At 64.4% G+C, this 110,801-nt stretch carries 113 protein-coding genes and 2 tRNA genes (2 of these 115 only partly in view); 38 read left to right on the top strand and 77 right to left on the bottom strand.

Annotated elements, in window-relative coordinates; translation table 11 throughout:
- Both B6V72_RS04845 and B6V72_RS04840 read right to left on the bottom strand, forming a co-directional pair.
- Positions 1-2,756 carry the 5' portion of a helicase-related protein gene (locus B6V72_RS04845; RefSeq protein WP_088734881.1) on the bottom strand. It extends 85 nt beyond the left edge of the window, so only the first 2,756 of its 2,841 coding nucleotides appear in the window; it begins with the start codon at positions 2,754-2,756; the stop codon falls past the left edge of the window.
- A 19-nt stretch (positions 2,757-2,775) separates the two neighbouring features.
- Positions 2,776-3,279 carry a tetratricopeptide repeat protein gene (locus B6V72_RS04840; protein ID WP_233242988.1) on the bottom strand — a complete coding sequence of 168 codons (504 nt, stop codon included), beginning with the start codon at positions 3,277-3,279 and terminating at the stop codon, positions 2,776-2,778.
- 134 nt (positions 3,280-3,413) lie between these two features.
- On the opposite strand from B6V72_RS04840, the gene B6V72_RS04835 reads away from it, so the two are divergent.
- Together B6V72_RS04835 and B6V72_RS04830 are read left to right on the top strand one after the other, a co-directional pair.
- The gene (locus B6V72_RS04835; protein WP_075774083.1) at positions 3,414-3,701 is read left to right on the top strand and encodes an SCP2 sterol-binding domain-containing protein; all 288 of its coding nucleotides are present in this window, start codon (positions 3,414-3,416) and stop codon (positions 3,699-3,701) included.
- Entirely contained in the window at positions 3,701-4,684 is a 984-nt protein-coding gene (locus B6V72_RS04830) for an alpha/beta hydrolase (protein WP_088722363.1), read from the top strand. The genes B6V72_RS04835 and B6V72_RS04830 overlap by 1 nt, the downstream gene beginning before the upstream one ends.
- Here B6V72_RS04830 and B6V72_RS04825 read toward each other — a convergent pair.
- Genes B6V72_RS04825 through B6V72_RS04810 form a run of 4 tightly spaced genes read right to left on the bottom strand, consistent with a single transcriptional unit; the run spans position 4,665 to position 8,611 of the window.
- Complete coding sequence (locus B6V72_RS04825; protein ID WP_075774081.1) at positions 4,665-5,390, bottom strand: peptidase; 726 nt, start codon at positions 5,388-5,390, stop codon at positions 4,665-4,667. The genes B6V72_RS04830 and B6V72_RS04825 overlap by 20 nt on opposite strands.
- Positions 5,391-5,422: 32 nt before the next feature.
- On the bottom strand, positions 5,423-6,235 hold the full coding sequence (locus B6V72_RS04820; RefSeq protein WP_088734880.1) for a transglutaminase family protein: 813 nt from the start codon (positions 6,233-6,235) through the stop codon (positions 5,423-5,425).
- Positions 6,232-7,194: an alpha-E domain-containing protein gene (locus B6V72_RS04815; RefSeq protein ID WP_088734879.1), complete on the bottom strand. Its 963-nt coding sequence runs from the start codon at positions 7,192-7,194 to the stop codon at positions 6,232-6,234. Before B6V72_RS04815 ends, B6V72_RS04820 begins: the two co-directional genes overlap by 4 nt.
- Before the next feature lie 4 nt (positions 7,195-7,198).
- The gene (locus B6V72_RS04810) at positions 7,199-8,611 is read right to left on the bottom strand and encodes a circularly permuted type 2 ATP-grasp protein (RefSeq protein ID WP_075774078.1); all 1,413 of its coding nucleotides are present in this window, start codon (positions 8,609-8,611) and stop codon (positions 7,199-7,201) included.
- Positions 8,612-8,844: 233 nt separating this feature from the next.
- Between B6V72_RS04810 and B6V72_RS04805 the strand changes: the two genes are divergently transcribed.
- Complete coding sequence (locus tag B6V72_RS04805) at positions 8,845-10,665, top strand: M3 family oligoendopeptidase (RefSeq protein WP_088727325.1); 1,821 nt, start codon at positions 8,845-8,847, stop codon at positions 10,663-10,665.
- Positions 10,666-10,840: 175 nt separating this feature from the next.
- Here the strand turns inward: B6V72_RS04805 and B6V72_RS04800 are convergent, their stop codons facing one another.
- The 4 genes from B6V72_RS04800 to lgt all read right to left on the bottom strand — a co-directional run bounded on the left by B6V72_RS04800 (position 10,841) and on the right by lgt (position 15,048).
- Positions 10,841-11,635 carry a Hint domain-containing protein gene (locus B6V72_RS04800; protein WP_088719615.1) on the bottom strand — a complete coding sequence of 265 codons (795 nt, stop codon included), beginning with the start codon at positions 11,633-11,635 and terminating at the stop codon, positions 10,841-10,843.
- A gap of 659 nt (positions 11,636-12,294) precedes the next feature.
- Positions 12,295-13,047, bottom strand: coding sequence for a peptidoglycan editing factor PgeF (gene pgeF, locus B6V72_RS04795; RefSeq protein WP_088735095.1), 753 nt, complete (start codon positions 13,045-13,047; stop codon positions 12,295-12,297).
- Positions 13,048-13,072: 25 nt separating this feature from the next.
- Complete coding sequence (locus B6V72_RS04790) at positions 13,073-14,155, bottom strand: SAM-dependent methyltransferase (protein ID WP_088734878.1); 1,083 nt, start codon at positions 14,153-14,155, stop codon at positions 13,073-13,075.
- Positions 14,152-15,048 (bottom strand): prolipoprotein diacylglyceryl transferase, encoded by an 897-nt coding sequence (lgt, locus tag B6V72_RS04785; protein WP_077701393.1) that lies wholly within the window; start codon positions 15,046-15,048, stop codon positions 14,152-14,154. Before lgt ends, B6V72_RS04790 begins: the two co-directional genes overlap by 4 nt.
- A 132-nt stretch (positions 15,049-15,180) precedes the next feature.
- Between lgt and B6V72_RS04780 the strand changes: the two genes are divergently transcribed.
- From B6V72_RS04780 to B6V72_RS04775, 3 genes are all read left to right on the top strand, one after another.
- Entirely contained in the window at positions 15,181-15,429 is a 249-nt protein-coding gene (locus B6V72_RS04780) for an accessory factor UbiK family protein (protein ID WP_088735093.1), read from the top strand.
- Positions 15,430-15,712: 283 nt separating this feature from the next.
- Positions 15,713-16,000 carry a hypothetical protein gene (locus B6V72_RS18940; RefSeq protein WP_146696170.1) on the top strand — a complete coding sequence of 96 codons (288 nt, stop codon included), beginning with the start codon at positions 15,713-15,715 and terminating at the stop codon, positions 15,998-16,000.
- 164 nt (positions 16,001-16,164) lie between these two features.
- Positions 16,165-18,210, top strand: coding sequence for a hypothetical protein (locus B6V72_RS04775; RefSeq protein WP_146696169.1), 2,046 nt, complete (start codon positions 16,165-16,167; stop codon positions 18,208-18,210).
- A gap of 320 nt (positions 18,211-18,530) precedes the next feature.
- Here B6V72_RS04775 and B6V72_RS04770 read toward each other — a convergent pair whose 3' ends face one another.
- The gene (locus tag B6V72_RS04770) at positions 18,531-19,541 is read right to left on the bottom strand and encodes a PhoH family protein (RefSeq protein ID WP_075774073.1); all 1,011 of its coding nucleotides are present in this window, start codon (positions 19,539-19,541) and stop codon (positions 18,531-18,533) included.
- Between the two features lie 508 nt (positions 19,542-20,049).
- Here B6V72_RS04770 and B6V72_RS04765 point away from each other — a divergent pair.
- Positions 20,050-20,418 (top strand): hypothetical protein, encoded by a 369-nt coding sequence (locus B6V72_RS04765; protein WP_075774072.1) that lies wholly within the window; start codon positions 20,050-20,052, stop codon positions 20,416-20,418.
- Between the two features lie 75 nt (positions 20,419-20,493).
- Here B6V72_RS04765 and miaB read toward each other — a convergent pair whose 3' ends face one another.
- On the bottom strand, positions 20,494-21,816 hold the full coding sequence (gene miaB / locus B6V72_RS04760; protein WP_088734876.1) for a tRNA (N6-isopentenyl adenosine(37)-C2)-methylthiotransferase MiaB: 1,323 nt from the start codon (positions 21,814-21,816) through the stop codon (positions 20,494-20,496).
- Positions 21,817-21,967: 151 nt separating this feature from the next.
- Here miaB and B6V72_RS04755 point away from each other — a divergent pair, with 151 nt between their 5' ends.
- From B6V72_RS04755 to B6V72_RS04750, 3 genes are all read left to right on the top strand, one after another.
- On the top strand, positions 21,968-22,852 hold the full coding sequence (locus tag B6V72_RS04755) for a glycosyltransferase family 2 protein (RefSeq protein ID WP_088734875.1): 885 nt from the start codon (positions 21,968-21,970) through the stop codon (positions 22,850-22,852).
- A gap of 176 nt (positions 22,853-23,028) precedes the next feature.
- Positions 23,029-23,196 (top strand): hypothetical protein, encoded by a 168-nt coding sequence (locus B6V72_RS19130; RefSeq protein WP_157771603.1) that lies wholly within the window; start codon positions 23,029-23,031, stop codon positions 23,194-23,196.
- Complete coding sequence (locus B6V72_RS04750) at positions 23,193-23,342, top strand: hemin uptake protein HemP (RefSeq protein WP_075774069.1); 150 nt, start codon at positions 23,193-23,195, stop codon at positions 23,340-23,342. Before B6V72_RS19130 ends, B6V72_RS04750 begins: the two co-directional genes overlap by 4 nt.
- Before the next feature lie 107 nt (positions 23,343-23,449).
- Here the strand turns inward: B6V72_RS04750 and B6V72_RS04745 are convergent.
- Together B6V72_RS04745 and B6V72_RS04740 are read right to left on the bottom strand one after the other, a co-directional pair.
- Positions 23,450-23,523, bottom strand: a tRNA-Gly gene (locus tag B6V72_RS04745).
- A gap of 36 nt (positions 23,524-23,559) precedes the next feature.
- Entirely contained in the window at positions 23,560-24,228 is a 669-nt protein-coding gene (locus tag B6V72_RS04740; RefSeq protein WP_088722354.1) for an SOS response-associated peptidase, read from the bottom strand.
- A 79-nt stretch (positions 24,229-24,307) separates the two neighbouring features.
- On the opposite strand from B6V72_RS04740, the gene B6V72_RS04735 reads away from it, so the two are divergent.
- From B6V72_RS04735 to arsC, 3 genes are read left to right on the top strand one after another with little or no spacing between them, the layout of a single operon-like run.
- Positions 24,308-24,646, top strand: coding sequence for a DUF952 domain-containing protein (locus tag B6V72_RS04735; protein WP_078520541.1), 339 nt, complete (start codon positions 24,308-24,310; stop codon positions 24,644-24,646).
- Positions 24,647-24,651: 5 nt separating this feature from the next.
- A complete protein-coding gene (locus B6V72_RS04730; RefSeq protein ID WP_088735092.1) occupies positions 24,652-25,704 on the top strand; it encodes a quinone-dependent dihydroorotate dehydrogenase in 1,053 nt (350 codons plus the stop codon).
- A complete protein-coding gene (gene arsC / locus B6V72_RS04725) occupies positions 25,695-26,024 on the top strand; it encodes an arsenate reductase (glutaredoxin) (protein WP_088722353.1) in 330 nt (109 codons plus the stop codon). Before B6V72_RS04730 ends, arsC begins: the two co-directional genes overlap by 10 nt.
- Positions 26,025-26,100: 76 nt before the next feature.
- Here arsC and B6V72_RS04720 read toward each other — a convergent pair whose 3' ends face one another.
- The 8 genes from B6V72_RS04720 to acs all read right to left on the bottom strand — a co-directional run bounded on the left by B6V72_RS04720 (position 26,101) and on the right by acs (position 35,801).
- Positions 26,101-28,197, bottom strand: a complete 2,097-nt coding sequence (locus tag B6V72_RS04720) for an exonuclease domain-containing protein (RefSeq protein WP_088734874.1) — start codon at positions 28,195-28,197, stop codon at positions 26,101-26,103.
- On the bottom strand, positions 28,197-28,586 hold the full coding sequence (locus B6V72_RS04715; RefSeq protein WP_075774064.1) for a response regulator: 390 nt from the start codon (positions 28,584-28,586) through the stop codon (positions 28,197-28,199). Before B6V72_RS04715 ends, B6V72_RS04720 begins: the two co-directional genes overlap by 1 nt.
- 4 nt (positions 28,587-28,590) lie before the next feature.
- A complete protein-coding gene (locus tag B6V72_RS04710) occupies positions 28,591-29,127 on the bottom strand; it encodes a hypothetical protein (protein WP_075774063.1) in 537 nt (178 codons plus the stop codon).
- Between the two features lie 9 nt (positions 29,128-29,136).
- On the bottom strand, positions 29,137-30,966 hold the full coding sequence (locus tag B6V72_RS04705) for a DUF294 nucleotidyltransferase-like domain-containing protein (protein ID WP_088734873.1): 1,830 nt from the start codon (positions 30,964-30,966) through the stop codon (positions 29,137-29,139).
- A gap of 93 nt (positions 30,967-31,059) precedes the next feature.
- Entirely contained in the window at positions 31,060-32,799 is a 1,740-nt protein-coding gene (locus B6V72_RS04700; RefSeq protein WP_075774061.1) for a sodium:solute symporter family protein, read from the bottom strand.
- A 21-nt stretch (positions 32,800-32,820) separates the two neighbouring features.
- Positions 32,821-33,078, bottom strand: coding sequence for a DUF4212 domain-containing protein (locus B6V72_RS04695; RefSeq protein WP_075774060.1), 258 nt, complete (start codon positions 33,076-33,078; stop codon positions 32,821-32,823).
- A 63-nt stretch (positions 33,079-33,141) separates the two neighbouring features.
- On the bottom strand, positions 33,142-33,834 hold the full coding sequence (locus B6V72_RS04690; RefSeq protein ID WP_075774059.1) for an adenylate kinase: 693 nt from the start codon (positions 33,832-33,834) through the stop codon (positions 33,142-33,144).
- Positions 33,834-35,801, bottom strand: a complete 1,968-nt coding sequence (gene acs / locus B6V72_RS04685) for an acetate--CoA ligase (protein ID WP_077701305.1) — start codon at positions 35,799-35,801, stop codon at positions 33,834-33,836. Before acs ends, B6V72_RS04690 begins: the two co-directional genes overlap by 1 nt.
- Before the next feature lie 423 nt (positions 35,802-36,224).
- On the opposite strand from acs, the gene B6V72_RS04680 reads away from it, so the two are divergent.
- Positions 36,225-36,722, top strand: coding sequence for a pyridoxamine 5'-phosphate oxidase family protein (locus B6V72_RS04680; RefSeq protein WP_088722349.1), 498 nt, complete (start codon positions 36,225-36,227; stop codon positions 36,720-36,722).
- 83 nt (positions 36,723-36,805) lie between these two features.
- Here the strand turns inward: B6V72_RS04680 and B6V72_RS04675 are convergent, their stop codons facing one another.
- Positions 36,806-39,097 carry a glycosyl hydrolase family 28-related protein gene (locus B6V72_RS04675; RefSeq protein ID WP_088734872.1) on the bottom strand — a complete coding sequence of 764 codons (2,292 nt, stop codon included), beginning with the start codon at positions 39,095-39,097 and terminating at the stop codon, positions 36,806-36,808.
- A gap of 230 nt (positions 39,098-39,327) precedes the next feature.
- Here B6V72_RS04675 and B6V72_RS04670 point away from each other — a divergent pair, with 230 nt between their 5' ends.
- Positions 39,328-40,182, top strand: coding sequence for a CHAD domain-containing protein (locus tag B6V72_RS04670; RefSeq protein ID WP_168173011.1), 855 nt, complete (start codon positions 39,328-39,330; stop codon positions 40,180-40,182).
- Here B6V72_RS04670 and B6V72_RS04665 read toward each other — a convergent pair.
- On the bottom strand, positions 40,179-41,825 hold the full coding sequence (locus B6V72_RS04665; protein ID WP_088719592.1) for a lysine--tRNA ligase: 1,647 nt from the start codon (positions 41,823-41,825) through the stop codon (positions 40,179-40,181). The two genes, B6V72_RS04670 and B6V72_RS04665, sit on opposite strands and share 4 nt — an antisense overlap.
- Before the next feature lie 105 nt (positions 41,826-41,930).
- Here B6V72_RS04665 and B6V72_RS04660 point away from each other — a divergent pair, with 105 nt between their 5' ends.
- Positions 41,931-42,353 (top strand): tellurite resistance TerB family protein, encoded by a 423-nt coding sequence (locus B6V72_RS04660; protein WP_075774054.1) that lies wholly within the window; start codon positions 41,931-41,933, stop codon positions 42,351-42,353.
- Positions 42,354-42,407: 54 nt separating this feature from the next.
- Here the strand turns inward: B6V72_RS04660 and dacB are convergent, their stop codons facing one another.
- The 7 genes from dacB to B6V72_RS04625 all read right to left on the bottom strand — a co-directional run bounded on the left by dacB (position 42,408) and on the right by B6V72_RS04625 (position 49,248).
- Positions 42,408-43,835, bottom strand: coding sequence for a D-alanyl-D-alanine carboxypeptidase/D-alanyl-D-alanine-endopeptidase (gene dacB, locus B6V72_RS04655; protein WP_088734870.1), 1,428 nt, complete (start codon positions 43,833-43,835; stop codon positions 42,408-42,410).
- A gap of 50 nt (positions 43,836-43,885) precedes the next feature.
- Positions 43,886-44,503, bottom strand: a complete 618-nt coding sequence (locus B6V72_RS04650; protein ID WP_088722344.1) for a nicotinate-nucleotide adenylyltransferase — start codon at positions 44,501-44,503, stop codon at positions 43,886-43,888.
- A 27-nt stretch (positions 44,504-44,530) separates the two neighbouring features.
- A complete protein-coding gene (locus B6V72_RS04645) occupies positions 44,531-45,418 on the bottom strand; it encodes a GGDEF domain-containing protein (protein WP_168173010.1) in 888 nt (295 codons plus the stop codon).
- A 341-nt stretch (positions 45,419-45,759) separates the two neighbouring features.
- A complete protein-coding gene (locus tag B6V72_RS04640) occupies positions 45,760-46,371 on the bottom strand; it encodes a heme NO-binding domain-containing protein (RefSeq protein ID WP_088734868.1) in 612 nt (203 codons plus the stop codon).
- A gap of 60 nt (positions 46,372-46,431) precedes the next feature.
- Complete coding sequence (locus tag B6V72_RS04635) at positions 46,432-48,165, bottom strand: DUF4153 domain-containing protein (RefSeq protein WP_088734867.1); 1,734 nt, start codon at positions 48,163-48,165, stop codon at positions 46,432-46,434.
- 53 nt (positions 48,166-48,218) lie between these two features.
- On the bottom strand, positions 48,219-48,923 hold the full coding sequence (locus B6V72_RS04630) for an HAD family hydrolase (protein ID WP_088734866.1): 705 nt from the start codon (positions 48,921-48,923) through the stop codon (positions 48,219-48,221).
- 46 nt (positions 48,924-48,969) lie between these two features.
- Positions 48,970-49,248, bottom strand: a complete 279-nt coding sequence (locus B6V72_RS04625; RefSeq protein ID WP_088734865.1) for a DUF3572 domain-containing protein — start codon at positions 49,246-49,248, stop codon at positions 48,970-48,972.
- 143 nt (positions 49,249-49,391) lie between these two features.
- Here B6V72_RS04625 and B6V72_RS04620 point away from each other — a divergent pair, with 143 nt between their 5' ends.
- Entirely contained in the window at positions 49,392-50,786 is a 1,395-nt protein-coding gene (locus B6V72_RS04620) for a diguanylate cyclase (protein WP_088734864.1), read from the top strand.
- 103 nt (positions 50,787-50,889) lie between these two features.
- Here the strand turns inward: B6V72_RS04620 and B6V72_RS04615 are convergent, their stop codons facing one another.
- The 4 genes from B6V72_RS04615 to B6V72_RS04600 all read right to left on the bottom strand — a co-directional run bounded on the left by B6V72_RS04615 (position 50,890) and on the right by B6V72_RS04600 (position 53,368).
- On the bottom strand, positions 50,890-51,396 hold the full coding sequence (locus B6V72_RS04615; protein ID WP_075774045.1) for a periplasmic heavy metal sensor: 507 nt from the start codon (positions 51,394-51,396) through the stop codon (positions 50,890-50,892).
- Positions 51,396-51,818: a hypothetical protein gene (locus B6V72_RS04610; protein ID WP_146696168.1), complete on the bottom strand. Its 423-nt coding sequence runs from the start codon at positions 51,816-51,818 to the stop codon at positions 51,396-51,398. The genes B6V72_RS04615 and B6V72_RS04610 overlap by 1 nt, the downstream gene beginning before the upstream one ends.
- Positions 51,811-52,395 (bottom strand): RNA polymerase sigma factor, encoded by a 585-nt coding sequence (locus B6V72_RS04605; protein ID WP_075774043.1) that lies wholly within the window; start codon positions 52,393-52,395, stop codon positions 51,811-51,813. Before B6V72_RS04605 ends, B6V72_RS04610 begins: the two co-directional genes overlap by 8 nt.
- Positions 52,396-52,489: 94 nt before the next feature.
- Positions 52,490-53,368, bottom strand: coding sequence for a hypothetical protein (locus B6V72_RS04600; RefSeq protein ID WP_168173009.1), 879 nt, complete (start codon positions 53,366-53,368; stop codon positions 52,490-52,492).
- A 197-nt stretch (positions 53,369-53,565) separates the two neighbouring features.
- Here B6V72_RS04600 and B6V72_RS04595 point away from each other — a divergent pair, with 197 nt between their 5' ends.
- Both B6V72_RS04595 and B6V72_RS04590 read left to right on the top strand, forming a co-directional pair.
- The gene (locus B6V72_RS04595; RefSeq protein ID WP_075774041.1) at positions 53,566-53,967 is read left to right on the top strand and encodes a DUF983 domain-containing protein; all 402 of its coding nucleotides are present in this window, start codon (positions 53,566-53,568) and stop codon (positions 53,965-53,967) included.
- Entirely contained in the window at positions 53,960-54,667 is a 708-nt protein-coding gene (locus B6V72_RS04590) for an NUDIX hydrolase (RefSeq protein ID WP_088734860.1), read from the top strand. Before B6V72_RS04595 ends, B6V72_RS04590 begins: the two co-directional genes overlap by 8 nt.
- Here B6V72_RS04590 and B6V72_RS04585 read toward each other — a convergent pair.
- The 5 genes from B6V72_RS04585 to msrB all read right to left on the bottom strand — a co-directional run bounded on the left by B6V72_RS04585 (position 54,664) and on the right by msrB (position 57,983).
- Positions 54,664-55,566: a DMT family transporter gene (locus B6V72_RS04585; protein ID WP_240497682.1), complete on the bottom strand. Its 903-nt coding sequence runs from the start codon at positions 55,564-55,566 to the stop codon at positions 54,664-54,666. The genes B6V72_RS04590 and B6V72_RS04585 overlap by 4 nt on opposite strands.
- The gene (locus B6V72_RS04580) at positions 55,563-56,078 is read right to left on the bottom strand and encodes a lipocalin family protein (RefSeq protein ID WP_146696167.1); all 516 of its coding nucleotides are present in this window, start codon (positions 56,076-56,078) and stop codon (positions 55,563-55,565) included. The genes B6V72_RS04585 and B6V72_RS04580 overlap by 4 nt, the downstream gene beginning before the upstream one ends.
- Positions 56,066-56,416, bottom strand: coding sequence for a hypothetical protein (locus B6V72_RS04575; RefSeq protein ID WP_075774039.1), 351 nt, complete (start codon positions 56,414-56,416; stop codon positions 56,066-56,068). The genes B6V72_RS04580 and B6V72_RS04575 overlap by 13 nt, the downstream gene beginning before the upstream one ends.
- Positions 56,416-57,462, bottom strand: coding sequence for an aldo/keto reductase (locus tag B6V72_RS04570; RefSeq protein WP_075774038.1), 1,047 nt, complete (start codon positions 57,460-57,462; stop codon positions 56,416-56,418). The genes B6V72_RS04575 and B6V72_RS04570 overlap by 1 nt, the downstream gene beginning before the upstream one ends.
- A gap of 80 nt (positions 57,463-57,542) precedes the next feature.
- Complete coding sequence (msrB, locus tag B6V72_RS04565) at positions 57,543-57,983, bottom strand: peptide-methionine (R)-S-oxide reductase MsrB (RefSeq protein ID WP_088719581.1); 441 nt, start codon at positions 57,981-57,983, stop codon at positions 57,543-57,545.
- Between the two features lie 120 nt (positions 57,984-58,103).
- On the opposite strand from msrB, the gene B6V72_RS04560 reads away from it, so the two are divergent.
- Both B6V72_RS04560 and B6V72_RS04555 read left to right on the top strand, forming a co-directional pair.
- The gene (locus B6V72_RS04560; RefSeq protein WP_088734856.1) at positions 58,104-59,726 is read left to right on the top strand and encodes an acyl-CoA dehydrogenase family protein; all 1,623 of its coding nucleotides are present in this window, start codon (positions 58,104-58,106) and stop codon (positions 59,724-59,726) included.
- 53 nt (positions 59,727-59,779) lie between these two features.
- On the top strand, positions 59,780-60,268 hold the full coding sequence (locus B6V72_RS04555) for a cupin domain-containing protein (protein ID WP_088734854.1): 489 nt from the start codon (positions 59,780-59,782) through the stop codon (positions 60,266-60,268).
- A gap of 16 nt (positions 60,269-60,284) precedes the next feature.
- Here B6V72_RS04555 and ychF read toward each other — a convergent pair whose 3' ends face one another.
- Entirely contained in the window at positions 60,285-61,382 is a 1,098-nt protein-coding gene (gene ychF, locus B6V72_RS04550; RefSeq protein ID WP_075774034.1) for a redox-regulated ATPase YchF, read from the bottom strand.
- Positions 61,383-61,497: 115 nt separating this feature from the next.
- Here ychF and B6V72_RS04545 point away from each other — a divergent pair, with 115 nt between their 5' ends.
- Positions 61,498-61,914, top strand: coding sequence for a VOC family protein (locus B6V72_RS04545; protein WP_088734852.1), 417 nt, complete (start codon positions 61,498-61,500; stop codon positions 61,912-61,914).
- Between the two features lie 116 nt (positions 61,915-62,030).
- On the top strand, positions 62,031-62,822 hold the full coding sequence (trpA, locus tag B6V72_RS04540) for a tryptophan synthase subunit alpha (protein WP_088734850.1): 792 nt from the start codon (positions 62,031-62,033) through the stop codon (positions 62,820-62,822).
- Between the two features lie 20 nt (positions 62,823-62,842).
- Here trpA and B6V72_RS04535 read toward each other — a convergent pair whose 3' ends face one another.
- A complete protein-coding gene (locus B6V72_RS04535) occupies positions 62,843-63,637 on the bottom strand; it encodes an ABC transporter permease (RefSeq protein WP_088727348.1) in 795 nt (264 codons plus the stop codon).
- A 220-nt stretch (positions 63,638-63,857) separates the two neighbouring features.
- Here B6V72_RS04535 and B6V72_RS04530 point away from each other — a divergent pair, with 220 nt between their 5' ends.
- From B6V72_RS04530 to B6V72_RS04520, 3 genes are all read left to right on the top strand, one after another.
- Positions 63,858-64,460, top strand: coding sequence for a GcrA family cell cycle regulator (locus B6V72_RS04530; protein ID WP_075774030.1), 603 nt, complete (start codon positions 63,858-63,860; stop codon positions 64,458-64,460).
- 150 nt (positions 64,461-64,610) lie between these two features.
- A complete protein-coding gene (rimO, locus tag B6V72_RS04525) occupies positions 64,611-65,996 on the top strand; it encodes a 30S ribosomal protein S12 methylthiotransferase RimO (RefSeq protein WP_088734848.1) in 1,386 nt (461 codons plus the stop codon).
- Positions 65,993-66,463, top strand: a complete 471-nt coding sequence (locus B6V72_RS04520; protein WP_088734846.1) for a CAP domain-containing protein — start codon at positions 65,993-65,995, stop codon at positions 66,461-66,463. Before rimO ends, B6V72_RS04520 begins: the two co-directional genes overlap by 4 nt.
- A 5-nt stretch (positions 66,464-66,468) precedes the next feature.
- Here B6V72_RS04520 and B6V72_RS04515 read toward each other — a convergent pair whose 3' ends face one another.
- The 3 genes from B6V72_RS04515 to B6V72_RS04505 form a co-directional block, all read right to left on the bottom strand.
- Positions 66,469-67,230, bottom strand: coding sequence for an ion channel (locus tag B6V72_RS04515; RefSeq protein WP_075774027.1), 762 nt, complete (start codon positions 67,228-67,230; stop codon positions 66,469-66,471).
- Between the two features lie 112 nt (positions 67,231-67,342).
- Entirely contained in the window at positions 67,343-67,894 is a 552-nt protein-coding gene (locus tag B6V72_RS04510) for a hypothetical protein (RefSeq protein WP_088722329.1), read from the bottom strand.
- Positions 67,895-68,169: 275 nt separating this feature from the next.
- Positions 68,170-68,502 (bottom strand): hypothetical protein, encoded by a 333-nt coding sequence (locus B6V72_RS04505; protein WP_075774025.1) that lies wholly within the window; start codon positions 68,500-68,502, stop codon positions 68,170-68,172.
- Positions 68,503-68,784: 282 nt separating this feature from the next.
- Between B6V72_RS04505 and ettA the strand changes: the two genes are divergently transcribed.
- Positions 68,785-70,440 (top strand): energy-dependent translational throttle protein EttA, encoded by a 1,656-nt coding sequence (gene ettA / locus B6V72_RS04500; protein ID WP_088734844.1) that lies wholly within the window; start codon positions 68,785-68,787, stop codon positions 70,438-70,440.
- Between the two features lie 191 nt (positions 70,441-70,631).
- Positions 70,632-71,441 carry a division plane positioning ATPase MipZ gene (locus tag B6V72_RS04495; protein ID WP_075774023.1) on the top strand — a complete coding sequence of 270 codons (810 nt, stop codon included), beginning with the start codon at positions 70,632-70,634 and terminating at the stop codon, positions 71,439-71,441.
- Between the two features lie 102 nt (positions 71,442-71,543).
- Here the strand turns inward: B6V72_RS04495 and B6V72_RS19125 are convergent, their stop codons facing one another.
- The 16 genes from B6V72_RS19125 to B6V72_RS04420 form a co-directional block, all read right to left on the bottom strand.
- Entirely contained in the window at positions 71,544-71,684 is a 141-nt protein-coding gene (locus B6V72_RS19125; protein ID WP_157771605.1) for a hypothetical protein, read from the bottom strand.
- 123 nt (positions 71,685-71,807) lie between these two features.
- On the bottom strand, positions 71,808-72,557 hold the full coding sequence (locus B6V72_RS04490; RefSeq protein ID WP_088734842.1) for a VPLPA-CTERM sorting domain-containing protein: 750 nt from the start codon (positions 72,555-72,557) through the stop codon (positions 71,808-71,810).
- Positions 72,558-72,748: 191 nt separating this feature from the next.
- On the bottom strand, positions 72,749-74,638 hold the full coding sequence (locus B6V72_RS04485) for an acyl-CoA synthetase (RefSeq protein WP_088734840.1): 1,890 nt from the start codon (positions 74,636-74,638) through the stop codon (positions 72,749-72,751).
- 169 nt (positions 74,639-74,807) lie between these two features.
- Complete coding sequence (locus B6V72_RS04480) at positions 74,808-76,589, bottom strand: ABC transporter transmembrane domain-containing protein (RefSeq protein ID WP_075774020.1); 1,782 nt, start codon at positions 76,587-76,589, stop codon at positions 74,808-74,810.
- A 126-nt stretch (positions 76,590-76,715) separates the two neighbouring features.
- Positions 76,716-76,797, bottom strand: a tRNA-Leu gene (locus tag B6V72_RS04475).
- Between the two features lie 51 nt (positions 76,798-76,848).
- Positions 76,849-77,625 (bottom strand): enoyl-CoA hydratase-related protein, encoded by a 777-nt coding sequence (locus B6V72_RS04470; protein WP_075774019.1) that lies wholly within the window; start codon positions 77,623-77,625, stop codon positions 76,849-76,851.
- Positions 77,626-77,729: 104 nt separating this feature from the next.
- A complete protein-coding gene (locus B6V72_RS04465; RefSeq protein WP_088734838.1) occupies positions 77,730-78,905 on the bottom strand; it encodes an acetyl-CoA C-acyltransferase in 1,176 nt (391 codons plus the stop codon).
- A gap of 8 nt (positions 78,906-78,913) precedes the next feature.
- The gene (locus B6V72_RS04460) at positions 78,914-80,206 is read right to left on the bottom strand and encodes an ArgE/DapE family deacylase (protein WP_088734836.1); all 1,293 of its coding nucleotides are present in this window, start codon (positions 80,204-80,206) and stop codon (positions 78,914-78,916) included.
- 8 nt (positions 80,207-80,214) lie between these two features.
- Entirely contained in the window at positions 80,215-80,868 is a 654-nt protein-coding gene (locus tag B6V72_RS04455) for a 3-oxoacid CoA-transferase subunit B (RefSeq protein ID WP_240497681.1), read from the bottom strand.
- Positions 80,855-81,547 (bottom strand): CoA transferase subunit A, encoded by a 693-nt coding sequence (locus B6V72_RS04450; protein ID WP_088719567.1) that lies wholly within the window; start codon positions 81,545-81,547, stop codon positions 80,855-80,857. The genes B6V72_RS04455 and B6V72_RS04450 overlap by 14 nt, the downstream gene beginning before the upstream one ends.
- Positions 81,544-82,902, bottom strand: coding sequence for an aspartate aminotransferase family protein (locus B6V72_RS04445; protein WP_088734834.1), 1,359 nt, complete (start codon positions 82,900-82,902; stop codon positions 81,544-81,546). The genes B6V72_RS04450 and B6V72_RS04445 overlap by 4 nt, the downstream gene beginning before the upstream one ends.
- Positions 82,899-83,669 (bottom strand): amino acid ABC transporter ATP-binding protein, encoded by a 771-nt coding sequence (locus B6V72_RS04440; RefSeq protein WP_088722324.1) that lies wholly within the window; start codon positions 83,667-83,669, stop codon positions 82,899-82,901. The genes B6V72_RS04445 and B6V72_RS04440 overlap by 4 nt, the downstream gene beginning before the upstream one ends.
- A 16-nt stretch (positions 83,670-83,685) precedes the next feature.
- On the bottom strand, positions 83,686-84,342 hold the full coding sequence (locus B6V72_RS04435) for an amino acid ABC transporter permease (RefSeq protein ID WP_075774012.1): 657 nt from the start codon (positions 84,340-84,342) through the stop codon (positions 83,686-83,688).
- 47 nt (positions 84,343-84,389) lie between these two features.
- Complete coding sequence (locus tag B6V72_RS04430) at positions 84,390-85,037, bottom strand: amino acid ABC transporter permease (protein WP_075774011.1); 648 nt, start codon at positions 85,035-85,037, stop codon at positions 84,390-84,392.
- Between the two features lie 10 nt (positions 85,038-85,047).
- Entirely contained in the window at positions 85,048-85,839 is a 792-nt protein-coding gene (locus B6V72_RS04425) for a creatininase family protein (protein ID WP_075774010.1), read from the bottom strand.
- A gap of 94 nt (positions 85,840-85,933) precedes the next feature.
- Complete coding sequence (locus B6V72_RS04420; protein ID WP_075774009.1) at positions 85,934-86,719, bottom strand: ABC transporter substrate-binding protein; 786 nt, start codon at positions 86,717-86,719, stop codon at positions 85,934-85,936.
- Positions 86,720-86,874: 155 nt separating this feature from the next.
- Here B6V72_RS04420 and B6V72_RS04415 point away from each other — a divergent pair, with 155 nt between their 5' ends.
- Complete coding sequence (locus B6V72_RS04415; protein ID WP_075774008.1) at positions 86,875-87,831, top strand: LysR family transcriptional regulator; 957 nt, start codon at positions 86,875-86,877, stop codon at positions 87,829-87,831.
- Between the two features lie 9 nt (positions 87,832-87,840).
- On the opposite strand, the gene B6V72_RS04410 is transcribed toward B6V72_RS04415, so the two are convergent.
- A complete protein-coding gene (locus B6V72_RS04410; RefSeq protein ID WP_075774007.1) occupies positions 87,841-88,425 on the bottom strand; it encodes a cupin domain-containing protein in 585 nt (194 codons plus the stop codon).
- 158 nt (positions 88,426-88,583) lie between these two features.
- Here B6V72_RS04410 and B6V72_RS04405 point away from each other — a divergent pair, with 158 nt between their 5' ends.
- Together B6V72_RS04405 and B6V72_RS04400 are read left to right on the top strand one after the other, a co-directional pair.
- Positions 88,584-89,858 (top strand): 4-aminobutyrate--2-oxoglutarate transaminase, encoded by a 1,275-nt coding sequence (locus tag B6V72_RS04405; protein WP_075774006.1) that lies wholly within the window; start codon positions 88,584-88,586, stop codon positions 89,856-89,858.
- Position 89,859: 1 nt separating this feature from the next.
- Positions 89,860-91,314, top strand: a complete 1,455-nt coding sequence (locus B6V72_RS04400; protein WP_088734831.1) for an NAD-dependent succinate-semialdehyde dehydrogenase — start codon at positions 89,860-89,862, stop codon at positions 91,312-91,314.
- Positions 91,315-91,575: 261 nt separating this feature from the next.
- Here B6V72_RS04400 and B6V72_RS04395 read toward each other — a convergent pair whose 3' ends face one another.
- On the bottom strand, positions 91,576-92,052 hold the full coding sequence (locus B6V72_RS04395) for a cytochrome c-type biogenesis protein (RefSeq protein ID WP_088734829.1): 477 nt from the start codon (positions 92,050-92,052) through the stop codon (positions 91,576-91,578).
- Between the two features lie 3 nt (positions 92,053-92,055).
- Positions 92,056-94,023 (bottom strand): heme lyase CcmF/NrfE family subunit, encoded by a 1,968-nt coding sequence (locus B6V72_RS04390; protein WP_088719560.1) that lies wholly within the window; start codon positions 94,021-94,023, stop codon positions 92,056-92,058.
- A 167-nt stretch (positions 94,024-94,190) separates the two neighbouring features.
- Between B6V72_RS04390 and B6V72_RS04385 the strand changes: the two genes are divergently transcribed.
- From B6V72_RS04385 to B6V72_RS04375, 3 genes are read left to right on the top strand one after another with little or no spacing between them, the layout of a single operon-like run.
- A complete protein-coding gene (locus B6V72_RS04385; RefSeq protein ID WP_075774002.1) occupies positions 94,191-94,598 on the top strand; it encodes an META domain-containing protein in 408 nt (135 codons plus the stop codon).
- Positions 94,599-94,638: 40 nt separating this feature from the next.
- On the top strand, positions 94,639-95,367 hold the full coding sequence (locus B6V72_RS04380; protein WP_088725459.1) for a rhomboid family intramembrane serine protease: 729 nt from the start codon (positions 94,639-94,641) through the stop codon (positions 95,365-95,367).
- The gene (locus tag B6V72_RS04375) at positions 95,367-95,753 is read left to right on the top strand and encodes a GFA family protein (protein ID WP_088734827.1); all 387 of its coding nucleotides are present in this window, start codon (positions 95,367-95,369) and stop codon (positions 95,751-95,753) included. The genes B6V72_RS04380 and B6V72_RS04375 overlap by 1 nt, the downstream gene beginning before the upstream one ends.
- On the opposite strand, the gene B6V72_RS04370 is transcribed toward B6V72_RS04375, so the two are convergent.
- The 10 genes from B6V72_RS04370 to pyk all read right to left on the bottom strand — a co-directional run bounded on the left by B6V72_RS04370 (position 95,729) and on the right by pyk (position 105,249).
- The gene (locus tag B6V72_RS04370; RefSeq protein ID WP_088734825.1) at positions 95,729-97,351 is read right to left on the bottom strand and encodes a GMC family oxidoreductase N-terminal domain-containing protein; all 1,623 of its coding nucleotides are present in this window, start codon (positions 97,349-97,351) and stop codon (positions 95,729-95,731) included. The genes B6V72_RS04375 and B6V72_RS04370 overlap by 25 nt on opposite strands.
- 347 nt (positions 97,352-97,698) lie before the next feature.
- Positions 97,699-100,107: a phenylalanine--tRNA ligase subunit beta gene (gene pheT / locus B6V72_RS04365; RefSeq protein WP_088734823.1), complete on the bottom strand. Its 2,409-nt coding sequence runs from the start codon at positions 100,105-100,107 to the stop codon at positions 97,699-97,701.
- 10 nt (positions 100,108-100,117) lie between these two features.
- Positions 100,118-100,411, bottom strand: coding sequence for a YrhK family protein (locus tag B6V72_RS04360; protein WP_075773997.1), 294 nt, complete (start codon positions 100,409-100,411; stop codon positions 100,118-100,120).
- Positions 100,371-100,802, bottom strand: a complete 432-nt coding sequence (locus B6V72_RS04355) for an ASCH domain-containing protein (protein ID WP_088734822.1) — start codon at positions 100,800-100,802, stop codon at positions 100,371-100,373. The genes B6V72_RS04360 and B6V72_RS04355 overlap by 41 nt, the downstream gene beginning before the upstream one ends.
- A 49-nt stretch (positions 100,803-100,851) precedes the next feature.
- Positions 100,852-101,322: a hypothetical protein gene (locus tag B6V72_RS18935; RefSeq protein WP_146696166.1), complete on the bottom strand. Its 471-nt coding sequence runs from the start codon at positions 101,320-101,322 to the stop codon at positions 100,852-100,854.
- Complete coding sequence (gene pheS, locus B6V72_RS04350; protein WP_088734820.1) at positions 101,319-102,392, bottom strand: phenylalanine--tRNA ligase subunit alpha; 1,074 nt, start codon at positions 102,390-102,392, stop codon at positions 101,319-101,321. The genes B6V72_RS18935 and pheS overlap by 4 nt, the downstream gene beginning before the upstream one ends.
- 404 nt (positions 102,393-102,796) lie before the next feature.
- Complete coding sequence (gene rplT / locus B6V72_RS04345) at positions 102,797-103,162, bottom strand: 50S ribosomal protein L20 (protein ID WP_075773984.1); 366 nt, start codon at positions 103,160-103,162, stop codon at positions 102,797-102,799.
- 18 nt (positions 103,163-103,180) lie between these two features.
- Entirely contained in the window at positions 103,181-103,381 is a 201-nt protein-coding gene (gene rpmI / locus B6V72_RS04340; RefSeq protein ID WP_075773983.1) for a 50S ribosomal protein L35, read from the bottom strand.
- A 143-nt stretch (positions 103,382-103,524) separates the two neighbouring features.
- Complete coding sequence (locus tag B6V72_RS04335; protein ID WP_233242991.1) at positions 103,525-103,767, bottom strand: hypothetical protein; 243 nt, start codon at positions 103,765-103,767, stop codon at positions 103,525-103,527.
- A 36-nt stretch (positions 103,768-103,803) separates the two neighbouring features.
- A complete protein-coding gene (gene pyk / locus B6V72_RS04330) occupies positions 103,804-105,249 on the bottom strand; it encodes a pyruvate kinase (RefSeq protein WP_075773982.1) in 1,446 nt (481 codons plus the stop codon).
- Between the two features lie 136 nt (positions 105,250-105,385).
- Here pyk and B6V72_RS04325 point away from each other — a divergent pair, with 136 nt between their 5' ends.
- From B6V72_RS04325 to B6V72_RS04315, 3 genes are all read left to right on the top strand, one after another.
- Positions 105,386-106,132 (top strand): N-formylglutamate amidohydrolase, encoded by a 747-nt coding sequence (locus B6V72_RS04325; protein WP_088722313.1) that lies wholly within the window; start codon positions 105,386-105,388, stop codon positions 106,130-106,132.
- 277 nt (positions 106,133-106,409) lie between these two features.
- Positions 106,410-106,721, top strand: a complete 312-nt coding sequence (locus tag B6V72_RS04320) for a hypothetical protein (RefSeq protein ID WP_088734818.1) — start codon at positions 106,410-106,412, stop codon at positions 106,719-106,721.
- 214 nt (positions 106,722-106,935) lie between these two features.
- On the top strand, positions 106,936-107,418 hold the full coding sequence (locus B6V72_RS04315; RefSeq protein ID WP_088734816.1) for a hypothetical protein: 483 nt from the start codon (positions 106,936-106,938) through the stop codon (positions 107,416-107,418).
- Between the two features lie 90 nt (positions 107,419-107,508).
- On the opposite strand, the gene B6V72_RS04310 is transcribed toward B6V72_RS04315, so the two are convergent.
- The 3 genes from B6V72_RS04310 to dgcN all read right to left on the bottom strand — a co-directional run bounded on the left by B6V72_RS04310 (position 107,509) and on the right by dgcN (position 110,422).
- Positions 107,509-108,369, bottom strand: a complete 861-nt coding sequence (locus B6V72_RS04310) for a D-amino-acid transaminase (RefSeq protein ID WP_075773977.1) — start codon at positions 108,367-108,369, stop codon at positions 107,509-107,511.
- A 19-nt stretch (positions 108,370-108,388) separates the two neighbouring features.
- Positions 108,389-109,351 carry an N-acetyl-D-Glu racemase DgcA gene (dgcA, locus tag B6V72_RS04305; protein ID WP_075773976.1) on the bottom strand — a complete coding sequence of 321 codons (963 nt, stop codon included), beginning with the start codon at positions 109,349-109,351 and terminating at the stop codon, positions 108,389-108,391.
- 69 nt (positions 109,352-109,420) lie between these two features.
- Entirely contained in the window at positions 109,421-110,422 is a 1,002-nt protein-coding gene (gene dgcN / locus B6V72_RS04300) for an N-acetyltransferase DgcN (protein ID WP_088719763.1), read from the bottom strand.
- A gap of 283 nt (positions 110,423-110,705) precedes the next feature.
- On the opposite strand from dgcN, the gene B6V72_RS04295 reads away from it, so the two are divergent.
- Positions 110,706-110,801 carry the 5' end (the start) of an L-malyl-CoA/beta-methylmalyl-CoA lyase gene (locus B6V72_RS04295; RefSeq protein WP_075773975.1) on the top strand. It continues 861 nt past the right edge of the window, so the window shows 96 of its 957 coding nt (coding positions 1-96); it begins with the start codon at positions 110,706-110,708; the stop codon falls past the right edge of the window.

The raw sequence follows: 110,801 nt of genomic DNA, 5'->3' as shown, positions 1-110,801 counted from the left end.
AAGTTGCGCGCGCCTTGCGGCTTGCCACCCTTCTTGCCTTTGCCGTCGCGCTTGCCATGCGGCTTGCCGCCGCCCTTGCGCTCGCCACGTTCGCCACCGGGCTTGCCACCCTGCCCCTGATCGCGACGTGGCGGACGGTTGCCGCGCGGACGCGGCGCCCAAGTGAAGGTGTAGAAGACCTCGACCTCGTCGCTGGTCACGTCATCGGCTGCCACCATGTCGCCGCCGGCCTCGGCCGCAGCCTCCGCCTCGGGATGGGTCTCGGCAGGCTGCTCGCCGCCGCCGGCCTCGGCTTTCGCCTCGTCGGCCTGCTCGGTCTTGAGGGCCTCGGCACCGGCTTGCTCTTCGGCCTTCTCAAGATCGGCGGCCTTCACCTTCGCGCGCTCGCCTTTCTCGGCCTTGTAGCCCAGACCGCTCATCAGATCGGCGAACTGATCAAGCGTCATGCCGGTAATCGAGAGCATGTCCGGATTGGCTTCGAACCCGCCGCGGCTATCCTGCGTGCGCAGCAGATCGGCGAGACGTTCGAGCATGTCGATGCGGATCGCCCGCGCGCCCGAGGGGCGGTAGCCCGACAGGCGATAGGTCTCGGCATCGAACGCATCGATATTCGGGATCGTCACGAGGCCCGGAGGCGGGCTTTCGGGGAATTCATCCGCGCCCGACCAGAGCGAGGCCAGCACGAGGCGCAGACGCGTCGGCGCGGGCTTGAGAAGCGCGGGCATGAAGATCGTGTATTGGCCGAAGCGCACGCCGTGCTTGCGCAGAGAACCGCGCGCGTCCTGATCGAGATCCTTCACCTCGGCGGCGACCTGCTCGCGCGGGATGATACCCAGCGATTCCACCATGCGGAACGCGAAGCCACGGGCGAGACCCGTCAGCTCTTCGTCGCGGCTCATCGCCAGAAGCGGCTCGAACAGGGCGGCAACCTTGCGGTCGATGAAATGCTGTAGACGGCGCGTAACCTTCTCGGCCACATCCGCGCCTGCCTCGTCGTCGACGAAAGCCTGCACGGTCGGCTTCAGGACATCGGGCCCCTTCACCAGCTTGCCGACAGCGGTGTCGCCCCACATCAGGCCGCCCTGCTCGGTAAAATCCATCTCCGTATCGGGCGCATTGTAGAAGCGGTCCGCGCGCAGATTGAACTCGGGCGCGAGCGCCTCATACGCCGCGCGGGCAAGCATCTTCGCCTCGTCTGGCGAGCCGGTCTCGTCCTGCTTGAACCGGAATCCTTCCAGACGGCCCGCGAATTCGCCTTCCACCGTCACTTCGCCCTTGTCGTTCACCTCGGCCACGAGGGTCTCCTTCTGCTTGAGCCGGCGCATCAACACAGAGGTGCGCCGGTCCACAAATCTTTGCGTCAGCGCGCCATGAAGCGCGTCCGACAGGCGGTCTTCTACAGCGCGGGTCGCCTCGCGCCAATGGCTTTCATCATCGACCCACCCTTTGCGTTGCGCAACATAGGTCCATGTGCGGATGAAGGCGAGACGACGCGAGAGCGTGTCGATATCGCCGCCCGTCCTGTCGATACGCTCGATCTGGCGCGCGAGCCAGTCCGAGGGCACGCCCTTGCCCGATTGCAGGAACTCGAAGATGCGCGCCAGAAGCGTTGCATGTTCGGCCTCGGAAATCGAACGAAAATCGGGGATTCGGCAGACATCCCAGAGAAGCTGCACGTCCTTTGGACTGGTGACGCGGTCGCGGATCGCCGGATCCTCGGCCAGCACCTTGAGCGCGCGCGCATCGTCGGCCTCGCGTCCCTTGGTCAGCCATTCGCCGCCATCGCGTTCGGCGGGCCGCGCGTCGAGCGATTGGATCAGCCGGTCCACGGTACCGAATTCGAGCCGCGCGTTGCGCCATTGCAGCCTCTGCAGCGGCGCGAAACGGTGGTTCTCGACCGCCTCGATCACCTCGGGCTGCAGCGGCCGCGCCTCGCCGGTCACCCCGAACGTGCCATCGGTGGTGTGGCGCCCGGCGCGACCTGCGATCTGCGCAAGTTCATGCGGGAAAAGCGGACGCATCCGCCGCCCGTCGAATTTCGACGTGGCCGAAAACGCGACATGGTCGATATCGAGGTTGAGCCCCATCCCGATCGCATCGGTGGCGACCAGATAGTCGACGTCGCCATTTTGATACATCGCGACCTGCGCGTTGCGGGTGCGGGGCGAGAGCGCCCCCATCACCACCGCGCAGCCGCCCTTCTGGCGGCGGATCAGTTCCGCGATCGCGTAGGTGTTCTCGACCGAAAACCCCACGATGGCCGAGCGCGGCTTCATCCGGGAGATTTTCTTCGAGCCGGAATAGGTCAGCTCGGAAAACCGCTCGCGCTTGGTGAACTGCACCTTTGGCACCAGCGCCGCGATCGCCCCGCGCATCGTCTCGGAGCCGAGGAACAGCGTCTCGTGCAGCCCGCGCGCATGCAGCAGCCGATCGGTGAAGACATGGCCCCGCTCGGGATCGCCACATAGCTGGATTTCGTCGATGGCGAGGAAATCCGCGCCGATCCCCGTCGGCATCGCCTCGACCGTGCAGACCCAATATTGCGTCCGCTCGGGCACGATACGTTCTTCGCCGGTGACCAGCGCCACGACCGAGGGGCCGCGCTGCGCGACGATCCGGTCATAGACCTCGCGCGCCAAGAGCCGCAGCGGCAGTCCGATGACGCCGGTCCGATGCGCCAGCATCCTCTCGATTGCGTAATGGGTTTTGCCGGTATTGGTCGGCCCCAGAACGGCCGTGATCCGCCCGCCTTGCATCGCAGCTCCGTTCCAGCTCTCAGAGAGCCGTGCCCTGATGCGCCTCGTCGAGGCGCGCAATGGCGTCTTTCACATCCTGTTGATGCGGATTCAAGGCAAAAGACTTCTTATAGGCCTCAAGCGCGCGCTTGTCGTCGCCCATCTCCTCGAGGATCGCCCCCAGACCTGCAAGCGCGCCCCAATGTCGCGGCTCCAGCTTCAGGGTACGCGCGATATCCGCCGCCGAGGGGCCATAGAGCCCGGCCATGAAATAGGCGGTCGCCCGCCCGTTCCAGCCAGCGGCGAAATCGGGCGCGTGATCGGTGAGCGCCGTGAAATGCTCGATCGCGGCCTCGGTATCGCCGGCGTCCAGAGCCTCTTCGCCGCGCTTCAGGAGCAGGTCCATCGCCGCGGATCCCGACCGCGACCACGCCCTGCGGATGTCCGCCTCGGCGCGCGACCAGCCCGGATCGTTGGGATCAGCCAACTCTTTGAAATACGGGTCCAGACCTGCGGTTTCGGCGCTGGCGGGGAATGCCGCCATTGTTCCCAGCATCGCCGAAAAGCAAAATGCCGTGACGACACATTTGTATCTGTCAAATCGCTGCCACATAAATCATGACTGTAATGCAATTGCCGGAGAATGCGAGAGCCCGGCCATCAAAATTGGAGGACGCGATGAGCGAGGTTATCGACAAGGCCGTTGAGGCGCTGCGGGCGAAACTGCCCGATGGGTTTTCTTCGACTGCAAAATTCGTGATCGAAGGCGAAGGCTCGATCATTGCCGACGAGAACGGCGTGCGTGAAGGCGACGACGACGCGGAAGTCGTTCTGACCGCCGATCGCGAGACCTTCGAAGGCATGCTCAACGGCGACGTGAACCCGACCGCGGCCTTCATGTCCGGCAAACTTTCGGTCGACGGCTCGATGGGCCTCGCCATGCAGCTGGGTGCGGCTCTGGCCTGATGGAACGCGCCCCGATTTTCGAAGAGATCGCGCGCGGCCCTGAGGGCGGCGCTGCCTATTGGCTGACGGCGGAAGATGGGGTGCGGATACGCTTCGCACATTGGCCAGCACCGCCCCAACCACGCGGCACGGTCTTTCTGGGATGCGGGCGCACCGAATATGTCGAAAAATACGGCCCTGCGGCCGCGGAATTCGCGGCCCGGGGCTATGCCATGCTCGCCATCGACTGGCGCGGGCAAGGCCTGGCCGACCGGCTTTTGCCCGACGCACCCGAGAAGGGCCATGTCGGCGGCTTGCAGGATTACCAGTGGGATCTGCATGCGGTGATCGACGCTGCGGACGAGCTCGGTCTGCCGCAACCCTATTACATCGTGGGCCATTCGATGGGCGGCGCAATCGCGCTGCGCGCGGTGATGCATGAACACCATCGCTTCAACGCGGTGGCTTTCTCCGCGCCGATGTGGGGGATCGCCACCTCGCCGCTGCTGCACCCGTTCCGCATCGTGCTGGCAAACCTTCTGGGCGACGGCTTCCTCGCGAACAACTATCCGCCCGGCATGAACGGCACCACCTATGTCTACCGCGACAGTTTCGAGGCGAACCGCCTGACCCGCGATCCCGGGATGTGGGCCTGGCTGCTCGAGCAGGCCGCGAAGCGCCCCGAACTGACGTTGGCCGGCCCGACGATCCACTGGGTCGCCGAGAGCCTGCTGGAATGCGAGGCGCTGGCAGCCCTGCCCTCCCCCGACCTGCCCTGCTATTGCGGCCTGGGCGGGGCGGAGAAGATCGTTCACACGCCCTCGGTCCATGACCGGATGGGGCGTTGGCCAAAAGGCACGCTGGACGTGATCCCCGACGCCGAGCACGAATTGATGATGGAAATCCCCGCAACGCGGAAACGCTTCTACGACGGCTGCACCGCGCTGTTCGACGCGGCGGGCGGGCTGGACGCCCGCGACCCGGTCAAAGCTGAATCTGCGTGAAGCTGTCGCGCAGCGCGTTCGACCAGGCTTCCGACATTTCCGCGAAATCATTGTCGCCCGCCTCGATGCGGCGCTGGCTGGAGATCCGGCACTCGTCCTTCTTGATCACCGCCAGATCGAGCGGCATCCCCACCGAGAGGTTCGAGCGCAGCGTCGAATCCATCGAAAGGAGTACCGCCTTCTGCGCATCGATCAGGTTTGTGTCCGGACGGACCACGCGATCGAGGATCGGCTTGCCGTATTTATGCTCGCCGATCTGCAGGAAGGGCGTGTCCTCGGTGGCTTCGATGAAGTTGCCCTCCGGGTAGATCAGGAACATCCGCATCTCACCGCCCGCGCGCTGGCCCGCGACGATCATCGAGGCCGAGGTCGAAACCCGCTCGGCATCCATCCGGCTGGTGATGTCCTTGCGCACGCCCGCCATCGTGTTGCCGATGATCTCGGCCACTTTCAGCATCGTCGGCGCTTCCATGATCGAGCTGTCGCCCGTCGCGTCGCTCGCATCCGCTGCCTCGCGCAACCGCGCCAGCGTCGTTTGCGTGACCGAGAGCGAGCCCGCGGTCATGATCGCGATCACACGCTCGCCCGGCTCTTCGAAGGTGAACATCTTGCGATAGGTCGCGATGTTGTCGAGCCCGCCATTGGTCCGCGTGTCCGACAGCAGCACCATCCCCTCGTTCAGCAAGAGGCCTACGCAATAGGTCATGTTCGTTCCCTGATCCCTGACAAGCGCGCAATCTATTGCTGGACTTGGTCCAAGGCAACTGTGACGTGCAGTCGCTCCTCGCCCGAGCCTTGGGTGATGCCACGGATCGGCGCGGCTTCGCGCGCATCGAGCCCGGAGCCGAGGCGGATATAGCGCTCGTCCGGGCAGCATTTGTTCGCCGGGTCGAAGCCGATCCAGCCGATGCCCGCGATCCATATTTCGGCCCAGGCATGGGCGGCCTCGTGCGGGGTGCCATCATCGGCCGCGAACAGGTAGCCCGAAACATAGCGCGCAGGCAGATCGGCACAGCGGGCTACCGCGACCAGCGCATGGGCATGGTCCTGACAGACCCCCTCGCCCTGCGCCAGCGCCTCGGCGGCTGTGGTGTGCGAATGGGTGGCGCCCGGCTTGTAGGCGATCGCTTCGGAGATCGCGGCACTGAGGCGATGCGCCCGATCGAGATTTTCCGTGGCCCCTGCAACGGCCTCTTCGGCCAGCGCCGCCAGACTGTCGTCGATCCATGTCGCGACGGTCTCGCGCAAGTACGCCATCGGATGCACCAGCTCGCGGTGACCGCGCAGCACGCCCGAGGTATCGAAAGTTTCGACCTGCCCCGTCACGGTGATCGCGACCTCGTCGACCGGTGGGCGGATCGACCAGCCCTCGATACGGTCACCGGCGCCGTCGCGGAACGACCCGCCCCGGAGACCGCCTTCGACCGAGACGTCCCATTCGATGACGCGCTGGCCGTCGAAGCGCGAGGGGAACATGCGCAGCGACTGCACCGCGGCCCCCATCGGCGCGTCGTAATCATAGGTGGTGACATGGTTGACGGTGAGGATCATCGCGCATCTCCCGACAGGTAGGTTTGCTGAACGAGCGCGGTAAGCTGCCCGATCTCGCCGATGAAACGGGTGAGGAACTCGTGCAGGCCTTCCTCGATAATTTCGGCGACTTGGGTCTGGTTCAGCTCGGTCATCAGCGCCTTGGCCCGCATCTGCGGCAGGCCGGTGCCCGGCTCGACCTCGTAGAAGCTTTCGAGATTGTCGAGGTGGTGCATCGCCTTGCGCGTCGCCGATATCAGCGAGCGCGGGCTGGCCGGGTTGAGGATCAGGAAATGCATGATCTTCGACGCCGTCAACTCGCCGCCATAGGCCCAGTGGAAGGCGCGATAGGATTGCAGCGCGCGCAGCAGCACCTGCCACTGGTAATTGTCGAGGCCAGAGCCCACCATCTCCACCGAGGGCAGGAGCACGAAATATTTCACGTCGATCAGACGCGCGGTGTTGTCGGCCCGCTCCAGCGCATAACCGAGGTTCATGAAGAAGAACCCGTCATTGCGCAGCATCGTGCCGTCCATCGCTCCACGCAGCAGCGCCGATTGCCGGGCCACCCATTCGCACAGCTCTGTAATCTCCCATTCAGAGCGCGGCTGACGCTCGATCTGGCGGATCTCCTGGAACGCGGTGTTGAGCGTATCCCAGACCTGACCAGTGATCGCCGTACGCACGATGCGCGCGTTCTCCCGTGCACGCTCGACGCAGGATATCACCGAGGACGGGTTGTCGCGATCAAAGAACAGGTAGCTCTCGATGTTGCGCTGCACCGGATCGCTGTATTTCTCGGAGAAGCCATCGGCAGTGCCCGAGGCTTGCAGCAGGCTCTCCCATTCGGAACGGTAGCCATGACCGGTCGACGGCGTCAGCGCGATCCGCGCGCCGACCTCCAGAAGCCGTGCCATCGTCTCTGCGCGCTCCATGTAGCGCGCGACCCAGAACAGGTTTTCAGCGGTTCTACTCAGCATCCGATCACTCCGCCAAAACCCAGGTGTCTTTCACGCCCCCGCCCTGCGACGAGTTCACGACAAGAGACCCTTCAGTCAGCGCGACGCGGGTCAGCCCGCCGGGGACAAGCTCGATCTTCTCGCCGACGAGACAATAGGGCCGCAGATCGACATGGCGCGGAGCCACGCCCTCTTCCACGAAAGTCGGCGTGGTCGACAGCGCGAGCGTCGGCTGGGCGATGTAGTTCTCGGGATTGTCCTCGATCTTGTGGCGGAAATTCTCGATCTGCTCCTTCGTCGATTTCGGCCCGACGAGCATGCCGTAACCGCCGGAACCGTGAACCTCTTTCACCACAAGCTCGTCGAGATGTTCGAGCACGTATTTGCAATCGTCGGCCTTGGCGCATTGCCACGTCGGCACGTTTTCCAGAAGCGGCTCCTCGCCGAGATAGAAGCGCACCATTTCCGGCACGAAGGTGTAGATCGCCTTGTCGTCGGCGACGCCCGCGCCCGGTGCCGAGCAGATCGTCACACCGCCCGAGCGGTAGACATCCATCAGGCCGGGAATGCCCAGCATCGAATCCGGGCGGAAGCAGAGCGGATCGAGGAAAGCGTCGTCGATCCGGCGATAGATCACGTCGAGCTTCTTCGGACCTTCGGTCGTGCGCATCCAGCAAAAGCCGCCCTCGCAGAACAGGTCCGGCCCCTCCACCAGCTCGACGCCCATCAGGTCGGCGAGGAAGGAATGCTCGTAATAGGCCGAGTTGAAATGGCCCGGCGTCAGGATCGCGACCGTCGGCTCGCCCTCGCATTTCGCCGGTGCGACCGAGGCCAAGGTGCGGCGCAGCGCGTCCGAATATCCATCCACCGGTTCGATCCGGTTCTCGCGGAACAGCTGCGGGAACATCCGCATCATGATCTCGCGGTTCTCCAGCATATATGAGACGCCCGAGGGCGTGCGGCAGTTGTCCTCGAGCACGTAGAACTGATCCGGCCCCGTGCGCACCAGATCGACGCCGACGATATGGCTGTAGATGCCGCGCGGCGGGATGAAGCCCGAAACCGCGCGCTCGAACGCATCGTTCTGATAGACCAGCCGCGCCGGGATACGCCCCGCCCGCACGATCTCGCCACGCCCGTAGACATCCAGCAGGAAGGCGTTCAGCGCCCGGGTGCGCTGCTTGATTCCGCGCTCCAACTTACGCCATTCAGCCTGCGTGAAGACGCGTGGAAACATGTCGAAGGGAATCAGGCGGTCCGGGTCGCCGCCCTCGCCGTAGACCGCGAAGGTGATCCCGATCCGGCGAAACAGCGCCTCCGCCTCGGCCTGTTTCATCGCGCGCAGCTCGGAGGGCATTTCGCGCATCCAGCCATCGAGCCCGCTATAGGGCTGACGCACTTTGCCGCCGTCGAACATCTCGTTGAAATACTCTGTCATCGCGCCGGATATGCCCCCCTAGTCTTTTATTTAAGTCTAGGCCGTGTGCCTCGCGAGTAAAAGGCGATGCCCAAAGTTAAGCAACGCGGCGCGCCCGGGGATCGCTCATTTCGCGGCATCTGCCGAAAAATTGTGCAACACCCAGCGAGCCCGCGCCCTTGTCACGGCGGCGCCCCTGCCCCTATCTGGAAAACAACCAAACATACATGAGCCAGACATACATGAGGATACCCATGACGCTGACACACCGCCGCCCCGTCTTCGATGCGAATGCCAATGCAGGGGCGTTCGGCGATCTGCCCGAATGGGATCTCAGCGATCTCTACCCCGCCCCCGACGCGCCGGAACTGAGCAAGGACATGGCGTGGCTGGAAAAAGCCTGCGCCGAGTTCGCCGCCGATTACGAAGGCAAGCTGGCCGATCTCGACGCGGCGGGCATGGCAGACTGCATCAAGCGCTACGAGGAAATCGACGAGAAAGCGGGCCGCGTGATGTCCTATGTCGGCCTGCGCTATTACCAGAACACGACCGACCCGGCACGGGTGAAGCTGCTGTCCGACGCGCAGGACAAGATCACCACCTACACCACGCCGCTCGTCTTCTTCAGCCTTGAGTTCAACCGCATCCCGGACGCGACCTACGAGGCCGTCTTCGCCGATGAGCGCGTCGCCCGCTACAAGCCGGTGTTTGACCGCATGCGCGCGATGAAACCCTACCAGCTCTCCGACGAGCTGGAGAAATTCCTCCACGACCAATCGGTCGTCGGCGCTGCCGCGTGGAACCGCCTCTTCGACGAGACCACCGCGGCGCTGGAATTCGAGGTGCAGGGCGAGAAACTGTCGCTCGAGGCCACCACGACGCTCCTCTCCGACCACAATCGCGAAAAACGCGAAGCGGCGGCGAAGGAGCTGGCGAACGTGTTCGGCGAGAACATCCGCACCTTCTCGCGCATCCACAACACGCTGGCCAAGGAAAAGGAAATCGAGGACCGCTGGCGCAAGATGCCGACGCCGCAGACCGGTCGCCACCTGTCGAACGACGTGGAGCCGGAAGTGGTGCAGGCGCTGCGCGACGCCGTGGTCGCGGCCTACCCGCGTCTGTCGCATCGCTACTACAAGCTGAAGGCGAAATGGCTTGGCCTCGAGAAGCTGCAAATCTGGGACCGCAACGCGCCGCTGCCGACCGAAGCCCCGCGCGACATCATGTGGGACGAGGCGAAGGACACCGTGCTCGACGCCTATTCCGGCTTCGATCCGCGCATGGCCGATATCGCGCAGCCCTTCTTCGAGAAAGGCTGGATCGATGCGGGCGTGAAGCCGGGCAAGGCACCGGGCGCCTTCGCGCATCCGACCGTGACCACCGTCCACCCCTATGTGATGCTCAACTACCTCGGCAAACCGCGCGACGTGATGACGCTGGCGCATGAGCTGGGCCACGGCGTCCATCAGGTGCTGGCCGCGAAACAGGGCGAGATGCTGGCCAACACGCCCCTGACGCTGGCCGAGACGGCCTCCGTCTTCGGCGAGATGCTGACCTTCCGCAAACTCCTCGCTGCGGCGAAGACCCGCGAAGAGCGCAAGACGCTTCTGGCCGGCAAGGTCGAGGACATGATCAACACGGTCGTCCGCCAGATCGCCTTCTATGATTTCGAGTGCAAGCTGCATGCGGCGCGCGCCGAAGGGGAGTTGACGCCCGAGGACATCAACGCGCTATGGATGTCTGTGCAGGGCGAAAGCCTCGGCCCGGCATTCGAATTCATGGACGGCTACGAGACCTTCTGGTCCTACATCCCGCACTTCGTCCACTCGCCCTTCTACGTCTACGCCTATGCGTTCGGCGACGGGCTGGTGAACGCGCTCTACGCCGCCTACGAGGCCGCGCCCGAGGGCTTCCAGGACAAGTATTTCGCGATGCTGGAAGCGGGCGGCTCGATGCATCACAAAGAACTGCTCGCGCCCTTCGGCCTCGACGCCTCCGACCCGGCTTTCTGGGACAAGGGCCTGTCGATGATCGAAGGCTTCATCGACGAGCTGGAGGCGATGGAGGAGGCCTGAACTTCTCCTTGATTGAAATATCCCGGGGGGCGCGCAAGCGCGGGGGCAGAGCTCCCTCCCCGGCCCGCAACAAAAAACGCCGCGCGAGGTTCTCAACGCGCGGCGTTTTCCGTGACCGGCTCCCCACGAGCGCCGTCAACTCCGACCGGAGCCTTTACCCCTTGCAGGCTCTCGCTCAGATCAGCATGTCTTCCACCTCGAACCGGGTCAGCCGCGGTGCGGCGAGCGGGCCGAACTCGCGCAGCCTGTCCATCTGCGGAAACAGCGCAAGGAACAGTTCCGCCATCCGAGGATCGATCATCCGCTCGAAGCCTTCGCCTGGGTGGAAGCTCTCGACCTCCATGCCGCCAACCTTGAGCGAGCCGTGATGCTCCAGCACCAGATGATAGGCGGAGACCGGCGAGATCGGCGCGACCTCGATCACGCTCACCCCGTCGACGAAAGCCGCAATCGGCGCATAGGCCGCCTCGATCCCCAGACGCGCGCGCAGCCGCGCGTCGCGCAGGCAAATCCGCGCATGCGGGCCCAACACCAGATCCTGCGACGGACGACCATGCCCGAATGCCTCGGCGGTGACGCGGATCATCCCCGCGGCCTTGTCCTTCGCGGCGGGGAACATCGTCATCGACCCTTTCCAGGTGACAGTCTCAACCCGCTCGTCGGCGGTCAGGACGCGCATCCCGGGCACCACATCCTCAATCGAGACGGGGCCCTCCTCGGTCGCGATCACAGCGCCGCGCGCCAAGGCAGAGAACGCCTCCTCGAACAACGGAATCGCCGGGGCGACGCGGGAGGTTTCCTCGATGAACCCATCTGCCTCCAGCCACCACGCGGCATAACGGCGCGTCATCGCGGAGGCGCGCAGGGCGCGTTTCGGCGCATTCGGGCTCGCACGCAAAGGGCGCGGCAGAGGCGGTTCGGAACTGTCGGGACGGAGCGCGGCCGCTGCCGTCCGGTGGGGTAGATTCATGCGATAGGCCTTTCGGTCTTCTCACGGCTGCATCGGCCCCCACCGGTTGCAGAGAGACGCTCACAACATGGCTAAAACCGGTGACCCCGTCAAATTTTTGATGCGATTGTCTCACGATCCCCGAGCAGTCGAGACTTGCCCTAACGGCAGGTTTCCCGGGCGCGCACAAACCGCCACAGTCTCACCACATTCAAAGCGAATCACCCGCCTCCAGAGGCACTGGAAGCGGGTGATGAAAATGGCCGGGCGTGGCAGCGCCCGGCCAAGTCTCGCATTGCGATCCGCATGACCAATTGCGATCGCGTTGCGAGAAGGGAGATCATTGTGCGGCGCCGACCCTCCGCGGCGCGGCCGCCGCCGCGCGACGCGTCTGTGCGCTGCGCGCATTGCGCGCCCACGGCATCGGCGTGTCGCATTTACGTGCGGAGTCCAGCGCGGTTTTCATCCAGCGGCGGGTCGGTTGTTGCTTGTTCACGTTGTTGTCCCCTCGTCTCAGGATCGTCTTCGATCCGGTTCAGGACTGTTGTGACCGCGCAATGGGGCCAGCATGGGGCGAGAGTGGGAATTTTTCGCGCAGGGAAACGAACGAATGCGGCAAGGCCGATTGTTTCAGAGCTATCTCATGTGCGGGCGGCGCGCCGCCCGCGCCCCCAGATCGATCAGAGGCGGATCGCCGAGAGCAGGCGCCCGTAATCGGCCTCCCCCGCATGGGTCGCGCGGCGGTAGGAATAGAAGCGCTCGGGCTCCTGGTAGGTGCAGCGACGCATCCATTCCGCCTCGCCGACGCCCGCCTCGCGCAGCCGGTGAAGCGAGAAGCTCGGCAGGTCGAAATGCGGCTTGCCCGAGGGTCCGGGCGAGAAGAACCGGCTGTAATCCATGTCTTCCATCAGGAACTGCTCCATGAAGTCCTCGCCGACCTCGTAGGAATGGACCGAGATGCACGGCCCGATCACCGCGGTGATGTCCTCGCGATGCGCGCCCAGACGCTCCATCGCGTCGAGCGTGTTCTCCAGCACCCCCTCAATCGCGCCGCGCCAACCCGCATGGGCCGCGCCGATAACGCCCGCTTTCGGGTCCGAGAACAGCACCGGCTGGCAGTCGGCGGTCAGGATCGAGATTGCGATGCCCGGCACCTTGGTCACCGCCGCATCGGCGCGCGGCGGCGGATCGGTGATTTCTTCGATCACTGCGACATCGGGCGAATGCACCTGATTGACGCCCTGCAGCGCGTTCAGCTCAACCCCCAACGCGTCTGCGGCACGGGCCCGATTGGTGCGCACCGCCTCGCTTTGGTCCGACGAACCGGGGCCGCAGTTGAGCCCGGCGAAAATGCCCGAGGACGCCCCGCCCTTGCGGGTGAAGAAGCCGTGCTTCACCGCCCCCAGGGCGGGTGAGGTCAGAATTTCGAGCATCGTCGACATCGTGCCCCCCAATGGCTCAGTCGGTGTTTGGGTCGAAGCCCGGCGGCAGCGGCGCATTCGGCGCCACCAGTGCGAGAGCTTGGAACAGGTGACCCATTTCCTCGGGATGGGTCAAGCGGCGATGCGCGGCGATATGGGTCTCGCGCGCGGCCCCGGATAACGCCTGCGCGAGGCGCTGCGCCCGCGCCGTGATGCCCAGCCGCTCCAGCAGAAGGCCCTGCGCGGTCATCGCCGACACCTTGGCCCCGACCCTGTGCGCCGCCTGCGCCAGAGGTTCGAAATCGACATGGGCGGTCAGGTCCGCCTCACCCGGTGTCGCGAAGGGATCGACGGGTTCATGCGCCTTGAGGGCCTGAAACGTGTCGCCCTTGGAATGCCAGTTGCCATAGTCGATCAGCAACGCCGCGCCGCCTTGGCGCGCGATCCGCGCTGCGAGCCTTTCAGTGAAACTCACCGCAGCGGCACAGGTCTCGACCACATCGCCCGGCACGGTGTCAGCCATGCGCGGCTCCAGAGCCTCGAAACGCGTGGGCGGGGCGAGGCCGGGGGTCAGCGCGCCCTCGTCGGACAATCCGATCTGCCGCTCGGCCCAGCCCTGCTCGACCCGTTGGAACTGCCGGATCGGCAGCGCGTCGAGAAACTCGTTCGCTACGAGGAACAGGGGGGAGTCTGGCAGGTCGTCGATGGTCTCATGCCACACCACCCGATGCGGCGCGAGCTTCTGCTTCTGAATCTCGCGCAGGGTCGGCGAGGCTTCGATCAGATGCACCTCTGCCGCGTCCGCCATCCCGCGCACCGCCTTCATCGCGCGCAGCATATCGGCCATCAGCGTGCCGCGCCCCGGCCCAGCCTCGGCCAAGATGAACGGCGCAGGCCGCCCTTGATCGAGCCATGCTTGCGCCAGACACAGGCCCAGCATCTCGCCGAACATCTGGGAAATCTCCGGCGCGGTGATGAAATCGCCCGCGCGCCCGAACGGATCGCGGGTCGCGTAATAGCCATGTTCGGGATGCAGCAGGCAGATGCTCATATAGCGGTCGAGCCGCATAGGCCCCTCCGCCGCGATCTGCGCGGCAAGGATGTCGCCCAGCGGGGTCACGATGCTTTCGGCGCGCGCAGCGCGCGGATCACGAAATACAACCCCACCGCGATCATCGGCAGCGACAGCACCTGCCCCATCGTCAGCCCCCAACCGTCCGTGAAGCGGATCACGTGGCCATAGGGATTGCCAAGGGTCACGAACTGCGGATCGCCCTGCCGGAACAGCTCCACGAAGGCGCGCGCGGCTCCGTAGCCCATCAGGAAGACGCCGAGGCTCAGCCCGGGACGCTTCAGCGAACGGCCGAACTTCACCAGCCCCCAGAGGATCAGTCCCAGCAGCAGCCCTTCGAGCCCCGCCTCGTAGAGCTGCGAGGGATGGCGCGCGCAAGACCCGTCCACCTGCCCCGCGATCCCGAGGCAGGTCTGCGCCAGTTCACCGGGGAAGATAACGCCCCACGGCACGTCCGTCGGACGCCCCCAAAGCTCCGGCTTGATGAAGTTGGCGATCCGTCCGAGAAACAGCCCGATCGGCGCCACCAACGCCATCGCGTCGGCGAGTTGCAGCTTCGGCACGTGGTGACGGCGCGCGAACCACCAGCCTGCGACCAGGGTGCCCAGGAAACCGCCATGGAAAGACATGCCGCCCTGCCAGACTTTCACGATGTCGAGCGGATGCGCCAGATACCATGCAGGCTCGTAGAACAGGATGAAACCGAGCCGCCCGCCCAGCACCACACCCACGATCACCGCCGTCAGCAGGTCCTCGACCTTGCCCGGCGCCATCGGCGCGCTGTTCGTCGGCCAGAGCGTATCGCGCTTCATCAGCGCCACGATGATCCGCCATCCCGCGATCAGCCCCGCGATATAGGCCAGCGCATACCAGCGGATCGGCAGGCCCAGACCGGGGATCGTAAGGGCGACCGGATCGAATTGCGGGAAGGGAATGGCCAGAGGCAGCAAGGCGGTCTCCTGTCAGAAATCGCCGCGAGAAAGCCCTGCGCGGGCCGGGAAGTCAACCTTGCCAGCGGCACCGACGCGGCCCATATAGTCAGGGAAGCAGAAATTGACCGCAAGGGGATGCCGATGCAGCCGCCCAACAAGATGTTCGACGAGATGTCCAAGCTGATGACCAACGCGATGGGCGTGGCCCAAGGCGCGAAGGACGAGGCCGAGACGGCGATGAAAAGCTGGATGGACCGGTGGCTCGCCGACCGCGACCTCGTGACCCGCGAGGAGTTCGACGCGGTCCGCACGATGGCGCAGAAAGCCCGCGAAGAGAACGCCGCGCTGAAGGCCCGCATCGAGGCGCTGGAAGGCAAGATGGAAGGCTGAGGTCTTCGCGATGGAATTTGAAAACGCCCGGTCCGAATGGGGAGCCATTCCGTACGGTAGGACACGCGTCCTGCCAGCTTGCCGACCCAGAGGTCGGCAAGCTTTTGTTTTTCGGCCCTAATTTCGTCTGATTTTTCCGCTATCAGGTACTGAACTGCGGGAAGTTCGAACTTCCCGCGGCGAGCGCTCTTTTGCGCCCGATTGATTTTGTCATTGGCCAGGTTGGCCAATCTTGGAGGTACGCGAGCTCTTGACACAGAAACGGACGAAAGGACCGAACAAGGTGAAGAGCCTGGAAAACCTCACGCTCGCGCAAGTGTATCCTCGTGTCTCGGGCGATACAAATTTTAACTGCTGCGGTGATCCCGACTGCGGAAACTACGGGATCGAACCGACGCCGACGAAGCACGCCTTCGTAGGGCGCGGCGCGGCCGAGAAGCGACTGAGGGCCGCTATGGTCGACCCCACGATCGCGCGTGGTGCCGGGCGCTACAAGATCGAGGCTGAAAGCGGCGACAACCTCCATCGAGAGACCGATGCATTCGAGTTTGCAGGTGATCCGCGAGCCTGACTGACGGCCGCGTCCTGATCTGTCAGCACGTCCGAGGCAACTCGGAATGCGGCGTGCGGACAAGGCTGATTTCGAACGAGGCCTACGAGGAAGAGCGGCATCGACTATGGGTCCAGAACGGAGCCTTGGAGGGGCCATTCTGCGGCAACTGCGGCACTGGCTACTTGGAAAAACCCGAAGAGTTCATCTTCAATGGCGCCAACGGCAAGCCGTCGAGAAAGGTCGGCCACAAAAAGGGGTCGGTGCCCCGGGCACGCTCCGTCCGGGTGATTCACAAGCCCTGCAAGGGACTGCCTGGCGCCCGCTTCACGGTTTCGAGCGAGCAGCACCGTCGCCAGAAGAAACGCGACGAGAACATCGAGATATTGTCCCTGCTGGCCAACGGCACCGGTCTTCACGACATTCGCCGCATCCTGCGGACGCCGAGAGGCGAAACGGAGCCGGGAATGTCGAGGCTCTATGATCGGATCTTCTGGCTGGAGCGGACTCTCTTGGCCTACGAAAAGGCGCAACTCGCGGAATGGCGAAAGCGCGTCGAACGCAAGCGTATCAAGGACGGCAAGCCATATACCCACACCCGCATCGCCCACGACGACATCTCCGTCGGCGTGAATTGGCAGACAAAGATCGACCGCAAGATCACGCAGCTGAACTGCTCGGTCAGCGCCGACATCCGGTCAGGCTATGTCTTCCGTTGCGATGTGGATTTCGATCCAACCATAGACCCGCTGGAGGTCATCGAGGAGGCATATTTCGGCGTCGCCCGGAGCGTGACCCTTCGCAAGCAGTATCGGAACTCGAACGGCACTTTCACCGCGCCTCTGCTCCACTTTCAACGGCCGACCGCGCGCTTCGACGAGCCGGCGCTCTTCTCCGCTGCGGAGAAGCGTCTGCGTCACTTTGTGGCGCAGACCGCCAAGGCATTCGATGCTGCCGAAGAAGCGCTCTCGCCAGAGGCCGACATGGCGACGCAGGCCGCAAGCGCCCGGGCAGACGAGATCGAGCACCTGCGCGATCACTGGTTCAACTTCGTGAAGCACGAACGCGACAGCCGGAACGCCTTCGGTGGTGTTATGACGCGCGACACCTACACGAAAGCGGCGTCCCTTGCCTGCCTGAAGTGGATGATCCCCAGTGGCAAACTCACCCTCGTCGGCGAGAAGGAGGGGCAGATGGCCCGAGTGGTGCCGCACATCTTTCGCGAGGAGATCTTGGCAGACAGGTTCGAATGGGCGGTCATCGGGTTCAAAAAGGATGCGTCGATCGACCGTATCCGGGAGAAGCAGGCGGAATTTTCGAAGAGCCTCGCGGCGTGGCGAAAAATGCATCCCCACCTCGCCCCCTGGGAAACGCTACAGAGCTGGACTTCAGCCAACCTGAGCCCTGCCTACCGCAGCGACCCGGATGACCAGTCGAGGCGCACGTTGGTAGGGCCGAACCTTGCCTCAGCCGCTTTCCCACGTCTGTGGCTCAATAGCCCCATCCAGACTGCCAACGAAATCGACAAGACCGTGGGTTTCCCGATATTGTCGCCGCGCTATCGCGCCGCCTACCGACGGCTTGGAATAGACGATGAGATTGATGACCCAGAACTCCGCGCAGCTATCACCCGCAGGGTTATCCATGCAACGATTCAGCCGACTTCCACCTTCATGAATGCCATCCGCGAGCGCGTCAGTATCATCCAGCGTGCGGGCGGTCGCAGCTCTCGTGTGGGCGCCTCATACATCAACAGCGCCGCCTACAACCCGCGCATTCTGATCGCCCTGATGAACATATGGCGCGTGCACTACAACTTCTTCGCCTGGAGGCCCTACAGAACGCCTCTGGAGGAGGATGCATCACCGTCGGAACGACCAACGGCAGGAGATGCGGAGGATGCCGCTGGTCCGGCAGAGAATGGCGATCAGTTGAGGCGTCTCGCTGTGCCGGGCTCGGACAAGACAATCTTTGTGCCGAAGAGGCGCGCCAACAAGGTCGTCCGGACTACCCCGGCGATGCGGATGGGTGTCCATCAGCCATCGCAACCGAAGGACTCGGGGCAGGAAGCGGAAAATGTGGTCGAGGCGGAAGCGTCCTCCGGAGCCACCCGCAAGAAGCGAGACCGCCGACGGGACGACCGTCCTCACCTGCCCGACCTCGCCAGGATTCTCTCCCAGCCGTGGCTGTTCCACGGCACGCCGATGTGGGCAAAACTTCAGGGTCGATGACGGCCTAAAAAGGAAAACGGGCGACAGTTTCCTGCCGCCCGTGTCCTATAACTCGGAATGGCTCCTCCGAATGGCCGGGCGTTTTTCGTTGGCCCCCGCGCGGGGAGAACCAGCCCCCGGGGACGGCGCATTGGCGATATCATCGCGCGTTCGGATATCATGCGGCCTTGCAAGACAAAGCGCCACGCCCCCCGCGACAAAGCGCCCTCCCGAGGGTCAGGCGCGGCCCTTTGTCAGATTTCCAGACACGGCACCACACAGCGAAATGCCCGCGCCGAGGCGCGGGCAAATCATTAAATCTTCGCTAAAGCCTCCCGGCTTCAGGTGCCTTCCGCCTGATCGTAGGCGTCGATGATCTTCGCGACCATCGGGTGACGCACCACGTCTTTCGCTGTGAAGTAGTTGAAGCTGATCCCCTCGACATGGCCGAGGATACGCTCGGCATCCTGCAGTCCCGAAGGCATCCCGCGCGGCAGGTCCACCTGCGATCGGTCGCCGGTAATAACCATCCGCGAGCCTTGGCCCAGGCGGGTCAGAAACATCTTCATCTGCATGGTCGAGGCGTTCTGCGCCTCGTCGAGCACCACGAAGGCGTTCGACAGCGTGCGCCCGCGCATGAAGGCGAGCGGCGCGATCTCGATCCGCTTCTCTTCCAGCAGCTTCGCGAGCTGCTTGGCGGGCAGGAAGTCGTTCAGCGCGTCGTAGAGCGGCTGCATGTAGGGATCGACCTTGTCCTTCATGTCGCCGGGCAGGAAGCCCAGACGCTCGCCCGCCTCGACGGCCGGACGCGACAGGATGATCTTGTCGACATGCCCGCCGATCAGCATGGTCACGCCCACAGCCACGGCGAGATAGGTCTTGCCGGTGCCTGCAGGCCCGATACCGAAGGCCAGCTCGTGCTCGAAGAGGTGCTTCACATAGGCCTTTTGCGCCTCGGTGCGCGGCTCGACCTGCTTCTTGCGGGTGCGAATCTCGAACTTGCCCGCCTCGAACATCTCGAGCTGCTCGTCCACCGTGGTCCCGGTGCCACCCAGATCGGCCATGCGCAGTGCGGCATCCACCTCTTCGGCGTCGATCTGCTTGTTCTGTTCCAAGCGCTGATACAGCTGATGCAGCACGGCGGCGGCCTGCGATTGCGCCTCCGGCTCGCCCACCACGGCCAGCTGATTGCCGCGCCGGAGGATGTGAACCTGCAGCTTGTGCTCTATCTGGGCCAGATTGCGGTCGAATTCACCGCAAAGATCGATCAGCAGCCGGTTGTTGGGGAACTCAAGAAGCGTCTCGTGAGCATCCTGAGAGCGAGGCGGGGGTGTGATCGCGCTGAAGCCCAAATACAGAGTCTCCCTAGCTGGTTTGGTAAAGATATGGTGCCTGCCTTGGGGGATTCACGCAAGCACTGGTTTCCCGCCCTCCTAGGCGAGGTATCGAATTTCATCAAACTGAAACGAAAAAACCCAAGCGCGGTTCCGTCTGGTCACTTCGCCTGTTTTTTAGGCAAAGACGGGTCGATCTGGTACGCAAGTCGCTGAGCGGGTCGAACATCCGTGGCACGGTTGCCCCGCGCGACAACCCCGAATCGCCAAGCCGCCGAGGGCCCGTCAAAGACGCAGAATCGCATAGGAAAAGGCAAGCTTTACACAACCTTAGCGGGAAAACTGTCGCGGAAGGCTAAACATCCTCCATGTTTTTCCTGGCATTGTTTTCACATGCCCGGCAAATATCGACAAACTCTCGCCAATTTGGGTTCAATCTGGGCAAACTGCGGGCAGATGGTGCTCGGGTCGGAAGGATCACGAGCACCTATGTTATTTCGCTGCCCGATCAGGAGAGTCTCTGAAGATGAAGACCATTGCAATCACCGCCGCCGCGCTGCTCACCGGTATGGCATTCGCTGGCGCCGCCCAGGCCGGTACGAGCTGCTACACCGGCCCGGTGGGGCGCGATCACGTCAACAACAAGACCGTCTGCGGCCCGACCCGCAAGCAACAGATTCATATCGATTGCTTCCGTGGCCCTTGGCGCGAGACGATCTGGGATCACCCGCAGGGCAGCTTCGTCGATGACCTTGTGGCGTTCGGCTACGATTACGGCGATGCGAACGGCCTCGCGACGCAAATCTGCAGAAACGAGAGCCTCGTGGGCAACCCGGAAGGTCTGCGCAAAGAGCTTCTGAAAGCGATCGCGAACGATCCGCCCGGCCCGAACTGAGCGGCGAAGGCTTCCAAAAAGAAAGGGCCGCGGATGACGCGGCCTTTTCAATTGATGCAGTGACGCGTTGCGCGCTCAGATCAGCTCGCCCGCCAGCGAATTTGGCGCCGTACCGGTGATCCGCACCTTCGCCAGGATGCCGGGACCCAGCCCCTCGCCCGAGACATGGACCGCCTGCAGGTAATCGGATTTGCCGACCCACTGGCCGTCCAGACGACCGGGCTTCTCGAAGAGCACGTTAACTTCGCGCCCGATCATGCTCTCCTGACAGGCCCGCTGTTGCGAGGTCAGAAGCGCCTGAAGCTCTTGCAGCCGCGCGTCCGCGACCTCGGCAGGCACCGCGCCTTTCGCGCCAGCCGCGGGCGTGCCCGGGCGCGGCGAGTATTTGAACGAATAGGCCATGCCGTAATTGACCTCCCGGATCAGCGACATCGTGTCCTCGAAATCCTGATCGGTCTCGCCGGGGAAGCCCACGATGAAATCGCCCGAGATCACGATGTCGGGGCGCGCGGCGCGGATACGCTCGATCAGGCGGATATAGCTCTCCGCCGTATGCTTGCGGTTCATCGCCTTGAGGATCTTGTCCGACCCAGATTGCACCGGCAGATGAAGATAGGGCATCAGCTTCGGCTCGTCGCCATGGGCCGCGATGAGATCGTCTTCCATGTCATTCGGGTGCGAAGTGGTGTAGCGGATACGCTCCAGCCCATCAATCTTGGCGAGCGACCGGGCGAGCCGCGCGAGCGACCAGTCACCGCCCTCTCCCTCGCCGTGATAGGCGTTGACGTTCTGACCCAAGAGCGTGATCTCGCGCACGCCTTTCTCGACCAGCGCCTGCGCCTCCCGCAGGATTTTCTCGGCAGGGCGCGAAACTTCGGCCCCCCGCGTATAGGGCACCACGCAGAAGGCGCAGAATTTGTCGCAACCTTCCTGCACGGTCAGAAATGCGGTCGGGCGCGCCTGCACGGGGCGCGCGGGCAGATGGTCGAACTTGTCTTCCAGCGGAAACTCGGTCTCGACGGGGCGCGCGCCATTGTCGGTCCGCGCGACCAGTTCGGGCAGCTTGTGATAGCTTTGCGAGCCCACGACCAGATCCACCAGATCCGAGCGCCGTAAAATCTCGTCGCCCTCGGCCTGCGCGACGCAGCCCGCGACACCGATCTTCAGGTCGGGCTTGGCCTCCTTGAACGGACGCAGGCGCCCCAGATCGGAATAGACCTTCTCGGCCGCTTTCTCGCGGATATGGCAGGTGTTGAGCAGCACCATATCCGCCGCGCCCACATCGTCGGTCAGCTCGTAGCCCTTGGCGCCCATGGCCTCGGCCATGCGCTCGCTGTCATAGACGTTCATCTGACAGCCATAGGTTTTGATATGCAGCTTTTTCGGAGCGTCGCTCATGCCAATCCTCGCGCGTCTTTCCAGCGCGCCTGATACAGCCAAACCGCCCTTTCCCGCAAGGTCGCGCATGGGGCGGGCCGTAAAGGCTTGATTTCATGCGGGCCTTCCCCGATCCTGCGCCCGAAGACCCCGCGAAAGGGCTAAATCGGGCATGAAATATTCCTCGCTGATCGATTTCCTCACCCGTCAGAGCGCAGCGCTATCCAAAGGTCCGGTCGGCGTGATCCTAGCCGAGGACGGGGTCGAGTTGGAGAGCACGATCCGCCACCATATCGACCTCGGCTTCCCGGTGTTGCTGGTTCTGGGCCATGCCGCGATGGATCTGCCGGACGATCTGGCCGCCGACAGCCCGACGAAAATCTACCGCATCGATTTCGAGCTGAACCGCCGCGACGCAGCCCCCCTCGCGATCAACCCGATCATCGCCGCAGTACCCGGGGGAACGTGGCTCTATTACTGCTTCAACGCGGAATACCTGTTCTTCCCCTTCTGCGAGAGCCGCACGATCGGCGAGGTGCTGAGCTTCCACACCGAAGAACGCCGCGCCTCGATGCTGAGCTATGTGATCGACCTCTATACCGGCGATCTGGAGGCGCATCCGAACGGCGTCGATACCGAGAACGCGATGTTCGACAAGGCGGGCTATTACGCGCTCGCCCGGCTCGATCCCGAGAACCACGACCACCCGAAGGAGCGGCAGCTCGATTTCTTCGGGGGGCTGCGCTGGCGCTTTGAGGAGCATGTCCCCGCCGAGCGCCGCAAGATCGACCGGATCGCCTTGTTCCGCGCCAAGCCCGGCCTGAAGCTGCGCCCCGATCACACGTTCAACGACGAGGAATACAACACTTATTCCTGCCCATGGCACCATAACCTGACCTGTGCCACCGCCTCGTTCCGGGTGGCGAAGGCGCTGAAGTTCAATCCCGGCTCGACCTATGACGTGCACAGCTTCACTTGGGTCAATTCCGAGCGCTTCAACTGGTCGAGCCAGCAACTCATGGATCTGGGTCTGATCGAACCAGGCCAGTGGTTCTGATCCGCCCCTCAAACTGATTCCGAACGGTTCCCCCGTTATCTCTGCGCGGGCGCAGAGCACCCTGCGCAATTCCCTAGTAAAAGAATCACCTTTACAATTCCGATAATTTCACTCAGGTTATTTCCATCAGCCAGTCGATCCCCGACGAGCCGCATATCGCGAGATGGAGACCGGAGATGAAACGCCCCTCTTCCCCCGGCCCCCGATACCGGGCCGACACGCATGTTGATACCGACCCGCCGCTGAGCCTGCGCGACATCGTCGAGGCGCTGTGCAGCGGTTTCCCCCCGGGCCAAAGCGCGCTCGAAGCGACGCTCGACCGGATCGAGGGAGGCCAGAGATGAGCATCAATGAAAGCTTCGCCAACGCTTTGCCCGTCCATGACGCGGAGGTGCTGACCGGCAAGGGCAACCTCGCCCATATCGTGCTGGACGGTCAGGTCTATACGCTGCGCATCACCAAGGCGGGCAAGCTGATCCTGACCAAATGAGCGCAGCATTGCGCACCCCGCACATCCCGAACGTCTGAAGCCGCCCGATCGTCCCTCGGGCGGTTTTTTCGTCTCGAAGACGCGTATCACAGTGATCTTGGGGAAAATGGAGCGGGTGATGGGAATCGAACCCACGTCTTCAGCTTGGAAGGCTGCGGCTCTACCATTGAGCTACACCCGCACTCTGGCCTCTCCTTAGCGGTCCACGCCGCGCCATTCAAGCGGGATTGGCAAACGGTTCGCGTAAACCCGCCCCGGAGGCGCGGTTCGAGTTCACCTCTTGGCCCACGCGCCACGCCTGCAGGATGCCCTCGGGCCTGGGCTGCATCAGTGTCGCCGCGCCATGGCCCTCCTCGCCCAGCCATTTCGCCCAGTCGGCTTCTTCGAGGACCAGCGGCTCGCGGTGATGGATCGGGGCGAGCGTCGGGCCTGCCGGCACCGTCACGATGGCGCAGGTCGTCAGCAACTCGCCGCCCTTCTCCCAGTCCTGCCAGAGCCCGCCGAACACCATCGGCGCCCCGTCCCTGCGCGAAACGTAGAAAGGCAGCTTCGCCTCCCCCTCGCGATGCCATTCATAGAAGCCATCCGCCGGGATCAGGCAGCGCCGCGACCGGATCGCCGCCCGGAAGGCGGGCTTCTCCGCGACTGTCTCCGAGCGTGCATTGATCAGCAATGGCCCGTCGGTCGGCGTCTTGTACCAATGCGGGATGAAGCCCCAGCGCATCGCCCGCAACTGCCGCTGCCCCTCACCGGAGACGCAGACCGGCAGGCTCTGGGTCGGGCAGATGTTGAACCGCTCGCCATCGGGCACGTCATTGCCGGGCACCGCCTTGAACAGACGCGCCATCGCATCGACAGGAAGAGTGTTGGCCATACGTCCGCACATGGCACAAAGCTATGCCGCCACGCGCGCGGCACAAGCCCCACGCTTGACCGGACGGCGCGTTTTCGGGCAAGGGAAAGCCATGTTGATTTACAAAATCCTCCGTCGCCCCGAATGGGATGCATTTCGCGAAGCCGGGCACACGCTCGGCGCTCCGGTCGACCTCGCGGACGGCTATATCCATTTCTCCACCGCCGATCAGGTCGTCGAAACGGCTGCGAAACATTTCGCGGGCGAATCCGATCTGGTGCTGGTCGCCTTCGACTCCACCGCGATGGGCGCCGATCTGAAGTGGGAACCTTCGCGCCGCGATCAGCTCTTCCCGCATCTCTACCGCCCGCTGAATCTCAGCGAAGTCGTCTGGGACCACGCCCTGCCCCTGGGCGCTGCGGGCCATATCTTCCCGAAGGAAATGTCGTGACCACCCTGATCGAGCGTGCGGGCCTCGCGGTTTTTCACAAGATCGACCCGGAAAAGGCGCATGGCCTGTCGCTGCGCGCGCTGCGAATGGGGCTCGCGCCCCTGCCCGGCCCGATCACTTCGCCCCGGCTGAAAACCGATCTGGCGGGGATGTCGCTTCTGAACCCGGTGGGCCTTGCGGCCGGCTTCGACAAGAACGCCGAGGCCGTGCCGCAGCTGATGCGCGCGGGCTTCGGCTTCATCGAAGTTGGTGCCGCGACGCCGCGCGCACAGGAAGGCAACCTGCCTCCGCGTCTCTGGCGGCTGCCCGCCGACCGCGCCGCGATCAATCGCTTCGGCTTCAACAATCAGGGCATGGAGCCGATCACAGAGCGGCTGGCAAAGCGCCCGCAGGGCATTCCGGTAGGCCTCAATCTCGGCGCCAACAAGGACGCCGCCGACCGCGCGAAAGATTTTGCGACCGTTCTGGCCCATGCCGGCCCGCATATCGATTTCGCAACGGTCAACGTCTCCTCGCCCAACACCGAGAAGCTGCGCGACCTGCAGGGCAAAGCCGCGCTGTCTGCGCTGCTGGCAGGCGTGATCGAGACCCGCGACGGCCTCGCGCGGCGTATCCCGGTCTTCCTGAAAATCGCCCCCGATCTGAGCGCCGAGGAACTGGCCGAGATCGCCGAGGTCGCGCTGGAAAGCGGGATCGACGGGATCATCGCGACCAATACGACGCTTTCGCGCGAGGGGCTGACCTCGCCCAACCCCTCCGATCAGGGCGGCATGTCCGGCGCACCGTTGTTTGAGAAATCGACCCGCGTTCTGGCCCAGCTCTCGCGGCATACTGCGGGCGCCCTGCCGCTGATCGGTGTTGGCGGCGTGGGCTCTGCCGAGCAGGCCTACGAGAAAATCCGCGCGGGCGCCTCGGCGGTGCAGCTCTACACCGCGATGGTGTTCTCCGGCCTCTCGCTCGCTGCAGATATCGTACGCGGCCTCGACGCCCTTCTGGAACGCGACGGCTTCGCCAGCGTTTCCGAGGCGATCGGCACCGGGAGAGACAAATGGCTGTAACGATCTGGCACAATCCGCGCTGCTCGAAATCGCGCGAGACGCTGAAACTTCTCGAAGCGCGCGGGATCGCGCCTGCGGTGCGCGACTACCAGAAAGAGCCGCCGACCATGGTCGAACTGCAGGACGCGCTGATGAAGCTCGGCCAGCCCGCCTCCGCCCTGATCCGCTGGAAGGATACCGACCTCTCCAAGGAGGCCGGCGAGAACGAAATCCTCTCGGCGCTCACCGCCAACCCGAAGCTGATCGAGCGCCCCTTGGTGCTGACCGAGACTGCGGCCCGCATCGGCCGCCCGCCGGAAACCGTTCTCGAGATTCTCTGACATCAGGGGCGCGGCCGCACTTCGCCTTGGCCCAAATATCCCGGGGGATCTCCGGAGGAGATGGGGGCAGAGCCCCCTACCCGTTCAGATCCTTGAGCAGTCGCCCGTGCTTGCGCAGCTCCGCCACCAATTCGCCGAACGTCCGCACCCCCCGCGCCTGCAGCGCCGGCAGCATCTTCAGAAAAGCATCCGCCGTCGCGACCGTATCGCCGATCGCGGTGTGGCGTGCCTCCTCGGGGATGGTGATGCCAAGCCTGTGGGTCAGCGCGTCGAGCGTGTGGCTCTCCGACTGCCCGAACACCACCGCCGACAGCAGCACCGTGTCGAGGATCGGATGATCGAACCGCTCTCCGATCGCGCCTTCCTTGCGATGCAGGAATTCCATGTCGAAGGGCGCGTTATGCGCGATCAGCACCGCGCCTTCGGCGAAACGATGGAAATCGCGCCCCACCTTGGCAATGTCGGGCGCGCCTTCGACCATCGCATTCGAGATGCCATGCACCTCGGTCGAGCCGGGCGGAATCGGGCGTTTGGGATCGACGAGCGTGTCGAAGACCTCGGTATCGATCCGCCGCCCGTTGACGATCCGGACCGCGGCGATCTGGACGATCTCATCGCCCTCGGTGGGAAGCAGGCCGGTCGTCTCGGTGTCGAACACGACATAGGTCAGATCGGTCAGCGGCGTGTCGGCGATCTCGGCGACGCGCTCGCGCGCAAGCAGGTCGAAATCGTAGACCACCGCGCGCGGCACCGGCTTCGGGCGTTTGGTGACATGGCGCGCCTCGCGGAGCGGGATACACAGGCGCGCACGCGTGTCGCCCAGCTTCTCGGGCCAGATTTCGGCGGCATGGGTGGTGAGCACCCGGTGCCCGGTCACATCTTCCAGCCCGGTGTCGAGCGGTTCGGCAAGCCAGCGCTCCAGCTCTCCGATCGGGAGCGGAGCGCCTTCCCATTCCAGCGCGATCAGCGCGCCGGGGCCGTCCTCTGTAATCTCCAGCCGGAAGTCGCGCCGGTCGGTCAGGCGACGCACCAGACCCGCCAGAAGCGCGACCATCTCGAACCCCTCGCAGCGCAGCATCAGCGCGGCCGTGACCGGGAGGATCGCCCCCCCTTCGGCGGCTACCCGCGCGGCCACCGCCTGCCCCAGATCGGAGGCGCGGATCATCGCGAGCGGCCACCAATCGGCGCGGTTCGCCTCGTGGCGCTCGAAAAATTCGTGGATCGCGGCGGAGAGGTGATGCGCCTCGGAATTGGCGGCCTCGCGAACCCGGTCCCGCTCCGGACCCGGGGCGGGCCCGTCGTCGGCGGTCAGGACCCCGATCAGCGATTGCAGCGCGGCGGCCGGGCGGCGGATGCGGTCGAACAGCTCATCCATCAACTGCTCGCGCTGCGCATGAGCGGCCATGTCGCCCGAGACGTCGCGCAGCGTCAGCACGTAGCCCGGGCGCTTCGAGACGTAGTGATCCTCACCCTCCGACAGCAGCCGCATCCGGGCGGCGAGCACGCGCCCCTCCGCCTTGGTCGAACACAGAAGATCCGAGGCCGCATCGGGGTCTTCCGTCGCCAGAAGACGCTCATAGGCATGGGCGATGGGCGGCTGGTTGAGGTAATCGAAAACGCGCCGATCGAGCCCCGGCGCATGGGCCGAGCCCAAGAGCTCCACCGCCTGCCCGTTATAGAAGGCCAGCTGATGATCGGCCGTGCAGAGCAAAACGCCCACCGGCACATCCGACAGGAGCGCCTCGAGCCGCTCCTTCTCCTGCGCGAGCCGCGTCGTCTCGCGCTGAACGGCTTCGCTCAGGGCGTTGCGGGTCTCCGACAGATGACGCGTGACGGAGGCCGCGGCGGGAGCCAGATCGCCCAGATGGCGCGCGATATCGACATCCATCTCGCCCTCGATCTCGGCGGTGGTGCGGGCGCGCAGCATCCCCGAGAGCCGCTCGATCGGTTTGGCCACGTTCTCGTCGAACAGAAACCAGATCCAGGCGATCAGCCCGAGGATCGCGAAGCCCGCGACCGTGCCGCCGATCACCATAGCGTTCAGCAAATCGGGATCGCCAAGCCGGGTGAAGCCGAACCACAACCCCGCCACCAGCGCCGCGAGATTGCCGAGCGCGAGCGCGGCGAAGAACAGGAACACCCGGGTGCGCAGGGAGAGCCGGGTGAGATCCATCAGGCCGTCTCCCCGTCGAGAATGCGGTGGACCTCCTCGCGCAATTCGCGCAGTTCGAAGGGTTTGGCGATGAACCCGTCAGCTCCGAGCGCGAGCCCCTTGCGGCGCTCCATCGCGGAGCCGCGCGCGGTCATCATCAGGATTTTCACATCGCCGAGGCCCTTGTCGGCGCGCACGCCTTCACAGATCTCGTAGCCCGACACTTCGGGCAGCATCACGTCGAGAAGGACCAGATCGGGGCGGGTCTCGCGGATTTTCTCCAGCGCGCCGCGCCCGGTATCGATCCGGTCATGCTCGTAGCCCTCGCGACTCATCAGGTAGTCGAGCGCGATCGCGATATTGTCCTCGTCCTCCACGATCAGGACGCGATGTTTCCTCCCCCCCGGCATGGTCTCATCCTCCTGCGCATACCGCTTTCAGTCCCGGGTCGTCGGGCGTGAGCTTCAGCCAACCGCCGCCCGACAGCTCTCCGTCTTTCGACAGCGTGGCTCCGTTCACCAGATCGGCGCGGCTGTCGGTCTTGCAGTCATAGACCGTCGGCACAGTCTGCAAATTCTGCCAGCGTCCGATCAGCAGCAGATCGGTCTCGACCAGTTCCGGCTTGCCCACGACAGGATGTTCCACCTTGCCGCCATCAACCGCCATGAAACGCGTGACCATCGGCACAAGGTAGGTCCAGGGCCGCCACGGCACGCTTTCGTCGATCTTCTGCAGCACGACGACCGTGTCGGGCATCTCGGAGCGCATTTCGGGAAACCACGAATATTCGCTCCAGATCGTATAGCCGATCAGCGCCGCGCCAATTGCTGCCGGCATCACCCATTTCGGCAGCTTCTCGCCGCGGATCCGCTTGCTCAGATGCGACAGCAGAAAGACCACGAGGGCGGCCAGCAGGCCCGCGGCAATGGTCGAGATGAAATCGTTCGTCATTAGCTCTCCTCAGCTCATCGCGCCTTTGCCGTGACCGGCGGCCGATTGCATCGTTCGCACCACAACGAAAGCGTCGCGCAGATGCGAGCGTTCGAAATCGGACAGGTCCGAGGGTGCAAGATAATTGTCCGGCTTGCGCCCCGAGCGCGCGAGATGCGCCTGGTTCTCGAGCCGCATCGACGCGATCAGGTCATAGGCCTCGACCAGATCGCGCGCACCGGAATGGCTCAGCACGCCTGCATGTTCCGCCTCGATCAGGCGCGCGCGGGTGTTCACCTCCGGCAGGCGGCCCTGCAGCGCGTAGATGCGCGCCAGATCGGTCACTGGCACCACGCCGTTATGCTTCATGTCGATATGATTGCGATGCTCGCCCGAGCGGATCGTGGCGAAGCCCCGGATCAGGCCCAGCGGCGGGTGATGCTTGAGGCTGTTGGCGATCATATGCGCCACGAAGATCGAGTTCTTCGCCGCCTTCGCCAAGGTTTCTTCCTGCAACTGCTGGAACAGCGTCGCACCGTTGCCCCCGATCGCGCGCAGGTCGAACATCACCGAGGCCAGCATCTGCGCCTCGGGGTTCGGCTTGGCGATCCAGCCGTTGAAATAGTCCCGCCAGACCCGGACCGGCTGACACCAGCGCGGGTTCGTCGCCATCATGTCGCCCGGGCAATAGACGTAACCGCAGGCGTCCAGACCATCCGAGACGATCTTCGCGAACTGGCGGAAATACTCCATATCAGCCTCGGTCACCGCATCGTCGAGGATCAGGCAGTTGTCCTGATCGGAGACGCCTGTCTGCTCCTGTCGGCCCTGCGAGCCGCAGGCCATCCAGAGATAGGGCACAGGCGGCGGCCCCAGCGTCTCTTCGGCCATCTTCAGCAGCCGGCGCGTGACTGCATCGGCGATATCGGTGATCAGCCGCGTGATGACCTCATGGGCGTGATGCCCGCCCACGAGCTGCACCAGAAGCTGCGGGATGCGCGCGGTGACGGCGGCCATTTCGGCCACCGTTTCGGCGCCCGCCACATCGCGGATCAGCACGGCCGAACTCACGGCCTGAAAGCGGGTAAGATCGGTCTGGGTGATCATGCCCACGAATCGCCCGCGATCGGTGATCGGCAGGTGCCCGACGCGCTTTTCCAGCATGACATGCAGAAGGTCCGTCCCCAGCCCGTCGGGCGTCAGCGTCACCGGATCGGGCGTCATCACCTCGCCTACCGGCGTGTCGGGTGCGCGGCCCTCGGCCAGAACCTTGTTCGACAGGTCGCGCACGGTGACGATCCCAACCAGCGAGCCATTCGCATCGGTCACGCCCAGAGAGGAGATATGTGCGTCGCGCATCTGCCGCGCGGCCTCGGTCACGGTGGTCTCCGGCGCGCAGCCCATCGGCTCCTGCGCCAGCAGATCAGCGATCTTCATCGTCGCGATGGAGTTGGTGCGGCTCTCGCCGCCGCGCACCCGGTTGAAGAACCGCGCGAAGGCGGGAGTGTTCTGCGACAGCTCCCGGAATTCGTCGACTGGCAGTTCCAGCAGCACGGTCTCGGCGGTCGTGCGCGCGGTGGTTGCGGCGAGCCCGTCGCGCATCAGACCGCGCTCACCGAATGTGTTGCGCGCACCGAGGATCGAGACCAGTGCCCCGTTCTGGTCGGTCACTTCGACCGATCCGCGCTTGATCAGATAGATGCCCTTGAGCGGCTCGCGATAGGAATAGACGGTCTGCCCGGCGGGCAATTCCCTGCGACGGAAGGAACTGGCGACACGCTCCAGCTCGTTGCGCGGCAGATTGTCGTAAGGGTGGACGCCTTCGAGAAATGCGAGGATCGGGGTCAGATCGGCGGCCATGATCTTTTCCTTCGGGAAGTGGCGGCGCCCCCCGGGGCGCCTGCCGGATTTTCGAGGGGCGGGACGAGGGTTCCCCCGTCCCGCGCCGCTGTCTCAGTGGTCGACTGCCGCACCGGCGCCTTTCGGCACGCGGATCGACTCGACGAGCTCCTGGATGTCTTCCGGGGTCTCTTTCGTCGCGTTCGAGACGAAGTATGCGACGATGAAGTTCAGGACCGCACCGATCACGCCGAAGGACGTCGACTTGATCGAGAGGATCATCGGGTTCGCATCCGAGAACATGTTGGTGTCCGGGATGAAGAACCAGCCCTTGTGCAGGAAGATGTAGACCAGCGTGGTGATCAGGCCGGTCAGCATGCCCGCGACGGCACCGGTGTTGTTGATGCGCTTCGTGAAGATGCCCATCATCAGTGCCGGGAAGATCGACGACGCCGCCAGACCGAAGGCCAGAGCCACCGTCTGCGCCGCGAAGCCGGGCGGGTTCAGACCCAGATAGGTCGCGATCGCGATCGCAACGGCCATCGAGATACGGGCGGCCAGAAGCTCGCCTTTTTCCGAGATGCCCGGGTTGATCTGCGACTTGATCAGGTCATGCGAGACCGCCGACGAGATCGCCATCAGAAGGCCCGCAGCGGTCGACAGAGCCGCAGCCAGACCACCGGCCGCCACCAGCGCGATCACCCAACCCGGCAGGTTGGCGATCTCGGGGTTGGCGAGGGTGATGATGTCGCGGTTCACGGTCAGTTCGTTGGTGTCGCCCGCATTGTACTCGATGCGACCGTCGCCGTTCTTGTCGTCGAAGGACAGAAGACCGGTCGCGGCCCAGTTGCGCACCCACGACAGGTTCTGATCGTTCTCGATCGCGGTCATCTCCACCGCCGGCTCGTTCACGCCATTGGGGTAGAAGGTCGAGATCAGGTTCAGACGCGCCATCGCACCCACAGCCGGAGCGGTGAGATAGAGCAGCGCGATGAACACCAGCGCCCAACCCGCCGAGGAGCGCGCGTCGGCGACCTTCGGAACGGTGAAGAAGCGCACGATGACGTGGGGCAGACCGGCGGTGCCGACCATCAGCGTCATGGTGAACAGGAACATGTTGAGCATCGTGTCATGCTGGCCGGTATAGGACGCGAAGCCCAGATCGGAGACCAGACCGTTCAGCGTCGACAGGATCGGCTCGCCGGTGTTCACGTCGTTCGAGAACAGGCCCAGGCCCGGGATCGGGTTGCCGGTCAGCTGCAGCGAGATGAAGATCGCCGGGATCGTGTAGGCGATGATCAGCACGACGTACTGAGCCACCTGCGTGTAGGTGATGCCCTTCATACCGCCCAGAACCGCGTAGAGGAACACGATCGCCGCGCCGATGAAGAGGCCGGTGGTGTTGTCGACTTCGAGGAAGCGCGAGAACGCGACGCCCACACCGGTCATCTGACCGATAACGTAGGTAATCGACGCCACGATAAGGCAGACCACGGCCACGGTGCGCGCGGTTTGCGAGTAGAAACGGTCGCCGATGAATTCCGGCACGGTGAACTTGCCGAACTTGCGCAGGTAAGGCGCAAGCAGCATGGCCAGCAGCACGTAGCCGCCAGTCCAGCCCATCAGGTAGGCCGAGGTGTCGTAGCCGCCAAAGGCGATGATGCCCGCCATCGAGATGAACGACGCGGCCGACATCCAGTCAGCGCCCGTAGCCATGCCGTTGACGACCGGGTGAACGCCGCGACCGGCGGCGTAGAATTCCGACGTGGAACCCGCACGGGCCCAGATCGCGATGCCGATGTAGAGCACGAACGTCGCGCCAACCACCAGCAGGTTGAGGGTAAACTGATCCATATCCCTCTCTCCTCCCTGAGATTACTCTTCGACGCCGTGCTCGCGGTCCAGTTTGTTCATCCGCCACGCATAGGTGAAGATGAGCACCAGGAACACGAGGATCGAGCCTTGCTGGGCGAACCAGAAGCCGAGATCAGTGCCGCCGATCTTGATGCCTGCCAGCATCGGGCGCAGCAGGATGCCGAAGCCGAAGGACACGATGAACCAGATCACCAGAGAGATCTGGATGGTCCGGATATTCGCCTTCCAATAGGCGTTGGACGAGGATTTGTCCGCCATGAGACTAACTCCCTTTAGTTTCTCTCCAGACGGGCCCCTCATGGGCCCGCCCCTCCCCAAAAATCAGGCCGAGACGCGCTCTACGATCGACCCAAGGCCCGAGGCGATCTCGTCGATGGAGCCCATCGCGTCGATTTCCTCGAGAACACCGAGCGCCTTGTAATGGGCGATCAGCGGTGCCGTTTGCGCGTGATAGGCCTCCAACCTGGCGCGCGCCGTCTCGGCATTGTCGTCGGCCCGGCGCTTGAATTCCGTGCCGCCGCATTTGTCGCAAACGCCCGCGACCGCGGGCTGTTTGAACTCGTCGTGATACCCCTCGCCGCATTTGGCGCAGGTGTAGCGGCCGGCGACGCGGGCGATCATCGCCTCGTCGTCGACCTCCAGGCTGATCGCCGCGGTCACCGACTGGCCATTCTCCTCCAGAAGCCTGTCGAGCGCCGCAGCCTGCCCGGCGGTGCGCGGGAACCCGTCGAGGATCACCCCTTTAGCAACGTCCGGTTCCGCCATGCGATCTTGCAGGATCGCCAGAACGATCTCGTCCGAGACGAGACCGCCCTCCTCCATCACCGCTTTCGCGGCGAGGCCCGCCTCGGTGCCCTGCGACACCGCGGCCCGCAGAAGATCGCCCGTCGAGAGCTGCACGAGGCCGAACCTCTCTTCGAGCATCCGCGCCTGCGTGCCCTTGCCCGCGCCCGGCGGGCCGAGAAGGATCAGAACCGCAGGCTTGGTCCGCGTCATGGTCGTGCTGTCGGCCATCACTTGTTCCCGCGATTTTCGATCAACTCATCGACGACCGACGGGTCGGCCAGCGTCGAGGTGTCACCCAGGCTGCCGAAATCGTTCTCGGCGATCTTGCGCAGGATGCGGCGCATGATCTTGCCCGAACGGGTCTTCGGCAGGCCCGGCGCCCATTGGATGATGTCCGGTTTCGCGATCGGGCCGATCTCGGTGCGGACCCACTTCTCGAGCTCCTTGCGCAGCTCGTCGGAAGGTTCGACATCGTTCATCAGCGTGACATAGGCGTAGATGCCCTGCCCTTTCAGCTCGTGCGGGTAGCCCACCACGGCAGCCTCGGCCACGGCCTGGTGCGCGACCAGCGCGGACTCGACTTCCGCCGTGCCCATGCGGTGGCCCGAGACGTTGATCACGTCGTCTACGCGGCCGGTGATCCAGTAGTAACCGTCGCTGTCGCGGCGGCAGCCGTCACCGGTGAAGTAATAACCCTTGTACTGGCTGAAATAGGTCTCCTGGAAGCGCTCGTGATCGCCCCAGATGGTGCGCATCTGGCCCGGCCAGCTGTCCGAGATGCAGAGCACGCCTTCGGTCTCGGTCTCGTCCTGCTTCACCGCAGTCTGCGGGTCGAGCACGACCGGCTTCACGCCGAAGAACGGACGGGTCGCCGAGCCGGGCTTGGTGGGCGTCGCGCCCGGAAGCGGGGTCAGCATGTGACCGCCGGTCTCGGTCTGCCAGAACGTGTCGACGATCGGGCATTTGCCCTTTCCGACATACTTGTCGTACCAGGCCCAGGCCTCGGGGTTGATCGGTTCGCCGACCGAGCCCAGCACCTTGAGAGCGGACAGATCGTATTTCTCGACCCATTCCGGCCCCTGCCCCATCAGCGAGCGGATCGCGGTGGGCGCGGTGTAGAACTGGTTGACCTTGTGTTTCTCGCACACGGCCCAGAAACGGCCCGCGTCCGGATAGGTCGGCACGCCTTCGAACATGACGGTCGTCGCACCATTCGCGAGCGGCCCGTAGACAATGTAGCTGTGACCGGTGACCCAGCCGACATCCGCGGTGCACCAGAACACGTCGCCGTCATGGTAGTCGAACGTGTATTGATGCGTCATCGCGGCATAGACCATGTAGCCGCCGGTCGTGTGCACGACGCCCTTCGGCTTGCCGGTCGAGCCCGAGGTGTAGAGGATGAAAAGCGGATCTTCCGCGTTCATCGGACGCGCCGGACAATCGGGCGAGACGTTCTCCATCATCGCCTTCACGTCGACATCGCGCCCGTCGATCCAGGTGGTCTGGTCGCCGGTATGCTTCACCACGAGGCAGCGCACCTTGTCCGAGCAGTGCAGCAGCGCGGCGTCGGCATTGGCCTTGAGCGGCGTGCGGCGACCACCGCGCGGCGCGGTGTCGGCGGTGATCACGACTTTCGCGCCCGAGTCATTGATGCGGTTCGCCAGCGCGTCGGGCGAGAAGCCCGCGAAGACGATCGAGTGGATCGCGCCGATGCGCGCGCAGGCGAGCATCGCGTAAGCCGCTTCGGGGATCATCGGCAGGTAGATCACGACGCGGTCGCCGCGCATCACGCCCTGGCTCGAAAGCACATTGGCGAAGCGGTTCACCTTCTCGGAAAGCTCCTTGTAGGTGATGTGCTGCGCCGGGGTTTCCGGATCGTCGGGCTCGAAGATGATCGCGGTCTGGTCGCCGCGCGTCGCAAGGTGGCGGTCGATGCAGTTCACGCTGGCGTTCAACACGCCGTCCTCGAACCACTTGATATCGACATGGCCGAAGGTGAAATCGGTGTTCTTCACCTTGGTATACGGCGTGATCCAGTCGAGGCGCTTGCCCTCGCGGCCCCAGAACTTCTCCGGGTCGGTGATCGATTCCTTGTACATCTCGCGATATTTCGCAGCGTCGGCATGGGCGTTCTCGAAGCCCGGCGGGACCTCTTTGACCTCTGGAACCTGAGTCACCTTGTCTTGCGCAGTCATGAGTTTCCTCCCAGCAATTTCGCCTTGCGGCACGGCGTGTCCGCATGTCGCCCGCGTCATGGTGCAGGCCCTCTACCCCGCGCCACTGTAACTCAAAGGTTAAGATTCATGTAACCCCCTTTATACGCTGAATTTTTTTGTAAACTTTTTGACACCGATTGCGCTAACGCTGTAAATGCACGGAAATGAGGCAGAAAATAGTCACGCTTAATCAAGCGCTTGCCTGTAGCGTTTCATGCGCGCGGAGCCCGCATCTGAAAATCGACCTCATGGTTAAAAGCGGGCGGCAACCAAGAAGAGGGAACATGGCACCACGGGGTGATTCGGTACGCAATCTGTCGTTACGTCATCCTAAAGCCGACGACGTCGATTGCGGACGGCGTGGCTGAGTCCTAGCATTAGGACGTCCGCGAGGAGTCGCCCATGCCGCAACCAACTCCAACGACCGACCCAATTCGCCCGACGGATGACGAGGCCCGCGCCTTGGCGCAACGCCTGATCCGCGAGGCCCGGTTCGGGGCGCTCGGCACGCTCGACCCGGATACGGGCGCGCCGGTCGTGACCCGCGTCGCCCTCGGGCCCGGCCCTCAGGGGGAACTGTTAATCTTCGTATCCAGCCTCGCGGCGCATACGACAGCCCTGCTGCGGGATCGCCGCGCGGGTCTGCTGTTGGGAGAGCCTGGCTCAAAAGGCGATCCGCTCACCCATCCGCGCCTCTCGCTGCAGGTCGAAGCCCATGCCGTCGAACGCGACAACCCCGCCTTCCCGACGATGCGCGACCGCTGGCTTGCCGATCATCCGAAATCGAAGCTTTATATCGACCTGCCCGATTTCTTTTTCTTCGATCTCCGCCTGACCTCGGCCAGCCTCAATGGCGGCTTCGGCCGCGCTTTTCGCCTGATGCCTGCGGACCTGACATGAAAACGGCGCGCAAGACTTTCATCCCACGCGCCGCATCGCCAATCCGTCCGCCCGGCCCGGATCGGCACAGCCCAAGCACCCCGTCAGATCGGGTTATCCATCCGCAGCGTGACTTGCAGCCGCCCCTTCGCCGCCTCCGGCCAGTTCACCGTGATCTGGTTCTTGGCCGCGCCCTGCTCCACCGCGACATAGGGCATTGCGTCGATCCGCGCGCCCGAGCTATCTCGCACCATCCCCTCGGCGATCAGGCCTTGAACATTGCGCGCCCAGCCCGCGAAGGGCAGGTACTCGCTCGCATCCGCCGTCCAGACCGATTGCGCAGCCGACTGGTTCACCTCGACCATCACCGGGTTCTGCGATATCTCTTTGATCCCGTTGAACATATTTCCTTCGAACACCACATTGCGCACCCGCGAGCGGTCGATATCGGCAAAGCTCGTATCGATTTTCTCGATCCGGTCGACACTGCCGTTGAGCGACTTGAACACGTTGTTCGTCACGCTCAGCCCTTGGATGAAATGCCCCGGCCCATAGGGCTTTATCGAGAGCCACGTGAACCAAGGCGCGACGTTGATGCACACGCAGGTATTGCCCGTCACGGTCAGCCCGCCAAAGCTGTACTCGCTCGCGAAATCCGGCTCGGCATCGTGTTCATTCGTCCATTCGATGACCGAGTTATCGATGTAATTTCCGGTCACCGCCGATTGCACATTGGTCTGCGTGAAAACGAGCCCCGCAACGCGCACGCCGCTGGTTTCCTCGTCGCCCTGAAACCAGTGATTACCGACGATCAAATGCCCAGAGCCATTCAGCACGAAACTCGTTCCGAAGCGCACGAAGCGTGAGTCTCGGATCTTGCTGTCATTGGCGTTGACGTTCAGCACCATCGACTTGCGATCCTGCGCGGGCACCAGCATCTCGTCCGACAGGAACTGACAGCCATCGATCAGCAGGTCCTGGCACCCGCGCCCGATTGAGGTGATCGCGCGATCCCTGGGCCGCACCACATAGCTGTCGCGGATTTGGAACATCTGCCCGTCGGGCGCCAGCATGATGCAGCTCGCCGCGCCGTTGCAGAGGAACTCCACATTGGCGATGTTGAACCGGTCGAGCTTCTCCATCCCCGAGAAATCCAGCACATATTGGTGACGTGTGAAGGTATAAGTCCGCGTCCCAGACCCGCCATAAAGCGGCTGCGAGAGATACAGCGTCTGCGCGCCGTTATTCTTCGACCTCACATAGACTTCGCGCCCGACGCCGGTGCCGGTGATCCGCGCGCCAACGGGAATATTGGCGATATTGGCGACCGAGGTCAGCTGCATCGACTGGCTCACCGAATAGGTCGCCTGCGACGTCACCACTTCATCGTCCCAACCAGATCCCGCGATCACGTTGATCTGCCCATTCTGCAGAACCCGACGGTTCGAAAAGCTCGACAGGTCCGGCGCGATCTCCTCGATGCGGATCGGTTCGGTCACCTCGACGCGACGCCCTTTCAGATCCAGCACGTTATGATCGGTATATCCGAACAGCGCCTGTAGCGCCTTCTTGAACCCAGCCAGCTCATCGCCGAACGCCGCCGCATAGGTCGGGAAGTCGAAAGACGACATCAGCGCCAGCTTCGCCGCCACCGGCATTACCAGCGTGCCCACGAACTCTACCGGCGACGAGATCGAGATCGAGCTGCCCAGATAATAATTCCCCTCCGAGACGAGAACCTTGCGCCCGTTCGCCGCCTGATCGGCCGCATTGAAGGCCGCGACGTTGTCCGTGACGCCATCCCCGACCGCGCCGTAATCCTTCACATCGACCCAGCCCATCAGCTCGCGCAGGAAGGCCTCGGTCACATCCTCGATCTCGATATCGTCGATGCGCACGACCCCGCCAGTCGCGCCCGTCAGGTCCAGCCCGAAATGCCCGTAAATCGCATCCAGCCCCCACGACATATCGACACCGTCGCGCGAGCCGGTGCCCACGATCGCAGAAACCTCGACCACCTCACCATAGCTTTGCAGCGCCACCGTCGGCCCCACCTCGACCACGCCGCTCACGTGGCTACCCGATCCCGTCACCGCATAGCCTGCAATCCTCACCTCAGGCAGGTTGCCGCTCACCGCCTTCACCCGCGCCCGGATGCGCAGATAGGCGCCCGGCAGGATCGGCGTGTCGCCCATGTAGCGCAGTTTCTGCACCGTCTGCATCTTGAGCATTTCGAGACAACCGCCGAAATCCGCATCCGCCGGAACCAGCGCGGCATTGCCCGAGCTCTCATAGGTCGTGGAGCCCGGCGTGCCATCTTCACTCGACCATTGATCCAGCCCTTCGGCGAATGCGGGCGGGGTCAGCACCAGCCCTTCGGTAATCGCGACGTTCATCTGCAATCCTCTCGTCCATTTTCCACCCGCGCGCGCCCCGCGCATCGCTCCATGCGCCTTGGAACCCGCCGAAAGCGCCCGCGCTTCGGCCCGAAAAGAGCTAGAAGGAAAGATTAAAGAAGACCTGATACCTCCGCGCGCCGCGCCGCCTCTCCCGCTTCGCAGATGACAGCGTCATGCGCCTGTCATATCCTCGCGCCACATCGGGAGTGCAGCCGAGAGGAGCGCAGATGGTCTACGCCATATCCCCCGACGACAAGACCCCAACGAAAGCCCTTCGCCGCATCGCGCGCAGCGAGCTTGGGACGGCCATGAAACTGGCTGGGAAACCCGATCCTTCGGTTCACGCCCTGCGCAAGGCGATCAAGAAGACCCGCGGCCTGATCCGTCTTCTCGCGCCGCACTTCGCCGATTTTCACAAGGAAAACGAGGCCTTGTCCGAGGCTGCCCGCGGCATATCCGGCCTGCGAGACGACGAGGTGATGCGCGCCTCGTTGATCCGGCTGGGGCGCGAAGGGCCCGATCTTGATGGCGCCTCGGCGGCCCGCACCATGCTCGAAGCACTCCCCGCAACCCCGCCCCCGAAGGAAGGCGATATTTCGACATTCGTCAAACGCGTCACGGAAATCCGCAAACGCGCAAAGGATTGGGAGGTCAGCGCAAAGGGCTGGCCCGCCTATGAGACCGGATTGCACGAGACCCTGAAAGATTGCCGCAAGCGTCTGAAAACCGCCCAGAAATCATACGCTGGCGCAGACCTCCACCATTGGCGGACGCGGGTGAAGCAGCACTGGTATCACACCCGCCTGCTCGCCCCAATCTGGCCCGAGATGCTGCACCCACGCGAAGACGCGCTCGACACTCTGGGCGAGTTGATCGGAGATCATCACGACCTGCATGTGCTCGAGATGAGGGTGCCCGAGCATCTCGATCCCGAAAGGGCCGAGGCGTTGCTTGCATTGATCCGCACCGAATCTGCCCGGCTCGAGGCCGAAGCCTTCACTCTCGGCGCCAAAATATTCGCCGAGCCCCCCGAGCCGCTCTGCGACCGCTGGGGGGCTTGGTTCGAACTCTGGAAAGCCTAGGCGACCAGTTCGCCCGCCAGCGCCCGCTCGATCAGCGCGACGGTCTCATCGACACCGTAAAGCGCGATGAACCCGCCGAAGCGCGGCCCTTGGCTCTGACCCAGGAGTACCTCGTAGAGCGCCTTGAACCAATCGCGCAGGTTGGCGAATTCGTGGTTCTTGCCGACCGCGAAGACGACCGACTGCAGGAACTCGTCACTGTGGAAATCGGCCTCCGGCAGCGGCTCGTCGTTGCCTGCCGCCGCGTTCTTGCGCGCGATCTGATCGAGCGCCGCCTCTTCCGATTTCAGCGCCTTCGCCAGATCTTCCAGCGCCGCCCGCTCTTGCTCGGAGGGCGCGCGGAAGACCAGCGTGGGCTTCACGAAGTCCTCGAAATACTTCAGCGCGAAGCCTGCCGCCTGATCGAGGTCCGGATTGCCTTCCGGGCTCGCCTCGGGCGCATAGCGCTTGATGAAACCCCACAGCCCTTCCTTCTCGGTCGCGCCTGCGACGCTCGCAAGATTGAGCAACATCGCGAAAGGCACCACCATCCGGCTCTCGGGCGGATTGCCGCCATGGATGTGCCAGACCGGGTTGTTCACCTGCTGCTCGATCGGCTGATCGGGATAGGCCCGCAGCTGCTGGTGATATTCGTCCACCGCCTTCGGGATCACGTCGAAATGCATCCGCTTCGCGGTCTTCGGCTTGAGATACATGAAGTAGCTCAAGGACTCCGTCGCTGCATAGGTCAGCCACTCGTCGATCGAAAGGCCGTTGCCCTTCGACTTCGAGATTTTCTCGCCATTCGCGTCGAGGAACAGCTCGTAGGTGAAGTGCTCGGGCGCACGTCCGCCGAGGACGCGGCAGATACCGTCATAGATCGGCGTGTTGGTCGAGTGATCCTTGCCATACATCTCGAAATCGACGCCGAGCGCGGCCCAACGCATTCCGAAATCGGGTTTCCACTGCAGCTTCACATTGCCACCGGTGACCGGCAGCGTCCATTCGCGCCCTTCCTCGTCGTCGAAGGTCACGGTGCCGTCGCGCGCGTTGACCTCCTTCATCGGAACATACAGCACACGGCCCGTCTCGGGATGGATCGGCAGGAAGCACGAATAGGTCTGCTGACGCTCTTCGCGCAGCGACTTCAGCATGATTTCCATGATCTGATCGTATTCGTGGGCCGATTTCATCAGCATCTCGTCGAACCGGCCCGACTTGTAGTAGTCGGTCGCGCTCGCGAATTCGTACTCGAAGCCGAACGTATCGAGGAAACGGCGCAGCATCGCGTTGTTGTGGTTGCCGAAGCTGTCGAAATCGCCGAACGGATCGGGCACCGAGGTCAGCGGCTTCTGCTCGTGCTGGCGCAGCATGTCCTGATTAGGCACGTTGCTCGGCACCTTGCGCATCCCGTCCATATCGTCCGAGAAGCACAGAAGCTTCGTCGGGATATCCGAGATCACCTCGAAAGCGCGACGGATCATCGTCGTGCGCGCAACCTCCCCGAACGTGCCGATATGCGGCAGCCCCGACGGCCCGTAGCCCGTCTCGAACAGGACATAGCCCTTCTCCGGATCGCGTTTCTCGTAACGCTTGAGCACCCGGCGGGCTTCCTCGAAGGGCCAGGCCTTGGATTTCATCGCAGCGTCACGCAAGCTCGTCATTGCATACCTCATGAAGGCGCCCCGTGCGCCCGGTCGCGCCTGACCTATTGAAGCGAAGGGGGACAGTCAATAATTAGCACTCGAACACCATCAAGGAGCTCCGACTTGCCAGACGTTCTCTCCTCGCTTTCGCCCCAAGACGCGCTCGTCGCCGTGATGGTCGCGGTGTCCGCCGCCGACGAGGACGTGCCGACCTCGGAACTCGTCGCCATCGAGCGGATCGTGAACCACATGCCGATCTTCGCGGGCTACGATTTCGACCGCGTCTCCCGGGTCTCGCGCTCTGTGTTCACACTGTTCGAAGAGGAAGACGGGCTCGAAGCGCTGTTCGGCCTGGTCCGCGATGCGCTGCCCGAGCATATCTTCGAGACCGCCTATGCGCTGGCCTGCGACGTAGCTGCGGCCGATGGCACGATCCGACAGGCCGAGTTGCGTCTGCTGGAGGAGATCCGCGGCGAGCTGGCGATCGACCGGCTGCACGCCGTCGCCATCGAATGGGGCGCGAAAGTGCGTCACGTCACGCTCTGATCCTCGGCGGCACTTCGGGCGGGAACGCGGCATGTTCACCGCCCGGATCGCGCCTCACCCGTAAATCCCGGCCCAACGTTCCAGTAGCTGGCTCTGCAGGATTTTCGACGCACGCACCCATTGCACCTGCCCCGGCGGGCGCGGTGCGGAGCCCGCGCGCCGGCGACGGTCGAGATCGGCGGTGAAGATCGCAAACACAAGCTCGGTGCCATCCGGCGCGGTCATGTAGCCCGCCAAGGTCGAGACGAAATTGAGCGTCCCGGTCTTGGCATCGACGCTGAACGGCTGCGATTTCGAGGCCCTACCCGTCGCATCGCGCAGCTTGAAAGGTTTCATCAAGCTGCGCAGCCCCATCGGTGCGCCAAGATTGCGCAGCGCCGCGACCATGTCCTGCGGCGAAATCTCGGCATCGGCGCGCAACCCGGAATGGTCGGTGAACCGGGCCGAGCGTGCGCCCGTGCGCTGCTGCAGCCATTGGGTCATGGCCTGCCCCGATTGCATCAGGGAACTGCCCGCGCCCAGCCGTTTGCTGACCGTCATGCCCACCGCCTCGGCGGTGATATTGGTCGAGTATTTCATCATCGCGCGCAGCACTGGCACAAGCGGATCGCTGCCATGGCTTACCAGAACCGTGCCGCTGGGCAGGTTGCGCGCCTCTTCCGGCGCGGGCAGCGGCGTGCCCTGTGCGCGGGCCAGCGTCTGGAACACGTCGCCCGCATAGGCCGCGGGATGGCGCACCGGCAACCAACGGCTTCCGCCACGCCCCAAAGCCGCCGAGGCGACCGTCCAATGCTCTACCCCGCCGCGATCCGAATAGGTGAACGTGGGTGAGGACCGCTTCGCGATCGAGGCTTTCGCTGTATAGGCCTGAGGCTGCACGTCGCGCCCACGCGCGTCCATGCTCAGCGCCCAGCCGCCCCCGGAGCGACGCCATTGGAAATGCACGCGATTGAAATTCAGCATCAGCCCGGAGATCGACGGGTTGTAGCCTGCGAAAATCGGCTGATCATTTGCGATCTCGCTCTTGTACGGAAGCGCGCCGGCCCAGGTCAGGAACCGCCCCGTGACGCCCTGCACCCCCTTGGCTGCGAGCGACTTCGCCATCGCATTGAGATCGTCGGTCGTCAGCGTGGGATCGCCACCGCCCGCGAGGATCAGATCACCCTGAATCCGCCCGCCAGAGATTGGCCCCGTCGCGATCAACTGCGTACCGAAGCGGAAATCGCCGCCCAGTTGCTCCATCGCGTAAATCGAAGTGATCGATTTGAGCGCGGAGGCGGGCGGCATCGCTTGGCCGGGATTGCGCTGTTCAAGGATCTGGCCCGTTTTCAGATCTGCCACGACATAGCCGACATCGCCGCTCAGCCCCGCCATCCGAACCAGTTCGGCGGCTGCGGGCGCCTGACCCAAAACCGTCTTCGGAGTGACGAAAAGCGCGGCGCCACCCAGCAATGCAAAGCGACGCGATATCGTTAGCGGCATGGCGATTCCCCCTCGGCGTTAGCCCGAGCGTAGCGCGCCCTGCGCCGTCTTCAAGCAGGCGTCGATGCCCCCCAGCCGCCTTTCTCCCGAATTTCCGTGGAGGAAATCGACGACATCGGGATGTTTACGAAGCACCAGCGTGGCGCTGGCCCGTCGAGCAGGCGCTGCGAGGCAACCGCGGGCAATTCGGCCCGCGCATAGATGCGCGCCGCGCGCGCCCAACGCCCCGGCATCCGCCAGCCCGGACGCGCCAGAACGCCGATCGACACGCTTTCTATGATCGTCCGCCAATGGTCCCAGCGATCGAGCTGTACGAGGTTATCCGCTCCCATCAGCCATGCGAAATTCACACCGGGATAGAGCGCACGCAGCGCGGTGATCGTGTCGGCGGTGTAGCGGGTACCGAGCCGCGCTTCGATATCTGTCACCACGACCCGAGGGTCTCCCCCGAGGATGGCCCGTGCACTCGCGATCCGCTGATCTAGCGGTGCAGGCCCATGCGCCTTGAGCGGGTTGCCGGGGCTCACGACCCACCAGACCCGGTCGAGGTTGAAACGGCGCAGCGCCTCGCGCGTGATCAGCACGTGGCCTTCATGCGCAGGATCGAACGACCCGCCCAGAAGACCGATGCGCTGTCCGGCGCGGGCAAATGGGAAACCTTGTCTCATGCGCTGCCCTTACCCGAAGGCGACCGGTCAGGAAAAGAGCGTTTTATGCGTATCAGACGCCGAGTTAGGCGGTCGCGGGCGCCTGCGATCAACCTTTTCGGACGATCGCGACCCGAAACGAAGGCATCCGCGCCCTGCTGCCTTCGCCGCATAGGTTGCCCGGTCGACATCGCTCTGCAGCGCCCCGATCACAAGCTTCTCGTAGTCGCGTGACAAAACCGCGCCGACCGATCCGGACACCAGGCACTCCTGGCCCTGATACCATTTCGGTGTCTCGATCTGTTCGATAATCCGCGCCGCGAGAGCCCTGACCTCCGCGAGACTCGGAGCGCCCCGCAACAGCACGAGAAATTCGTCGCCGCCCATGCGCGCAACAAGATCGTCCCCGCGGACGCTTTCGCACAGGTTGCGGGCCACAAGTTGCAACACGTAATCCCCTGCCGCATGGCCCCGACTGTCGTTGATCGCCTTGAAGTGGTCGAGGTCGATCTGCAGCAAAGCGAAATGCGCCGCGTCATTCGTGGCGTGATCGACTGCCTGCGCAAGCGCCTGCGCCATTGCGCGGCGGTTGGCGAGTTTCGTCAGCGGATCGGTCAGCGCCTGTTTCTCTGCCGCTTTGCGGGCCTGATCGAGCCGCCCGGTCAAGGCTCGCAATTCTTCCATCACGAGCGATTTGGCTTCTTCCAGGTAAAGCATTTCCATCGCGAGATCCGCGGCGGAGAAGTCGCGTTCTGTCAGGTCGAACTCCGCCACGAGTTCACGCAGGTGAATACCGAAACTGAAATTGAGGAGCATATCGCCCGCAGTCGCGCCTGCAGATGTCTGCGCAGATAGCCCCACATGGCTGACGACCGCGCCACGCAGGCTCACCTTAGGATGCATGCGCAGGGTGACATGCAGTACCTCCTCCGCCATCAGCGCACCAAGCGAACGCCCGCAGCGACCGGCCTGACCATCGCAATCGCGTGTCTCGCAATTCCTGCACAAGGTATCCGTGCAAAGACGACCTGTCGCCCCTCGTCGCGCGACCGCGAAAAATCGTGCGAACGCCGCGCCGAGGATCTGCGCCTCGGGCACACCGAGCACTTTGCGCAACGTGCGACCAACGCCAAGGATGCGCGCCCGCTCATCTATCCAGAGAAACATCGGCAAAAGCCCGGTCAGGAGGGGCAGCCAATAGGCCTGGCCGCCCCGGTCAGGCGGCGGCACAGTCGGTGCAGCCCTCGGGGCAACAGTGGTTTTGGCCGGTGCGCCCATCACACCTCTCCAGTCATGTGCGCTAGGGCGAATTGACGCGCCTCGGCATGGGCGGCGTCGAGCAGTTGGATTGTCACCACCTCTTCCGCCGGCTCGAATATCCGCGGGTCGCGGCCTGCCCTGCGCTGCGGCATTTCAATAAGCGCGAGGCTGCCATAGTCATCCGCCATCGCACGCAGAATACCCGCCAGCACCGCCCCCCAGCCCGGCACGTCCCCGATGACGCGAAGACGAAACTGGCCCGACTCGGTCGCAACGAGATGAAGATGCGGCAGCTCGAGATCGGGTAACGCCATTCGCGCGCGGTCGTGCAACTCGTTCAGCGAATTCAGGAACCCGCGATAATCGCACCCGCCATAGCGCAACAGGCGCCGCACGGCTTCTCGCATGCACAGATGCGCACCGAGGTCCTCGAGCAACTCGGACCGTTCACGCCCCAACGCGTCGCAAGCGGCATCAATCAGCCGCAAGGTTTGCGCATCGGCATATTGCAGCAGCGGTTCATAGCCTTCACTCGGCAGCTCCGCGCACCGCCTAACACGCGCGCAGAGCGCCGCCCCGTGGGTGTCGGTCAGGAAGTTTTCGATAGAGCGGTTGATCAAGCCGAGCATGTGCCCTCCTTCCCGCCACGCTAGCGACCAGAAGTTAACAAAGCTCCAAAATCGCTCGGCTCAGCGCGAGAGCGGCAACAGGCGCAGCCCACCGGCCTCGAGCGACATGATCCCGCTTGGGACGACTTTCATCTCGCCGCGCTTGATGGCAGCGATGACAGGTGCCAGATCGACGCGGAAGCGCGGTTCGCCCTGCGCGTCGACCACGCTACCCCACCCGATCGAATCCCAAGCGCCATCCGACTGGCGCAGAACGTAGATCGCATCGCGATCGGGCAGATGCAGCAGGACCATCGCCTCGTCGCCGGGTACATCTTTCAGGAAATCGGCCTCGATCAGGGCGCAGTTCGCCGCCGCGCCCTCGCCAGAGGCGCAAAGCCCCGACGCGACTTCCGGAGCCCGCGCGCGGATCGCATCGAGCAACGCATCCTCGGGCGGCGTTGCTCCGGGCGGCAGCACGAGATCCCGGCGCAACTGGGCGCGCGCCGCACTATCCCCTTCGCCCCCATCCGCCGACGGGCGCAGACGCGCCAAGGCGGTCGCGAGCGCTCGATCATCACCGGCTTGGGCCTCCAGCTCCGAGTAGGCCGACTGCCCGGCAAGCCCCCATTGGTTTTTCAAGGCGTAGAGCGGCAGGGCCCCCGCAGTGATCCGCCCGTCGCGATAGAGCGCCAGTTGCGAGCGCGCGGCGATGGCATTCGCATCCAGCACTGGCGTCAGCCACGCCAGAGCCGCGAGAAACAGCACGCCCGCCATCGCGATATTGATCCGCCGCAGGCGCGCCATCCAGCCGCGCCCCAGCAGGACAGAGCCGGCATATCCCAGTGCATATCCCGCGAGCAGCACGATCAGCACCGCCTGCGCCACGCGCCCTGGCGTCCAGCCCTGCGCCGTCACGCTTTGCCAGCCGGCCCAGGCCGCTGCGCCGACCAGCACGGGCAGCGCCAGCGCCAGCCCCTGAGCCGACAGCCGCAAAACCCGGGCCCGCACTGCGCTGTGATCGTCGCGCTCCACGCCGATCGAGATCAGCGTCACAGCGGCCACGGCCATCGCCAGCAGCGTCTCGATTTGCGAGAACCCGATCAGCGAGACCTGCCCGCGGCGCGCAATGAACCCGGCCACGAAGATCACGGCGACCAGCAGGACGGGCGGCAGCAACAGCCTGAGAAGCCGCAGTATGAGGGTAGGAGAGATCATCTCCTCCAACTCGGTCACCACCGCCAGCCCGAGCCCGAGAATGCCGCCCGACACAGAGAACGCGAATAGTTTCTGGCGCAGAAGCTGACGCAGGAAATCGAGGTCCACGCTTTCGAGCAGGCGCGCCGAGAGATAGAGGACGAGCCAGACCATCCCGAGGAAAATACACGCGGCGGCATAGCGCACGACGATATTCCATGCATGAAGAAACAGCGCTGGATAGTCGTTCCAAGCGAGTCCGCCACCCCGCGCCACGGCCATCGCGAAGGGCATCGGCAGCGTCGCCAGAACCGCGAGCGCGAGCATCTCGAACGGCATGAATCCCGCCAGCGACTCGGTCGGAGAATAGCCGAGCGATGCCCACCAACCGAGCAGCGCGACCGGAATCGCAATCAGCTCCGCCGCACCAAAGGCCTTGCGCCAGCCGATCTCGCCCAGCATCGCCAGCGCGGTCGCGAAGAACACCGTTCCCAGAACCGAGACGCCGAATTGCCCGTGGGCGTCGAGCGGCAGCGCCGTCTGCAACTCGCTATCGAGAGCCCAGAAGAACACGCCCGCCAGTAGCCCGAGCAGAATATGTTGCAAACGTAGTTGCATGCGTCCCTCTCCTGTCCTTGCGCGAGGCTCTCGCGCGCATCCGACGCGTCTCGTCAGCCCGCGCGCTGTGCGAGCCAGTCGGGAAGCCCCCCGATATGATCGAGCACGGCATCGGCCAGCGGAGCAAGATCGTCCCGCATCGCTGGCCCGCTCAATACGCCGATCGCGATCATCCCCGCCGCGCGCGCCGCGTGCAGATCATGCTGGCTGTCTCCGACCATCACCACCTCCGCCGGGTCCAGACCGAGCGAGTCCGCGAAGGCCAGAAGCGGGCTCGGCGTGGGTTTCGCGCCATGCCCGCTGTCATAGCCGATGATCAGGTCGAAAAGATCGGTGATGCCCGCCTGCGCCGCATGCGCGCGCGCCGAGGACTCGGCGTCGTTCGTGCAAATACCCAGATGCAACCCGCGCGCGCGCAGATCAGACAGAAGCTTGCTCAGCGGCACCGGCTCCACCAGCGGCACATCATGCGCTGCGCGCTCCAGCTCGATTACCAGATCGTCGAGCGTGCGCCCCGGCAGATGCGGCAGCAACAATTCTGCCGCCTCCCGGACCGTGCCCGCGATCACCGGCGAGTGCGGCTCGAACTCCACCCGCTCGAGGTCGAACCCGATCGCCTCGGCAAGCCGCGCGGCCTGACTGGTGTCTTCGGCCAACGCCTCGATCTGCAGCTTCGCCCAAGCGCCCCATGTCGCGTCGAAATCGAAAAGCGTGCCATCCTTGTCGAACAGCACCGCCCGTATGTTGCCGCCTGCCATCTGCGATCCGCCCTCCCTTTGCGGGCAGATTGCCCAAAGCGGGGCGTCAGGTCCAGTGGCGCAGATCGCCGCGCCCGAGAACCGCGCGGGCCTGCATCAGCGCCTCGGGCTGCACCCCGAGGTCCTGCGCGCAATCCAGAACCACCTGATCGTCCTGCAGGACATGGTCGAGAACCCCTGCGAGGAAGTCCGGATCGCTCGCCTGCGCACGCAAATCATCCGCGTTCGCCCCGGAATTGGCGAGGAATGCACCGATCAACTCTTCACGGCTGACGAGCCAACCGAGGGTCTGCAATGCGAGCGTGTGAGCGTTTTCTTGCCGCATGGCGGATCCTTCTCTGTCAGGGGAAACGCTTTGTTAACCTATAGATCGCTAAGGTCAAGAAAAGGCGCGTCCAGAAGCTCGCGCATTCGCGATCGCCCTGCCGCAAACCGGAGGACGCAAGAGGTTGTAAGGAGTAGCCTGGAATGCCGGGAACGATCCTCATCGTTGATGACGTGGCGACCAATCGCATCGTGCTGAAGGCGAAGCTGACCGGTGCGCGCTACAACACGCTGCAAGCTGCGAGCGCAGCAGAGGCGCTCGCCCTCGCCACAACGGAACGGCCCCGCCTGATCCTGCTCGACATCACCCTGCCCGACATGACAGGGGAGGCTGTCATCAAACGGCTGCGGAACGATCCACAGACACGGCGCATCCCGATCATCGCGATGACGCAGCGCGACATTCCGCAGCTGCGCGTGGCGCTGCTGGCGGCCGGGGCGAACGATGTCCTCGTCAAACCTTTCGACGAACTCGTGCTGCTCGCACGTCTGCGCAGCCTGATCCGCGCCCATGCCGGCGACGAGGATTCGGCCCTGCGCGAACAAACCTGCCGGGCACTCGGTTTCGCCGAGGCCGCGAATGAATTCGCACCTCCCGCCCGGATCGCGATGATCGCCCCCGACCCGACCGAGGGGATGCGCTGGAAAGCCGCGCTCGCACCGCGGCTCGAGGCCAGTCGGATCCTGTTGACCAGTTACGAACAGCCGTGCGGCGGCGACCCCGCGCGCCGCCCCCCCGATCTCTTCGTGATCGGCGCGGATCTCGTGCATCGCGGGGACGGGCTGCGGCTGATGTCGGAATTGCGCTCGCATCCAGAAACGCGCCACGCAGCGATCCTGATCGCGTGCATGCCCGAAGCCTCGGAGACGCAAGCGAGCGCGCTCGATCTAGGGGCGGACGACCTTCTGCCCTCGGATATCTCCACGCCACTCGCAGCACAGGAAACGGCACTCCGGATCGGCGCGCAGCTGCGCCGCAAGCAGCTCTCCGATCAACTTCGCCTCTCGGTCGATGAAGGCTTGCGTCTCGCGCTGGTCGATCCGCTGACCGGGCTCCACAATCGCCGCTACGTCAATGCGCATCTGGCTCGCATGTCCGAACGCGCGCGCAGCACCGGCCGCGGCTACGCGGTGATGCTGCTCGATCTCGATCGCTTCAAATCGGTGAACGACACCTATGGCCACGGCGCGGGAGACGAGGTGCTGACCAATATCGCCCGTCATCTGCGCCGCAGCCTCCGCGACGTCGCCCTGATCGGTCGCATCGGCGGCGAGGAGTTTCTCGTGGCGCTGCCGGACAGCTCGCTCGATGAGAGCTATCGGATCGCGGAACGGCTCCGACGTGATATCGAGGAGACAACAATCACGCTTCCGGACGGAAGCAAAATGCAGGCCACGATCTCGATCGGCCTCGCATTCGGCGGCACCCGTCGCGACGACCCACAGCATCTTATCGACGAGGCCGATGCAGCTCTTCTCTGCGCCAAGGGAAGCGGCCGGAACCAGGTCTCGCTCGCCCCTCACACGAATGCAGCGTGACGCCGGGAAACAGCATCACGCCACGCATGATGATGAGACGAGCCGAAAATCTTCACTATTTCAGCTAGCGGCCAACTCCGACGCGCCGGCCATCGCACCGGCCTCAAGGCTTGTCCTGACGATCCCTGTCGCGGTCTTTCTTGTGCCGGTCGAACCGCGCCGCACCCTCGCGCAGACGCTCGGCGAAGCTGTGGCGGGCCGCCGGGCTCATTGCGTCGAGCCTGTCGAGGATCAGCCGCTCGCCGATATCGACCCGCTGCACGGTCCGCGCCTTGTGCCGCTCGAGCAGCTTGGCCACCTGATCGCGATCCCACGGCTCCGCGTCGATCGCGCTGATCAGCGCCGCCATATCGCTGCGCGCCTGCCGCCGCATGTCGCGGAATTCGGAGCCGCGCGCCTGCGCCGCCTTGCGCAGCGCGTCGCGGTCTTCGGGGCTCAGAGCTCCGGTGAAGGCGCCAAGGCTGACATCGCCCACGACCGGGCGCGGCGGATGCCGCTCATGGCCAAGCCAGCCGCCGATGAAAAATCCCAGCAGCAGCAGGTTCAGCACCGCGGACGCTATCAGCGCCCAACGCAACCCCCGGCCGTTTCGCGTCTCGGCAATCGCCATCAGAACCCTCCTTCATCGACGAAGGCGAAGGTATCGCCTTCGGGTAGCAGGTTGACCGTGCCGAGGCTTTCGGTCGTGCTGCTGGCGTAAAACGGGCTGAGCGCGCCGATCTCGTCTGCGCCGATAAAGCCGATCCAGACCCCGGCCAGAGCGGCCGTCACCAAACCGCCCATCGGAGCCCAGCCGCCGAACGCGCCGCGAAGCGCGTCCCAGATACCGGCTAGGACATCGGGTGCTTCGGACCCATCCACCGGGGCCTGGCGCGCAAAGGCTGCTTGCTCAGCCTCGGCATCGGCCAAAACCCGGGCAAGGAAGCCCTCGCCTGGCTCGGCCCCGCCTGCCGCGCGCGCTTCGCTGAAAAGCTGCTCCAGCGCCGCGCCGTCGAATGCGTCCGTCTCGCGATCCATGCGTTTGTCAGTCATCGCCAAACCCCAATTTCTCTCGCTGCCCCCGAAGCAGCTTGCTCAAAGCGCGCTTTCCCCGCGCTGTCAGACTTTCTACGGCTTCGACGCCGGTTTCCATCGCGGCAGCGATCTCGGGATTGGACAAACCGTCGATATGTCGCAGTGTCACCGCGATCCGCTGTCGTTCCGGCAATTGCTCCAGCGCGGCTTCCAGCGCCGCCACACGGTCGCGCGCGATCAGCTCGTCCAGAGCGCTCGCCCGGTCATCGGCCACCTCGGGCGCCTCGTCCAACCCCACGCCGCGGCGCTTGCGCAGCCGGTCCGTCGCGAGATTGGCAACCACCCGGTAAAGCCATGTCGAGACCTTGGCCTCGCCGGCCCGCCATTCCGGCGCGATCTTCCAGAGCCGCAAAAGCCCCTCTTGCGCGACATCCTCGGCCTCGGCCGCGTCGCGAAGATAGCGATAGGCGAGCCGGTAGGCCAACGGCCCGAAGCGCAACGTCAAAGCCCGCGCTGCCGCCGGGTCGCCCTGCGCGTATAGCTCCAGCAGAGCCTCGTCCGAAGCCTCGTTCATCGCATCCAGTGCCATCGTCATTCCGTCAAAGGCCTAGCCTGCTTTCCCTACGCATGCAATTTGACATGCGACCGGGGCGCACTGCTGCGCCCCGGCTCTTTGTACTGCTCGAAACTCAGTTCGCGGATCGGCCCGAGCCGTCGGCCGGACCGTTGCCCGGCCCCTGACCTTGCCCTTGGCCAGCACCGCTGCCCGGTTGCATCGGCGGCGTGCCCTGAGGGCCTTGACCGTTCGGGCCCTGCCCCATCGGACCATCCCCTAGCATCATCCGGCCATAGCCGGGGCCATATTCGTCGCGGTCGTCGTCCCAGCCCATGCGGTCATGGCCGTAGCGATCCCCTTTGCCCATGCGGTCGTACCCATGGTGATCGCCCTTGCCCTTCCGGCCATGCTCGTAGCGGTCGTGCATCCGCTGCATGAACCTCTTGGCCATCTGCATCTCGTCGGCGCTGACCGCCCCGTCGCCGTTACGGTCCATACGCTCGAACATGCGCGTCGGCATCGGGTGGGCCATCAGTTCGGCGGCCGACAACTCGCCATCGCCATTGCTGTCCTGCGCAGCGAAACGCGCCTTCACGCGGGCCTCGACGCGGGTCTTGACCTTCGCCATCTCGAAATTGACGAGTTCTTCTTGCGAGACCATGCCGTCGCCATTCGCGTCGAGCGCCTGCGCGTCGGCGGCGCGCTTGGCTTGAATCTCGTCCATCGTCACCTGACCGTCGCCATTGCTGTCGAAACGGCTGATGTCGAAGCCGAAGCCGCGTCCGCCCCGACCATCCATCGCACCGGGCTGCATGGTCTGCCCCATACCGTTGACCGGGCCATTCCCTTGGCCAGCGCCGGGACCGTTACCCGGTCCGTTAGCTGGCCCCTTCCCCGGCATCGCCTGTTGCCCCTGCATCTGGTTGCCGGTCTGGTTCTGCGCCACCACCGGCATTGCGAGGGTGATCGCGCTCCCTGCGAGGATCGCCGCGACGAGGGTCTGCCTGTTCATGACTTTCATAAGAAACTCCTGTTCTCGCTCCCACGGCACGTCTCGCGCCGTCGATGTCTGTCCCAACGCGGCACGCGCAGCATTCCGTCGCGAATCTCACACACCCGTGATAGACCCGCCGGACTTTCCATCCGCTCCGGCTGCCGCCATACTGCCCGGCAAACGGGCGGAGAGAGACCGCCACAAGGGAGAGCGCAATGCAGTCGCATGACGAATATCACGATGACCGCCCGCTGGGCCGCTCGATCGGGCGAGGCCTGCGCTGTCTCTGTCCGGCCTGCGGCAAGGGGCGGATCTTGCACAGCTATCTCAAGGTGCGCGACACTTGCCCGTCCTGCGGCGAGGACCTCTCGCACCAGCGCGCCGATGACGGCCCGGCCTATCTGACGATCCTGATCGTGGGCCATCTCGCGATCCCGATGATGGCGGCCTATTTCATCGCTTTCCGTCCCGGCCCGTGGGAGATGATCTGGATTTTCGGCATCGGGTCGATGGTGCTCTCGGCGATCCTGTTGCCACTGATGAAAGGGATGCTGGTAGGCATCCAATGGTCGCGCCGGATGCATGGTTTCGGCGAGGGCGAGATCGTTCATGACTGACACCAAGCCCCCGGAGGACAAAACCGCGCTGCGCGATGCGGCGAGCGTGATCGTCCTGCGCCGTGACGGGACGACAGCTCCTCGTGTGCTAATGGGTCAGCGCGGCGCTGGGGCCGCGTTCATGCCTTCGAAATACGTCTTTCCGGGCGGTGCGCTCGACGCTACCGATTGGGAGGTGCCCTTCGCGTCTCCGCTGCCCGCGCCCGATCATGCGCGGCTCGAGGCCGATGCGCCCAGGGGCATCGGTGCGGCCCTCGCCGCCGCCGCCCTTCGCGAGTTGTGGGAAGAGACCGGGCTCGTACTGGGCGAGAAAAACGCCTGGCCCGGCGCGGTACCGGACGATTGGCAGGGCTTTGCCGATCTGGGCTTTCTGCCCTCGGCGGCCAATTTGCGTTTCGTGTTCCGCGCGATCACGCCGCCAGGCCGTCCGCGCCGCTTCGATGCACGGTTTTTCCTAATCGACGCGGACGCAATCCAAGGCGATCTCGACGATTTCTCGCGGGCCTGCGACGAGCTCTCGCATCTGCATTGGGTGCCCCTGCCGGAGGCGCGCGCGCTGAACCTACCGTTCATCACCGAAGTCGTGCTGGCCGAGATCGCGGCGCTGATCACCACCGATCACGCGCTTGGCGCGCCGCATTCGGTGCCGTTCTTCGATAATCGTGGATCGCGATCGGAGTTCCGGCGGATCGGGCTCTAACGCCCCGCCAGCACAATCACGATCAGCGAAACCACGACGAGCGCGATGCCCACCCCTTCGCGCTTGTGCAGCCGCTCGTGGAAGACCAGCGCCGAGGCAAGCAGCGTGAAGACGATCTCCACCTGTCCCAGCGCGCGCACGAAAGCCGCGTTTTGCAGCGAGAAGGCAGTGAACCAGCCCGCCGAGCCCAGAACGCCGGTGATCCCCACGAGCACCGTGCGCCGCCACGCGCCGAACACGCGGGTTAATTCGCCCGGCTCGCGCAGCCGCAGGTAAAGCCCCATCCCGATTGACTGCGCGAAGGTCGCGCAGGCCAGCGCGACGATGGCGCGGCCGAAAAAGTCGAGCGGCTCCAGCTCCAGCGTCGCGCCGCGATAGAAGATCGAGGACAGGCCGAACAGCGCCCCCGCCCCCACGCCGTAAAGCGCCGCACGCGGGTTGAAGCCGCCTTCGGGCGGCTTGGTCAGGAACAGCACCCCCGCCAGCCCGATCGCAATTCCGATCCAGCCGATGGGTCCGACGAACTCGCCAAGGATGATCGCGGAGAACAGGGCGACCTGCACCGTTTCGGTCTTGGTGAAGGCCACGCCCACCGCGAAGTTGCGCAAGCCGAACAGCGCGACCGTCAGGAAGGTCGCCGCCACCTGCGCCGCGCCGCCCGCTATGACGAAACCCCAGAAGGGGCCGCTCAGATGCGGCCACGGCGTGGCGGTCGCGGCCAGAAAGCCCAGCGCCGTCACCGCCGCGAGCGGGAAGCCGAACAGGAAGCGTGAAAACGTCGCGCCGCCGACCGAGAGTTGCGCTCCCGCCAACAGCTTTTGCAGCATGAAGCGGATGGTCTGAACCGCCGCCGCGAACAGGGTCACCCAAACCCAGAGATGCGCCGGCGCGTCGGTCACTTGCCGACCCGCGTCATGTCATAGCCGTTGAAGTCCATGACGTCGCGCGCCGCCTTGATCAGATCGGGCCGGGGCGGGGTCTGCCGCGACAGGATCATCCCCCAACGTCCCGACGGCGTGCCGAGCACAGCCACCCGATAATCGAAATCGACCCAGAGCACCCAGATCGGCTCACCGCCGAACGCGTCCTTCGCCAGAAGCCGCCCGCCCGGTCCGGTGAGCGTGACCGTCTCGTCGACGGCAGCCGGTGTAATTGCGCAATTCGTGCCGCGCAGGCGATAGGCACTCTTGCCGTCCCAAGCCCAGTTCTGCGTGCCAGTGCAACCCGGAACCCCGCTTTCGACCACATGCCATTCGCCGCCGAACCGCTCCGGATCGAACAGCGAGGCCGAAGAGATCAGCGCCCCCGGCTTGCGGAGCGAGGCGGTCTCTGGCTGAGGCCCACAGCCCGCGAGGGTCAGCGCGAGCATGCCGCCCAGCGCGGCGATCTTCGCCCAGCTCATTGCACGCATAGTTGCATCGGGTAGCCCGCCTCGCTCATCACGTCGTTACAGCCCAGAAGCGGTGTTACCGGAGCGCAGGTCTTGGAGCGCGCGAGGCATTCGCCCTCGCATTCGCTGCCCGCCTGGCAGCTCTTGCCGCTATCGGAGGTCATCTTCACGCAGATGAACGCCCCGTCGCGCGCGACCCAGTTGCCGCCGCGCGCGACGCATTCGAATTTACCGGCATCGATCTTTTCCTGCCCGACCAGCGGCAGTTGCTCTGCCGTATCGCCCCCGTCCGTGGTGCCGAAAGGCTTGCAGGCCGCGAGGGCGAGTGCAGCACCCAGAAGGATCGACGCCGCCCGCATCAATAGGGCATCGGGTAGTGCTTATGGAGCTCCGCGATCTTGTCGAGCAGCTCCTTCGGCAGTTCCACCCCTTCCGCGTCGAGGTTAGGTTTGAGCTGGTCGACCGAAGTCGCGCCGACGATCGGGATCACCGGGAAGGGACGGCTCATCACCCAGGCGATCGCCATCGTGACCGGGTGCAGGTCGAACTCCTTGGCGAGCGCCACATAGCGGTCCGCGATCTCGAAAGCGCGCGGATTGGCCCGCCCACCGAGATTGTTGACCAGCGACCGACGGGTATTCTCGGGGATCACGTCGCCGGAATATTTGCCCGTCAGGATACCGGCCGCGAGCGGCGAATAGGCCAGCAGCGTCACCTTCTCCTGTTGGCCGAGCTCGCCGAGATCGAGATCATAATAGCGGCACATCAGCGAATACTCGTTCTGGATCGACTCGACGCGCGGCCCCTTACCCGCCGCGGCCAGTGCCAGCCATTGCGCGGTGCCCCAAGCGCTCTCGTTCGACAGACCGAATTCGCGGATCTTGCCTTCCTGGCGCAGCGCCTCGAGCGTCTCCAGACAGGCGCTCATATCGTCGAGCACCTCCTGCTTCGAGGGCTGCTTCGACGGATCGAAGCGCCACGTCTTGCGGAAGTGATAGGAGCCGCGATTGGGCCAGTGGAACTGGTAGAGGTCTATGTAATCCGTCTGCAGCCGAGTCAGCGAGTCCGTCACAGCCTGCCGGATCCGGGTCGGGCTGATTACCGGGCCTCCCTCGATCGCGTGCGAGCCTTCGCCGGTGATCTTCGTCGCCACCACGAGATCGTCGCGCTTGCCGCGCTTGGCCAGATAAGTGCCCACGATCTGCTCGGTCCGGCCCAAAGTCTCGGCCTTGACCGGGTTCACCGGATACATTTCCGCGGTGTCGAGGAAATTGATCCCGCGGTCGAGCGCGAAGTCGATCTGATCGTGGCCCTCGGCCTCGGTGTTCTGGCTGCCCCAAGTCATCGTTCCGAGGCATATCTCGGACACCATGATCCCGCTTTGACCAAGTTCCAGCTTGCGCATTCCCGCGCCCCCTTTGTCATTTGATGTTGCGCGGACCCTGCCACCGGGCCGCGGGAAGGTAAAGACCCCTGACCCGGTGCTTATTCGACCCGGTCCATATACTCGCCGTAGCCCTCGGCCTCCATGTCTTCATAGGGCACGAAGCGCAGCGAGGCGGAGTTGATGCAGTAGCGAAGACCGCCCTGATCGCGCGGGCCGTCGGGGAACACATGGCCCAAATGGCTATCGCCATGTTTCGAGCGCACCTCGACGCGCGTCATCCCGTGGCTGGTATCGGTCAGCTCCACGACATGATCGTCGATCAAGGGCTTGGTGAAGGACGGCCAGCCGCAGCCCGCGTTGTATTTGGTCGAGGAGGCGAAAAGCGGCTCGCCCGAGACCACGTCGACATAGATGCCCTTGGCGGAGTGGTCGTCATATTCGCCCGTGAAGGGGCGCTCGGTGCCATTTTGTTGCGTGACGCGGTATTGCTCGGGGGTGAGTTTCGCGATCGCGTCGTCGGATTTCTGCCATTTGCTCATGATGGGTCTCCCTTTCGCGCCTGATCTAGGCGGCGCAGACGGCGAGAAAAGCCCTGCCGCCGCGTTTCACTCGAATGTTTTACGGCGCGCGCCTACCATCCGGATCAGGAGGAGTTTGCCATGACCACGCCCGATCCCCGCGCCGATCTGCCCACCCATCACGTCGAGAACCAGCCGCCCGCGCGCGGCGACGTCGATTTGTTCGGCGCGGATGCGCCTCTGCGCGAGGCCCTCGCGCGGGCGGGCGGGCAGACAGATACGCTGTCGGATTACGGCCGGACCCTCGGCACCACGGAGATGCGCGAGGCGGGCCGCGACGCGAACCGCTACCTGCCGGAGCTGCGGCTGTTCGACATGGGTGGACGACGGCTTGACGAAGTGCGCTTTCACCCCGCCTATCATCGCTTCATGGAGGCTGGAATCGGCGCGGGCTACGCCGCGCTGCCGTGGGAAGGCGCGAAGGGCGGCCACGCCACCCACGCCGCGATGGTCTATCTCGCAAGCCAGATCGAGCCCGGCAGCTGCTGTCCGATGACGATGACCTATGCCGCCGTGCCTGCCCTCGAGGCCACGCCCGAGATCGCCGCGATCTGGCGCCCGAAACTAACCGCGCGCAGCTACGATCCGCGCGTGCTGCCGGTGGGCGAGAAGACCGGCGCGACGCTCGGCATGGCGATGACCGAGAAGCAGGGCGGCTCGGACGTGCGCGCGAACACCACCCGCGCCGAGCGCGCGGACGGGCATTGGCGGCTGACCGGCCACAAGTGGTTCTGCTCCGCGCCGATGTCGGACGGGTTCCTGACGCTGGCGCAGACAGACGAGGGGCTGAGCTGTTTCCTCGTGCCGCGCTGGCTGGAAGGCGAGCGCAACGCGATCCGAATCCAGCGGCTGAAGGACAAGCTGGGCAATCGCTCCAACGCGTCCTCCGAGATCGAATATGAGGGCGCGTTGGCCCATCTTCTGGGCGAGGAAGGCAGGGGCGTCGCCACGATCATCGAGATGGTGCATCACACCCGACTCGACACCGCGCTCGCGCCTGCGGGGCTGATGCGCGCGGCGATCTCCGAGGCGCATCACTGGGCGACGCATCGCGCCGCCTTCCAACGGCGTCTGATCGACCAGCCGCTGATGCGCGCGGTGCTGGCCGATCTGACGCTGGATTGGGAAGGCGCGCTGACGCTGGGAATGCGGGTGGCGGAGGCTTTCGACAGCGCCCGCCCCGAGGATCGCGCCTTCGCCCGGATCGGCGTGGCGCTCGCGAAATATTACGGTAACAAGCGCTGCCCCGTGGTGACCTACGAGGCGATGGAGGTGCTGGGCGGCATCGGCTACGTCGAGGACACGCCGATGCCGATGCTCTACCGCGAGGCCCCGCTGAACGGCATCTGGGAAGGCTCGGGCAACGTGATCTGTCTCGACATCCTGCGGACCCTCGCGAAAGAGCCGCTGGCGGCGGAGATGCTGCGCGCGGAGCTGGACGCGGCGCGCGGCACCGATCCGCGCTATGACGCGGCGCTGGCCGATCACCTCGCCCGCTGGCCTGCGCTCCCACCCGAGGCCGAGGCGCGCTGGTTCGCGGAACGGCTCGCGCTGCTCCTGACCGCATCGCTGCTGATCCGAAATGCACCTGCTGCGGTGAGCGACGCCTTCGTCGCGACGCGGCTTGCGGGCGAGGCGGGCCGGACCACCGGCGCGATGGCGGGCAGCGATGTCTCTGCTATCCTGGACCGGATCGCTGGCTGAGACTGCGGAAGCCTCCGGCGGGGATATTTGGATCAAGGAGAAGGAGGGGCGCGATGAGCGAAGACCGATATCTGATCCGGGCCGATGAGATCGCGGCTATGGAAGGGCTGGCGAAGACGCATTTCCTCAACCCGAATGCTCGGCGGATCAACAAGAGCCTTGGCGATGCGACGGGGCTGACCGGGATCGGGGTGCATATCATCGAGGTGGTGCCCGGCTGCGAGACCACCGAGTTTCACCGCCACCACCACGAGGACGAGGCGATCTTCGTGCTCAGCGGCGAGGCGACCGCGCGGATCGGCGAAGAGCGTCACGCGATCGGGCCGGGCGATTTCATTGGCTACCGCGCAGGCGGCGCGGCCCATACGATCGAGAACACCGGATCGGAAATGTTGCGGCTGCTCGTGGTGGGTCAGCGCCTACCCCATGACGTGGGCGACTATCCCGACAAGGCCAAGCGGCTCTACCGCAATGCGGGGATGCCGTGGCAGATCGTGGATGTCGACGCGATCACGGAGGTCAAGGCGGGGGCGAAGAAGTGACGCCCCCAGCCGAGGTTCACGCGTTGAACAGGAAGTGCAGCACGTCGCCGTCTTTGACTTCGTAGGTCTTGCCCTCGACGCGGAACTTGCCGGCCTCTTTCGCGCCCGCCTCGCCCTTGTTGGCGACGTAGTCGTCGTAGGAGACCGTCTCGGCGCGGATGAAGCCGCGTTCGAAATCGCCGTGGATGACGCCCGCCGCCGCCGGGGCCAGCGTGCCCTTGCGGATCGTCCAGGCGCGGGCCTCTTTCGGGCCGACGGTGAAATAGGTCTGCAGGCCCAGCAGGTCGTAGCCCGCGCGGATCAGCCGGTCGAGACCGGCCTCTTCCAGACCCATCTCTTCGAGGAACATCTCCGCTTCCTCGGCGTCGAGCTGCGAGATTTCCTCTTCGATCTTGGCCGAGATCACCACGGTGCCCGCGCCCTGCTCTGCGGCCATCTTGGCGACCGCTTCGGATTTCGAGTTGCCGGTCGCGGCGGAGCCTTCCTCGACATTGCAGACATAGAGAACCGGCTTGGCGGTCAGCAGCTGCAGCATGTTCCACGCTTTGCGGTCGTCCTCGGACACCTCGACGGTGCGCGCGGGGCGACCGGCTTCCAGAGCCTCTTTCGCCTGCTCCAGAAGGCGCATCGCCTCCTTGGCTTCCTTGTCGCCGGATTTCACCTTGCGGGCGAGGTTCGCAATACGCTTCTCGAGGCTTTCGAGATCGGCGATCATCAGTTCGGTCTCGATGGTCTCGGCATCGGCCACCGGATCGACGCGGCCTTCCACATGGGTCACGTCGCCATCTTCAAAGCAGCGCAGCACATGGGCGATGGCATCGACTTCGCGGATATTGGCGAGGAACTGGTTGCCCAGCCCCTCCCCTTTCGAGGCGCCTTTCACGAGGCCGGCGATATCGACGAAGGTCATACGGGTCGGGATGATCTCTTTCGAGCCTGCAATCTGGGCCAGCGTGTCGATCCGCTCATCGGGAACGGCCACTTCGCCGACATTCGGTTCGATCGTGCAGAAGGGAAAATTCGCCGCCTGCGCGGCCGCCGTCTTGGTCAGCGCGTTGAAGAGGGTGGATTTGCCCACGTTCGGCAGACCCACGATACCCATCTTGAAACCCATTTCGCCCTCCTGTTTGTGGCTGCGCGCTTCTTATTCATTGGCCGCCCCCGGTGCAAGCGCGCGCGAGGGCCGGAATCGTGATAGGCTGGCCTTCGTGTTCAGGGAGGTGACCGCGATGAGTTTCGAACCCTACATCCACTTTCAAGGAAACTGCGAAGAGGCGATGCGTTTCTATGCCGACCTCTTCGGCACTGAGTCCCCCTTCCTCATGCGTTATGGCGACATGCCCGAGGCCAGCGAAGGCATGAGCGATAGCGGCAAGGCGCGGATCATGCATGCGCTGATCAAGCTCGGAGATGGCGCGCTGATGGCATCGGATTGGCCCGAGGGGCGCGATCGTCCGCAAAGCTCGGTTTCGATCTCGCATGTCTCGGACAGCCGGGAGGCCGCGAAGGCGATCTTCGAGCGGCTGATGGATGGGGCCGAGGAGGTCATGATGCCTTTCGACGACACGTTCTGGGCCGACGGATTCGGAATGCTGCGTGACCGTTTCGGAACGGCGTGGATGATCAACGGCCCCTCGAAGATGTAGGCGCGGTCCGTCGCCGCAGTATGCGCGGGCCGTCGTGGCATTCGATCACGCGCGCGAGGCATTGATTTTCCCGCCCTCTTCGCGCAAACCGCTTCGGGACCAGCCGGAGGGACGCCATGACTCGCATCGACGCCAAATTCGCCAGCCTCAAGGAAGAGGGCAAGAAAGCCTTCGTCTCTTATATCATGGCGGGCGACCCGGATCTGGCAACCTCGCTCGAGGTGATGAAAGGCCTGCCGGCGGCAGGCGTCGACATCATCGAGCTGGGCGTACCCTTCACCGATCCGATGGCCGACGGTCCGACGATCCAGCTGGCCGGGCAGCGCGCGCTCGACGGCGGGCAAACGCTGCAGAAGACGCTCGACATGGCGGCGGAATTCCGCAAGACCGACGACACCACGCCGATCGTGCTGATGGGCTATTACAACCCGATCTATTCGCGCGGCGTGGATCGCTTCCTCGAAGATGCGAAGGCCGCGGGCATCGACGGGCTGATCGTGGTCGACCTGCCGCCGGAAGAGGATGAGGAGCTTTGCATCCCCGCGCAGGCTGCCGGGATCAACTTCATCCGCCTAGCGACGCCGACGACCGACGACAAGCGCCTGCCCAAGGTTCTGCAGAACACGTCCGGTTTTGTCTATTACGTCTCGGTGACGGGGATTACCGGCTCTCAGGCCGCGCAGGCGACCGAGGTCGGCCCGGAAGTCGCACGGATCAAGGCCAAGACCGATCTGCCGGTGATCGTTGGTTTCGGCATCACGACGCCTGAGGCGGCCAAGACCATCGCGGGCGTGGCCGATGGCTGCGTCGTGGGCTCGGCCATCGTGAAAGAGATCGCCGAGGGCAAGCCGGTGGCCGAGGTTCTGGACTTCGTGAAAGGCCTCGCGGGCGGCGCGCACTCGGCGTAAGTCGCCGCGCCGCGACTGGCTCAGGGCTTCATGCGATAGCCAATGCGCAACCAGTACCAGCCGAGTCCCAGAACCACGATCAGCGCCACGCCGATCACCGCCAGACCGTGCCACGGTGACGCATCGGACACACCGAGGAAGCCGAAGCGGGCCATGTCGATCAGGTAGAAGACCGGATTGTAATGGGTCAGGATCTGGAAGGCCGGCGGCAACGCCTTGGCCGAGTAGAAGGTTCCTGACAGGAACGACAGCGGCGTGATGATGAAGTTGGTGATCGCCGCCATCTGGTCGAACTTGTCGGCGAACACCGCCGCCAGAATGCCCAGCCCGCCAAGGAAGGCCGCGCCGAAGACGACTGCGGCCAGCGCCCAGAACGGATGTGCTACACCCTGCCCCAGCACGACAAACAGCCCGATCCAGATCACGACCGCCACGATCAGCGCGCGCGCTACCGCCCCGGTCAGATACCCCACGAGGATTTCCCACGGCGCAAGCGGCGGCATCAGCGTGTCGACGATATTGCCCTGCACCTTCGCGATCACGATCGAGCTGGACGTATTGGCAAAGGCGTTCTGGATCACCGTCATCATCAGGATGCCCGGCGCAATGAAATGCAGAAAATCGACGCCGAGCACGTCGGCCCGATTGCGCCCGAAGGCCAGCGCGAAGACGGTCAGGAACAGCCCGGCGGTGATCAGCGGCGCCAACACCGTCTGCTGCCAGACCGCGAGAAAGCGGCGAATCTCGCGCCAGCCCAACATCCGCAGGCCCATCCAGTTTACCGCGCCAAAACGGCGCACACCGATCTCGTACATCCTGATACTCCCGTTGTTGACCGCTCCCTACACGCTCGCGGCCCGCAGCTCAACGCAGCGAGCGCACAGCCGGTTTCCCGCTTGCGCACGCGCCCGAACCGCCTCGTAGCCCTTGAAAAGCGGGCCCCGCGATTGTATCTCTGCGCTCTCCCGCTAAAATAGGGATTGAAACTGGAATGGCCTGCAAGACGGACTTGCAGGAAACCAAGGAAGGATGCCCATGTCCTGGACCGATGAACGCGTCGAATTGCTCAAGAAGATGTGGACCGAAGGCCAATCGGCCAGCCAGATCGCGAAAGAGCTGGGCGGTGTGACGCGCAACGCGGTGATCGGCAAGGTGCATCGCCTCGGCCTGTCAAACCGCACCGGCGGCGCAGCAGAGCCCGCGAAACCCGAGCCGAAAGCCAAGCCCGAGAAGGTCGAGGCGAAACCCGAGAAGCCCGCCGCGCAGCCCGCGGCCGAGGCGCCGGACCCCAAACCTGCCGCGAAACCGGCGAGCCCCGCGCCCGCTCAGGCCGCAGCCCCGTCGGCCGCGCCCGCACGCAAGGCGATCATCCCCGCCGGCCAGCCGCTGCCGCCGCAGCCGTCGGCCAACGAGATCGACCCCGCCGCGCTGGCCAAGGTCGGCGAGGTCGAGAAACACGCCAAGAAGCTTGGCCTGATGGAACTGACCGAGCGCACTTGCAAATGGCCGATCGGCGACCCTGCGACCGAGGAATTCTGGTTCTGCGGCCTGCCGAGCCAATCCGGTAAGCCCTATTGCGAGGCCCATGTCGGCGTCGCCTTCCAGCCGATGAGCTCGCGCCGCGACCGTCGCCGCTGAGGCCGCTTCCCCCGAGATATCGAAGGGCGCCCCGCGAGGCGCCCTTTTCGTTTGAGCCGGTCACACACGCCGCAATCCCGCCGCCCCAACCGATGCTGCCCCGATGCGAGGGGCTTTTCGGGGCGCCCTGCAAAGGCTATATCGCGCGCCATGAGCACGAACCCTCCGAACCTGCGTCCCGATCTCGCGCCCCGCGCGCGCATCACGGATGCCCCCCGCCCCGGTCAGCCGCTGATCGGGATGGTCTCGCTTGGCTGTCCGAAAGCGCTGGTCGACAGCGAACGCATCCTGACGCGACTGCGCGCCGAGGGCTACGCGATCTCGCCCGATTACGCGGGCGCGGATGCTGTCATCGTGAACACCTGCGGTTTTCTCGACAGCGCCAAGGCGGAAAGCCTCGAGGCGATCGGCGAGGCGTTGAACGAGAACGGTCGGGTCATCGTAACTGGCTGCCTCGGTGCCGAGCCCGAATATATCACCGGCACGCACCCGTCCGTGCTCGCAGTGACCGGGCCGCATCAATACGAGCAGGTTCTCGACGCGGTCCATGCGGCCGTGCCGCCCGATCCCGATCCCTTCGTCGACCTTCTGCCCGCCGCGGGCGTGAAGCTGACGCCGCGCCATTACAGCTACCTCAAGATTTCCGAGGGCTGTAACCACAAGTGCAAGTTCTGCATCATCCCTGACATGCGCGGCCGCCTCGTCAGTCGTCCGGCACATGCGATCGTCCGCGAGGCCGAGAAGCTGGTCGGTGCGGGCGTGCGCGAATTGCTGGTGATCTCGCAGGACACCTCCGCTTACGGCGTCGATATCAAACATGCCGAAGAGCGGGGCCACCGCGCGCATATCACCGATCTCGCCCGCGATCTGGGGTCGCTCGGCGCATGGGTGCGGCTGCATTACGTCTATCCCTATCCGCATGTGCGCAATCTGATCCCGCTGATGGCGGAAGCACAGGAGCACGGTGGCGGCGTGCTGCCTTACCTCGACATCCCGTTCCAGCACGCCCATCCGGACGTGCTCAAACGGATGGCGCGGCCCGCGGCCTCGGCCAAGACGCTCGATGAGATTGCGGCATGGCGCGCGGCTTGCCCGGATATCACGCTGCGCTCGACCTTCATCGTCGGCTATCCCGGCGAGACCGAGGACGAGTTCCAGTACCTGCTCGACTGGATGGACGAGGCGAAGCTCGATCGCGTCGGCTGCTTCCAGTACGAGAATGTCGAGGGCGCGCGCTCCAACACCCTCCCCGATCATGTGCCCGACGAGGTGAAGCAGGACCGCTGGAACCGCTTCATGGAGAAGGCGCAGGCAATTTCCGAGGCGAAGCTGCAGGCCAAGGTGGGCTCCGTGCAGCAGGTGATCGTGGATGCGGTCGATGCGGAAGGCGCGACCTGCCGCACCAAGGCGGATGCTCCCGAGATCGACGGCAACCTCTTCATCGATGAGGATTTCGAGAATCTCAGCCCCGGTGATATCGTGACGGTCGAGGTCGACGAGGCCTCGGAATACGATCTCTGGGGACGACTCGTTTGATCCGCATTTTCGCCCTGTCCGCCTTGCTTCTCGGCCTGCTCCCGCTCGCGGCGCAGGCTGGCGAGTGCGCCATCGATGCCGCGCAGGGGCGAGAGATCGCGCTGGCAACCTCGCAACAGCGACAGGCGCAGGGCCTAAACGCGCTCGCGATGGACCCGCAATTGACACAGGCAGCCGCGGCACAGGGCTGCGACATGGCCCGGCGCGGCTTCTTTGCCCACACGGGCTCCGACGGGTCGACCCCACTCACGCGCGCGGAGCGCGCGGGCTTTCACGCCTGCCTGATCGCCGAGAATGTTGCGATGGGCCAGCGCGATGCGGGCGAGACCTTCGACGCCTGGATGAAGTCGTCCGGCCATCGCCGCAACATCCTGCTACGCGGCGTGACGCGGATCGGCGTGGCGGTCGTCCCCAAGCGCGACGGCAAGGGCCCGTGGTACGTGATGGTGCTCGCCAAGCCCTGCTGAGGCGCTCAGGTTATCCCTTCGGTGTCGATATGGATGACCTCGCCGCAATGCTTGCAATGGACCGCATCGGCATCGTGCAGTTTCAACCCGCAGGTCGGGCATTCGTGACGCACCTTCGTTGGCCGGAACAGAACCTGAGCGAGCCGCAGGAAAAGCGTCACCCCGAAGATCATGATCGCGACCGAGATCATCCGCCCCCATTCGCCCTTGGGGGTGATGTCGCCGAAGCCCGTCGTCGTCAGCGTGGTGACGGTGAAATAGAGCGCGTCGGCGTAATTTTTGATCTCCGGGTTGATCCGCACCTGCGTCGAATAGATCAACCCGGTCATGACGAAGAGGAAAACCAGAAGGTTGATCGCCGCGACGATAATCTCTTCGTGGTGCCGGAATAGAGAGAAATCCGCCCGCAGCCGCGCGAGCAATTGGTAGGTGTGCAACAGCCGCAGCGTCCGCAGGATTCGCAGAAAGCCCAACCCCTGCCCCGCGATCGGCGCAAGGAAGGAGCCGATCGCGATCAGGTCCGCCCAGGTCGGCGCGCGGGTCCAGAACCGCACCTTCTCGCCCGAGATCGCGTAACGGGCGAGGAAATCCGCCACGATCACGACGCCGATCACGGCATCGATCGCGCCTATGGTGCTGGAATGCGGAAAGAACGAGGTCACGATGACGAAGACGATCGTCAAGAGGTCGAAAATCAGAAGCCCGTAGCGGAAGACATGCGCCCGGTGGCTCTCGCCCTCGTAATAATGCCTTAGCGTTTCGAGCATGTTCTCTCCCATAGGTCTCGCTCAGGGATACAGGCTTTGACCGCCCTGTCAAAGCGCATGAAAAAGGCGGCCCCGAAGGACCGCCCCTTTCGTCAAGTCAGGCGATGTCAGGTCAGGAAGCCTTCGGCGCGAAGTGCATCGTCGTGGGTTGCGACGAAGCGCCTTGGGTCACGATGAAATGGGCGTCGCCATAGTTGCCGCGCTGCACGTCATGCTGGATGCGCTGAAGCTGGGCAACGGTGTAGTTGTCGGGGTTGAGCCCAAGCTGCGAAGCCATCTGGGTCTTGCCCGGCGTGGTCCTGCCGAGGCCGGGACCGCCCGGTTGCCGGTCCGCGTGGCTGCGGTAGTAGGCCAGCTTGGCAGTATCGCCCTTGCGCGCTGCGTGGAGCATTTTCTGCAACTCTCCCACCGAATATTGCGTGGGATCGACATTGTTGAGACCGGCGAAGGTTTGCAGCTCTGCGGCAACTTGCGCTCTGCCCTGATTGGTCGCGTTGACGACCATCGATGACCCTTGGGTTTGCGGCGTCATCGAAGGCGCGATGACACCCAGGTCCGAATTATTGTCAGGCCCGTTATAGGTCGTGGCGGCCGAAGCGAGTCCGGCGGAGCCTGCCGTGAGGGCGAGCGCTGCGATAGCAGTAGTCAGAAGATTGCGGGTCATGATGAAATCCTTTCATCAGCAGGTTGATTTTCCGCGGCACCGTCTGGCGCCGATGACCCCGACTTATGAACCCAATCATCGCACAAAAGGCCGTTTCGGCCCGCTCCCATGTTTACTCAAACACATATACACAGGGAACTCTCGCCCGTTCCAGACGCCGTGAAGTATCTGGAATACATGTGAAAACCAACTTTATCGAAAGAAAATGGCAGGTTCGCACATATAGAAACGGCCCCCGCGAGGGAGCCGTTTTCGGTCAGAACACTGCGTCGACCTTACGCGTCACGGCCCATCACGGGCTGCGGCGCCACGTCGACCGGCTGACGGTTGGTGTGGTTGATGACGTATTTCGCCTCGTCGCGATTGCCGTTGCGCAGCGCGTTCTGGATGCGGAACAGCTCGGCGGTGGTGTATTCGGCCGGGTTCAGACCGAGTTGGGCCGCGATCTGGGCCTTGCCGGGGGTCACTTCGCCAACAGCCGAGCCTTTGCTGGCCGACGAGCTTTGCGACATCGAGGGCGCGATGGAGCCGTAGCCGTCACCGCCGGCAGCAGCCAGCGACGTGCTCAGGGCGAGGGCGAGGACGGAAGTCGTGATAAGCGTTTTCATGGTTACTCTCCTATACGAATACGCATGTTGTTCTTCTCACCGAGAGCGAAGCGACAGGGGGAAGCGTCTGTGCCCTCGGCGATGACGCTGATCTAGGATCGTTCGCATTCGCAGGAAACTGGCGATTTCAAACACAGTTCTGCGCATCTGCGCACCTTGAAAATTGACAGTTCCGCGACAGAAGCGGCAGGCTCGCCCGTAGGCTCCCGCCACGCCCCCTTTCCCTATCCCGGCTTTCCGCATAGAAGGCGCCCAAACCCCTTATTCCATACGAGGTCGACTATGGCGTCCTATCAATATGTCTATCACATGGATGGTGTCTCGAAGACCTATCCGGGTGGCAAAAAATGCTTCGAAAACATCCGCCTGAATTTCCTTCCCGGCGTGAAGATCGGCGTCGTGGGCGTAAACGGCGCGGGTAAGTCCACGCTGCTGCGCATCATGGCCGGCATCGACAAGGATTTCTCGGGCGAGGCCTGGGCCGCGAAAGGCGCGAAAGTCGGTTACCTCCCGCAGGAGCCCGATCTGGACCCGGCGCTGAACGTGCGCGGCAACGTCATGGAAGGCGTGTCCGCCAAGAAGGCCAAGCTGGAGCGCTTCAACGAGCTGGCGATGAACTACTCGGACGAGACCGCCGAGGAGATGGCCCAGCTGCAGGACGAGATCGACTCGGAGAACCTGTGGGATCTCGACAGCCAGGTCGACGTCGCGATGGAGGCCCTGCGCTGCCCGCCGGACGACGCCGACGTCGAAACCCTCTCGGGCGGTGAGCGCCGCCGGGTCGCGCTGTGCAAGCTGCTGCTCGAAGCGCCCGACATGCTGCTCTTGGACGAACCGACCAACCACCTCGACGCGGAAACCATCGCGTGGCTGCAAAAGCACCTGATCGAATACAAGGGCACGATCCTCTGCGTCACGCACGACCGTTACTTCCTCGACGACATCACCTCGTGGATCCTCGAACTCGAGCGCGGCCGCGGCATCCCTTACGAAGGCAACTACTCCGCATGGCTGGAGCAGAAAGCCAAGCGCCTCGAGCAGGAAGCCCGCGAAGACAAGGCCAAACAGAAGGTCCTCGAGAAGGAACTTCAGTGGATCCGCGCCGGCGCGAAAGCCCGTCAGGCGAAGTCCAAAGCGCGTATCTCGGCCTATGAAAAGATGGCGGACCAGTCCGAGCGCGAGCGCGTCGGCAAGGCCCAGATCATCATCCCGAACGGCCCGCGTCTGGGCGGCAAGGTGATCGAGGTCGAGGGCATCTCGAAACATTACGGCGACAAGCAACTGATCGAGGACCTGTCCTTCTCGATCCCGCCGGGTGCCATCGTCGGCGTGATCGGCCCGAACGGCGCCGGGAAATCCACGCTGTTCCGCATGATCACCGGTCAGGACAAGCCCGACACCGGCGAGATCACCCTCGGCGAGACCGTCAAGCTCGCCTATGTCGACCAGTCGCGCGACGCGCTGGATGCGAACAAGACCGTCTGGGAGGAAATCTCCGGCGGGGCCGAACTCATCGAACTGGGCGACGCGCAGGTCAACAGCCGTGCCTATTGCGGCGCGTTCAACTTCAAGGGCGGCGACCAGCAGAAGAAGGTGGGTCTCCTCTCGGGTGGTGAGCGCAACCGCGTCCACATGGCCAAGCTGCTGAAAGAGGGCGGCAACGTGCTGCTGCTCGACGAACCGACCAACGATCTGGACGTCGAAACTCTGCAGGCGCTGGAAGCCGCGATCGAAGACTTCGCCGGCAACGCGATCATCATCTCGCACGACCGCTTCTTCCTCGACCGCCTCTGCACCCACATCCTCGCCTTCGAGGGCGACGCCCATGTGGAATTCTTCGAGGGCAACTTCGAGGACTACGAGGAAGACAAGATCCGTCGTCTCGGCCCGGATGCGGTCGAGCCGAAGCGGGTGAAGTACAAGAAGTTCAGCCGGTAAGTTCCGACACACACTTCGAACGAAAAGCGAAAGCGCAGAGCATAACCATGCTCTGCGCTTTTCTCTGTTGCTTAAACGCAGTGTTTCTAGGCCACGGCACCTCGCCCCTCGCGCGCCACCTTCCCCAGTTCCCTATTGCCATCTATAGTGTCTGGTAAGGGACAAGACACAAGACAAAGCGGGGATGGGACTTGGCGCATATCATCGTGATGGGCAACGAAAAGGGTGGGTCGGGGAAGTCCACCACCTCGATGCATGTGGCGACCGCCTTGGCGCGGATGGGATGGAAAGTGGGGGCGCTCGATCTCGATCTGCGGCAGCGCAGCTTCGGGCGCTATATCGAGAACCGGCTGGCCTATATGGATCGTGAGGGGCTCGACCTGCCCTGCCCCGATTATCGCGAACTGCCCGAGGTGGACGCCTCGACGCTGGGTCCGGGCGAGAACCCCTATGACCACCGTCTGTCGACTGCCGTGGCCGAGATGGAGCCGTCCTGCGATTTCATCCTGATCGACTGCCCCGGCTCGCATACGCGGCTGTCTCAGGTCGCGCATTCGCTGGCCGATACGCTGGTCACGCCGCTCAATGACAGTTTCATCGATTTCGACCTGCTGGCGCGGATCGATCCGGTGACGTCGAAGGTGATCGGCCCCTCTATCTATTCCGAGATGGTCTGGTCGGCGCGGCAGCTGCGCGCGAAGGCGGGTCTGAAGCCGATCGACTGGATCGTGCTGCGCAACCGCGTGGGCGCCCAGCAGATGCACAACAAGCGCAAGGTGGGCGCGGCGCTCGAACAGCTCTCGAAGCGCATCGGGTTCCGCGTCTCGCCCGGCTTCTCCGAACGGGTGATCTTCCGCGAGCTGTTCCCGCGCGGGCTGACGCTTCTGGACCTGAAGGACCTCGGCGTCGAGAGCCTCAACATCTCCAACGTGGCGGCCCGTCAGGAAGTGCGCGACCTGATGAAGGAGCTGGACCTGCCTGGCGTCGCGGTCGACTTCTGAGGCCCTCTCCCGGCGCGAAAAGCGGAAAAAACAAACGCCCGCTGGGAATGACCCTCGGGCGTTTCGTCACTGGCACTGGACTTGCACTAAGGCGCGCGGCTCTTACTGAGGCTTCGGCATCTCGGCGAAGGGCGAGACGCGGCTGCGGCGGGGCGCGGGCATCGCGCCAAGGGCCTTCATCCTCACTTCGATACGGTCCTCCCGACGCTTGAAGAAGCTGAAAAGGGCAATCAGGCGGCTCATTCCGTGTCTCCTTTGCATCGACGCCGTTCTGGCGTCACCCTTTCAGATTTCCGCTCAATTGAGGCGCTTACGTGGCGGGCTGTGGATATGTCGGTGGCGTTGTCGGGACGCTTTCACGGCCTGTTACGCGGCGGCAAAGCTGTCGCAATTTGCGACCGGGTCGCGCGCGCGCCGGCGACCGAGCCAGCCAAGCCCCACGAAAAGCCCCAGCCCAGCCAGCATCATCCAGACCGAGGCGGGCAGCGGCACGGTAGCAGGCGTCTCGACCATCATCGCGATCTCGTCCAGCGAGGCGTTCATATAGTAGTAATTCGTCTCGACATCGAACTGGATTCCCAGCGTCGAGCCCACCCCGGCCTGCAGGTAGCTGGTCAGGTCGTAGCTCAGCGCCGTCGCACCCTGTGTCGTCGCATCGCCCGGCTGCGTCGCAAAAATCTGCGAGATCACCGCCCCCGCGTTGTCGATCAGGCTCACGCGGAACTGCTGGTTCGGGTCATCGTAGCCCAAGAGGTAATGGTTCACGATCTGATAGGTGAAGTTGAAGCTGGCGCTGATCACCTGATCGGGCACCGCAAAGAATTGCGTCAACGTCGATACACCGTAGCCGGTCTGCTCGTTCATCACGTCGTAATTGCCCGAAATCGGATCGACGCGCCGCGTCGGCCCGCGCGGGTTGAACCGCCCGCTATTGATCTGGAAGTCATCGGCGAAGGCGGTGCTCGATGTGCTCCAGCCCGAGAGGTTACCGGTCTCGAAATCACCGTTCGTGATCAGGTCCACGGTCACCGCCTGCGCGGCCGAACTGTACAGAACGCTCGCCACAAAGAGGGCAAGGGCGCGTTTCACGAAACGGGCAATGGTAATCCGGAACATCGTTACACTCGATCTCAATGGTGCCGATCCGTCCTTGCGAATGCGGCTTCTTTAACTTTCTTTAACCATTGAAATCGGAACCTACTTGGGCCGGTCGGGGGCAATTTCGCGATGCACCGCCACGATGTCTCCATAATCGAAGCGCCGCCCCTGAGGGCGGCGCAATGGGTGGCAGAGATCTGAAGGGGTGCTTACTGTGCCCAGTCCCACGGCACGGTAAACTCGCCCAGCTTATGGGCCAGCGCGTCCTGATCGCAGTCGCCAGTGGTCGCGACATGCGCCACCAGACCGCGTTTCTTGTCCTCTGTGACCGAGATCACATGCGCCTTGATGCCGGCGTTTTCCAGCTCGCCATTGAGCACCCGCATGATCGCCTTCTTGCGTAGGTCGGGCTTGAAGATCTTGCCCACCGCCGTCTTCGGCAACTCGTCCATCACCTCCAGGTATTTGGGGATCGCGGCGCGCTCGTGGATATTCGCTTTCGCGTGTTCCATCAGCTCCTCGTTGGTGACTTCGGCATCCGCCACCAACTCGACATAGGCGCAGGGCAGCTCGCCCGCGAAACTGTCCGGCTGGCCGATCGCGCCCGCGAAAGCGACGGCCGGGTGGCTCAGCAGCGCGTCCTCGATCTCTGCCGGGTCGAGATTGTGCCCGCCCCGGATGATCAGATCCTTCGCGCGGCCCGTGATCCAGAGATAGCCGTCCTCGTCGATGCGGCCCAGATCGCCAGTACGCAGGAAACGCTCCTCGGCGAACAGATCGTGGTTCTTGTCCGGCTCGGTATAGGTCGAGCCCTCGAAGACGCCCGGATTGGCGACGCAGATCTCGCCGACCTCGTCACGTCCGCATTCGTCGAACGTGCCGTTGCGCTTCTTGAGGATGCGCACATGGGTATAGGGCATCGGAATCCCGACGGAGCCCACCTTCTTCATCCCGTCCACCGGATTGACCGACACCAGGCAAGTCGCTTCGGTGAGGCCGTAGCCTTCCGCGATCTCGACCCCGGTCGCCGCCTTGAAGCGGTTATAAAGCTCGATCGGCAGCGGCGCAGAGCCCGAGAGCGCGGTCCGCAGCGAGGAGATATCGGCATCGACTTTGCGCTGCACCATCGCCGAGACCGCAGTGGGCACGGTGATGAGGAAGGTCACCTGCCAGCGCTCGATCAGCTTCCAGAAATTGTCGAACACCCCCTCCCCACGATAGCCCGCAGGGGTCGGGAAAATGACATGCGCGCCCGAGGCGATGGCCGACATCAGGATCGGATAGGCCGCGAAGACATGGAACAGCGGCAGCGGGCACATCATCACGTCGTCCTGCTTGAACAGGAGCCGACCACCGAGCCAGCCATTGTAGATCATGCCGGAATATTTGTGCTGCGCGACCTTGGGCATGCCGGTGGTGCCGCCAGTGTGGAAATAGGCCGCGACGCGATCCTCGTTGGGGTTGTCAAACATCAGCCTGTCACCGGGCATCTTCGCGGCTTCGCCGTTGAAGCTCATCACCTTCGCGTTGTGCTTCACCCCGGTCTTGGGACGCACGAAGGGCACGATCCAGCTTTTCGGCGGCGAGAGGTAGCGGTTGAGATCGACTTCGAGCACAGCCTCGACATTCGGCGCAAGCCGCACGGCTTCAGCCGCCTTCTGCGCCACGTCCGTCTTCGGGAACGCCTTCAGGGTGACGAGAACCTTCGCCTTGGTTTCGCGCAGGATCGCGCCGATCTGCTCGGGCTCGAGAAGCGGGTTGATCGGGTTCACGATCCCGGCCGTGGCCCCCGCAAGCAGCACCGTCGCGGTCTCCAGCGAATTCGGAAGCAGATAGGCCACCGTGTCGGTCGGCCCGACGCCCAGATGGCGCAGCAGGTTCGCGGCCTGCGTGACCTTGCCGTGCAGTTGCGACCATGTCAGCGTCTCCGCCTTGTCGGTCGGGCCGGACATGATCTGGAACGACAGGGCCGGACGATCGCCATGGGCCTTGGCGGTCTCGCTGAGAAAACCGTAAAGCGTTTCGGGGCGGTTGCGCGCCTCCCAGGGTTTCTCGGCCTCGACCGCATCACGGTCGGCAACTGTCGCGAATTTCTGCATTATTCTCCTCCCGGGGCCGCCGCGATCCTCCACTGACGGGCCACGCGCAGGATGCGGCAAAAGCGCCCGCCACGGCAAGAGTTACGCCGCCGCCAAAACGTCACGTCACGCAAAATCTGACGTGGGGAAACAAGCGTCCGGGTTCAAGGTGGAAAGGCGCGAACGCCTCTCACGCTCCTTCGGTGAATTGCAGCTTCGCCAGTTCCGCATAGAGACCACCCTCGGCCACGAGACTGTCATGCGTGCCCTGCGCGACGATCTTGCCTTCCTCGAAGACGACGATCCGATCGGCCTTTTTCACGGTGGCCAGACGGTGCGCCACGATCACCGTGGTGCGCGTCTTGGCCAGCTGATCGACCGCCGCCTGCACTTCGCGTTCCGAGGCTGCATCGAGCGCCGAGGTCGCCTCGTCCAGAAGCAGGATCGGTGCGTCGCGCAGGATCGCGCGAGCAATCGCGATACGCTGCTTCTGCCCGCCCGAAAGCATCACGCCGCGCTCGCCGACATAGGTGTCGAACCCGTCGGGTAGAGCCTCGAGGAAGTCATAGGCATGGGCCGCGCGCGCAGCCTCCTCGACCTCGCGGTCGGTCGCATCGGGACGCCCAAAGCGAATATTGTCGCGCGCCGAAGCCGCGAAGACGACCGGATCCTGCGGCACAAGCGCGATCGCCTGACGGAAATCATGCCGCGCCATGTCGCGCAGGTCGTAGCCGTCGATCATGACTTTGCCGGTTTCGGGATCCCAGAACCGCTGGATCAACTGCACGACGGTCGTCTTGCCCGCGCCCGAGGGCCCGACCAGCGCGACCGTCTCGCCCGGCGCGATGTCGAGATCGACATGGTCGAGCGCGGAGGCCTGCGGCCGCGACGGGTAGTGGAAGCTCACATCCTCAAACCGGATCGCGCCGGTCGCCGGCATCGGCAGCGGCACCGGATGCTCGGGGTCTTTCACCGAGTCCTCGCTTTGCAGCAGCTCCACCAGACGCTCGGTCGCGCCGGCCGCCCGCTGCAATTCGGACCAGATTTCCGACAGCGCTCCGACGGAACCCGCGACCATCACCGCGTAGATCACGAATTGCACCAGTTCGCCCACGCTCATCTCGCCCGCGCGCACGTCGCGCGCGCCGATCCAGAGCACGCCCACGACGCCGGCGAAGACAAGGAAAATCACGATCACGGTCATCACCGCCCGCGTGCCGATCCGTTTCTTGGCGGAGAGGTAGGCTTTCTCGGTGACGTCGGAGAATTTCTCGCGGGTGATCGCCTCATGGGTGAAGGCCTGCACGGTCTGCGCCGCCAAAAGCGACTCCGAGGCCGAGCCCGAGGAATTCGCGATCCAGTCCTGGTTCTCGCGGCCCAGCACCCGCAGGCGGCGGCCCAGAACCACGATCGGGACCACGACCACCGGCACGACCAGCAGCACCAGCCCGGTCAGCTTGGCCGAGGTGAAGAGCAGCATGATCAACCCGCCGATCAGGATCAGCACGTTGCGCAGCGCGACCGAGACGGACGAGCCGATCACCGAGAGGATCAGCGTGGTGTCGGTCGTGATGCGCGAGATGATTTCGCCGGTCAGGATGCGCTCGAAGAATGCGGGGCTCATCGAGATCACCCGGTCGAACACCGCCTTGCGGATATCGGCCACGACCCGTTCGCCGAAGCGCGTCACGAGGTAGTAGCGCAGCCCCGTCCCGATCGCGAGCAGACCCGCGATGACCAGCGCGGCGAAGAAATACTGATCCAGCAGCGCCGCGCCCTTCTGGAATCCGTCCACCACGCGGCGCACCGCGAGCGGCAGGATCAGCGAGATCGTGGCGGTGGCGATCAGCGCCAAGAGCGCCCCGAAGGCGAGCCCCTTGTAAGGTGCGATGAAGGGGCCGAGCCCCTTGAGCGCGCCGATCTTCTTCGTCTTGGGCCGGTCATCGGCCGGTCCCGTCGGTCTGCGAGCCATGAATTCCCCCTTGCTTGACGACGGGTTTAGGCGGCGGGGGCATTGCGGGCAAGCCTCGATTGGCAAAGCCTGCGGCACGCGCATGCCCGGACGGCCTCACGATAGCTCACATTTTCGCAGGAAGGCTACGGGCGGCCGGACTCGAACCGGCACGGGCAATGCCCAAGGGATTTTAAGTCCCGTGTGTCTACCATTCCACCACGCCCGCAGCGCGCTCTGGCTAGCGCGGGCGCGGCGGCTTGGCAAGGCCGCTGGGCGCTCAACGCCCCTCGAATTTCGGCGCGCGCTTCTCGAGGAACGCCGTCACGCCTTCGCGGAAATCGTGACTCTGACCGAGGCTGCCCTGCAGCTCCGCTTCCAGTTCCAGCTGGGTCGACAGATCATTGCTGTAACCTTCGCGCAGCGAGCGCTTCACCGCGCGATAGGCCGCCGTCGGACCATTGGCCAGATGCGCCGCCCGGGTGCGCCAGTGGTGGTCGAAATCGACCTCGGCGATGGCCTCCCAGATCATGCCCCAATCGGCCGCCTGCCGCGCCGTGATCTTGTCGGCAAACAGAGCCATGCCCATTGCGCGGGCAAAGCCCACCTGACGCGGCAGCCAATAGGTGCCGCCCGCATCCGGCATCAGCCCGATCCGCGTGAAGGCCTGAATGAAGCTCGCCGCTTCCGAGGCGATCACCACATCCGCGGCCAGCGCAATATTCGCGCCCGCCCCTGCCGCAGGCCCGTTCACCGCGGAGACCACGGGCAGCGGGCTCTCGTAGATCGCTTTGAGCATCGGCTCGTATTCGTCGCGCAGCACCCGCTCCAGATCGAGCCCGGCCGCCGAGACGCCATCGCCCAGATCCTGCCCCGAGCAGAAGGCACGGCCCGCGCCGGTCAGCACGATCACCCGTGCCTCATCCTCGGCGCGTTTCACCGCCTCGAGGATTTCCGCGCGCATCTGCGCGTTAAGCGCGTTCATCACATCGGGCCGGTTGAGCGTGATCACCGCGACCTGCTCTTCGACCTCGTAACGGATAACCTTGAACACCATCTGGAAAACGCGCCTCCCTCTTTGTCGCGCGCCCACGATAACGCGGGTCACGCGAAGGGAAAGCGGAACGGGGCGTCACACGCGCAACGCCCACACCGATTTATTCAGAAGATCTCGAACAGGCCCGCAGCCCCCTGCCCGCCGCCGATGCACATCGACACGACGCCGTAGCGCGCACCGCGGCGCTTGCCTTCCAGCAGGATATGGCCCGCCATGCGCGCGCCCGACATGCCATAGGGATGGCCGATCGAGATCGCGCCGCCATTGACGTTGAGCTTATCGTCGGGAATGCCCAGCCGGTCGCGGCAATAGAGAAGCTGCGAAGCGAAGGCCTCGTTGATCTCCCACAGGTCGATATCGTCGATGGAGAGCCCCGCACGCTCCAGCAGGCGCGGAATCGCGAAGACCGGACCGATGCCCATCTCGTCAGGTGCACAGCCCGCGACCGCCATGCCCCGGAACGCGCCCAGCGGCTCCAGCCCACGCCGCGCGGCTTCCTCGGCGGACATCACCACGCAGGCGGACGCGCCGTCGGAGAGCTGGCTCGCATTGCCTGCGGTCACGCATTTGTCGGGGCCCAGCACCGGCTTGAGCCCTTGAAGCCCCTCCAGCGTGGTCTGCGGCCGGTTGCATTCGTCGCGTTCCAGCCGCACCGACTGCTCCGAGACGTCGCCCGTGGCCTTGTCCTTCACCAGCTTCACCGCCTCGACCGGCACGATCTCGGCATCGAAGCGACCGGCCTCCTGCGCGGCGGCGGTGCGCGTCTGGCTTTGCAGCGCATAGGCATCCTGCGCCCCGCGGGTTACGCCATAGCGTTCGGCCACGACCTCCGCCGTCTCGATCATCGACATGTAATAGGCGTCGGGCACGCCGGGGCTGCGGTAGCGATAGCCGTTCCAATGCTCGTTCTGCACCAGCGAGATCGAGTCGAGCCCGCCCGCAAGCGCCACGTCCATCTCGCCCGTCATCACGCCATGAGCCGCCGCCGCGATCGCGTTGAGGCCCGAGGCGCATTGTCGGTCCAGCGTGACGCCCGCCACGGAGTCGGGCAGGCCCGACGCCTGCGCGATATGGCGCGCCACGTTGACGCCGGTGGAGCCCTGCGTGAGGGCCGAGCCGAAGATCGCATCGGCGATCTCGCCGCCCTCAAGGCCTGCACGGGAGACGGCCGCGCGCACGGCATGAGCGGCCAGCGCCGGGCCTTCGAGATTGTTGAACGCGCCGCGATAGGCCTTGCCGATGGGCGTGCGGGCGGTGGAGACGATGACAGCGTCGCGCATGGGTATCCTCAGATGGTTTCGAGCCCGCACCAGTCCGCGATGAACAGGGCGGTGCTCTGGGTGATGCGACGGATGCTTTCCAGCTCGACGCGCTCGTTGAAGCCGTGGATCGCCTCGGCACGCGGCCCGTAGACCAGCGCGGGCGTGTCGGCATAGAGCCCGAAGAAACGGGCATCGGTGGTCGCGGTGATCGCCACGCGGTCGAGATCACTCTCGTTGACGCTGCGATGCGCCCCTTCGAGAGCACCAATCGCGGCCTTCGCCGTGGCGGAGTGGTCGTCGGAAAGCGCATAGCCCTCGGCCATGAAGCCGTGCCAGACGATCTCGGGCAGCGAGTTCTTCAGGAAGGCGTTATTGCGCGCGGCGTCCATGATGGTCTCGGTGATCTCGGCACGCGCGGCGGCGATATCCTGACCCGGATAGATCGCGATGCGCATGTCGAAGATGCACCAGGCCGGGACGGAGGACGCCCAGTCACCGCCCTGGATCTTGCCGATATTGAGGTTGATCGGATGATGGACGTGGGCGAAATCCCCGTGCCGACACCCCGGCGCGTTCCAGCGCTCCTCCAGCCCGTGCAGCGCCTCGATCAGCGGAATTGCGGCCTCGATCGCATTGGCGCCGGTGCCGGCATAGGCCACATGCGTGGGCAGACCCTTCAGGTGCACCTGCGCCCAGACCACGCCGAGCTGCGCGTCGACCAGCTTTTCCTCGAACGGTTCGGGGATCAGCGCGGCGTCGGCGCGGTAACCGCGCTCAAGGCAGGCCAGCGCGCCGTTGCCGGTGCACTCCTCTTCCACGACGGATTGGAAGAACACATCCGCCCCGGGAGCGAAACCCGCCTTGCGCAGCGCATCGAGCGCGAAGAGGTTCGACACCAACCCCGCCTTCATGTCCCCCGCGCCGCGCCCATAGAGCCAGCCATCGGCGACATGCGGCTCGAACGGCGGCGCGTCCCACATGCCCAGAGGCCCCGCAGGCACCACGTCGATATGGCCGTTGAGGATCAGCGAGCGCCCCTTCCGCGATTGGCTGCGATGGGTGCCCACCACATTCACCGCGTCCTCGTAATCGCCCATCACCGGCGAGAAACCCGGCATGTCGCGGATTTTCTCGACGTCGATCTGCCAGCGATCCACCTCGTAGCCGCGCTCATCGAGGGCAGCGGCCATGAAGTCCTGCGCGCTCTGCTCCTGCCCACGGGTGGACGGGTGCGCGGTCAGCTCGGAGAGAAACGCGGTCTCGTCATCGAATGCGGCGTCGACCGCCGAGAGGATGCGGGTTTTAAGCTCGGTATCCATGTCATGCCTCAGAATCTGGGAATGTCGCCTTGCGGCAGCGCAAGGGGCGCGCCGGTCGCCTCGCGGATCTCCGCCTCGGAAATGCCCGCAGCCAGTTCGACCAGCGCGAAGCCTTGATCGGTCACGTCCACCACCGCCATGTCGGTATAGATCCGCGCCACGCGCCCCTTTGCGGTCAGCGGCAGCGAGCAGGTCTCGAGCAGCTTCGGATTGCCCTTGCGGTCGCAATGGGTGGTCATCACGACGACACGGCGCGCTTTCTGCGCCAGCTCGATCGCGCCGCCCGCGCCGGGGGAGAACTTGCCCGGGATCTTCCAGTTCGCCAGATCGCCGTTCTGCGCGACCTCGAAGGCGCCCAGCAGCGTCAGGTCGAGCCGCCCGGAGCGCACCAGCGCGAAGCTCACTGCACTATCGAAGAAAGCCGAGCCGGGGATGGTCGAGACATAGGCCCCGCCCGCGTCGATCAGGTTCCGGTCGGCGCGTTCCGGCGACAGCGTCGGCCCGATCCCGGTCAGCCCGTTTTCCGAATGCAGGCAGACGGGAAAGTCGGAAGGCAGGTGGTTGACCACCTTGGTGGGCAAGCCGATGCCAAGGTTCACGACCATGCCGGGCGCGATTTCGCGCGCGGCGCGGGCCACCATGCGAGCTCTAGCGTCTGACAATGCCATACTCCTCGGAAATCGCGTCGAGTTTCACGACGTGGTCGACGAAGGCGCCGGGGCTTTCGACCGCGTCCGGATCGAGCCCGCCCAGCGGTAGCAGCTCTTCGGTCTCCGCGATCACGCGGCTCGCGGCCATCGCCATGAGCGGGTTGAAATTGCGGGCGGTTGCGGCATAGGCGAGATTGCCGAAGCAATCGGCGCGCGCGGCATGGACCAGCGCCACGTCGCCCCGCAGAGCGGACTCGACCAGCATCGGACGACCGTTCATCTCGACGATCTGCTTGCCCTGCGCCAATTCCGTATCGATGCCGATATCGGTCAGGATCGCACCGAGTCCGGCGCCTCCGGCCCGGATACGTTCGGCGAGGATGCCTTGCGCGCAGAACTCGACCTCCATCCGGCCCTCGTTCATCGCCGCGATGGCGTTGGCGTTAAGGCCGAGATGGGTGACGATCAGCTTGCGCACCTGTCCACCCGCGATCAGGTGGTCGATGCCCATGCCCGCCTCGTTGGCATCGTTCTTGACCAGAACAAGGTCGCGCTGCCCCTGACGCGCCAACTCGCGCAGGAGCGCGAAGGGGGTACCGGGCACACCGAAGCCGCCCACCAGCACCGTGGCGCCGTCGGGGATCTGCGCCACCACCTCTTCCATCGCGATGGATTTGTCGGGCAGCTTCATGCGCTGACCTCCTCGACCACCGGCAGGTCGTGATTGGCGGCAAAGGCGTCGAGCGCGTCGGTGAGGATCGCGATGATCTCTTCGATCTGTGCCTCGGTCACGATCAGCGGCGGGCATACGAGGAAATGGTCGCCCTCATAGCCGCTTCGCGTGCGACGCGAATAGATGATGAGGCCGCGCTCATAAGCCAGCTCGACGAGCTCGACATGCGCGTTCCACTCTTTCGGCAGAACCTTCATCGTCTCGCGGTCCGAGACCAGTTCGAACGCCAGCAGCAGGCCCTTGCCGCGCACGTCGCCGATGAAGGGGTAGCGATCCATGAGCGCGGTCAGCCGCGCCTTGAGAACATCGCCCATCCGCGCGGCGTTGCCGATCAGATCCTGCTCTTCCATCTCGTCAAGCACCGCGAGACCCGCCGCGCAGGCCAGAGGGTTGCCCGCATAGGTGAAGCCGTGCAGGAAGCCGCCCGCGTCGAGGAGCGTCTCCACAATGTCGTGACGCGCGACCACGGCACCCAGAGGCGCGTAGCCCGCGCCGAAGCCTTTCGACATCGCGACGATATCGGGGATGATCCCCCAATGCTCGGCGGCGAGGAACTTGCCGGTACGCCCGGCCCCGGTCATCACCTCGTCATAGATCAGCAGGATGCCGTATTCTTCGCAGATCTCGGCCACGCGGGTATAGTAGCTGTCAGGCGCCACCAGCGCACCGGTCGAAGCCCCGCCCACTGGCTCCATCAAAAAGGCGAGTACCGTCTCGGGGCCCTCGGCCTCGATCTTCTCGCGCAGCATCTCGGCATATTTGATGCCGCGCTCTTCCTCGGTAAGGTTGTCGCGATCGAGATAGCAGGTCGGTGCCGGAACCTTCGGCATCTCCGTGAACATCGGCGCGAACTTCCCGGTGAAGATCGGGCTGCCCGTGACGCCGAGCGAGCCCATCGTCGCGCCGTGGTAGGATGGCAGCCGCGAGATCACCTTGTAGCGGCTCTCCTCGCCCTGCGTGACCGCGTATTGCCGTGCGAGCTTGATCGCGGTTTCGACCGCCTCGGAGCCGCCGGACACGAAGAACACCTTGTCGAGCCCTTCCGGCATCCGCGCGGCGACCCGTGCGGCGAGATCCTCGGACGGGTGCGTGCGGAAATGCAGCCGGTAGCCGAAGGTCGAACGGTCCATCTGCGCCTTCATCTTCTCCAGCACGCGCGGATTGGAATGGCCGATATTCGAGACCATCGCCCCCGAAGAGCCGTCGATATAGCGTTTCCCGTTCTCGTCGTAGTGGTAGATTCCCTCGGAGCGTTCGAGGAAAGGCCGCGGCTGGCGCGACTGATAGAACAGGTGAGACTTTTCAGTCGTCATTTTGCACCTTCGAGATGTTTGCGCAGGAAATTCCGGGTCCGTTCCTGGGTCGGGTTCTTGAAGACCTGCTCGGGCGGGCCCTCCTCGACCACGACGCCCTTGTCCATGAACAGCACGCGGTCGCAGACGGAGGCGGCGAAATCCATCTCGTGGGTGACGATGATCATGGTCATGTGCTCTTGGGCGAGCTTCTTCATGACCAGGTTCACCTCTTCCACCAACTCGGGATCGAGCGCCGAGGTGGCTTCGTCGAACAGCATCAGCTTCGGCCGCATCGCCAGCGCGCGGGCGATCGCCACACGCTGCTTCTGACCGCCCGAAAGCTGCGCAGGGTAATAGTCGATCCGCTCCAGCATGCCGACGTGATCGAGCTGCTCCTCGGCGAGCTTGTCGGCCTCCTTGTCGGAGATCTTCTTGAGCAGCTTCGGCGCCATCGTGACGTTGTCCCGAACGCTCAGATGCGGGAACAGGTTGAAGTGCTGGAACACCATGCCGATGTCCTGGCGCATTTTGTTGATGTGCTTCTCGTACTGGTTATGCGGCAGGGACTTGTTCACCTGCACCCCGTCGAGCCAGACCTCGCCGCCGGTCAGCGGATCGAGATCGTTGATGGCGCGCAGCAGCGTGGATTTGCCCGAGCCCGAAGGGCCGATGATCGCGACGATCTGGCCGCGCTCCACGTTGAGCGAGATATCCTTGAGCACTTCCAGCGAGCCGTAGGATTTCTGGGCGTGGCGGATCTCGACGAAGGATTGCGTCTCGGTCATGTCGATATCTCCCGGATCAGCGATAGAGGCGGTTGCGGTTCTCGAACCAGCGGATCACCGCCTCCATGCCGAGATTGATGATGTAGTAGAGAACGGCCGCAGCCGCGTAGAACTCGAAGGCGCGGTAGGTCTGGCCGATGGCGCGCTGCGCCGAGAGCGTCAGTTCCGACACCCCGATCACCGAGACCAGCGCCGAGTCTTTCAGAAGCGCGATCATGTTGTTGCCGATCGGCGGCAGCACGTCGCGCACCGCCTGCGGCACCACCACCTTGACGAGCGCTTGCCTGCGCGACAGGCCCAGCGTGCGTGCGGCCTCCATCTGGCCCTTGTCCACCGCGACCATCGCAGTCTGGATCAGTTCGGAATTATAGACCGCGAAGTGGAAGCCGAGGCCGATCACGCCCGCCACGAAGGCCGGAAGGTCGATACCGATCTGCACCAGCCCGAAATAGATCAGGAAGAGTTGCAGCAGCAGCGGCGTGCCCATGAAAAGCCAGGCGATGAAGCGCACCGGCAGGCGGATGATGGCAGGTGCATAGAGCGCGATCACCGCGAGCAGGATGCCCCCGAAGAAACTCAGCAGCGCCGAGGCGGCGGTGATGGCGATGGTCCACAGGACACCCAGCAAGAGCGTGCCGTAGAAAGGCGGGATGACGGAGAAATCGAGACCCATGGCTCACTCCTTCTCGTGCGGGCGGGAAAGGGGGGCGGATGCGCGGATCATTGGATGCGCACCCTGCGGTCGAGGAAGGCGATACCCTTGCCCACCGCCGTGATGATGACGAGGTAGAGTATCCCCGCGAGGAAGAACATCTCGAACGGCTTGTAAGTCGAACCGATGTAGCGCTGCGCGGTGTAGGTCAGCTCCACCACCGAGATCGCGGAGACCAGCGCGGTGCCCTTGATCTGAGCGTTGATGTTGACGCCGAGCGGCCGGATCATCAGGCGCAGCGCCTGCGGCAGCGTCACCTTGCGGAAGGCCTGCGCCTTCGACAGGCCCAGCGTGCGCGCGGCCTCGGTCTGCCCGCGGTCCACCGCGACGATGGCGCCCCGCATCGTCTCGGTCATGTAGGCCCCGATATTGACGCCCAGCCCGATCACACCGGCCTGAAACGCATCGAGCTGGATGCCGACCTGCGGGCCGCCGAAATACAGCAGGAACAGCTGAATCAGCGCGGGCGTGCCGCGAAAGAAGCTGACATAGGCGCCGCCTATGAAGCGCAAGAGGAAGAAGCGCGACAGCCGGAACGCTGCGCCAATTGCGCCGCAAATGAGCCCCAGCACGATGGTCAGGACCGACAGTTCGACCGTGATCACGGCGGCTTTCAGGAAGTACGGATAGACCTTGAGGATTAGTTCGATATCCACGGCATTCCCCTCAATGATGATCGCGGCGTGGCAGGATCGGCAGCGCGCGTATCTCACGCACGAGCGCTGTCGTCTCCTCGATCGCCGCTTCCAGGAACGCCTTGCCGGTCTCGGCATCGGCGACGGTCGGATCGCCCATGGTTCCATCGGGCGAGACCGAGGACCACCAGCGCATCAGCATCGCCTTGCCGCCACCGGCCGCCAAATCGAGATTGAAGAACTTGGTGTCGGGATCGTGCAGGTTCTGGCTTTCGGCCTTGTCGAGATCGACCAGATCGGGATGCAGATGCTTGTACATCGCAGCTTCGAATTCCCCGGCATGGGCGATGCCGCCCACTTCGGATTTGCGCAGGCCCTGAATACGGTCGCTGCACAGGTTCCAATACGATGCCGAGACGCAGATGATGCCGGTGCGGATGACCGTCTTGCGCGCCGCGAGATCGAGGATCGGGTGGTTCGACCCGTGCGAGTTCAGCAGCAGGATCCGGCGGAAGCCGTGATGCGCGAGCGACTCGGTCACATCGCAGACGAAGTTGATCAGCGTCTCCGGCTGGATCCAGATGACACCCGGAAAGTCCTTGTGGTGCTCGTTGAAGCCATAGGGGATCGCGGGCATCACGAATACTTCGTCGGGCGCGGCTTCGGCAACGCCATTGGCCACCGCCATCCCCAGAACCGTGTCCGTATCGAGCGGCATATGCGGCCCGTGATCTTCCGTCGCAGAGACATTCAGGATCACCACACGATCCTTGTCCGCGTCGCGGACCTGCTCCCAGGTCAGCTTTCCATATTCGGCGGTCATCCGTTCCGTGTCCTTTCGGGAATCCATCGAAGATTGCGGGAGGCAGGGCAGCCGTCAGAAGACGGGCTGCCCGCCATCCCTTGGGACGCGCCGATCAGCGGATGTCAGCGCCGATCCACTTCATCGCGATCTTCTCGTAGGTGCCGTCTTCCATCATGGAATCGAGCGCCTTCTGCATCGCATCTTTCAGCTCGGGATTGCCCTTGCGGATCGCGATGCCAGCACCGATCGCGTCGGTCTTCAGATCGTCGAGGATGCGGTATTTGTAGTCGTTCTTCTTCATCGCGAGGATCGCCGCGATCGAGTCGTTGATGATCGCGTCGACACGACCGTTCTGAAGCTCGAGGATCAGCTCGGGCAGACCCTTGTAGGTCTTCACGTTATAGCCTTGCTGACGCGCCCACTCTTCGTGCGTTTCACCAAGGGTCACACCGACAGTCACGTCCTTCAGATCGGCAACCGACTTGATCGGGCTGTCGGGCAGGACGAAGATCGCGCGTTTCGTCGTGTAATACGGACCGACGAAATCGACGACCTTCTCGCGCTCGGGGGTGATGGACATCGAGCCGACGATGGCGTCGTACTTGTTGGCCAGCAGACCGCCGATGATCCCGTCCCACGCGGTCGTCACGATCTCGGTCTTCAGGCCCATGCGCTTGGCGATCTCCTCACCGATGGCCGGATCGAAGCCCACGACCTCGTTCGAATCGTTGATGAAGTTGAAGGGCGGGTAGGCGCCCGACATGGCGATCCGGATCACGCCCTTTTCCTTGAGGCTTTCGAGCTCGTCAGCCGCGGCGAGGCTGGGCAGCGAAATGCCGGTGGCGGCGAGCGTGCTGGCCCCGAGGAGGGTCTTGAGAACGGTTCTGCGGTTGGTCATGGATCTCTCCTGTTGGTCATGACTGCGGGCGGCCTTGTTTCCGGCGCGTCCCGCCACGGCGAGCGCCCCATCCGGAGCCTCGTTGACGGGAACGCTTGCATGGCGACCGCCATTGCGCAAATAAATAATTGAAATCTTCACTATAGATCTGAGCTATGGTCAAACCCTACGAACAACGTTTCCCCTGGCATCTCGACTGGAACCTATTGCGGACTTTCATGGTCGTGGTGGAGCAGCGGGGCATCTCGCGTGCGGCCTATCTGCTGGGTCTGAAGCAGCCCACGATCTCGGCCGCGCTCAAGCGGCTGGAGGAACGTACCGGCCATGAGCTGATCATCCGAAAACCGAATGAATTCAAGGTCACTAGGGCGGGAAACCTGCTCTATCAGGAATGCGCGCAGATCTTCGGCGCCGTGTCGCAGATCCCCTCCCTGCTGGAGACCGGCGCAGAGGAGCTGCGGGGCCATATCGCGATCACCACGACGTCACATGTCATCTCCGATCACTACGACGCGGTGTTGCATGATTTCGCCACCGAACATCCCAAGGTGACCTTCTCGATGACCGTGGCCGAGAGCGAGGAAGTGGTGAATCGGGTGCAACAGAATCGGGCGAGCCTCGGGATTTGCCTGCTTCACAAGACACCCGAGAACCTGCGCGCACAGGTGCTCTACCGCGAATATTTCGGCCTGTTCTGCGGCAAGCGGCACCCGCTTTTCGAGCGCGAGAACATCTCGCTCGCGGAGATCGAGGGCGAGACCTCGGTGTCGTTCCAGACCGAGACCGAGGACGGCCCGCTTCACCCCGTCTCACTGCTCCGCGCGCGGGCCAAGCTCGCGCCGAGCTGGCGCGGGGTGTCGTCGAACCTTCACGAGCTGCGTCGAATGATCGTGGCAGGTGTCGGGATCGGTGCGCTGCCGCTGCATGTCGCGCATCGCGATGTCGAGGCCGGGCGGCTGCGCCAGTTGCCGCCCTATGACGGGTTGCCGATGGTGAATATCTACCTGCTCACCAACCCGCAGCGGAAGCAGTCGAGCGCGGAAACCGCATTCCTCGCGGCCTGTGATGCGATGATGGCCGAGAGCGATCTGGAAGAGCGCACCTATTATTGAGCGCGCGTCTCAGAAGGTGGGCGGTGTCGCGGCCGAGACCACCACGCAGCGCGCCTTGGCCACGTTGCGGAAACGGTGCGGCAGGCGGCTGTCGAACAGGTAGGCATCGCCCGCGCGCAGAAGCTCTGTTGTCTCGCCCACCGTCAGCAGCAACTCACCTTCGATGACAAACCCGCCCTCCTCGCCCTCGTGAGCATAGGCCTCCGCCCCGGTATCGGCGCCGGGCTCATAGGTCTCGTAAAGCAGCAGAAGGTTGGTCTGCCCCGACTTGCCCGCGCGTTTCAGCGAAAGCGCATCGAGCGCCGCGCCGCCCGAGCGGTAGATCCGGCCAGGGTTGATCTCGGTCAGCTCGGAGTGCCGGAAGACGAACTTGCCTGGCTCGGACGGCGTGTCGCTGTCGAAGAACTCCGCCAGCGTCATTTCGAGGATTTCGAGGATCTTGCGCAGCGAGGTGATCGAGGGAGAGGTCTTGTTGCGCTCGATCAGCGAGACAAGCCCGTTGGTGACGCCCGACCGCTGCGCCAGCTCGCGCTGCGACAATCCCTTGTCCTCGCGGATCGCCCGAAGCCGTCCGCCCACGTCGAATTCGCTCACCGCAAGCCTCCTGTCCTTTGCCTGTTCTAGAGTGCGGGCGGGCGGATTTCCAGCGCGCGCGCCATCGCCCTACGTTTAACAAACTAAACATTGCACAGCTATTCGTTAAACACTAGCGTCACATCATTCCGTGATTCTCCAGCACCTCAGGAGTACCCATGTCCAGCAATGCCGACCTCGAAACCCGCCGCGCCGCCGCCCTTGCCCGGGGCGTGGGTGTGCAGACCCAGAACTTCGCCGTCTCCGCCGAGAACGCCACCGTCACCGATGCCGATGGCCGCGAACTAATCGATTTCGCCGCCGGGATCGCGGTGGTGAACACTGGCCACCGCCACCCGAAAGTCATCGAGGCGGTGAAAGCCCAGCTCGATGCCTTCACCCATACCTGCCATCAGGTGATGCCCTACGAACCCTATGTGCGCCTTGCCGAACGCCTCAACGAGAAGGTGCCGGGGGATTTCGACAAGAAGTCGATCTTCGTCACCACCGGGGCCGAGTCGGTCGAGAACGCGATCAAGATCGCCCGCTCCTATACCGGCCGTAACGCGATCATCGCTTTCGGCGGTGGCTTCCACGGCCGGACCTTCATGACGATGACGCTCACCGGCAAGGTCGCGCCTTACAAGGCGGGCTTCGGTGCGATGATGCCCGACGTGTTCCACGTCCCCTTCCCGAACGCGCTGCATGGCGTGTCGACCGATGACAGCTTCGCTGCGATGGAGAGCCTGTTCAAAACCGATCTCGATCCCACGCGCCTCGCTGCGGTGATCTTTGAGCCGGTGCAGGGCGAAGGCGGCTTCAACCCGGCCCCGCATGATTTCGTCAAACGGCTGCGCACCTTCTGCGACGAGCATGGCATCGTAATGATCGCCGACGAGGTGCAGACCGGCTTCGCGCGCACCGGCACGATGTTCGCGATGGACGCCTATGGCGTGGCCGCGGACATCACGACCATGGCGAAGGGTCTGGGCGGCGGCCTTCCGATCGCGGCGGTGACAGGTCGCGCCGAAATCATGGACGCGGCGAACCCGGGCGGGCTGGGCGGCACCTATGGTGGCAACCCGCTGGGCGTCGCAGCCGGGAACGCGGTGCTCGACGTGATCGAGGAGGAAGACCTCTGCGCCCGCGCCAACGAGCTTGGCTCGCGCCTCAAGCAACGACTGGAGGCGATCCGCGCCAACATGCCGGAGATCGCCGAGATCCGTGGCCCCGGCTTCATGGTCGCGGTCGAGCTGATGACGGACGGCAAGCCCGACGCCGCGCTGACCCAGCGCATCCGTGTCGAAGCGCTCAACCGGGGCCTGCTGCTGCTGACCTGCGGCGTCTATGGCAACGTGATCCGCTTCCTCGCGCCGATCACCATCCCCGACGAGCAGATGGCCAAGGCGCTCGACATCCTCGAAGAGGCGATGACCGCCGCGAAGGAGGGCTGACATGCTCAAACTGAACGACCCGAGCCTGCTGGAAACCCGCGCCTATGTGAACGGCGAGTGGATCGAAACGGGCAAGACGTTTGACGTGACCGACCCAGCCACAGGAGAACTGGTGGCCAAGGTCGCCGATCTCGACGTGGACGCCACGCGCGCCGCGATCGAGGCCGCCCATGCCGCGAAACCGGACTGGGCCGCGCTCACCGGCAAGGAGCGCGCGGGCTACCTGCGGCGCTTCCACGACCTGATGATGGAAAATCAGGACGACCTCGCCGCGATCCTGACCGCCGAGATGGGCAAACCGCTCGCCGAGGCCAAGGGGGAGATCGCCTATGGCGCAAGCTTCCTCGAATGGTTCGCCGAAGAGGCCAAGCGCGTCTATGGCGACGTGATCCCCGGCCACCAGCGCGACAAGCGCATCCTCGTGATCCGTCAGCCGGTCGGCGTGGTGGGCTCGATCACGCCGTGGAACTTCCCCAACGCAATGATCGCGCGCAAGCTGGCCCCGGCGCTGGCGGCGGGCTGCACCTTCGTTGGGCGCCCCTCCGAGCTGACGCCGCTTTCGGCCCTCGCGATGGCCGTTCTGGCCGAGCGCGCGGGCATCCCGGCGGGTGTCTTCAACATCATCCCCGGCGTCGATGCGGCGGGCATGGGCGAAGAGCTCTGCGCCAATCCCAAGGTCGCCAAGATTACCTTCACGGGCTCGACCCGCGTGGGCAAGATCCTGATGCGCCAAGGGGCGGAGACGGTGAAGAAGATCAGCCTGGAACTGGGCGGCAACGCGCCATTCCTCGTCTTCGACGACGCCGATCTCGATGCGGCGGTCGATGGCGCGATGATCGCGAAGTTCCGCAATAACGGACAGACCTGCGTCTGCGCGAACCGGATCTACGTGCAGGCCGGCGTCTATGACGCCTTCGCCGAGAAGCTGACCGCGCGGCTTGCGACCCTGCGACCGGGCAACGGGTTCGCGCCGGGCGTAACCACCGGGCCGCTCATCAACGCGGACGCGCTCGCCAAAGTCGAGGCGCATATCGCGGACGCGACCGAGAAAGGTGCGCAGGTAGCTGCTGGCGGGCACCGCTCGAACCTAGGGCGCACCTTCTTCGAGCCGACGCTGCTGACCGGCGTGACGCAACAGATGCGGGTCGCGCGCGAGGAGACCTTCGGCCCGCTCGCCCCGCTGATCCGCTTCGAGACCGAGGCCGAGGCGATCGAGATGGCCAACGCGACCGAATTCGGGCTGGCGGGCTATTTCTACGCCCGTGACCTCGCCCGCGTCTGGCGTGTGGCCGAAGCGATGGAGACCGGGATCGTCGGCGTGAATACCGGGCTGATCTCGACCGAGGTAGCCCCGTTCGGCGGCATCAAGCAATCCGGTCTGGGTCGCGAAGGCTCGAAATACGGCATCGAAGATTTCACCGAGCTGAAATACATGTGCCTCGGCGGGATCGAGTAACCGCTGCACCTGAGACATCAGGGCGAGAATAGAGAAGCGGCGGGCTTTCCCGCCGCTTCTCTCATTTTAAAACGCGGACTGAAGAGCGCCTGCGCCCGGAGCGCGCCGAAGGCGCAGGGCGCGCGGCGGCCCGTCCCGACGGGCTGGGGCATTGGTGACCGCGCGCGACGCTCATTCGATGGAGGGGCGTGGCTGGAATAAAGCGCGTGCCGTCCAAGGTCGCGATGCGCCACCCCACGGGCCGCCGCGCGCCCTGCTCCCCTACTCGCCCATCAGTTCCTCAAGGCGCTTGCGCTCTTCGTCGGAGAGATCGGGCTGGGCCGGCCCCTCGGACGCCACGCGGCGCGAGCGGACATAGAAGAACCCGCCAATCAGCGCCACGATCAACGCCGCCGGACCGAGATACCACAGCAGCAGGTTCGCCCCGCGCTTTTCGGGCTCGAACAGCACATACTCGCCATAGCGAGCGGTGATGTAATCGATCACCTGGCTATTCGTGTCGCCCGCCTTGAGCCGCTCGCGCACCAGCAGCCGCAGATCGCGCGATACCTCGGCGTTGGAATCGTCGATATTCTCGCCCTGACAGACCGGGCAGCGCAGCACCTTGGAGATTTCGCGTGCCCGCGCCTCAAGCGCCGGGTCCTTCATGATCTCGTCAGGCTGCACCGCCAGTGCAGGCCCGAGCGAGATCAGCGCCGAGAGAACCAGCGTCACGACAAGAAGGGTTTTCCTGAGCATCGTTCACTCCGCCGGAGAAGCGTGCGCCGAGGTCGCACGCGATTTGCGCGCCCCCGCCGCAACACGGTAACGACGGTCCGACAGGCTCAGAAGCCCGCCCAACGCCATGATGATCGCGCCCGCCCATATCCAGTCCGCGAAGGGCTTGATATAGGTGCGCACCGCGTAGCCGCCCTGATCCTGCGGATCGCCGATCACGAGGTAGATGTCGCGCAGCGGCGTGGTGTGTATCGCGGCCTCGGTCGTGGGCATCCGCTGCACCGGGTAGATGCGCTTCTCGGGATGCATCGTCGCGATCTTCTTGCCGTCCTTCTCGACCAGCATCGTCGCCATCTGCGAGGTATAGTTCGGCCCCTTCTCCTTATGCACTTCGGTCAGCGTGATCTGGTAGCCGCCGACGGTGAAAGGCTCGTCAATCTTGGCGACACGGATATCCTCGAGCTGGCCGGCGGTCAGCAGGCCGATGCCGATGAAGGTGATGCCAAGGCCGGAATGGGCCGTGGCCTTGCCCCAGTCGGCGCGCGGCAGGCGTTTGAGGCGCCCGAAATTGCGGGCCGAACGCTGCCACAACTCGGTCATGGCGCCGAAGACCAGCCAACTGCCGAGGAACACCGCGACGAGGGCAAGAAGCGAATTGCCGCTCTCGACGGCCCAGGCAAGCCCGCCCAGGGCCAGCGCCAGCACGAAGGCCGGGACCAGGGGTTTCACCACGCGGCCGAGACGCGCGCGTTTCCACGGCATCATCGCGCCGATCGGCAGGATCAGGGCGAGGATCACCATGAAGGGGGTGAAGGCCTGATCGAAGAACGGCGCGCCGACCGAAAGTTTGCGCCCGAAGAACATCTCCGCGACCAGCGGCCAGACCGTGCCAACGAAGACGACGAGGGCTGCGACGGCCAGCAGGATGTTGTTGATCACCAGCGCGGTTTCCCGAGACAGCATCGAGAACACGCCCTTTGCCTGCATCGAACTCGCACGGAACGCATAGAGCGTCAGCGCCCCGCCCACGAAGAGGGCGAGAATGCCGAGGATGAAGATGCCGCGTTGCGGGTCGGAGGCGAAGCTATGCACCGAGGTGATCACGCCCGAACGCACGATGAAGGTGCCGATCAGCGAGAAGCCGAAAGCCATGATCGCCAGAAGGATCGTCCACGATTTCAGCGCTTCGCGCTTCTCGACCACGATGGCCGAGTGCAGCAGCGCGGCGGCCAGAAGCCACGGCATGAACGAGGCGTTCTCCACCGGATCCCAGAACCAGAAGCCGCCCCAGCCAAGCTCGTAATAAGCCCACCAAGAGCCCAGCGCGATGCCGATGGTCAGGAATATCCACGCCGCCAGCGTCCACGGCCGCACCCAGCGCGCCCAGGTCGCGTCCACCCGGCCTTCGATCAGCGCCGCCACCGCGAAGGAGAACGACATCGAGAGGCCGACATAGCCGAGATAGAGGAACGGCGGATGGAAGGCCAAACCCGGATCTTGCAGCAGCGGGTTCATCCCTTCGCCGTTGAAAGGCGGCTCCGCGAGACGCAGGAACGGGTTGGAGGTGAAGATGATGAAGCCGAGGAACGCGACGCCAATCCACGCCTGAACGCTCAGCACACGCGCCCGCAGCCGCGGTGGCAGAGCGCCACCGAACACGGCCGCCGCCGCCCCGAAGAGCGACAGGATCAACACCCAGAGGAGCATCGAGCCCTCGTGGTTCCCCCAAACGCCGGTGATCTTGTAGAGCATCGGCTTGTCGGTATGGGAATTCGCCCAGACCAGCTTCAGCGAGAAGTCCGACACGACAAACGCATGGGTCAGCGCCGCAAAGCTCACCGCGATGAGCAAAAACTGCGCTGTCGCTGCGGGCTCGCCCACCGCCATCCAGCCGCGCCAGCCTTTCTGTGCGCCGACGATTGGCACGATGGCCTGCACGATGGCCACCGCAAAGGCGAGAATTAGGGCAAAATGCCCGAGTTCGTTGATCATGGGACTCCTCCTGTCGCGGGGCGAGAGCATAGAGATATACGGCCTTCGGGCCAAGGAGGATGCGCGCCGATGTCGCAACTTTCCCACGCGGGATCACGGGGCCGTGAATGGCGCACCCCATCCCCAAGGTCTAAGCAAGGCGCGTGAGAGCAAGAGGGAAACTAAATATGCGTGCGATCGTGATCGGGCCGCTGCTGGCCTTGGGGCTGGTGACGGGATGCCAGTCGGAGCCGGGCGACCCTCTTGAGGCGATCGCACCGAACGCGATCTGGGAAGTGGTGTCGATTGACGGCAAACCGATCCCCAATGGCGTGGAGGTCACCCTCACCCACCCCGAAAAGGGTTTGGTGGCAGGCAAGGCCGGCTGCAATCACTACAACGGCCGGATCTCGGAGAAGGACGGCCGAGTGCGAGTCGGTGAACTGGCGGGCACGCGGATGATGTGCCCCGAGCCCGCAATGGGTGTCGAGAAGGCCTTCCACTCGGCCATGGCCCGCGTCGATACGGTGAAACTGTCGCAGGACCGGCTGGAGCTGATCGCGCAGGGCGAGACGGTGATCGAAGCCACGCAATAAGCGCGTTGACCGAGGGCCCTGCGCGTGGCCCTCTCGGGCGATGTTCCCGATCCGCGATCACAATCCTTCGTACAATACCCCGTGGGTCACATGGGCCCTGATCGCGATCAATATCGTGGTTTATGTCATGACCGCGCCATGGGGCGGCGATCTGCGGGAACTCTGGCTCGACAACGCGCTCTGGCCTGCCGCCGTGACCCATGGCGTCGCGTGGCACGGGCTCATTACACATATGTTCCTGCATGCCGGCATCCTGCATCTGGCGGGCAACATGCTGTTTCTCTGGGTCTTCGGCGACAACCTCGAAGATCGGATGGGTCGCGTCGCCTTCCTGCTGTTCTACTTCGCCTGCGGGTTGGCCGCCGCCTTCGCACAGATCGCAGCGAACCCCGACGCGACCGTGCCGATGGTGGGCGCCTCGGGCGCGATCGCAGGCGTGATGGGAGGCTATCTGCTGCTCTATCCGAAAGCGCGGATCGACGTGCTGTTCTACTTCCTCGTCTTCTTCAAGATCTGGGCCACGCCCGCTTGGCTGGTTCTGGGTCTCTGGTTCACGCTGCAACTGTTCAACGAGCTGACCTCGAGCGCCTCGGGCGGGGTGGCTCACATGGCCCATATCGGCGGCTTCGTGGCGGGCGTGCTTCTGACCCTGCCGCTATGGCTCCGGCTCGGCGGGCCGCTCTTCTGGCGGCTCACCCATGGCCACCCGCCCTTCCCCGAGGCGCGCGAGAGCCAGACCAATATTCCCACAGTCACACGGAGACGCTGATGTTGCCCGAAATCCAGTCGCCCCACCGCCTGATCTGCCATTGCGGCGCGGTGGAGATGGAAGTGACGCTTTCCGACGGGCTCAACACCAAGCGGCGCTGCGATTGCTCTTTCTGCCGTCGGCGCGGGGCGGTGGCGGTTTCGGCCCCGCTCTCGGGCATCCGCATCTTAACGGGCGAGGACAACCTGACGCTCTATCAATTCGACACGATGACCGCGAAGCATTACTTCTGCAAAACCTGCGGCATCTACACCCATCACCAGCGCCGCTCGAACCCGAACCAATACGGCGTGAATGCCGCCTGTCTGGAAGGGGTGAACCCGCGCGATCTGGGCCCGGTGCCGTGGAACGACGGCGTCAATCACCCGACCGATCGCGCCGACTGATCCCCTCGGATGAACGCGGCCGCGCGCTCGGCGATCATGATCGTCGGCGCGTTGGTATTGCCCGAAATGAGATGCGGCATCACCGAGGCATCGACAACGCGCAGCCCGTCGATCCCACGCACCCGCAGCTCAGGATCGACCACCGACATGTCGCCCTGCCCCATCGCGCATGTGCCGACCGGGTGGTAGATCGTATCTGCCCGCGCCCGGATATCGGCCATCAGCCCTTCATCCGTTCCGTCATGCGGATAGAACCTGCGCCCCCGCCACGGACGAAGCGGCTCCGCCTCGGCGATCTGGTCCAATAGCCGTGCGCCCTTCAGCAGTAGCTCTGCGTCGCGCGGATCGGAGAGATATTCGGGGTCGATCAAGGGCGCCGCGCGCGGATCGCTCGAGGCCAGCCGCAGCGTGCCGCGCGACTGAGGCCGCAGCGGGCAGATATGAGCCGACCAGCCATCGGCCAGATGCGGCTTGCGCATGTGCTGATCGACGATACCGACGACGAAATGGATCTGCAGATCGGGACGGGTGAGCCTCGGGTCGCTTCGCAGGAAGGCCCCGCCCTCGGCCATGGGTGAGGCGAACAGCCCCTCGCCATGCTCGCGCCACGCACCCGCCGCTCGCGCCAGCCGCAGCAGTCCGCGCGGGTTGAGGCCTACGACATCGCGCCGGGGCGACGTGTAGCTGATTACGTAATCCAGATGATCCTGAAGGTTTGTCCCCACACCCGGCAGATCGAGACGCGGCACGATCCCGACCTCACGCAGATGATCCTCAGGCCCGATCCCGGACAGCATCAGCAGCTGCGGCGAGCCGAACGCCCCTGCCGAGACGATCACCTCGCGCGCCGCGTCGATCTTCATCCGCTTGCGGCCTTGCCGGACGATTGCCCCCGTCGCACGGCCCTCCGCAATCTCGATCTTCTCAGCGCGCGCACGTGTCAGCACGGTCAGGTTCGGCCGATCCATCACCGGATGCAGATAGGCCGCCGCCGCCGAACAGCGTTCGCCCTTGCGCGGACCGTCCCAGAACTGCGTGACCTGATAAAGCCCCGCCCCCTCCTGTCGCGGCCCGTTGAAATCCTCGTTCGGCGGGCATTGCACCGCGCCGCACGCCTCGATGAAAGCGCGGCTGATCGCCCGAGGCCGCCGCTGATCGCCGACCTGCAATGGCCCTGCCGTACCATGCCAGTCCGACGCCCCGCGCGCATTCCGCTCGGAGGCGAGGAACCATGGCTTCACGGTTTCCCAGTCCCAGCCCTCGGCGCCCGCCTCGGCCCAACCGTCGTAATCCTCGGGCTGGCCGCGCGCATAGAGCATCGCGTTGATCGCCGACGACCCACCAAGCCCCCGGCCCCGCGGCTGGAACCCGCGCCGCCCGTTGAGCCCCGGTTGCGGAGTGGTGCGCAGCGCCCAGTTGTGGATCGGCGGTCGCCCCGCCACCATCGCAGCGACCAACGCAGGCGCGCGCACGAAGATATCGCGCGCCTCGCGCCCTGCCTCGACGAGACAGACGGTCACCGCGGCGTCCTCCGACAGCCGCGCCGCCAGCACTGCGCCTGCCGAGCCGCCGCCCAGAATGAGATAATCGAACCGCAAGGGCTCCTCCTTCCCTCGTTCGCGAAAAGCCTAACGGGTTTCGGAAGATAGGAAAGGATTACGCTGGGTCGGACGGGTCAGGGACGCGCCCGAGCCTCGGGTGAGAACGGCTAGAGTTGAATGCCCGGATCAGCCGCGAAGCGGCCCTGGCAGCGCCCGACCGCCCCCTCGGGCGGGCGCTTTTTTAACGGCAGCGCGCGGGTCGAGGTCGCCCGGACGTGGCGAGGATAAAGCGCCAACCTCAGAGGGCGACGCCCACCCGGCGGTCGGGCCCCGCCCTCCGCTGCACGCAAAAGAAAACGCCCGGTCTCTCCGACCGGGCGCTCCAAACTTTCTCGAGGACAACCTTAGCTGCGCAGCGTGCCGCCGGTGGCCTTGCTCACCTTCTCGACGATCTTCTTGCTCACCGCGTCGATCTCGGCATCGGTCAGCGTCTTGTCGGCGGGCTGCATCCGCACCGTCAGCGCGATCGACTTCTTGCCCGCGCCCATCTGTTCCTCGGCCTTGGCGCCGGCGAACTGGTCGAAGACATTCACGCTCTCGATCAGCTTCTTGTCGGCGCCCATCGCCGCGTTCACCGCCGTCAGCGCCTCGACATCCGCATCCACGACGAAGGCGAAATCGCGCTCGACCGCTTGCAGGTCGGAAATCTGCAGCGCGGGCCGCGTCGCGCCCTTTTTCTTCGGGAAGGGGATGTTTTCCAGACGGATCGTGAAGGCGACCGCCGGGCCTTTCACGCCCAGTTCGCGCAGCACCTTGGGATGCACCTCGCCAAAGGTCGCCAGCAGGTTCGGCCCGAGCGCCACATTGCCCGCGCGGCCCGGGTGCCACCACGCATCGAGCTTGCGGTTGATCTGCGCGCGCGCCGGCGCGCCGACCGCGGCCAGCACGGCCTCGGCATCGGCCTTCGCATCATAGAGGTCCACCGGACGGCGCGAGCCGAAGGGATCGCGCGGCGCGGAGTGACCGACCAGAAGCCCCGTCGCCTGCAGAACCTGCTCGCCCGGCTCGCCGCCGTTGAACGCAGGGCCGACCTCGAACAAGGCCAGATCGGCAATGCCGCGCGCCTGATTGCGGGCAGCCGCCTGCAGCAGACCCGGCAGCAGGTCGGGACGCATATGCGTCATCTCCGAGCTGATCGGGTTCTCCAGCTTGGTCGCATCCGCGCCACCGCCGAACAGCTTGGCGGACGCCTCGTCGATGAAGCTGTAGGTCACGCACTCATTGTAACCCAAAGCCGCCGTGGTGCGTCGCGCCATCCGCTCGCGCTGCTGCATCGGGGTGAGGATCGCGCCGGGCACGCCGGTCGTCTCGCGGCCCATCGGCTTGCCTTCGAGCTTGGTCAACGAAGCGATCCGCGCCACTTCCTCGACCAGATCGGCCGAGCCCAGCACGTCCGGGCGCCAAGTCGGCGGCGTCGCCATGTCGCCGTCGAGCGTGAAGCCCAGAGCTTCCAGCGTTTCGCGCTGCGTGGCCTCGGGAATATCCATGCCGACGAGCGAGATCACCCGCGCCGGATCCAGCTTGTAAGCGCGGCTGACATCCGGCACCGCGCCGTCCATCACCAGCTCCGACACTTCGCCACCGCACAGATCGACGACCATCTTCGCCGCCAGATCGAGCCCCGGCAGCGTGAAGGCCGGATCGACGCCGCGCTCGAACCGATACCGCGCATCCGAGTTGATCTTCAGCGCACGGCCCGTGGCGGCGATGGTGATCGGGTCCCAATAGGCGCTCTCGAGGAACACATCGACCGTGTCCTCATCCGCGCCGGACTCCTCGCCCCCCATGATCCCGGCAAGGCTCTCGACGCCCTTGTCGTCGCAGATCACCATGTCGCCTGCGCGCACGGTGTAGGTTTTCTCGTCGAGCGCGAGGAATTCCTCGCCGCCGGAGGCCTGCTTGATGACCAGATTGCCCGTCACCTTCTTCATGTCGAAGACGTGGAGCGGCCGGTTCAGGTCATAGGTGAAGTAGTTGGTGATATCGACCAGCGTCGAGATCGGACGCAAACCGATCGCGCGCAGCCGCTTTTGCAGCCAGTCGGGCGACGGCCCGTTCTTCACACCGCGGATCACGCGACCAGCAAACAGTGGGCAGCCCTTGTCCTTCAGCGCCGGGTCGATCGTCACCGAGATCGGCGCATCGAACGCAGCCTCGACCTTCGGCACGTCGAGCGGCTTGAGCTTGCCCAGCCCCCGCGCCGCCAGATCGCGCGCGATACCGCGCACGCCAAGCGCATCGGGGCGGTTCGGCGTGATCGCGATCTCGATCACCGGATCGACCGCCTCGGGACGGTTCTGAGCCAGCCAGTCGGTGAACTTCTGCCCGACCTCGCCCGACGGCAATTCGATGATACCGCTATGCTCGTCCGACAGTTCCAACTCGCGTTCGGAGGCCATCATGCCGTGGCTTTCCACACCGCGGATATTGCCCACCGACAGCGTCACGTCGATGCCGGGCACGTAATCGCCAGGCTTGGCCAGCACGACCGTGATCCCGGCCCGCGCATTCGGCGCACCACAGACGATCTGCTTCACCCCCTCGTTGGTCTCGACCATGCAGACCCGGAGACGATCGGCGTCGGGGTGCTGCTCGGCGGATTGCACCTTGGCCAGCGTGAAGGTCTCGAGCTTCGCCGCCGGATCGACGACCTCCTCGACTTCGAGACCCAGATCGGTGAGCGCCTCGGCGATCTGATCGACGGTGGCCTCGGTCTCGAGATGATCCTTGAGCCAGGACAGGGTGAATTTCATCGGACTTCCCTCAGGATTTTCTGCGCAGAGCGAGGTCCTTGTAATCCCCCATCTCAAGGAGTTTCAACTCCCGCCAGAGCCGGATCGAGGGTTTTGCCGCGAAAAGGATGGACCCGATCAGGAACAACCACGTCCCCGGGACCATCAGGCTGTCGTAGAAGAAGAAGATCGACCCCACGACGAAACAGAAGGCCGCGCCGAAATCCACGACCGTATAGGCGATCTCGGTGATGGCGACGAAACGACGCTGCTCGGGGGTCTGTTCATGCTTCGGGGTGTCGAAGAGGCGTTTGTTTTGTGACATTGGAGGCTCCTTGATAGTCCTCTATCAAGCGAAACCGCTCGCAGACCAGTTCCATCTCGGGGTTAAAACCTCCGTTACGCTCGAAATAGGCCTGATGATCGCGCCGCCAGCCCTTGAGCGTCTCGTTCTCCCCCTCGGCCAGCGCGAAGTCTTCATCGACATCGCAAAACCGCCGGATCGTGACCTCGACGGTTTCGATCATCACCGCCGGTTTGCCATCCCAGTCGAGCGCGATATCGCGCCGCCCGACCACCGGCATATCCTCGCCCCCTTCGGTGAAATAGGTGAGCGCACCGCAGGTGGCGGTCTTCTTGCCTTCGCGGATCAGGGCGAGGAGCTGGTCGCAGAGTTCGCGGCTGTCGCCGAAGGTGAAGGTGATGGGGTCGGGCATGGGGGCTTCCTTTTGGGGTTGGGGGAAGCGGGGTGAAGCGGAAATCAGTTCATTCTGATCTGGTTTCTTTACTTGACGACGAGACCGGTGAACTATTTGAGCTAGAAGAAGGCCCTAGATATTTGAGCGCCCAGGCTGAGAAAACCGCAATCGCCACTGCAACGATGATCGTGGGAATATTCGCAATCACATTGGACAAAGCTCGCTTGCACCAAGCTTCGTTCAAACGAAGCAGTCGCTCGGTGCCCAATCCAGAGAGTGTCACGATGTAATCGCCCCCGTCTGGACAGAATTCATCAGGCCATTCCGGCTGCCAATTATGAAAAGTCTCGAAAAGCAAGCCAAGTCGAACCGCTGCGCGGAGCGCAGAAGCGTCACTTTCGGCGAGGTCCACCCATTTCGTGTCCGGGTCTTCACCTGGGAAGAGGTTTTCGAAACACACCGACCGTGACTTCAGACGTTCTTCTGGCGCAAGCTGAACTTTCCGCAGCAAATCATTCAACTTGCGTTCAGTAATCACCGACTCAACCCACCTGCCACCGTCGGCAGATCCAGCGCGCTGAACCCGTAATGCTTCAGCCAGCGCAGGTCGCTCTCGAAGAACGCCCGCAGATCCGGGATGCCGTATTTCAGCATCGCGAGGCGGTCGATCCCGATGCCGAAGGCGAAGCCCTGCCACTCGTTCGGGTCGATCCCGGCGGATTCGAGCACTTTCGGATGCACCATCCCCGAGCCCAGGATCTCCATCCAGTCGTTGCCCTCGCCGATCTTTAGGCTGCCGCCCTCCCACGAGCAGCGGATATCGACCTCGGCCGAGGGCTCCGTGAAGGGGAAATGCGAGGCGCGGAAACGCAGCTCGACGCCGTCCACCTCGAAGAAGGCCTTGCAGAATTCTTCCAGCACCCATTTCAGGTTCGCCATCGAGATGTCCTTGCCGATCGCCAGACCTTCGACCTGATGGAACATCGGCGTGTGGGTCTGGTCCATGTCCATACGGTAGACACGGCCCGGCGCGATCACCCGGATCGGCGCGCCCTGCTCCAGCATCGCGCGAATCTGCACCGGCGAGGTATGGGTGCGCAGCACATGCGGCGGGCGGTCGTCACCCTCGTCGCGATGCATGAAGAACGTGTCATGCTCCTGCCGCGCGGGGTGTTCGGGCGCGATGTTGAGCGCGTCGAAATTGTGCCAGTCGTCTTCGATCTGCGGACCTTCGGCGACCGCAAAGCCCATATCGGCGAAGATCGCGGTGACCTCGTCCATCACCTGAGAGACCGGGTGAATGGTGCCCTGCCGCCGCGGACGGCCCGGCAGCGTCACATCCAGCCATTCCTCGCGCAGCCGCGCATCGAGCGCCGCATCCGCCAGCGCCGCCTTCTTCGCGCGCAGCGCCGCGTCGATCTCGTCCTTCAACACGTTGAGCGCCTTGCCCGTGGTCTGGCGCTCCTCCGGGGTCATCTTGCCCAGCTCACGCATCTTCAGGCTGATCTCGCCCTTCTTGCCCAAGGCGGCCAGACGGATCTCTTCCAGCGCGGCCTCGTCGGTCACATCGGCCACGGCGTTCAGGTATTTATCGCGAAGCTCTTGCATATCATTCCCCGGGAATTTGCCTCGGTGACGGGTTAGCCGCGCCGGCGCGCCTTTGCAACCTCGCGCTTGCAGGCAAAGGGCGGATGGGGGCGCTGCCCCCTCTGGCTTCGCCATTCACCCCCGGGATATTTCCATCAAGAGGAAGGTTAGCGGTTCATTAACTGGAATCGCGTTCACTCGGAGATGCGGTACAGGCGGGGACGCCGATGACCGCTCAAGGGGAAGCGCCCGGCCTGCCGCCCGATGATGGGTCCGAGCCGGGCGTTTTTCTTCCTCTTGATCCAAATATCCGGGGGGGCTCCGAAGGAGCGGGGGGCAGAGCCCCTCCCCGACCGGTCATCCACTCGAAACGAAAAAGGCCGCCCCAAACGGAGCGGCCCTTCCCGAATTCTATCGTCAGCCGATTACGCGGCGGCGGCGGCTTTCGCCTGCTCGACGATCGCGCCGAAAGCTTCCGGCTCGTGCACGGCGAGATCGGCGAGAACCTTGCGGTCCACTTCGATCCCGGCCTTGCTCAGGCCGAAGATGAACTTCGAGTAGCTCAGATCGGCATCGACGGCGCGCACGGCGGCGTTGATACGCTGGATCCAAAGCGCGCGGAAATTGCGCTTACGGGCTTTACGGTCGCGGGTCGCGTATTGGTTCGCCTTGTCGACCGCCTGGGTCGCAGTGCGGAAGTTGCGCGAGCGCGAGGAATAGTAACCTTTCGCCTTCTTGAGCACTTTCTTGTGCGCGGCGTGGGTGACCTTACCGGATTTGACGCGTGCCATTGTTCAAGTCTCCCGAATTCAGCGGTTGTAGGGCATGTATTTCTTGACGATCTTCGTATCCGGCTCGCTGAGCACCATGGTGCCCGAGGTTTCGCGGATGAATTTCGTCGAGCGTTTGATCATGCCGTGACGCTTGCCGGCCGGACCGACCTTGACCTTGCCGGTCGCGGTGAACTTGAACCGCTTCTTGGCAGCGGATTTCGTCTTCATCTTGGGCATTTACAGCTCCTTTGCAGGGTGTGGAAGCGCGACTCGGCATGCCACATAGGCCGGCCGCGCGGGTTCAGAGAGGGCCTGTTAGACGCCGCAGGGCGGTTTGGCAAGGGAAAAATCCGGATCGGTCGAAGGCACCGGGGACCGTATTAGCGATTGACCACGCGGGCCAATGTACGCGCCACCGCTTCGGGCACCATCCTGAGCGTGTAGCCACCCGGACGGGCGTAGAAGGCGATCACGATCAGCGCGCCCGCCACCACGATTCCGACGGTGGCCGCCCGCGGGGGGCGGCCATCGGAGAAGGCGGAGATCGCGGCCGGGATCGCGAAGATCGCGATCGCCAGCCCGATCGTCAGCAGGAGATCGGTATCGATCGAAGAAAGATCCATCGCCTGTGCCCTTGTCACCACCCCTTTCGGGAAAGGTTACTCAGGGTCGGTGCGGTAAATCAATCGCTCATCACAGGGCGCGACGCGCAGGATGTTCGTGGTGCCCTGCACGTTGAAGGGCACACCGGCGGTGACCACGATCTGCTGGGTCTCGTCGGCGAAGCCGAAATCGCGCGCGGCACGGGCCGCGTTGACCACGGCCTGCTTGAACCGCTCCAGCTCGCCACACGGCACGGCATGCACGCCCCAAGTCAGCGAGACCCGGCGCAGCGTCGCCTCGATCGGCGACAGCGCGATGATCGGCACACGCGGACGCTCCCGCGCGATCAGCCCGACGGTCTGGCCCGATTGGGTGTAGGCGCAGATCGCGGCGATATCCGTGGTTTCCGCGATCTCGCGGGCGGCGGCCACGATCCCGTCCGCGACGGTCTGGCGGGCCGCATGGCGCGACGCCTCGATCACCTCGCGATAGGTCGGGTCCTTCTCGACCGAGATCGCGACGTTGTTCATCGTCTCGACCGCTTCGACCGGGTAGTTGCCTGCAGCGGATTCCGCGCTGAGCATCACCGCATCCGCGCCCTCGTAGATCGCGGTCGCGACGTCAGAGACCTCCGCGCGGGTCGGCATCGGGCTCTCGATCATCGATTCAAGCATCTGCGTCGCCACGATCACCGGCTTCGCCCAGGTGCGACACTTGCGGATCAGCTGCTTCTGGATCGGCGGAACGGCCTGCACCGGAAGTTCCACGCCCAGATCGCCGCGCGCCACCATGATCCCGTCCGAGACCTTGAGGATATCGTCGAAGCAGCGGACCGCCGAAGGCTTCTCGATCTTCGACAGGATCGCCGCACGGCCCTTGGCCAGTTCGCGCGCTTCTTGCACGTCCTCGGGACGCTGCACGAAGCTCAGCGCGAGCCAGTCGACACCCATCTCGCAAGCGAATTCCAGATCCTTGCGATCCTTCTCCGAGAGCGCGGCCAGCGGCAGCACCACGTCGGGGACGTTCACGCCCTTGCGGTCCGAAATCGTGCCGCCCACGGTGACGGTGCAATTGGCGAAATCATCGCCGCATTCGTCGACCACGAGGCGGATCTTGCCGTCATTCACCAGCAGTTCCGAGCCCGGCTCGAGCGCCTGAAAAATCTCGGGGTGCGGGAGGCAGACACGGTGCGTCGCGCCAGGCGTCTCGTCGAGATCGAAGCGGAACTTGTCGCCGTCCTCTAGCTCGGCGCCATGCGCGGCGAAAGTGCCGACGCGCAGTTTCGGGCCCTGCAGATCCGCGAGGATCGCGATCGGGCGGCCAAACTCTGCTTCGAGTTGGCGGATGATGGCGTGGCGGGCGCGATGTTCCTCGTGGCTGCCGTGGCTCATGTTCAGGCGGAACACGTCCGCGCCTGCAACGAACAGAGCTTTGATGCTGTCATAATCCGACGAAGAAGGGCCCAGCGTAGCCACGATCTTCACGTTGCGAAGGCGTCTCATGCGTCCTCGTTTTCCGTTCAAATTGATGTCATTTCGTGGGCCAAGTAAGCGTATGGCGCAATTTGCCCCGGGCCGCAACTGGCGTGGCGCAATCTTTCCCGTTATCTGAGCCATATCGAGCAAGCGTGAAGAGAAGATGAACGAAAAACAGCCCTATTCGATCACGGGAGAGGCACGCACTGGACGCTGGCTGGTCACGTGCGATCATGCGCGCAACACCGTGCCCGGCTGGGTGGGCGGTGGCGACCTGGGCATCGACGCCGAGGATATGGCGCGACACATAGCCTATGACGTCGGCGCGCTGGGGCTGTCGGAGGCACTGGCGGAGCGGCTCGACTCGCCGATGATTGCCAGCGACTTCTCGCGGCTGGTGATCGACCCGAACCGCGGCGAAGATGACCCCACGCTGGTGATGAAGCTATATGACGGCACGATCGTCCCCGCGAACCGCCATGCCGACGCGGCGGAGGTCGAGCGGCGACTGGACCGGCTCTACCGTCCTTATCATGCGGAATATGCCCGGCTCGCGGCGCGGCGCGAGGATACGGTGATCTGTGCCGTCCACTCCTTCACCCCTCGCCTGCGCGGGCGCCCGCCCCGGCCGTGGGATGTCGGCATCCTGCACGCTCCGGCCGATCCGCGCCTCGCCTATGAGATGATCGCGGCCCTCGAGGCCGAGGGTGATCTCTGCGTGGGCGACAACCAGCCCTATCTTGGGCATCTTGAGGGTGACTCGATCGACCGTCACGCGCTGGCGCATCGCCGCCCGAACGTTTTGATCGAGCTGCGCAACGACCTGATCGCGACGCCGGAGCAGCAGGCGGCGTGGGCGGACCGCCTTGCGCCGATTCTGACCCGTGTTCTGGCGCAGAGCGGACTGTAATCGGCGACAGTGACGACTGCAGGGGCGCATTGTTTCAGCCAGACGCATGTGCAGCCACATTTTGATCACATTCCATTGACGCTTTCGTGAGCGCCAGGGCGACGACACGCTGCGCGGCAACCTCGGCGCTGACTACCTCTTCGATGCGGAAGGGGCTAACGCGCTGTATGGCGGCTATGGCGATGACGGACTCTATGCCAGCGATCTGGACGGTGCCCCCGACCTGCTCGATGGCGGCGCCAACAACGACTACCTGAACGGCGATGACGGCGACACGATGATCGGGGGCACCGGGTCGGATTTGTTCGGGGTCGACTGGAACGAGGGCGATGCGCCGGTGACGGTGACCGATTTCGGACAGACCGACCCGATCATGGCCGCACCCGGCGAGTATCTCGGCATCGAGGTCGACGACCTCGCGCAGATCTCCGACTTCACCGTCTCGCAAAGCGGCACCGATTCCATCGTCTCGATCAACGGCCAGACGGTCGCGACGCTCAAGGATGTCGAATATGCTGCGCTGAAGGCGGCGGGCGGCGCGATCTACGCCACCGACGGGATCAATTACGGCCAGCCGAGCTACGCCTGACCGCCACTCGAATCGTATCGGAGGCCGCCGACCACGCGGCCTCTTTCCGTTTTGGTAAAGCGCCCGAAATCCGACCGTCCCGGGACACGGCACCAATCCGCGCCATGCCGGCCGATGGTTAACGACATCTGAACAATGGAGCGGTCTCGGCGTCACAAAGCTTTTGCGCAAGCGATCAAATATCGCGACGATCAGGGCAAGTTCAGGAGAAACCATGCTCGCCTTGTTCATCGCCACCACCATCGCGTTATGCCTTCTCGGCTGGGCCGAGGGTCTGCCGCGCCAGCGTCAGGTTCGCGTCGCCTCTGCCGCTGCAGCGATCGCCGCTGACCCGTCGCATGGCGCCCGGTCGGACCAGACGCCCGAAGCCTCGGAAGACCTCGACGCTGCCGTGATGTCGCGCATCGAAACCTTGCTGGCGCATTCGAACCAACAGGCCGGCGCCCACGCAAAAGAAAACCCTGCGCCTGCCGCGGGTCCCGAACCGCTCCCGCGGATCGACGGGTTCGAGCCGGGAGACGCGATCGCCCTCGACTTCACCGGCGCTGCGCCGCGCCACGACGACATCACCTTCCGCACCTGCGCCGAAGGCACGCTGGTCGTGATCGACGGCCGGGCCGAGCTCGTCATCACCGGCGTCGCGCCAGAGCAACTCGCGCCCGACGCCTTCCAATTCCGCGCTCATGCGGCGGCCTGAGAGACACCGCCCGCATGACAGGAAAAGACCCCGGTTGGGCTGGCCGGGGTCTTTTCTTTTTAACTACAGGAAGTTGCGCCTCGGCGCGGATCAGATCGCGGCCTTGCGGCTCTCGTCGAGATAGATCTCGCGCAGTCGCACCGCGACCGGACCGACCACGCCCTCGCCCACCGTCTCGCCGTCGATCTCGACCACCGGCATCACGAAGGCCGAAGCCGAGGTGAAGAAGGCTTCGTCCGCTGCCTGCGCTTCCTCGATGGTGAAGGGACGCTCCTCGATCTCCATCTGCGCTTCGGCGGCGTATTTCAGCAGCGAGGCGCGGGTGATCCCGTGCAGTATGTCGTGGCTCAGGTGCCGCGTGATGATCTTGTTGTCCTTGACGATATAGACGTTGTTCGACGAGCCTTCGGTGACGAAGCCATCTTCCACGAACCACGCATCATTCTTGCCCGCCTTCTCGGCCGCCATCTTCGCCATGGAAGGGTACAGAAGCTGCACCGTCTTGATGTCGCGGCGATGCCAGCGCAGGTCGGGCAGCGAGATCACCTTGATGCCCTCTTTCGCCTTGGGATCGTCGGCGAGGTTCGGCTTCGACTGCGTATACAGCACCACGGTCGGGGGCGTGCCCTCTGGCGGGTAGTGGAAATCGCGATCGCCCGCATTGCCGCGGCTGACCTGGAGGTAGATCATCCCTTCTTCGAGATCGTTACGCTTGACCAGTTCGCGATGGATCTCGATCCATTCGTCGCGGGTCAGATCGCACGTCATTTCCAGCTCCGCCAACGAGCGGGCGAGCCGGTTCATGTGACCTTCGAATTCTAGGATCTTGCCATCCAGAACGGAGGTCACTTCATAGACCGCATCGCCCATGACGAAGCCCCGGTCGAAGACCGAAACCTTGGCCTCTTCCTCGGGCATATACTCTCCGTTGAGATAGACGATCCGGCTCATGTTCTCGCTCCTTGCAAACTCAGCCCCAGAGTTCCGGCTCCGGCGGCTCGACCACGCTGCCCTTGTAACGCAGCGGCACGTCGCGGTCTTCGGCCAGAAGCAGCGGGCCGTCAAGATCGACGTAATCCGCGCCCTGCGCGACCAGCATCGCCGGAGCCATCGCGAGGCTCGACCCGACCATGCAGCCCACCATGACCTTGAACCCCTCGGCGCGAGCCAGCGCCCGCAACCGAAGCGCCTCGGTCAGCCCGCCGGTCTTGTCGAGCTTGATGTTGATGACGTCATACTTACCGCGGAGGTTGAGAAGCCCGTCGCGCGTGTGGCAGCTCTCATCTGCACAGATCGGCACCAGACGCTCGATTTCCGAGAGCGCCTCGTCCCCCGCCGCGGGCAGAGGTTGCTCCACAAGGGCGACACCCAGCTTTTTCAACTCGCCCTGAATGTCGAGGAAGGTTTCCATCTCCCAGCCCTCGTTCGCGTCGACGATGATCTTCGCCTCCGGGGCGCCCTCGCGTACCGCGCGCAGACGTGGCATATCCTCGGGAGTGCCGAGCTTGATCTTCAACAGCGGACGGTGCGCATGTTCGGCCGCCGCCGCGCGCATCTTGTCGGGCGTGTCGAGCGAGAGCGTGTAGGCCGTGACCTGCGGTTCTGGCTTTTCCAGCCCCGCAAGCTCCCAGACCGGCACGCCCTTCTTCTTGGCTTCCCAGTCCCACAGCGCGCAATCCACCGCGTTGCGCGCGGCACCGGCGGGCAGCGCATCCTGCAACTCGGCGCGGCTGATCCCCTCGGGCAGGCTCTCGATCTGCGCCGTCACACTGTCGAGACTTTCGCCGTAGCGCGCATAGGGCACGCATTCGCCGCGCCCGATCTTGCCGTCGCGCTCTATGGTCACGCTCAGTACATGCGCCTCGGTGCGCGAGCCGCGCGCGATAGTGAAGACCTGCGCCAGCTTGAACGTATCATGGCTTACCCGGATCATCCGCGCCCCCTTCGACTTGGTCAGAATATCCCCGCCGGAGGCATCCGGCGGGTGTCACAGGCGAGACAATCAGATCGCGGCGAGCGCGTCCACCAGCTTGCCCGCGCCGAAGCGGAACGGGTCGGTCGCGGGCAGGCCCATTTCCTCCTCGACTTTGGCCAGATAGGCCTTGGCCTCGTCTTCCCCCATCTTCTGGGTATTGACCGAGATGCCGACCACCTGACAGGCGGGATTGGCGACCTTCGCCAGCGCGAGCGCCATGTCGCTGAGCTCTTGCAGCGAGGGCAGTTTGTAGCCCGGCAGCCCGCGCATATGGGTGCGCGTCGGCTCGTGGGCGAGGATCAGCGCATCGGGCTGACCGCCATGGATCAGCGCCATCGTCACGCCCGAATAGGAGACGTGGAACAGGCTCCCCTGCCCTTCGATCAAGTCCCAATGGTCGGGATCGTTGTCAGGTGTCAGGTATTCGACCGAGCCAGCCATGAAATCCGCGATCACCGCATCGAGCGGCACCCCGTCGCCGGTGATCAGGATCCCGGTCTGCCCGGTGGCGCGGAAGCTGGCCTTCATGCCGCGGTCGCGCATCTCGCGCTCCATGCAAAGCGCGGTATACATCTTGCCCGCCGAGCAATCGGTGCCCACGGCGAGGCAGCGTTTGCCGGTGCGCTTCTCGCCATTCGCGATCGGATATTTCACCGCCGGAATGCGCACGTCATGCAACTGACGCCCGCAGGCATCGGCCACGGCGACCAGATCGGGTTCGTCGCGCAGCAGGTTGTGCAACCCCGACGCGAGGTCGAGCCCTTCCTCCAGCGCCTCGACGAGCACTTTCTTCCAAGCCTGCGAAATCACGCCGCCGCGGTTGGCAACGCCGATCACCAGCGTCTTGCAACCCTTCGCGACCGCCTCTTTGATATCCAGATCGGGGATGCCCATGTCGGCTTGGCATCCCTCCATCCGGTACTGGCCGATGGCGTATTCAGGCCGCCAGTCCTTGATCCCCTGCGCCACCTTCGCGGCCAATGGATCGTGGGCATCGCCCAGAAACAGCAGATAAGGGGTGTCGATCAGCGACATGCGGGTCTCCCTGTGTTTTGTCTTTGTTTGTCGATGATATTAGGACGCGACGCAAAAATTTCTTGGGGATTTCCGTGCAATATTCACGCAAAAACGGAAGATCCTTCGATAAAAGCGCCATCGCGACGCAATTTCGTGCATCACGCGGATTTCGAGGCGCATCGGATGCTGCAGTGCGGCCTCGATTCTGCGCCTGCAAAATCGCCTTGCATGCGTCCGCGCAACAATATACCCAATCCGCAACAAAAAACGTAACTTCATTGCGAAAGGCCGCTTCATGAGCTTCCGCGTTCAACCTACGCCCCCTGCCCGCCCGAACCGCTGCCAGCTCTTCGGCCCCGGCTCGAACACCAAGCTCTTCCCGAAAATGGCC

The organism is Thioclava sp. F34-6 (assembly GCF_002213235.1).
Classification (GTDB): Bacteria; Pseudomonadota; Alphaproteobacteria; order Rhodobacterales; family Rhodobacteraceae; genus Thioclava; species Thioclava nitratireducens.
The sequence above is the reverse complement of the archived record's forward strand: the minus strand, read 5'-3'. Positions and strand labels throughout refer to the sequence as shown.

Bases quoted from the DNA above. Each gene is read 5' to 3' on its own strand.
- B6V72_RS04840 (WP_233242988.1), bottom strand. From the start codon at position 3,279: ATGGCGGCATTCCCCGCCAGCGCCGAAACCGCAGGTCTGGACCCGTAT.
- B6V72_RS04835 (WP_075774083.1), top strand. From the start codon at position 3,414: ATGAGCGAGGTTATCGACAAGGCCGTTGAGGCGCTGCGGGCGAAACTG.
- B6V72_RS04830 (WP_088722363.1), top strand. From the start codon at position 3,701: ATGGAACGCGCCCCGATTTTCGAAGAGATCGCGCGCGGCCCTGAGGGC.
- B6V72_RS04825 (WP_075774081.1), bottom strand. From the start codon at position 5,390: ATGACCTATTGCGTAGGCCTCTTGCTGAACGAGGGGATGGTGCTGCTG.
- B6V72_RS04820 (WP_088734880.1), bottom strand. From the start codon at position 6,235: ATGATCCTCACCGTCAACCATGTCACCACCTATGATTACGACGCGCCG.
- B6V72_RS04815 (WP_088734879.1), bottom strand. From the start codon at position 7,194: ATGCTGAGTAGAACCGCTGAAAACCTGTTCTGGGTCGCGCGCTACATG.
- B6V72_RS04810 (WP_075774078.1), bottom strand. From the start codon at position 8,611: ATGACAGAGTATTTCAACGAGATGTTCGACGGCGGCAAAGTGCGTCAG.
- B6V72_RS04805 (WP_088727325.1), top strand. From the start codon at position 8,845: ATGACGCTGACACACCGCCGCCCCGTCTTCGATGCGAATGCCAATGCA.
- B6V72_RS04800 (WP_088719615.1), bottom strand. From the start codon at position 11,635: ATGAATCTACCCCACCGGACGGCAGCGGCCGCGCTCCGTCCCGACAGT.
- pgeF (WP_088735095.1), bottom strand. From the start codon at position 13,047: ATGCTCGAAATTCTGACCTCACCCGCCCTGGGGGCGGTGAAGCACGGC.
- B6V72_RS04780 (WP_088735093.1), top strand. From the start codon at position 15,181: ATGCAGCCGCCCAACAAGATGTTCGACGAGATGTCCAAGCTGATGACC.
- B6V72_RS04765 (WP_075774072.1), top strand. From the start codon at position 20,050: ATGAAGACCATTGCAATCACCGCCGCCGCGCTGCTCACCGGTATGGCA.
- miaB (WP_088734876.1), bottom strand. From the start codon at position 21,816: ATGAGCGACGCTCCGAAAAAGCTGCATATCAAAACCTATGGCTGTCAG.
- B6V72_RS04755 (WP_088734875.1), top strand. From the start codon at position 21,968: ATGAAATATTCCTCGCTGATCGATTTCCTCACCCGTCAGAGCGCAGCG.
- B6V72_RS19130 (WP_157771603.1), top strand. From the start codon at position 23,029: ATGAAACGCCCCTCTTCCCCCGGCCCCCGATACCGGGCCGACACGCAT.
- B6V72_RS04750 (WP_075774069.1), top strand. From the start codon at position 23,193: ATGAGCATCAATGAAAGCTTCGCCAACGCTTTGCCCGTCCATGACGCG.
- B6V72_RS04740 (WP_088722354.1), bottom strand. From the start codon at position 24,228: ATGTGCGGACGTATGGCCAACACTCTTCCTGTCGATGCGATGGCGCGT.
- B6V72_RS04735 (WP_078520541.1), top strand. From the start codon at position 24,308: ATGTTGATTTACAAAATCCTCCGTCGCCCCGAATGGGATGCATTTCGC.
- arsC (WP_088722353.1), top strand. From the start codon at position 25,695: ATGGCTGTAACGATCTGGCACAATCCGCGCTGCTCGAAATCGCGCGAG.
- B6V72_RS04720 (WP_088734874.1), bottom strand. From the start codon at position 28,197: ATGGATCTCACCCGGCTCTCCCTGCGCACCCGGGTGTTCCTGTTCTTC.
- B6V72_RS04715 (WP_075774064.1), bottom strand. From the start codon at position 28,586: ATGCCGGGGGGGAGGAAACATCGCGTCCTGATCGTGGAGGACGAGGAC.
- B6V72_RS04710 (WP_075774063.1), bottom strand. From the start codon at position 29,127: ATGACGAACGATTTCATCTCGACCATTGCCGCGGGCCTGCTGGCCGCC.
- B6V72_RS04705 (WP_088734873.1), bottom strand. From the start codon at position 30,966: ATGGCCGCCGATCTGACCCCGATCCTCGCATTTCTCGAAGGCGTCCAC.
- B6V72_RS04700 (WP_075774061.1), bottom strand. From the start codon at position 32,799: ATGGATCAGTTTACCCTCAACCTGCTGGTGGTTGGCGCGACGTTCGTG.
- B6V72_RS04695 (WP_075774060.1), bottom strand. From the start codon at position 33,078: ATGGCGGACAAATCCTCGTCCAACGCCTATTGGAAGGCGAATATCCGG.
- B6V72_RS04690 (WP_075774059.1), bottom strand. From the start codon at position 33,834: ATGGCCGACAGCACGACCATGACGCGGACCAAGCCTGCGGTTCTGATC.
- acs (WP_077701305.1), bottom strand. From the start codon at position 35,801: ATGACTGCGCAAGACAAGGTGACTCAGGTTCCAGAGGTCAAAGAGGTC.
- B6V72_RS04680 (WP_088722349.1), top strand. From the start codon at position 36,225: ATGCCGCAACCAACTCCAACGACCGACCCAATTCGCCCGACGGATGAC.
- B6V72_RS04675 (WP_088734872.1), bottom strand. From the start codon at position 39,097: ATGAACGTCGCGATTACCGAAGGGCTGGTGCTGACCCCGCCCGCATTC.
- B6V72_RS04670 (WP_168173011.1), top strand. From the start codon at position 39,328: ATGGTCTACGCCATATCCCCCGACGACAAGACCCCAACGAAAGCCCTT.
- B6V72_RS04665 (WP_088719592.1), bottom strand. From the start codon at position 41,825: ATGACGAGCTTGCGTGACGCTGCGATGAAATCCAAGGCCTGGCCCTTC.
- dacB (WP_088734870.1), bottom strand. From the start codon at position 43,835: ATGCCGCTAACGATATCGCGTCGCTTTGCATTGCTGGGTGGCGCCGCG.
- B6V72_RS04650 (WP_088722344.1), bottom strand. From the start codon at position 44,503: ATGAGACAAGGTTTCCCATTTGCCCGCGCCGGACAGCGCATCGGTCTT.
- B6V72_RS04645 (WP_168173010.1), bottom strand. From the start codon at position 45,418: ATGGCGGAGGAGGTACTGCATGTCACCCTGCGCATGCATCCTAAGGTG.
- B6V72_RS04640 (WP_088734868.1), bottom strand. From the start codon at position 46,371: ATGCTCGGCTTGATCAACCGCTCTATCGAAAACTTCCTGACCGACACC.
- B6V72_RS04635 (WP_088734867.1), bottom strand. From the start codon at position 48,165: ATGCAACTACGTTTGCAACATATTCTGCTCGGGCTACTGGCGGGCGTG.
- B6V72_RS04630 (WP_088734866.1), bottom strand. From the start codon at position 48,923: ATGGCAGGCGGCAACATACGGGCGGTGCTGTTCGACAAGGATGGCACG.
- B6V72_RS04625 (WP_088734865.1), bottom strand. From the start codon at position 49,248: ATGCGGCAAGAAAACGCTCACACGCTCGCATTGCAGACCCTCGGTTGG.
- B6V72_RS04620 (WP_088734864.1), top strand. From the start codon at position 49,392: ATGCCGGGAACGATCCTCATCGTTGATGACGTGGCGACCAATCGCATC.
- B6V72_RS04615 (WP_075774045.1), bottom strand. From the start codon at position 51,396: ATGGCGATTGCCGAGACGCGAAACGGCCGGGGGTTGCGTTGGGCGCTG.
- B6V72_RS04610 (WP_146696168.1), bottom strand. From the start codon at position 51,818: ATGACTGACAAACGCATGGATCGCGAGACGGACGCATTCGACGGCGCG.
- B6V72_RS04605 (WP_075774043.1), bottom strand. From the start codon at position 52,395: ATGACGATGGCACTGGATGCGATGAACGAGGCTTCGGACGAGGCTCTG.
- B6V72_RS04600 (WP_168173009.1), bottom strand. From the start codon at position 53,368: ATGAACAGGCAGACCCTCGTCGCGGCGATCCTCGCAGGGAGCGCGATC.
- B6V72_RS04595 (WP_075774041.1), top strand. From the start codon at position 53,566: ATGCAGTCGCATGACGAATATCACGATGACCGCCCGCTGGGCCGCTCG.
- B6V72_RS04590 (WP_088734860.1), top strand. From the start codon at position 53,960: ATGACTGACACCAAGCCCCCGGAGGACAAAACCGCGCTGCGCGATGCG.
- B6V72_RS04580 (WP_146696167.1), bottom strand. From the start codon at position 56,078: ATGCGTGCAATGAGCTGGGCGAAGATCGCCGCGCTGGGCGGCATGCTC.
- B6V72_RS04575 (WP_075774039.1), bottom strand. From the start codon at position 56,416: ATGCGGGCGGCGTCGATCCTTCTGGGTGCTGCACTCGCCCTCGCGGCC.
- B6V72_RS04570 (WP_075774038.1), bottom strand. From the start codon at position 57,462: ATGCGCAAGCTGGAACTTGGTCAAAGCGGGATCATGGTGTCCGAGATA.
- msrB (WP_088719581.1), bottom strand. From the start codon at position 57,983: ATGAGCAAATGGCAGAAATCCGACGACGCGATCGCGAAACTCACCCCC.
- B6V72_RS04560 (WP_088734856.1), top strand. From the start codon at position 58,104: ATGACCACGCCCGATCCCCGCGCCGATCTGCCCACCCATCACGTCGAG.
- B6V72_RS04555 (WP_088734854.1), top strand. From the start codon at position 59,780: ATGAGCGAAGACCGATATCTGATCCGGGCCGATGAGATCGCGGCTATG.
- ychF (WP_075774034.1), bottom strand. From the start codon at position 61,382: ATGGGTTTCAAGATGGGTATCGTGGGTCTGCCGAACGTGGGCAAATCC.
- B6V72_RS04545 (WP_088734852.1), top strand. From the start codon at position 61,498: ATGAGTTTCGAACCCTACATCCACTTTCAAGGAAACTGCGAAGAGGCG.
- trpA (WP_088734850.1), top strand. From the start codon at position 62,031: ATGACTCGCATCGACGCCAAATTCGCCAGCCTCAAGGAAGAGGGCAAG.
- B6V72_RS04535 (WP_088727348.1), bottom strand. From the start codon at position 63,637: ATGTACGAGATCGGTGTGCGCCGTTTTGGCGCGGTAAACTGGATGGGC.
- B6V72_RS04530 (WP_075774030.1), top strand. From the start codon at position 63,858: ATGTCCTGGACCGATGAACGCGTCGAATTGCTCAAGAAGATGTGGACC.
- rimO (WP_088734848.1), top strand. From the start codon at position 64,611: ATGAGCACGAACCCTCCGAACCTGCGTCCCGATCTCGCGCCCCGCGCG.
- B6V72_RS04515 (WP_075774027.1), bottom strand. From the start codon at position 67,230: ATGCTCGAAACGCTAAGGCATTATTACGAGGGCGAGAGCCACCGGGCG.
- B6V72_RS04510 (WP_088722329.1), bottom strand. From the start codon at position 67,894: ATGACCCGCAATCTTCTGACTACTGCTATCGCAGCGCTCGCCCTCACG.
- B6V72_RS04505 (WP_075774025.1), bottom strand. From the start codon at position 68,502: ATGAAAACGCTTATCACGACTTCCGTCCTCGCCCTCGCCCTGAGCACG.
- ettA (WP_088734844.1), top strand. From the start codon at position 68,785: ATGGCGTCCTATCAATATGTCTATCACATGGATGGTGTCTCGAAGACC.
- B6V72_RS19125 (WP_157771605.1), bottom strand. From the start codon at position 71,684: ATGAGCCGCCTGATTGCCCTTTTCAGCTTCTTCAAGCGTCGGGAGGAC.
- B6V72_RS04490 (WP_088734842.1), bottom strand. From the start codon at position 72,557: ATGTTCCGGATTACCATTGCCCGTTTCGTGAAACGCGCCCTTGCCCTC.
- B6V72_RS04485 (WP_088734840.1), bottom strand. From the start codon at position 74,638: ATGCAGAAATTCGCGACAGTTGCCGACCGTGATGCGGTCGAGGCCGAG.
- B6V72_RS04480 (WP_075774020.1), bottom strand. From the start codon at position 76,589: ATGGCTCGCAGACCGACGGGACCGGCCGATGACCGGCCCAAGACGAAG.
- B6V72_RS04470 (WP_075774019.1), bottom strand. From the start codon at position 77,625: ATGGTGTTCAAGGTTATCCGTTACGAGGTCGAAGAGCAGGTCGCGGTG.
- B6V72_RS04465 (WP_088734838.1), bottom strand. From the start codon at position 78,905: ATGCGCGACGCTGTCATCGTCTCCACCGCCCGCACGCCCATCGGCAAG.
- B6V72_RS04460 (WP_088734836.1), bottom strand. From the start codon at position 80,206: ATGGATACCGAGCTTAAAACCCGCATCCTCTCGGCGGTCGACGCCGCA.
- B6V72_RS04450 (WP_088719567.1), bottom strand. From the start codon at position 81,547: ATGAAGCTGCCCGACAAATCCATCGCGATGGAAGAGGTGGTGGCGCAG.
- B6V72_RS04445 (WP_088734834.1), bottom strand. From the start codon at position 82,902: ATGACGACTGAAAAGTCTCACCTGTTCTATCAGTCGCGCCAGCCGCGG.
- B6V72_RS04440 (WP_088722324.1), bottom strand. From the start codon at position 83,669: ATGACCGAGACGCAATCCTTCGTCGAGATCCGCCACGCCCAGAAATCC.
- B6V72_RS04435 (WP_075774012.1), bottom strand. From the start codon at position 84,342: ATGGGTCTCGATTTCTCCGTCATCCCGCCTTTCTACGGCACGCTCTTG.
- B6V72_RS04425 (WP_075774010.1), bottom strand. From the start codon at position 85,839: ATGACCGCCGAATATGGAAAGCTGACCTGGGAGCAGGTCCGCGACGCG.
- B6V72_RS04420 (WP_075774009.1), bottom strand. From the start codon at position 86,719: ATGACCAACCGCAGAACCGTTCTCAAGACCCTCCTCGGGGCCAGCACG.
- B6V72_RS04415 (WP_075774008.1), top strand. From the start codon at position 86,875: ATGGTCAAACCCTACGAACAACGTTTCCCCTGGCATCTCGACTGGAAC.
- B6V72_RS04405 (WP_075774006.1), top strand. From the start codon at position 88,584: ATGTCCAGCAATGCCGACCTCGAAACCCGCCGCGCCGCCGCCCTTGCC.
- B6V72_RS04400 (WP_088734831.1), top strand. From the start codon at position 89,860: ATGCTCAAACTGAACGACCCGAGCCTGCTGGAAACCCGCGCCTATGTG.
- B6V72_RS04395 (WP_088734829.1), bottom strand. From the start codon at position 92,052: ATGCTCAGGAAAACCCTTCTTGTCGTGACGCTGGTTCTCTCGGCGCTG.
- B6V72_RS04390 (WP_088719560.1), bottom strand. From the start codon at position 94,023: ATGATCAACGAACTCGGGCATTTTGCCCTAATTCTCGCCTTTGCGGTG.
- B6V72_RS04385 (WP_075774002.1), top strand. From the start codon at position 94,191: ATGCGTGCGATCGTGATCGGGCCGCTGCTGGCCTTGGGGCTGGTGACG.
- B6V72_RS04380 (WP_088725459.1), top strand. From the start codon at position 94,639: ATGTTCCCGATCCGCGATCACAATCCTTCGTACAATACCCCGTGGGTC.
- B6V72_RS04375 (WP_088734827.1), top strand. From the start codon at position 95,367: ATGTTGCCCGAAATCCAGTCGCCCCACCGCCTGATCTGCCATTGCGGC.
- pheT (WP_088734823.1), bottom strand. From the start codon at position 100,107: ATGAAATTCACCCTGTCCTGGCTCAAGGATCATCTCGAGACCGAGGCC.
- B6V72_RS04360 (WP_075773997.1), bottom strand. From the start codon at position 100,411: ATGTCACAAAACAAACGCCTCTTCGACACCCCGAAGCATGAACAGACC.
- B6V72_RS04355 (WP_088734822.1), bottom strand. From the start codon at position 100,802: ATGCCCGACCCCATCACCTTCACCTTCGGCGACAGCCGCGAACTCTGC.
- pheS (WP_088734820.1), bottom strand. From the start codon at position 102,392: ATGCAAGAGCTTCGCGATAAATACCTGAACGCCGTGGCCGATGTGACC.
- rplT (WP_075773984.1), bottom strand. From the start codon at position 103,162: ATGGCACGCGTCAAATCCGGTAAGGTCACCCACGCCGCGCACAAGAAA.
- rpmI (WP_075773983.1), bottom strand. From the start codon at position 103,381: ATGCCCAAGATGAAGACGAAATCCGCTGCCAAGAAGCGGTTCAAGTTC.
- B6V72_RS04335 (WP_233242991.1), bottom strand. From the start codon at position 103,767: ATGGATCTTTCTTCGATCGATACCGATCTCCTGCTGACGATCGGGCTG.
- pyk (WP_075773982.1), bottom strand. From the start codon at position 105,249: ATGAGACGCCTTCGCAACGTGAAGATCGTGGCTACGCTGGGCCCTTCT.
- B6V72_RS04325 (WP_088722313.1), top strand. From the start codon at position 105,386: ATGAACGAAAAACAGCCCTATTCGATCACGGGAGAGGCACGCACTGGA.
- B6V72_RS04320 (WP_088734818.1), top strand. From the start codon at position 106,410: ATGATCGGGGGCACCGGGTCGGATTTGTTCGGGGTCGACTGGAACGAG.
- B6V72_RS04315 (WP_088734816.1), top strand. From the start codon at position 106,936: ATGCTCGCCTTGTTCATCGCCACCACCATCGCGTTATGCCTTCTCGGC.
- B6V72_RS04310 (WP_075773977.1), bottom strand. From the start codon at position 108,369: ATGAGCCGGATCGTCTATCTCAACGGAGAGTATATGCCCGAGGAAGAG.
- dgcA (WP_075773976.1), bottom strand. From the start codon at position 109,351: ATGATCCGGGTAAGCCATGATACGTTCAAGCTGGCGCAGGTCTTCACT.